Annotated in this window: 118 protein-coding genes and 2 pseudogenes (1 of these 120 only partly in view); 52 read left to right on the plus strand and 68 right to left on the minus strand. The window is 40.7% G+C overall.

Going from position 1 to position 114,007, the window contains the following annotated elements:
• From QUE46_RS19450 to QUE46_RS19465, 4 genes are all read left to right on the plus strand, one after another.
• Positions 1-371 carry the 3' portion of a DEAD/DEAH box helicase gene (locus tag QUE46_RS19450; protein WP_286248275.1) on the plus strand. It extends 2,773 nt beyond the left edge of the window, so the window shows 371 of its 3,144 coding nt (coding positions 2,774-3,144); the start codon falls outside the window, past its left edge; its stop codon occupies positions 369-371.
• A 748-nt stretch (positions 372-1,119) separates the two neighbouring features.
• Positions 1,120-2,586, plus strand: a complete 1,467-nt coding sequence (rmuC, locus tag QUE46_RS19455) for a DNA recombination protein RmuC (protein ID WP_286248276.1) — start codon at positions 1,120-1,122, stop codon at positions 2,584-2,586.
• A 43-nt stretch (positions 2,587-2,629) separates the two neighbouring features.
• The gene (locus tag QUE46_RS19460) at positions 2,630-3,181 is read left to right on the plus strand and encodes a GNAT family N-acetyltransferase (protein ID WP_286248277.1); all 552 of its coding nucleotides are present in this window, start codon (positions 2,630-2,632) and stop codon (positions 3,179-3,181) included.
• A complete protein-coding gene (locus QUE46_RS19465; RefSeq protein ID WP_286248279.1) occupies positions 3,181-3,543 on the plus strand; it encodes a hypothetical protein in 363 nt (120 codons plus the stop codon). Before QUE46_RS19460 ends, QUE46_RS19465 begins: the two co-directional genes overlap by 1 nt.
• Positions 3,544-3,577: 34 nt before the next feature.
• Here the strand turns inward: QUE46_RS19465 and QUE46_RS19470 are convergent, their stop codons facing one another.
• Positions 3,578-3,982: a MerR family transcriptional regulator gene (locus QUE46_RS19470; RefSeq protein ID WP_286248281.1), complete on the minus strand. Its 405-nt coding sequence runs from the start codon at positions 3,980-3,982 to the stop codon at positions 3,578-3,580.
• Between the two features lie 86 nt (positions 3,983-4,068).
• Here QUE46_RS19470 and QUE46_RS19475 point away from each other — a divergent pair, with 86 nt between their 5' ends.
• Complete coding sequence (locus tag QUE46_RS19475; RefSeq protein ID WP_286248283.1) at positions 4,069-5,319, plus strand: NADH:flavin oxidoreductase/NADH oxidase family protein; 1,251 nt, start codon at positions 4,069-4,071, stop codon at positions 5,317-5,319.
• A gap of 6 nt (positions 5,320-5,325) precedes the next feature.
• Here QUE46_RS19475 and QUE46_RS19480 read toward each other — a convergent pair whose 3' ends face one another.
• On the minus strand, positions 5,326-6,051 hold the full coding sequence (locus tag QUE46_RS19480) for an aspartate/glutamate racemase family protein (protein WP_286248285.1): 726 nt from the start codon (positions 6,049-6,051) through the stop codon (positions 5,326-5,328).
• Positions 6,052-6,162: 111 nt separating this feature from the next.
• On the opposite strand from QUE46_RS19480, the gene QUE46_RS19485 reads away from it, so the two are divergent.
• On the plus strand, positions 6,163-7,047 hold the full coding sequence (locus QUE46_RS19485) for a LysR family transcriptional regulator (RefSeq protein WP_286248287.1): 885 nt from the start codon (positions 6,163-6,165) through the stop codon (positions 7,045-7,047).
• Positions 7,048-7,383: 336 nt separating this feature from the next.
• Here the strand turns inward: QUE46_RS19485 and QUE46_RS19490 are convergent, their stop codons facing one another.
• The 3 genes from QUE46_RS19490 to QUE46_RS19500 form a co-directional block, all read right to left on the minus strand.
• Complete coding sequence (locus tag QUE46_RS19490; protein ID WP_286248289.1) at positions 7,384-8,256, minus strand: hypothetical protein; 873 nt, start codon at positions 8,254-8,256, stop codon at positions 7,384-7,386.
• A gap of 106 nt (positions 8,257-8,362) precedes the next feature.
• Positions 8,363-9,241, minus strand: a complete 879-nt coding sequence (locus tag QUE46_RS19495; protein ID WP_286248291.1) for a helix-turn-helix transcriptional regulator — start codon at positions 9,239-9,241, stop codon at positions 8,363-8,365.
• Positions 9,242-9,304: 63 nt separating this feature from the next.
• The gene (locus tag QUE46_RS19500; protein ID WP_286248293.1) at positions 9,305-9,724 is read right to left on the minus strand and encodes a PACE efflux transporter; all 420 of its coding nucleotides are present in this window, start codon (positions 9,722-9,724) and stop codon (positions 9,305-9,307) included.
• A gap of 86 nt (positions 9,725-9,810) precedes the next feature.
• Between QUE46_RS19500 and QUE46_RS19505 the strand changes: the two genes are divergently transcribed.
• A complete protein-coding gene (locus QUE46_RS19505; protein WP_286248295.1) occupies positions 9,811-10,686 on the plus strand; it encodes a LysR family transcriptional regulator in 876 nt (291 codons plus the stop codon).
• Between the two features lie 134 nt (positions 10,687-10,820).
• The gene (locus tag QUE46_RS19510; RefSeq protein WP_286248298.1) at positions 10,821-11,828 is read left to right on the plus strand and encodes a zinc-binding alcohol dehydrogenase family protein; all 1,008 of its coding nucleotides are present in this window, start codon (positions 10,821-10,823) and stop codon (positions 11,826-11,828) included.
• A gap of 225 nt (positions 11,829-12,053) precedes the next feature.
• Here QUE46_RS19510 and QUE46_RS19515 read toward each other — a convergent pair whose 3' ends face one another.
• Entirely contained in the window at positions 12,054-13,001 is a 948-nt protein-coding gene (locus QUE46_RS19515) for a LysR family transcriptional regulator (RefSeq protein WP_286248300.1), read from the minus strand.
• A 1-nt stretch (position 13,002) separates the two neighbouring features.
• Entirely contained in the window at positions 13,003-13,908 is a 906-nt protein-coding gene (locus QUE46_RS19520) for a LysR family transcriptional regulator (protein ID WP_286248302.1), read from the minus strand.
• Positions 13,909-14,012: 104 nt separating this feature from the next.
• On the opposite strand from QUE46_RS19520, the gene QUE46_RS19525 reads away from it, so the two are divergent.
• Positions 14,013-14,804 carry a class III extradiol ring-cleavage dioxygenase gene (locus QUE46_RS19525; RefSeq protein ID WP_286248304.1) on the plus strand — a complete coding sequence of 264 codons (792 nt, stop codon included), beginning with the start codon at positions 14,013-14,015 and terminating at the stop codon, positions 14,802-14,804.
• A gap of 118 nt (positions 14,805-14,922) precedes the next feature.
• Here the strand turns inward: QUE46_RS19525 and QUE46_RS19530 are convergent, their stop codons facing one another.
• Positions 14,923-15,549: a DJ-1/PfpI family protein gene (locus QUE46_RS19530; protein WP_286248307.1), complete on the minus strand. Its 627-nt coding sequence runs from the start codon at positions 15,547-15,549 to the stop codon at positions 14,923-14,925.
• A gap of 222 nt (positions 15,550-15,771) precedes the next feature.
• On the opposite strand from QUE46_RS19530, the gene QUE46_RS19535 reads away from it, so the two are divergent.
• The 7 genes from QUE46_RS19535 (at position 15,772) to QUE46_RS19565 (ending at position 24,904) form a co-directional block, all read left to right on the plus strand.
• Positions 15,772-16,449 (plus strand): haloacid dehalogenase type II, encoded by a 678-nt coding sequence (locus QUE46_RS19535; RefSeq protein WP_286248308.1) that lies wholly within the window; start codon positions 15,772-15,774, stop codon positions 16,447-16,449.
• A 355-nt stretch (positions 16,450-16,804) separates the two neighbouring features.
• A complete protein-coding gene (locus QUE46_RS19540) occupies positions 16,805-18,343 on the plus strand; it encodes an aspartate aminotransferase family protein (protein WP_286248310.1) in 1,539 nt (512 codons plus the stop codon).
• A complete protein-coding gene (locus tag QUE46_RS19545; protein ID WP_286248312.1) occupies positions 18,343-19,662 on the plus strand; it encodes a lysine N(6)-hydroxylase/L-ornithine N(5)-oxygenase family protein in 1,320 nt (439 codons plus the stop codon). The genes QUE46_RS19540 and QUE46_RS19545 overlap by 1 nt, the downstream gene beginning before the upstream one ends.
• A complete protein-coding gene (locus QUE46_RS19550) occupies positions 19,659-20,837 on the plus strand; it encodes an MFS transporter (protein WP_286248315.1) in 1,179 nt (392 codons plus the stop codon). Before QUE46_RS19545 ends, QUE46_RS19550 begins: the two co-directional genes overlap by 4 nt.
• Positions 20,838-20,861: 24 nt before the next feature.
• Entirely contained in the window at positions 20,862-23,210 is a 2,349-nt protein-coding gene (locus QUE46_RS19555) for a GNAT family N-acetyltransferase (protein WP_286248317.1), read from the plus strand.
• Entirely contained in the window at positions 23,203-23,841 is a 639-nt protein-coding gene (locus tag QUE46_RS19560; RefSeq protein WP_286248319.1) for a hypothetical protein, read from the plus strand. Before QUE46_RS19555 ends, QUE46_RS19560 begins: the two co-directional genes overlap by 8 nt.
• The gene (locus QUE46_RS19565) at positions 23,825-24,904 is read left to right on the plus strand and encodes a heparan-alpha-glucosaminide N-acetyltransferase domain-containing protein (protein ID WP_286248322.1); all 1,080 of its coding nucleotides are present in this window, start codon (positions 23,825-23,827) and stop codon (positions 24,902-24,904) included. The genes QUE46_RS19560 and QUE46_RS19565 overlap by 17 nt, the downstream gene beginning before the upstream one ends.
• Before the next feature lie 36 nt (positions 24,905-24,940).
• Here QUE46_RS19565 and QUE46_RS19570 read toward each other — a convergent pair whose 3' ends face one another.
• Entirely contained in the window at positions 24,941-25,807 is an 867-nt protein-coding gene (locus QUE46_RS19570) for a LysR family transcriptional regulator (protein WP_286248323.1), read from the minus strand.
• Positions 25,808-25,908: 101 nt separating this feature from the next.
• Here QUE46_RS19570 and QUE46_RS19575 point away from each other — a divergent pair, with 101 nt between their 5' ends.
• Entirely contained in the window at positions 25,909-26,409 is a 501-nt protein-coding gene (locus QUE46_RS19575) for a lactoylglutathione lyase family protein (protein WP_008130525.1), read from the plus strand.
• Positions 26,410-26,506: 97 nt separating this feature from the next.
• On the opposite strand, the gene QUE46_RS19580 is transcribed toward QUE46_RS19575, so the two are convergent.
• Together QUE46_RS19580 and QUE46_RS19585 are read right to left on the minus strand one after the other, a co-directional pair.
• Positions 26,507-27,745, minus strand: a complete 1,239-nt coding sequence (locus QUE46_RS19580) for an ABC transporter permease (RefSeq protein WP_286248346.1) — start codon at positions 27,743-27,745, stop codon at positions 26,507-26,509.
• The gene (locus QUE46_RS19585; RefSeq protein ID WP_374761409.1) at positions 27,739-28,449 is read right to left on the minus strand and encodes an ABC transporter ATP-binding protein; all 711 of its coding nucleotides are present in this window, start codon (positions 28,447-28,449) and stop codon (positions 27,739-27,741) included. Before QUE46_RS19585 ends, QUE46_RS19580 begins: the two co-directional genes overlap by 7 nt.
• A gap of 80 nt (positions 28,450-28,529) precedes the next feature.
• Here QUE46_RS19585 and QUE46_RS19590 point away from each other — a divergent pair, with 80 nt between their 5' ends.
• Positions 28,530-29,108 (plus strand): DUF3299 domain-containing protein, encoded by a 579-nt coding sequence (locus QUE46_RS19590; RefSeq protein WP_286248348.1) that lies wholly within the window; start codon positions 28,530-28,532, stop codon positions 29,106-29,108.
• A gap of 1 nt (position 29,109) precedes the next feature.
• The gene (locus tag QUE46_RS19595; protein ID WP_286248350.1) at positions 29,110-29,547 is read left to right on the plus strand and encodes a hypothetical protein; all 438 of its coding nucleotides are present in this window, start codon (positions 29,110-29,112) and stop codon (positions 29,545-29,547) included.
• A 192-nt stretch (positions 29,548-29,739) separates the two neighbouring features.
• Here QUE46_RS19595 and QUE46_RS19600 read toward each other — a convergent pair whose 3' ends face one another.
• The 10 genes from QUE46_RS19600 to QUE46_RS19645 all read right to left on the minus strand — a co-directional run bounded on the left by QUE46_RS19600 (position 29,740) and on the right by QUE46_RS19645 (position 40,151).
• On the minus strand, positions 29,740-30,711 hold the full coding sequence (locus tag QUE46_RS19600) for a class 1 fructose-bisphosphatase (RefSeq protein ID WP_286248352.1): 972 nt from the start codon (positions 30,709-30,711) through the stop codon (positions 29,740-29,742).
• 7 nt (positions 30,712-30,718) lie between these two features.
• Complete coding sequence (gene fbaA, locus QUE46_RS19605) at positions 30,719-31,795, minus strand: class II fructose-bisphosphate aldolase (protein ID WP_374761416.1); 1,077 nt, start codon at positions 31,793-31,795, stop codon at positions 30,719-30,721.
• A 50-nt stretch (positions 31,796-31,845) separates the two neighbouring features.
• Entirely contained in the window at positions 31,846-32,484 is a 639-nt protein-coding gene (otnC, locus tag QUE46_RS19610; RefSeq protein WP_286248355.1) for a 3-oxo-tetronate 4-phosphate decarboxylase, read from the minus strand.
• Between the two features lie 144 nt (positions 32,485-32,628).
• Entirely contained in the window at positions 32,629-33,774 is a 1,146-nt protein-coding gene (locus QUE46_RS19615) for an OprO/OprP family phosphate-selective porin (protein ID WP_286248356.1), read from the minus strand.
• Between the two features lie 82 nt (positions 33,775-33,856).
• On the minus strand, positions 33,857-35,131 hold the full coding sequence (gene otnK, locus QUE46_RS19620; RefSeq protein WP_286248359.1) for a 3-oxo-tetronate kinase: 1,275 nt from the start codon (positions 35,129-35,131) through the stop codon (positions 33,857-33,859).
• An 86-nt stretch (positions 35,132-35,217) separates the two neighbouring features.
• Positions 35,218-36,741: a tripartite tricarboxylate transporter permease gene (locus tag QUE46_RS19625; protein WP_286248361.1), complete on the minus strand. Its 1,524-nt coding sequence runs from the start codon at positions 36,739-36,741 to the stop codon at positions 35,218-35,220.
• 12 nt (positions 36,742-36,753) lie between these two features.
• Positions 36,754-37,242 (minus strand): tripartite tricarboxylate transporter TctB family protein, encoded by a 489-nt coding sequence (locus tag QUE46_RS19630; protein WP_286248363.1) that lies wholly within the window; start codon positions 37,240-37,242, stop codon positions 36,754-36,756.
• A 60-nt stretch (positions 37,243-37,302) separates the two neighbouring features.
• Entirely contained in the window at positions 37,303-38,265 is a 963-nt protein-coding gene (locus QUE46_RS19635; protein ID WP_286248367.1) for a tripartite tricarboxylate transporter substrate binding protein, read from the minus strand.
• A 124-nt stretch (positions 38,266-38,389) separates the two neighbouring features.
• A complete protein-coding gene (locus tag QUE46_RS19640; RefSeq protein ID WP_286248369.1) occupies positions 38,390-39,463 on the minus strand; it encodes an isocitrate/isopropylmalate dehydrogenase family protein in 1,074 nt (357 codons plus the stop codon).
• Between the two features lie 25 nt (positions 39,464-39,488).
• Complete coding sequence (locus tag QUE46_RS19645; RefSeq protein WP_286248371.1) at positions 39,489-40,151, minus strand: aspartate/glutamate racemase family protein; 663 nt, start codon at positions 40,149-40,151, stop codon at positions 39,489-39,491.
• 265 nt (positions 40,152-40,416) lie between these two features.
• Here QUE46_RS19645 and QUE46_RS19650 point away from each other — a divergent pair, with 265 nt between their 5' ends.
• Positions 40,417-41,364, plus strand: a complete 948-nt coding sequence (locus QUE46_RS19650; protein ID WP_286248373.1) for a GntR family transcriptional regulator — start codon at positions 40,417-40,419, stop codon at positions 41,362-41,364.
• A gap of 126 nt (positions 41,365-41,490) precedes the next feature.
• On the opposite strand, the gene QUE46_RS19655 is transcribed toward QUE46_RS19650, so the two are convergent.
• The 6 genes from QUE46_RS19655 to QUE46_RS19680 form a co-directional block, all read right to left on the minus strand.
• Positions 41,491-41,658: an SEC-C metal-binding domain-containing protein gene (locus tag QUE46_RS19655; RefSeq protein ID WP_055013558.1), complete on the minus strand. Its 168-nt coding sequence runs from the start codon at positions 41,656-41,658 to the stop codon at positions 41,491-41,493.
• Between the two features lie 44 nt (positions 41,659-41,702).
• Positions 41,703-43,322: an HAD family acid phosphatase gene (locus tag QUE46_RS19660; RefSeq protein WP_286248378.1), complete on the minus strand. Its 1,620-nt coding sequence runs from the start codon at positions 43,320-43,322 to the stop codon at positions 41,703-41,705.
• A gap of 18 nt (positions 43,323-43,340) precedes the next feature.
• On the minus strand, positions 43,341-43,901 hold the full coding sequence (locus QUE46_RS19665) for a hypothetical protein (protein WP_286248380.1): 561 nt from the start codon (positions 43,899-43,901) through the stop codon (positions 43,341-43,343).
• 28 nt (positions 43,902-43,929) lie between these two features.
• The gene (gene folE2, locus QUE46_RS19670; protein ID WP_286248382.1) at positions 43,930-44,838 is read right to left on the minus strand and encodes a GTP cyclohydrolase FolE2; all 909 of its coding nucleotides are present in this window, start codon (positions 44,836-44,838) and stop codon (positions 43,930-43,932) included.
• A gap of 17 nt (positions 44,839-44,855) precedes the next feature.
• Positions 44,856-46,190 (minus strand): dihydroorotase, encoded by a 1,335-nt coding sequence (locus QUE46_RS19675; RefSeq protein WP_286248383.1) that lies wholly within the window; start codon positions 46,188-46,190, stop codon positions 44,856-44,858.
• A 61-nt stretch (positions 46,191-46,251) separates the two neighbouring features.
• The gene (locus tag QUE46_RS19680; protein ID WP_286248384.1) at positions 46,252-46,764 is read right to left on the minus strand and encodes a DUF2796 domain-containing protein; all 513 of its coding nucleotides are present in this window, start codon (positions 46,762-46,764) and stop codon (positions 46,252-46,254) included.
• Between the two features lie 171 nt (positions 46,765-46,935).
• On the opposite strand from QUE46_RS19680, the pseudogene QUE46_RS19685 reads away from it, so the two are divergent.
• The 3 genes and pseudogenes from QUE46_RS19685 to QUE46_RS19695 form a co-directional block, all read left to right on the plus strand.
• Positions 46,936-47,175: pseudogene (locus QUE46_RS19685) on the plus strand (GNAT family N-acetyltransferase); the annotation flags it as partial.
• 163 nt (positions 47,176-47,338) lie between these two features.
• Positions 47,339-47,536 (plus strand): annotated as a pseudogene (locus QUE46_RS19690) (GNAT family N-acetyltransferase); the annotation flags it as partial.
• A 57-nt stretch (positions 47,537-47,593) separates the two neighbouring features.
• A complete protein-coding gene (locus QUE46_RS19695) occupies positions 47,594-48,082 on the plus strand; it encodes a GNAT family N-acetyltransferase (RefSeq protein WP_286248386.1) in 489 nt (162 codons plus the stop codon).
• A gap of 44 nt (positions 48,083-48,126) precedes the next feature.
• Here QUE46_RS19695 and QUE46_RS19700 read toward each other — a convergent pair whose 3' ends face one another.
• Positions 48,127-48,537, minus strand: coding sequence for a hypothetical protein (locus QUE46_RS19700; RefSeq protein WP_286248388.1), 411 nt, complete (start codon positions 48,535-48,537; stop codon positions 48,127-48,129).
• A 21-nt stretch (positions 48,538-48,558) separates the two neighbouring features.
• Positions 48,559-48,987 (minus strand): DUF2938 family protein, encoded by a 429-nt coding sequence (locus QUE46_RS19705; protein WP_200910433.1) that lies wholly within the window; start codon positions 48,985-48,987, stop codon positions 48,559-48,561.
• Positions 48,988-49,208: 221 nt separating this feature from the next.
• On the opposite strand from QUE46_RS19705, the gene QUE46_RS19710 reads away from it, so the two are divergent.
• The 4 genes from QUE46_RS19710 to QUE46_RS19725 all read left to right on the plus strand — a co-directional run bounded on the left by QUE46_RS19710 (position 49,209) and on the right by QUE46_RS19725 (position 52,371).
• On the plus strand, positions 49,209-50,093 hold the full coding sequence (locus tag QUE46_RS19710; protein WP_286248394.1) for a LysR family transcriptional regulator: 885 nt from the start codon (positions 49,209-49,211) through the stop codon (positions 50,091-50,093).
• Between the two features lie 535 nt (positions 50,094-50,628).
• Positions 50,629-50,970, plus strand: a complete 342-nt coding sequence (locus QUE46_RS19715; RefSeq protein ID WP_286248396.1) for a hypothetical protein — start codon at positions 50,629-50,631, stop codon at positions 50,968-50,970.
• A gap of 66 nt (positions 50,971-51,036) precedes the next feature.
• Positions 51,037-51,873, plus strand: a complete 837-nt coding sequence (locus QUE46_RS19720; protein ID WP_286248398.1) for a hypothetical protein — start codon at positions 51,037-51,039, stop codon at positions 51,871-51,873.
• A gap of 30 nt (positions 51,874-51,903) precedes the next feature.
• Positions 51,904-52,371, plus strand: a complete 468-nt coding sequence (locus QUE46_RS19725; protein WP_286248400.1) for a hypothetical protein — start codon at positions 51,904-51,906, stop codon at positions 52,369-52,371.
• Positions 52,372-52,516: 145 nt separating this feature from the next.
• On the opposite strand, the gene QUE46_RS19730 is transcribed toward QUE46_RS19725, so the two are convergent.
• The 3 genes from QUE46_RS19730 to QUE46_RS19740 form a co-directional block, all read right to left on the minus strand.
• Positions 52,517-53,638, minus strand: a complete 1,122-nt coding sequence (locus tag QUE46_RS19730) for an FAD-dependent oxidoreductase (RefSeq protein ID WP_286248403.1) — start codon at positions 53,636-53,638, stop codon at positions 52,517-52,519.
• Between the two features lie 3 nt (positions 53,639-53,641).
• A complete protein-coding gene (locus QUE46_RS19735) occupies positions 53,642-54,328 on the minus strand; it encodes a cupin domain-containing protein (protein WP_286248404.1) in 687 nt (228 codons plus the stop codon).
• A gap of 97 nt (positions 54,329-54,425) precedes the next feature.
• Positions 54,426-55,199 (minus strand): SDR family NAD(P)-dependent oxidoreductase, encoded by a 774-nt coding sequence (locus QUE46_RS19740; protein ID WP_286248406.1) that lies wholly within the window; start codon positions 55,197-55,199, stop codon positions 54,426-54,428.
• Between the two features lie 169 nt (positions 55,200-55,368).
• Here QUE46_RS19740 and gcvA point away from each other — a divergent pair, with 169 nt between their 5' ends.
• The 3 genes from gcvA to QUE46_RS19755 all read left to right on the plus strand — a co-directional run bounded on the left by gcvA (position 55,369) and on the right by QUE46_RS19755 (position 58,274).
• Positions 55,369-56,298 carry a transcriptional regulator GcvA gene (gene gcvA, locus QUE46_RS19745; protein ID WP_286248408.1) on the plus strand — a complete coding sequence of 310 codons (930 nt, stop codon included), beginning with the start codon at positions 55,369-55,371 and terminating at the stop codon, positions 56,296-56,298.
• Between the two features lie 185 nt (positions 56,299-56,483).
• Complete coding sequence (locus QUE46_RS19750; RefSeq protein ID WP_096042631.1) at positions 56,484-57,005, plus strand: carboxymuconolactone decarboxylase family protein; 522 nt, start codon at positions 56,484-56,486, stop codon at positions 57,003-57,005.
• 57 nt (positions 57,006-57,062) lie between these two features.
• On the plus strand, positions 57,063-58,274 hold the full coding sequence (locus tag QUE46_RS19755) for an MFS transporter (protein WP_286248412.1): 1,212 nt from the start codon (positions 57,063-57,065) through the stop codon (positions 58,272-58,274).
• Between the two features lie 76 nt (positions 58,275-58,350).
• Here QUE46_RS19755 and QUE46_RS19760 read toward each other — a convergent pair whose 3' ends face one another.
• Genes QUE46_RS19760 through QUE46_RS19780 form a run of 5 tightly spaced genes read right to left on the minus strand, consistent with a single transcriptional unit; the run spans position 58,351 to position 60,205 of the window.
• Entirely contained in the window at positions 58,351-58,617 is a 267-nt protein-coding gene (locus QUE46_RS19760) for a S24/S26 family peptidase (protein ID WP_286248414.1), read from the minus strand.
• Between the two features lie 49 nt (positions 58,618-58,666).
• Complete coding sequence (sodN, locus tag QUE46_RS19765) at positions 58,667-59,167, minus strand: superoxide dismutase, Ni (RefSeq protein WP_286248416.1); 501 nt, start codon at positions 59,165-59,167, stop codon at positions 58,667-58,669.
• 11 nt (positions 59,168-59,178) lie between these two features.
• Positions 59,179-59,361, minus strand: a complete 183-nt coding sequence (locus tag QUE46_RS19770; RefSeq protein ID WP_055013532.1) for a hypothetical protein — start codon at positions 59,359-59,361, stop codon at positions 59,179-59,181.
• A 13-nt stretch (positions 59,362-59,374) separates the two neighbouring features.
• Entirely contained in the window at positions 59,375-59,782 is a 408-nt protein-coding gene (locus QUE46_RS19775) for a hypothetical protein (RefSeq protein WP_286248419.1), read from the minus strand.
• A gap of 3 nt (positions 59,783-59,785) precedes the next feature.
• Positions 59,786-60,205 carry a hypothetical protein gene (locus tag QUE46_RS19780; RefSeq protein WP_286248421.1) on the minus strand — a complete coding sequence of 140 codons (420 nt, stop codon included), beginning with the start codon at positions 60,203-60,205 and terminating at the stop codon, positions 59,786-59,788.
• A gap of 177 nt (positions 60,206-60,382) precedes the next feature.
• Here QUE46_RS19780 and QUE46_RS19785 point away from each other — a divergent pair, with 177 nt between their 5' ends.
• Positions 60,383-61,318, plus strand: a complete 936-nt coding sequence (locus QUE46_RS19785) for a ChaN family lipoprotein (RefSeq protein ID WP_286248422.1) — start codon at positions 60,383-60,385, stop codon at positions 61,316-61,318.
• A gap of 36 nt (positions 61,319-61,354) precedes the next feature.
• On the opposite strand, the gene azu is transcribed toward QUE46_RS19785, so the two are convergent.
• The 5 genes from azu to QUE46_RS19810 all read right to left on the minus strand — a co-directional run bounded on the left by azu (position 61,355) and on the right by QUE46_RS19810 (position 65,442).
• A complete protein-coding gene (gene azu, locus QUE46_RS19790) occupies positions 61,355-61,897 on the minus strand; it encodes an azurin (RefSeq protein WP_286248424.1) in 543 nt (180 codons plus the stop codon).
• A 161-nt stretch (positions 61,898-62,058) separates the two neighbouring features.
• A complete protein-coding gene (locus tag QUE46_RS19795; RefSeq protein ID WP_286248426.1) occupies positions 62,059-62,802 on the minus strand; it encodes a HugZ family protein in 744 nt (247 codons plus the stop codon).
• On the minus strand, positions 62,799-63,587 hold the full coding sequence (locus tag QUE46_RS19800) for a heme ABC transporter ATP-binding protein (protein WP_286248428.1): 789 nt from the start codon (positions 63,585-63,587) through the stop codon (positions 62,799-62,801). Before QUE46_RS19800 ends, QUE46_RS19795 begins: the two co-directional genes overlap by 4 nt.
• Positions 63,584-64,636, minus strand: coding sequence for an iron ABC transporter permease (locus QUE46_RS19805; RefSeq protein ID WP_286248430.1), 1,053 nt, complete (start codon positions 64,634-64,636; stop codon positions 63,584-63,586). The genes QUE46_RS19800 and QUE46_RS19805 overlap by 4 nt, the downstream gene beginning before the upstream one ends.
• Positions 64,633-65,442 (minus strand): hemin ABC transporter substrate-binding protein, encoded by an 810-nt coding sequence (locus QUE46_RS19810; RefSeq protein ID WP_286248432.1) that lies wholly within the window; start codon positions 65,440-65,442, stop codon positions 64,633-64,635. The genes QUE46_RS19805 and QUE46_RS19810 overlap by 4 nt, the downstream gene beginning before the upstream one ends.
• Before the next feature lie 139 nt (positions 65,443-65,581).
• On the opposite strand from QUE46_RS19810, the gene QUE46_RS19815 reads away from it, so the two are divergent.
• A complete protein-coding gene (locus tag QUE46_RS19815; RefSeq protein ID WP_286248434.1) occupies positions 65,582-67,663 on the plus strand; it encodes a TonB-dependent hemoglobin/transferrin/lactoferrin family receptor in 2,082 nt (693 codons plus the stop codon).
• Positions 67,664-68,387: 724 nt separating this feature from the next.
• On the opposite strand, the gene QUE46_RS19820 is transcribed toward QUE46_RS19815, so the two are convergent.
• Positions 68,388-69,362: a transposase gene (locus QUE46_RS19820; protein ID WP_286248436.1), complete on the minus strand. Its 975-nt coding sequence runs from the start codon at positions 69,360-69,362 to the stop codon at positions 68,388-68,390.
• Between the two features lie 253 nt (positions 69,363-69,615).
• Positions 69,616-70,365: a hypothetical protein gene (locus tag QUE46_RS19825; RefSeq protein ID WP_286248438.1), complete on the minus strand. Its 750-nt coding sequence runs from the start codon at positions 70,363-70,365 to the stop codon at positions 69,616-69,618.
• 108 nt (positions 70,366-70,473) lie between these two features.
• Here QUE46_RS19825 and QUE46_RS19830 point away from each other — a divergent pair, with 108 nt between their 5' ends.
• Positions 70,474-71,349, plus strand: coding sequence for a LysR family transcriptional regulator (locus QUE46_RS19830; RefSeq protein WP_286248439.1), 876 nt, complete (start codon positions 70,474-70,476; stop codon positions 71,347-71,349).
• Positions 71,350-71,426: 77 nt separating this feature from the next.
• Here QUE46_RS19830 and QUE46_RS19835 read toward each other — a convergent pair whose 3' ends face one another.
• Positions 71,427-73,508 (minus strand): TonB-dependent siderophore receptor, encoded by a 2,082-nt coding sequence (locus QUE46_RS19835; protein WP_286248441.1) that lies wholly within the window; start codon positions 73,506-73,508, stop codon positions 71,427-71,429.
• 159 nt (positions 73,509-73,667) lie between these two features.
• Between QUE46_RS19835 and QUE46_RS19840 the strand changes: the two genes are divergently transcribed.
• From QUE46_RS19840 to QUE46_RS19860, 5 genes are all read left to right on the plus strand, one after another.
• Positions 73,668-74,291, plus strand: a complete 624-nt coding sequence (locus tag QUE46_RS19840; protein WP_286248443.1) for a fused MFS/spermidine synthase — start codon at positions 73,668-73,670, stop codon at positions 74,289-74,291.
• A complete protein-coding gene (locus QUE46_RS19845) occupies positions 74,284-75,168 on the plus strand; it encodes a spermidine synthase (protein WP_286248445.1) in 885 nt (294 codons plus the stop codon). The genes QUE46_RS19840 and QUE46_RS19845 overlap by 8 nt, the downstream gene beginning before the upstream one ends.
• Positions 75,169-75,289: 121 nt before the next feature.
• A complete protein-coding gene (locus tag QUE46_RS19850) occupies positions 75,290-75,763 on the plus strand; it encodes a MarR family transcriptional regulator (RefSeq protein WP_286248447.1) in 474 nt (157 codons plus the stop codon).
• Between the two features lie 8 nt (positions 75,764-75,771).
• Positions 75,772-76,836, plus strand: a complete 1,065-nt coding sequence (locus QUE46_RS19855) for an HlyD family secretion protein (RefSeq protein WP_286248450.1) — start codon at positions 75,772-75,774, stop codon at positions 76,834-76,836.
• 10 nt (positions 76,837-76,846) lie between these two features.
• On the plus strand, positions 76,847-77,896 hold the full coding sequence (locus QUE46_RS19860) for a DUF2955 domain-containing protein (RefSeq protein WP_286248451.1): 1,050 nt from the start codon (positions 76,847-76,849) through the stop codon (positions 77,894-77,896).
• Positions 77,897-78,035: 139 nt separating this feature from the next.
• Here the strand turns inward: QUE46_RS19860 and QUE46_RS19865 are convergent, their stop codons facing one another.
• The 3 genes from QUE46_RS19865 to arfB form a co-directional block, all read right to left on the minus strand.
• Positions 78,036-78,953 carry a histone deacetylase gene (locus QUE46_RS19865; protein WP_286248453.1) on the minus strand — a complete coding sequence of 306 codons (918 nt, stop codon included), beginning with the start codon at positions 78,951-78,953 and terminating at the stop codon, positions 78,036-78,038.
• Positions 78,954-78,955: 2 nt separating this feature from the next.
• Entirely contained in the window at positions 78,956-79,420 is a 465-nt protein-coding gene (locus tag QUE46_RS19870; RefSeq protein ID WP_286248455.1) for a hypothetical protein, read from the minus strand.
• A gap of 694 nt (positions 79,421-80,114) precedes the next feature.
• Positions 80,115-80,528, minus strand: coding sequence for an alternative ribosome rescue aminoacyl-tRNA hydrolase ArfB (gene arfB, locus QUE46_RS19875; protein WP_273588563.1), 414 nt, complete (start codon positions 80,526-80,528; stop codon positions 80,115-80,117).
• Positions 80,529-80,721: 193 nt separating this feature from the next.
• Between arfB and QUE46_RS19880 the strand changes: the two genes are divergently transcribed.
• A complete protein-coding gene (locus QUE46_RS19880; RefSeq protein WP_286248461.1) occupies positions 80,722-81,294 on the plus strand; it encodes a short-chain dehydrogenase in 573 nt (190 codons plus the stop codon).
• Between the two features lie 62 nt (positions 81,295-81,356).
• Here the strand turns inward: QUE46_RS19880 and QUE46_RS19885 are convergent, their stop codons facing one another.
• The 5 genes from QUE46_RS19885 to QUE46_RS19905 are packed head-to-tail and all read right to left on the minus strand — an operon-like array spanning position 81,357 to position 85,955.
• Positions 81,357-82,103 carry an SDR family oxidoreductase gene (locus tag QUE46_RS19885; RefSeq protein WP_286248463.1) on the minus strand — a complete coding sequence of 249 codons (747 nt, stop codon included), beginning with the start codon at positions 82,101-82,103 and terminating at the stop codon, positions 81,357-81,359.
• A 10-nt stretch (positions 82,104-82,113) separates the two neighbouring features.
• Complete coding sequence (locus QUE46_RS19890) at positions 82,114-82,818, minus strand: histidine phosphatase family protein (RefSeq protein WP_286248465.1); 705 nt, start codon at positions 82,816-82,818, stop codon at positions 82,114-82,116.
• Positions 82,818-83,891, minus strand: coding sequence for a phosphotransferase family protein (locus tag QUE46_RS19895; RefSeq protein WP_055013509.1), 1,074 nt, complete (start codon positions 83,889-83,891; stop codon positions 82,818-82,820). The genes QUE46_RS19890 and QUE46_RS19895 overlap by 1 nt, the downstream gene beginning before the upstream one ends.
• A gap of 12 nt (positions 83,892-83,903) precedes the next feature.
• Positions 83,904-84,725 carry an SDR family oxidoreductase gene (locus tag QUE46_RS19900; RefSeq protein ID WP_286248470.1) on the minus strand — a complete coding sequence of 274 codons (822 nt, stop codon included), beginning with the start codon at positions 84,723-84,725 and terminating at the stop codon, positions 83,904-83,906.
• Positions 84,726-84,734: 9 nt separating this feature from the next.
• Positions 84,735-85,955 (minus strand): acyl-CoA dehydrogenase family protein, encoded by a 1,221-nt coding sequence (locus tag QUE46_RS19905; protein ID WP_286248472.1) that lies wholly within the window; start codon positions 85,953-85,955, stop codon positions 84,735-84,737.
• A 117-nt stretch (positions 85,956-86,072) separates the two neighbouring features.
• On the opposite strand from QUE46_RS19905, the gene QUE46_RS19910 reads away from it, so the two are divergent.
• Complete coding sequence (locus QUE46_RS19910; protein WP_055013506.1) at positions 86,073-86,981, plus strand: LysR family transcriptional regulator; 909 nt, start codon at positions 86,073-86,075, stop codon at positions 86,979-86,981.
• Between the two features lie 64 nt (positions 86,982-87,045).
• Here the strand turns inward: QUE46_RS19910 and QUE46_RS19915 are convergent, their stop codons facing one another.
• From QUE46_RS19915 to QUE46_RS19925, 3 genes are all read right to left on the minus strand, one after another.
• Positions 87,046-87,921, minus strand: coding sequence for a bile acid:sodium symporter family protein (locus QUE46_RS19915; protein ID WP_286248475.1), 876 nt, complete (start codon positions 87,919-87,921; stop codon positions 87,046-87,048).
• A gap of 1 nt (position 87,922) precedes the next feature.
• Positions 87,923-89,908, minus strand: coding sequence for an AMP-binding protein (locus QUE46_RS19920; protein WP_286248477.1), 1,986 nt, complete (start codon positions 89,906-89,908; stop codon positions 87,923-87,925).
• 120 nt (positions 89,909-90,028) lie between these two features.
• Positions 90,029-90,835 (minus strand): class II aldolase/adducin family protein, encoded by an 807-nt coding sequence (locus QUE46_RS19925; RefSeq protein ID WP_286248480.1) that lies wholly within the window; start codon positions 90,833-90,835, stop codon positions 90,029-90,031.
• 90 nt (positions 90,836-90,925) lie between these two features.
• Here QUE46_RS19925 and QUE46_RS19930 point away from each other — a divergent pair, with 90 nt between their 5' ends.
• Positions 90,926-91,855, plus strand: coding sequence for a LysR family transcriptional regulator (locus tag QUE46_RS19930; RefSeq protein WP_286248482.1), 930 nt, complete (start codon positions 90,926-90,928; stop codon positions 91,853-91,855).
• Here the strand turns inward: QUE46_RS19930 and QUE46_RS19935 are convergent.
• The 4 genes from QUE46_RS19935 to QUE46_RS19950 all read right to left on the minus strand — a co-directional run bounded on the left by QUE46_RS19935 (position 91,839) and on the right by QUE46_RS19950 (position 96,228).
• The gene (locus QUE46_RS19935; protein WP_286248484.1) at positions 91,839-94,223 is read right to left on the minus strand and encodes a TonB-dependent receptor; all 2,385 of its coding nucleotides are present in this window, start codon (positions 94,221-94,223) and stop codon (positions 91,839-91,841) included. The two genes, QUE46_RS19930 and QUE46_RS19935, sit on opposite strands and share 17 nt — an antisense overlap.
• A 173-nt stretch (positions 94,224-94,396) precedes the next feature.
• Positions 94,397-95,134 carry a phytanoyl-CoA dioxygenase family protein gene (locus QUE46_RS19940; RefSeq protein ID WP_286248485.1) on the minus strand — a complete coding sequence of 246 codons (738 nt, stop codon included), beginning with the start codon at positions 95,132-95,134 and terminating at the stop codon, positions 94,397-94,399.
• Positions 95,131-95,721 (minus strand): uracil-DNA glycosylase family protein, encoded by a 591-nt coding sequence (locus tag QUE46_RS19945; protein WP_286248488.1) that lies wholly within the window; start codon positions 95,719-95,721, stop codon positions 95,131-95,133. Before QUE46_RS19945 ends, QUE46_RS19940 begins: the two co-directional genes overlap by 4 nt.
• Before the next feature lie 150 nt (positions 95,722-95,871).
• Positions 95,872-96,228, minus strand: a complete 357-nt coding sequence (locus QUE46_RS19950; protein WP_138682757.1) for a VOC family protein — start codon at positions 96,226-96,228, stop codon at positions 95,872-95,874.
• Between the two features lie 224 nt (positions 96,229-96,452).
• On the opposite strand from QUE46_RS19950, the gene QUE46_RS19955 reads away from it, so the two are divergent.
• The 3 genes from QUE46_RS19955 to QUE46_RS19965 are packed head-to-tail and all read left to right on the plus strand — an operon-like array spanning position 96,453 to position 98,721.
• Positions 96,453-96,791 (plus strand): hypothetical protein, encoded by a 339-nt coding sequence (locus tag QUE46_RS19955; RefSeq protein WP_286248494.1) that lies wholly within the window; start codon positions 96,453-96,455, stop codon positions 96,789-96,791.
• Positions 96,788-98,383 carry a PepSY domain-containing protein gene (locus tag QUE46_RS19960; RefSeq protein ID WP_286248496.1) on the plus strand — a complete coding sequence of 532 codons (1,596 nt, stop codon included), beginning with the start codon at positions 96,788-96,790 and terminating at the stop codon, positions 98,381-98,383. Before QUE46_RS19955 ends, QUE46_RS19960 begins: the two co-directional genes overlap by 4 nt.
• Complete coding sequence (locus QUE46_RS19965) at positions 98,380-98,721, plus strand: DUF3325 domain-containing protein (protein ID WP_286248501.1); 342 nt, start codon at positions 98,380-98,382, stop codon at positions 98,719-98,721. Before QUE46_RS19960 ends, QUE46_RS19965 begins: the two co-directional genes overlap by 4 nt.
• Positions 98,722-98,956: 235 nt before the next feature.
• Here QUE46_RS19965 and QUE46_RS19970 read toward each other — a convergent pair whose 3' ends face one another.
• Complete coding sequence (locus QUE46_RS19970) at positions 98,957-99,478, minus strand: lipocalin family protein (protein ID WP_286248503.1); 522 nt, start codon at positions 99,476-99,478, stop codon at positions 98,957-98,959.
• 118 nt (positions 99,479-99,596) lie between these two features.
• Between QUE46_RS19970 and QUE46_RS19975 the strand changes: the two genes are divergently transcribed.
• From QUE46_RS19975 to QUE46_RS19985, 3 genes are read left to right on the plus strand one after another with little or no spacing between them, the layout of a single operon-like run.
• A complete protein-coding gene (locus tag QUE46_RS19975; protein ID WP_286248505.1) occupies positions 99,597-100,052 on the plus strand; it encodes a YaiI/YqxD family protein in 456 nt (151 codons plus the stop codon).
• A 1-nt stretch (position 100,053) separates the two neighbouring features.
• Positions 100,054-100,596: a DUF6942 family protein gene (locus tag QUE46_RS19980; RefSeq protein WP_286248507.1), complete on the plus strand. Its 543-nt coding sequence runs from the start codon at positions 100,054-100,056 to the stop codon at positions 100,594-100,596.
• 17 nt (positions 100,597-100,613) lie between these two features.
• Positions 100,614-101,012, plus strand: a complete 399-nt coding sequence (locus QUE46_RS19985; RefSeq protein ID WP_286248509.1) for an ACT domain-containing protein — start codon at positions 100,614-100,616, stop codon at positions 101,010-101,012.
• Between the two features lie 63 nt (positions 101,013-101,075).
• On the opposite strand, the gene QUE46_RS19990 is transcribed toward QUE46_RS19985, so the two are convergent.
• Positions 101,076-101,507, minus strand: coding sequence for a hypothetical protein (locus tag QUE46_RS19990; protein WP_286248511.1), 432 nt, complete (start codon positions 101,505-101,507; stop codon positions 101,076-101,078).
• A 121-nt stretch (positions 101,508-101,628) separates the two neighbouring features.
• The gene (locus tag QUE46_RS19995; protein ID WP_286248512.1) at positions 101,629-102,510 is read right to left on the minus strand and encodes a LysR family transcriptional regulator; all 882 of its coding nucleotides are present in this window, start codon (positions 102,508-102,510) and stop codon (positions 101,629-101,631) included.
• Positions 102,511-102,654: 144 nt separating this feature from the next.
• Between QUE46_RS19995 and QUE46_RS20000 the strand changes: the two genes are divergently transcribed.
• Both QUE46_RS20000 and QUE46_RS20005 read left to right on the plus strand, forming a co-directional pair.
• Positions 102,655-103,260, plus strand: coding sequence for a short chain dehydrogenase (locus tag QUE46_RS20000; RefSeq protein WP_054982054.1), 606 nt, complete (start codon positions 102,655-102,657; stop codon positions 103,258-103,260).
• Positions 103,261-103,358: 98 nt separating this feature from the next.
• Complete coding sequence (locus QUE46_RS20005; protein ID WP_286248517.1) at positions 103,359-103,529, plus strand: hypothetical protein; 171 nt, start codon at positions 103,359-103,361, stop codon at positions 103,527-103,529.
• 1 nt (position 103,530) lies between these two features.
• Here the strand turns inward: QUE46_RS20005 and QUE46_RS20010 are convergent, their stop codons facing one another.
• The 5 genes from QUE46_RS20010 to QUE46_RS20030 form a co-directional block, all read right to left on the minus strand.
• Positions 103,531-104,187 (minus strand): class I SAM-dependent methyltransferase, encoded by a 657-nt coding sequence (locus tag QUE46_RS20010; RefSeq protein ID WP_286248519.1) that lies wholly within the window; start codon positions 104,185-104,187, stop codon positions 103,531-103,533.
• Between the two features lie 12 nt (positions 104,188-104,199).
• Positions 104,200-107,850, minus strand: coding sequence for an AAA family ATPase (locus QUE46_RS20015; RefSeq protein ID WP_286248521.1), 3,651 nt, complete (start codon positions 107,848-107,850; stop codon positions 104,200-104,202).
• Positions 107,847-109,094 (minus strand): exonuclease SbcCD subunit D C-terminal domain-containing protein, encoded by a 1,248-nt coding sequence (locus QUE46_RS20020; protein WP_286248523.1) that lies wholly within the window; start codon positions 109,092-109,094, stop codon positions 107,847-107,849. Before QUE46_RS20020 ends, QUE46_RS20015 begins: the two co-directional genes overlap by 4 nt.
• Positions 109,095-109,173: 79 nt before the next feature.
• The gene (locus tag QUE46_RS20025) at positions 109,174-109,410 is read right to left on the minus strand and encodes a hypothetical protein (protein ID WP_286248525.1); all 237 of its coding nucleotides are present in this window, start codon (positions 109,408-109,410) and stop codon (positions 109,174-109,176) included.
• 135 nt (positions 109,411-109,545) lie between these two features.
• Entirely contained in the window at positions 109,546-109,782 is a 237-nt protein-coding gene (locus tag QUE46_RS20030) for a hypothetical protein (RefSeq protein WP_154945621.1), read from the minus strand.
• A 382-nt stretch (positions 109,783-110,164) separates the two neighbouring features.
• Between QUE46_RS20030 and QUE46_RS20035 the strand changes: the two genes are divergently transcribed.
• The 3 genes from QUE46_RS20035 (at position 110,165) to QUE46_RS20045 (ending at position 113,963) form a co-directional block, all read left to right on the plus strand.
• Positions 110,165-112,597, plus strand: coding sequence for a M1 family metallopeptidase (locus QUE46_RS20035; protein WP_286248530.1), 2,433 nt, complete (start codon positions 110,165-110,167; stop codon positions 112,595-112,597).
• Positions 112,597-113,088, plus strand: a complete 492-nt coding sequence (locus QUE46_RS20040) for a DUF6702 family protein (RefSeq protein ID WP_286248532.1) — start codon at positions 112,597-112,599, stop codon at positions 113,086-113,088. The genes QUE46_RS20035 and QUE46_RS20040 overlap by 1 nt, the downstream gene beginning before the upstream one ends.
• 257 nt (positions 113,089-113,345) lie before the next feature.
• The gene (locus QUE46_RS20045) at positions 113,346-113,963 is read left to right on the plus strand and encodes an HAD family hydrolase (RefSeq protein ID WP_286248535.1); all 618 of its coding nucleotides are present in this window, start codon (positions 113,346-113,348) and stop codon (positions 113,961-113,963) included.
• The last annotated feature ends 44 nt before the right edge of the window (positions 113,964-114,007 follow it).

Below are 114,007 nucleotides of genomic sequence, written 5' to 3' on the forward strand. Positions count from 1 at the left end.
GTATGCTAACTGGGCAAACGCGTCATCGCGACAAAGTTATTAACGAGTTTACCAGTGGCAAAACCTCGGTGTTTTTAATCAGTTTAAAAGCAGGCGGTACTGGGCTTAACTTAACGCAAGCCGATACGGTTATTCATTTTGATCCGTGGTGGAACCCAGCTGTAGAAAAACAAGCCACCGATCGTGCTTATCGCATTGGCCAAACAAATCCAGTGTTTGTTTATAAGTTAATTATGAGCAACTCAATTGAGCAAAAGGTATTTAAAATGCAGCAAGATAAGCAAGCGCTTGTTGATGCATTATTTACCGATAAATCAATGAGCTTTACTTCGTTTGATGAGCAGCAAATGTTATCACTTATAAAAAGCTAATTTTTTTACTTAGCATGTGAACTAATTTAACCAAACGGCGTCTATTATATTGCTTGTTGAATAATTGCAGTTATCACAAGCTTCATGTTGATTTCCCTGTTTGGTTACTAAATTTAGTAATGATTGAGCCAGCCCTTTTAGCTGGCTTTTTTTATGCCTGTAATTAACACCTTAAATTGCATTTTTTATAAATTGTTTGAACTAAATTTAAAAACACGCGTCTACTATAATGCTTGTTGAATAATTGCAGTTATCACAAGCTTCATGTTGATTTCCCTGATTGGTTACTAAATTTAGTAATGATTGAGCCAGCCCTTTTAGCTGGCTTTTTTTATGCCCACATTTTAATTTTTAAATTATTTATATTTTTATGTGAACTAAATTTAATGTGCGGCGTCTACTATTATGCTTGTTGTTTAATTGCAGTAAACACAAGCTTCATGTTGATTTCCCTGTTTGGTTACTAAATTTAGTAATGATTGAGCCAGCCCTTTTAAGCTGGCTTTTTTTATGCCTACATTATATTTTTATGTGAACTTAATTAAATGTGTGGCGTCTACTATTACGCTTGTTGAATAATTGCAGTTATCACAAGCTTCATGTTGATTTACCCCGTTTAATTACTAAATTTAGTAATGATTGAGCCAGCCCTTTTAAGCTGGCTTTTTTTATGCGTGTATTTCTCCTCTACCCCACACGATACTAATTCGTTATGATGGCATGTCTCTAAATTTTATAAGTTTATTTTATGTTTACTCAGCTATTAACGCATATAGATTGGTTAAGTGCCAGCGCAGGGCTCGCAACAGGGCTAGTACTATATGGCCTAGTGTCGCTCCCTTCTCGTAATAAGTTAAAACAACAAATTAGCGAGCAGCAGCAACAGTTATCGTTATTACAAAACCAGTACGACAATAAACAGCTGCAATACACGGCCTTATTTGATGAGCACGAGCTGCTCGAGCAATCCCATCAAGAGCAGCGCGACGAAGCGCAGCATTTTAAAACTCGCTTTAGCGAGCAAGAAAAACAAAGTGTTCAGTACAATCATTTTTGGCGTAAAGCTGAAGGCGAACTTAGTGCCTTGCGAGAGCAATATAATCAGCGCGATATTGAGCTTAATAATATGCGCACTACGCTTGAGCAAAAGCAGCAAAACTTTACCGAGCAGCTTGCACAAATAGAGCAAAGCAAAAATGTGCTTAAAAAAGAGTTTGAAAACCTAGCTAATAAAATTTTAGAAGAAAAATCGCAAAGCTTTAAAACCCTAAACCAAGAAAGCATTGAGCAACTATTAAAGCCAGTTCAAGGGGAGCTAAAAGGCTTTAGAGATAAAATGGAATCGATTCACGTTGAAGACTTAAAACAACGTGCTGCCCTTAAAACTGAGCTACTGCACTTGCAAGCTAAAAGCCAAGCTATTACCGAGCAAGCCGATAAACTTAGTAATGCCTTACAAGGGCAAAAAAAGATGCAAGGTAATTGGGGCGAACTAATGCTCGAAAACGTACTCGACAGCGCAGGCCTGCGTGCGGGTACTGATTACAAACGCGAAGTATCGTTTAATACCGAAGACGGTCGACTGCGCCCCGACGTAGTGGTGTATTTACCTCAGGGCCGCCACTTAGTGATTGATGCTAAAACGTCGCTAAATGCTTATACCCGTTACGTTAATGCCGAAAACGAGCTAGAGGCTAGCCAAGCAATTAAAGAGCATGTAAATGCTGTTACCGCGCGTATTAACGAGCTTGCCAGTAAATCGTACGATCGTCTCCCAGGTATAAATTCGCCTGAAGTAGTTATTATGTTTGTGCCTATAGAATCTGCATTTGTAGAGGCGCTTAAATATCAAAGCGATATTTACCAACAAGCTATCGAAAAAAACATTTTAGTTGCTACACCAACGACTCTGCTTACAAGCCTTAATATTGTTAAACAGCTGTGGCGCTTTGAAGAGCAAACCAAATACTCTAAAGAGCTGGCGAATCGTGCAGAGCGCTTTTACAACAAGCTCAATGGCTTTTTAACGAGTATGGAAGGCGTTGGCAAACAACTAGACCGCGCCAAAGAAAGTTACGATAAAGCTTTTTCACAGCTTTACCGTGGTAAAGGCAACTTAATTAAACAAGCTTCAGAATTTAAAGAGCTAGGTGTATCGGTTCAAAAAGAGCTACCAAACGAAAGCGTAGAAAAAGCCCAATTAGAGCTAGATTAAATTCGATTTATCTCTACTGTTTTATACATTAAAAGGAAGGTTAATGGTTTTTCCCTTACTCAATTCGCAAAGGTTAGCGTTAACCCCTATTAATTATGAGGATAGAGACGCTATTTTTGCTCTTTTTTCAGACCAAGGTGTTACTAAATACTATGATCTGGCGCCCTTTACTCAAGTTTCTCAGGCCGATAAGTTAATCGAATTTTTCAATATTCGGTATAAAAATGGAGAAGGGATCCGCTGGGCTATCCGTTTAAAAAATACTGATGAGTTAATAGGTACTTGCGGTTTTAATAGTTGGTCAGTACCAATGAAGCACGCATTTATTGGTTACGACCTTAATAGCCAGTATTGGGGTACAGGCTATGCTTTTGAGGCTATTCATATGATTATAAAAGCTGCCTTTGATGGATTGCTAAGTTGCGGTGCTATAAATCGAATACAAGCCGACACAGTACCAGGAAATAACGCATCAGAGGCGCTTTTAATAAAGCTCGGCTTTTGTGAAGAAGGCACAAGGCGCCAAAGTGGTTTTTGGAAAGGGCAATTTCACGACCTAAAATGCTTTGGGCTTTTAAGCGCGGAGTTCAATTGATGAAAACGGATGTTGTAATTTATAACTTATTGCACGAAATTACTGCTCAATTCCCTGAAGTTAAAGCGTTGCTGAGCATATATGATGAAGGTGAAACCACGTATAAAATGGAGGCGTTTTCTAAAGCCACAACACACGCTTTTGCTCTTGGTAATGTGGAGCAAGCCCTGCGTTATTTAAATTACGTGGCTAAAAAACTAATAAACGCTGAGGCAAAAGTAATTGAACACATAGACGTATATTACGTAGAAACATTATTTTGGGGCGCTAGCCCCCACACTATTGCGCTTGGGTGGCCCTTGGTTCCGGAAAGTTTACAAACGCTTTATATTAATTTTCATGGTAAAGCGCCGCTAAAATAATACAACTAAAGCTCTTGTGTACTAGCTTACGGCTTTAATAATCCAACTCATTCAACAATTCATTTATTTTTTCATCGCCAATACACTCTCCGTTAGACCAGCTTGCAGTAAGCAGGGTAATTAAACTACCAATACGCTCTGATTTAAGCTGTAGCTGTTCTATCAGTGCGTTGGACTCATGTTGTTTTTGAGTGAGACGCTCAATAATAGCAGTGTGATCAAGCTCTTTATTTGGTTTACGTAATGTGGGTATTTCTTCAAGCGAAAACCCTAAGCTTTGTGCAAACTTAATCATTTTAAGCTGCTCAACACTGCTTGTTGTGTATTGGCGATAGCCATTACTGTTGCGTACGCCCGCTGGCAGTAAACCTATGCTTTCGTAATACCTTATAGTGCTGGCTGCCGTCCCACTTTGTTTAGCTAGTTCACCTATTTTCATTGCTGTTTTTTTGCCTAAAATGACAGTTGACCTTAAAGCTGACTTTAAGGTTATAGTGCCTGTAATGTCAATTTATGGTTTACCTAATGTCTAAAAATAAACAACACCCTGTATTAACCCCTTTTACCCTACCAAGTGGTTTAACGCTTAAAAACCGAGTAGTAAAAGCCGCAATGGAAGAAAATCTCGCAGAGGCCGACTTAACCCCATCGCAGGTGCTTAAAAATGTATATAGCGAATGGGCAAAAGGCGGTTGCGGGTTAATTATTTCCGGCAATGTGATGGTCGACCACCTTGCAATGACAGGCCCAGGGGGCCTAGCACTTGAACAACAAACAGATATAACGCCTTTTACAGAACTAGCACGTTTAGCACAGCAAAACGACTGTAAAATTGTCATGCAAATTAATCACCCCGGCCGCCAAGTATTTAAAAAAATGGGCGGTAAAGCGCTTAGCGCCTCTGATATTGGGCTTAATATGGGCAAGCACTCGCACTTATTTGCACAGCCAAAGGCGATGGATAAAAGCGAGATAAATGATGTTATCGCCCGATTTACTCAAACGGCACAACAAGCTGAAAAAGCAGGGTTTAATGGCGTACAAATACATGCTGCACATGGTTATTTACTCGCACAGTTTTTATCTCCTCTGACTAATAAACGTAATGATGAATGGGGCGGAAGCCTTGAAAACCGTGCCCGCTTATTACTCGAAATTACCAAAAGCGTTAAAGCACATTGTAGCGAGAGTTTTTCGGTATCAGTTAAGTTAAACTCTGCTGATTTTCAGCGTGGCGGTTTTGAACCAAGTGACGCGCAAGCGGTTGTTGATATGTTAAGCGTATTAAAGGTGGATTTTGTGGAGCTTTCGGGTGGCAGCTACGAAGCACCTGCTATGCAAGGCCAAACAGGGGATGAGCGAACACTTGCACGTGAGGCGTACTTTTTAGAGTTTGCTAAAGCAATTAGCGAGCAGTCAAACATACCCATTATGACCACCGGCGGTATTAGCCGATTAGATGTGGCAAATAAAGTTATAAAATCAGGCGTTGCAATCGTTGGTATGGCAACAGCAATGGCATATCAGCCAAATTTGGTTAATGCGTGGCAAAGTAATTTAGCGCAGCCGCTGATAATGCCAAGTGTTACTTTTAAAGACAAAACACTTGCTGGGCTTGCCACTATGGCACTGGTAAAAAGGCAGCTTCGCCGCCTTGGCCAAGGCAAGCACGTTAAGGCAAATGCCTCAGCTATTTTTACTATAATAAGCGACCAAATACGCGCTGCAAAGCTTACAAAGCGCTATCGTAAACGCTTTGCTAAAGAGCTTAATTAGCTTTATCTATGCTACGCTTGAAAGCGTTGATTGATGGGCGTTTGCATACGCCCAGTTAACGCACTCTTGCGCTAAAATAGTGATGGTATCTAAGCAGATATCGGGCGATTGCTTAGCTTGTTCATTTAATACTAGCGGTATTTCGGTGCAGCCAAACAGCACGCAATCTGCACCTTGAGCAAGCATTAAATCGTAAGCTTTGCTTAATAAGCTGCGCCCTGTATTTAAATCCCCTGCTTTTACAGCGGTTATACCATCCATAATAGCAATTTGCTGTTGTGTGTTTGGCTCAATAAAATCAATATTGTGCTGCTCAAATGCGTTTTGATAAATGCCCATATTTAGTGTGGCTGTAGTAGCTAGAATACCCACCTTTTGCTTATTAGTAGCTTTAACCTGTTTAATAACACTTTTTACAATGCTAATAGTGTGTACATCGGCATTTTGAGTTAGTGCGTCGTACCAGTAATGCGCGGTATTACACGGAATAACAATACAACTTACCCCTAAGTTTGATAGTTCTTTAAAGCCTTTTTTAAGCTCAAAAAATGGGTTTTCGCCTTCAAGGCCCATTAAAAATTTTGTTCGGTCAGGAATTTGCGGGATATTCCTTATAAACATAGGTATGTGCTCTTGATCATTTTTAGCAGGTGATAACGCTATTACTTGATTCATAAATGAGGCGGTAGCCAAAGGCCCCATTCCGCCTAATACACCAAGAGTTCTGAGCATGATTGCATTCCGGTTATTGAATTTATAGGTTTAATTTATAGTGTTTTATTTAGTTTGAATAATGCTATTATTTTACCACCCATGCATAACTTGCATAACTAGGTGGTTGCTATGAATATTGAAAGTAAATGGTTAGAAGATTTTTTAACGCTCTCGCATACAAAGAGCTTTTCGCAAGCGGCAAAGCTTAGGCATATTACGCAACCTGCCTTTAGTCGGCGTATAAAAGCCCTTGAAGATGCGCTTGGCGCAGCGTTAATTGACCGAGAAAACCTACCTATTACCCTTACCCCAAGCGGTAAAATATTTCATATAACAGCGCGCAATTTAATAAACCAAATGAATACCTCGGTTAGCATGCTTGAGGAGTTATCGGTGCAGCAAAATTATTCTGTAAAGGTTGCGGCTGCACATTCTTTAGCGAGTTTTTTAACCTTAAAACTCGCTAATTTTCAAACGCAAGATGAGCGCGATATAGTACTTAACCTTGAAGCAATAGACGTAGATAAAGCCACTGAAGCGCTAGAGCAAGGTGAGTGCGACTTACTTATCGCCTTTGATAACGAACGCCTTAAACTGCCGCCGTTTAGTCATCAAAAAATAGGGAATGCTAAGTTATTACCTGTTAGCGCCTGTGACGAGCAAGGCAAAGCCTTATATAACCTAGAAAGCGCAGCGCCTGTACCACATTTAGCCTACAGTCTCGACTCCTACATGGGCCGGCAATTAGAGCCAATTATATCGGGCGCTAAGCTTAATAAAGTGTTTGTTTCATCCATGACGGAGCTTTTAAAAGTACACGCAGTTGCGGGTAATGGTATTGCCTGGCTGCCCGACTACGTTATATCTAATGAGCTTAAAAATAATACCCTTGTAGTTGTAGGGAGTGAGCACCACTGCGTGCCAATAACTTACTATGCGTATAGGTATCATGCGGCTTTGCACCCCGGTGGCGAAAGCGTATGGAATAAATTAACCGAGCTTAATATAACCTAACTGTAAACCCCCGTTACAGTTAGGCGGTTTAGTGTACGAACCTTTGGCTTAGCATTAAGGTTAACCAGCTAAAAGGCAAAAAATAAATGTTCATTGGCACTATTTACAAATTAAATAGTGCCAAAGCTTAAGTAACCTGAACTCTGGATAATAAATCTATCTCGAGCAGCTATTTTCAGCGCTAACTGCGTTGAATTTACTTGCAATAGGCCAGCTATTGACGCGTAAATTCGCCTTGTTTTCACTAAAAATCTCTGGCTAGAGAGAATAAATTTAAATATCCAACTAATTCAAAATGTTAGTAAATCTCTTAACCAGAGCTCAGGTTAAGTAAGTTTAAAAGCCAAATTTACCATTATTGTTTTGCCATTGTGACTTAGCAGGAATAGTTTGAATGGTGTCCCAATGTTCTACAATTTTGCCATTTTCAACACGAAATAAGTCATAAAACGATACGTGTTTATTCATAAATGTACCTTCGTTTACTGCCAGTACAAAGTTGCCTTGGCCTAAAATAATATGGTTTTTGCTCACTACCATTGGCATGTTTAATTTAGCTAACTCACCCAGCGCCTTACCTAAGCCGCTTAAATCGTCAGCTATTGCTGGGTTATGCTGAATATACGCGCCTTTTTCACTGCTAATAAAGTTGTTTATCTTTGCCATGTCACCGTTGATCAAAATGGTATTTACAAAGCGTTTAACCAGCGCTTTATTAGCGGCTGTTTTATTTAAGTCGGTTATGGTTGTTGCACCATCTAGCTGAGTACGACCACTTGGGTTGGCAGGGGCTATAGCTTGTAGGTTGTCCCAATGTTCTATAATTTTACCGTTCTCAAACTTAAAAATATCAAAGCCTACTTTTGGGCCAAAAAAATTATATTCAGTATGGGTTACTGCATAGTTACCATCTTCAAAGGCGCGTTTTACTTGCGCTTTTGCACTGCCTTTTGGCAATTGTTGAATTGCTTGTGCAAAACCAGCCAGGCCATCTTTAACGTCTAAGTTATGTTGTGTGTATTGGTTTGGGTTTATGTAGCTAATCGCTTTTGTATCGCCTGTTTCTATGCTTGAAATAACCGCAACGGCCTTATCTGTAATGCTTAGCGGTGCTTGTTTTGTGGTATTTTGTTCGATGCTTGCACATGCACTTAAGCTAATAATTGCTGTGGCTAAAATACTGCGAGTAAATAGTGATAGTGGTTTCATTGTAATGCCCTAATGTGTTTGTATAGGAGCATTTTATGTAATATTTAAAATGTACAGTAGAGTGTAAATGGGCGCTAAAATGGTTAAAGTCGAACCTAAGCCATTATTATAAAATAGCCTTACTATGAGCTGCCTGAAATTGGCTTGGCGTAACCCCTGTGTGCTTTTTAAAGTACTTAACAAAGTTGCTAGCGTCATCAAAGCTAAAGTCGTAGGCCAGCTTTTGGGTTGTTATATTACTTATAACTAGGCGGCGTTTTATTTCTATTAAGGTAAACGCGTCAATCATTTGCTTTGCTGTAAGGCCGGTACTTAATTTACAAATACTATTAAGGGTTTTGTAGGTTGTATGCAGTTTGTTTGCATACCAGTTAGCATCGCGAATAGTTAAAAAATGGCTCTGTAGCAACTTATAAAAAGTACCCAGTTTAATGCTTTGCTCTGGGTTGATATTGTCGTGGCGCAGCTCTGGGCGTAGCCTATGTAATCCTAAAGCCAGCGAGCTAAATAAATACATAACAATGAGTGGGTCTGATTGCGGGTGTGCAATTTCTATTTCCATTTCGTTTATGGCATTTATTACCCGCGCTTGGCTATGTTTATTTAGCTTAAGTAATGGCGAGTGTTGTTGGCTTAAATGAGTTGGCGTGTAATTAGGTAAGCGCATATTGGTGTGTACACGGTCTAAAAATGTTTGCGTAAATAAAACCACATAACCAGTGGGTTGTTTTGCAAAGTCGAACGCGTGTACTTGGTCGGGCTGTAAAAAAATAAGTGTGCCTGAATCAAACGGATATTGAATAAAATCAACCATGTGACTACCGTTGCCTTGCTCTATACAAATAATCATATAAAACGAAACCCGATGCGCCATTTGCGGATCGTGGTCGTGGGTTTTACCCCCATACAAATCGCTCAGGGGCAATATTTCAAGCTCTGCATTTGCCGACTTTTCGTGGTTAAAGCCAATGTTGGGTATATCCATTCGCACTTATTTTTGATGTGTTTTATAAAGTGTATGTGAGTTAGCTTGGGCTTATCAAGTACATTAGGAGTTATTAAACCATTTTTTATAAGGCTGGTACTTGTCGTACAGTACATTAAAAACGTAGGTGTATATGAGTATAAACACTAAAAAGCTTGCCTCTAGCATAATGGCTGTAAACCAACTTACATTTAAATACCAAGCAATTACAGGAAGCGTTATTACTACCATACCTAGCTCAAAGCCACATGCATGAGTAATACGCGTTATTAAAGTGCGCTCTAAGCGGTTATGGCCTGCTAATTTATCAAAAATAATGTTGTAAATATAATTCCAACACATAGCAAATAACGATAAACCAACCCCTACTACACTCATTTTACCCGCCTCAAACCCCGCAAATAGTACAGTGCTTGGTATTACAATGGCTAAGGCTATTATTTCAAACATAACAGCCTGAAAAATACGTTCTAGTGTGTTCATAAATAACTTATTTAAAGAATGACGATGTGGGTATTTTCATTCATTATTAAGATATTAAATAGTTAACTAGTATCGGTAAAAGCGATATGTTTAGTGTTGAACAATTACATGCATTTGTAGCAACGGTTGATTCGGGGTCGTTTTCGGCAGCAGCAAGGCAATTAGGTAAAGCGCAGTCGGTAATAAGCCAACATATAATTAACCTTGAAATAGACTGCAATGCTACTTTATTTGAACGCACTGGTCGCTATCCACAATTAACCCAAGCGGGGCATAAATTACTCCCTCATGCACACGCTTTATTAAATCAGCATCAACGGCTTTTAAATTCGGCTTTAGCATTAAACGACTCAACCCCAAGTGAGGTAACTATAGCCTTAGATGAAGGGATACCATTTAGCGCTATGGCAAGCGTTGTTGAGGAGCTAAATAATGCGTACCCAAATGTAACGCTTGAATTTTTAAGCGCCTCAAGTCTCGATATTATTGATTTACTAAAACAAGAAACCCCACTAACAGGCATTATTTTTAGTGAGCTGAATTTACCCACAAATTTAGATTATGAGTGCATAGGTAGCGTTAACTTTGATTTATATGTGGCTAAATCGCACCCATTGGCAAAAGAGGCTGTAAAAAATATTGATAGTTTACGCTTATATAGACAGCTGTTAATTCGCTCGCGTAATACGCAAACCAGTAGTTTTCAGCTAAAGGTAAGCCCCGACGTACTTTTTGCCGACAACTACTACTTATTACTGCAGCTAACATTACAAGGGCACGGCTGGTGCCTACTACCAGAGCATGTTGCGCATGAGGCACTGCAGGCTAATGAGTTAGTTAGGCTACCCATAGAGTTTGAAAAAATGCAGTGGCACGCTAATGTTGATATTTTGCAGCACCAAAAATACAGCGATCTCGCTATTTTTAAAACACTTAGAAAGCAGCTTCGAAATATTTTATAACGCTTATGTATGAGTTTTATTATGGATTTTTACATCCATAATAATTGGGTGTTTTGTCTCTTTTTTAATAGCGTTGGTAAAGCCAAAATAGCGTCATCAACACAGAGTATTAACTAGCTAAAGAGGCAACTCCCATGAAAGCAATCGGATATCAACAAAGTTTACCTATCGAAAACGAGCTATCACTACAAGACATTGAACTTGAAACGCCAACAGCAGACGGCCACGATATTTTAGTTGAAGTTAAAGCGGTATCGGTTAATCCGGTTGATTTTAAAATTCGTCAAGCAATGCCAGCGGCAGATGGCGAATATAAAGTAATTGGTTGGGATGCAACTGGGGTTGTTAAATCGGTTGGCGAAAACGTTTCGTTATTTAAGCCAGGCGACAAAGTATGGTACGCGGGCGACATAACTCGCTCAGGCAGTAACGCGCAGTTTCAATTAGTTGACGAGCGTATTGTTGGCCATATGCCAAGTTCGCTTTCGTATGGCGAAGCCGCTGCATTGCCGCTTACCAGCATTACTGCGTGGGAGTTATTGTTTGACCGTTTAAACGTAGCTAAAAACGATGACTCTAAAAGCATTTTAGTTATTGGAGCCGCCGGTGGTGTGGGTTCAATTATGGTACAGCTGTTAAAGCAGCGCACTAAATTAAATATTATTGCCAGCGCCTCTCGCCCCGAAACAATATCGTGGTTAGAAGATTTAGGTGCCGATACTATTGTTAATCACCGCAATCTATTAAGTGAAGAGTTTGCAGCTAAAAACTTAAGCGAAGTAGATTACGTAGTAAGCTTAAACAATACTGAGCAACACTTACCTGAAATTGAAAAAGTAGTGAAGCCACAAGGTCAATTTGCACTTATTGATGACCCTGAAACACTTAATATTGTGCCATTTAAAAATAAAAGTGTGTCGGTACATTGGGAGCTTATGTTTACTCGCTCGTTATTTAAAACCGACGATATGCAAGAGCAGCACGTTATTTTAAACAACGTAGCCACGATGATTGACCAAGGGCAAATTAAAACCACGGTAGGTGAGCACTTAGGTAAAATTAACGCTGCCAATTTACGCAAAGCGCATCAGCACCTTGAAACCCAAACAGCTAAAGGCAAAGTGGTTTTAGAAGGTTTTTAAGCTAGCTCGCGTATAACGTTTTTTTGAGTATACAGGCCCCTAACGGGGCTTTTTTGTGGCTGTTATACCAATCCGCATAATTAAGTGATCTATTTTGAGGATGGCTAAACGTGTTGATAGCAAGGCAAAAAAATCGCTATTTAGTTGTTCTAAATGAGAATTTTTTAACGCAGATAGCGACACGTTTAGCCCCTGAAAATGATTAAGTATTAATGCGGATTGGTATTAATTATAAAGCTGTTTGTAATTAGGAATATGGTTAACCCAAAATGCAGGGCTGCCAATATACTCTTGTACAGTTTTTATAAATTCGCTTACCAGTGGCGTTTGTTTACGGTGCGGATACAATGCATAAATACCAGTGCCCGATGCGCTAAGCTTATAGTTGGTTAAAAGTGGCACTAACCCCATTTCGTCTATGGGTTTTTCTAGGTTAAATAAATCAAGCATTACATACCCAACACCTGCTTTAGTCGCATCAAGCATGGCGCGTACGTCACTTACTTTATAATTGCCCTTCATTTTGTGGGTTTTGAATTCATCACCATGAGGTTGTGTGCTTAATTTAACTTGATCTAGGCTTACATCGCCATTGCCGTAAACTATTGCAGGCAAAGCTAAAAGCTCCTCAGGTGTATTTGGCATACCATGGCGCGCTATAAAATCGTGCGAGGCAACCAGTGCAAAATGCATGTCAGATATTTTTTTTGCCATTAAGTTTGAGTCGTCAAGTTTGCCAATTCTAAATGCTAAATCGTAATGGTCGCTAATAATATCGTTGCGCTTATCATCAAGCATTAGGGTAGTTTTTACCTCTGGGTACTTTTGCATAAATATATTAATAACAGGCTGAATATACTGTTGCCCAAAAAACATGCCTGAGGTAATGCGTAAAATGCCTTTAGGTTTGGCTAGGTACGAGTCGGCAATACTATGAATATCACTAAGGGTATCTATAAGAATATGCGCTTGTTGGAGTATTTCATCCCCTGCTGAGGTAAGCGAAAACGAGCGCGTAGACCGGTTAAGTAATTGCACACCTAAGCTGCTTTCAAGCTTTTTAATTTGCTTAGAAAGTGATGAGTTATCCATATCGTTTAATGCGGCAGCTTTAGCAAATGAGCCTTGTTGTACTACATCTACAAATAACGCTAATTGATTGGTTATCGACATGTCATTCTCCTAAATCCCAATAAGGCACATCGCCATAATAGCCACTCGTAAAATCAACAAATGCACGTACTTTACTAGGCAAAAACTGCCTGTTTGCGTACACCATGTAAAGCCCCATAGGCTCTGGCTCATGGTTTTGTAAAATACGCACAACTTTACCCTGTGCGAGTGCCTCACCAGCTATAAAGGTAGGTTGCATAGCAATGCCGCCACCTGCAATGGCTGTATTTAGCAATAAATCGCCGTTGTTAGCCACTAAATTGCTTTCAAGTTTAAACTCGCTTTTAAGCTCATTGACTCCTGTAAGCCTTTTTGCCGGCTCAGCGTTGGCGTAGCGTAAATAGTTATGCTGCTGAAGCTCTTGTAGTGTAGTGGGTGTACCGTGCTGCTTTAAATACACAGGCGATGCAAATACCGCTAAGCGTATAGGCGCTATTTTTTTAGCAATAAGGGATGAATTTTTTAACACCCCAATACGCAGCGCTATATCAATGCCTTGTTCAACAATATCTACAAATTGGTCAGTGAGTTTTAAATCTAACTTTAAATTTGGATACTGCTTTTGAAACTCAACCAGCAGTGGTGCTAAATGCTTAACCCCAAACGACATAGGCGCACTAATACTCAGCACACCCGATACGTTTTCGCTTAAGTTATTAAGCGAGTTTTCCATATCGTCTATATCGCCAAGTACTTGTAGGCAGCGAGTAAAATAGTGATCCCCCGCCTCGGTGGTGCTTACTTTTCGTGTGGTGCGGTGCAATAAACGGGTAGACAGCCCCTCTTCCAGTGCTGATACATATTTACTCACCAATTGCGGCGATATATCGAGTTTATCGGCGGCTTTAGAAAATGAACCCTCTTGCACTACGCTCACAAAAGTTTTCATGGTGGTTAGCTTGTCCATAATTAACAATACGTTGTTTGTAATTTATAAATAAATAGCATATTTATCACCAAATTAAAAAGCAATAAAGTGGCTATATTAAAATAGACTAATTAGGTAATAGCATGGTTCAGCCCGCTTTATTTATTTCACATGGCTCGCCAATAATGGCAATTCAGCAATCTCCCACTTCTGATTTTTTAACATCGCTTAGTAAAATGCTTAAAACACCGAGCGCTATTATTATTTTTTCGGCCCATTTTGATGTTGCTAACAATGACACAAGCAACAACATAGTGATTACTGCAGGCAAAGCGCCCAAAACCATTCACGACTTTTATAATTTCCCTGCCCATATGTATAACATTAAATATCCCGCACCGGGCGAGCCTTCACTTGCTAACGATATTGCAGCGCGCTTTAAAGACAAAGGTATTGAGGCCGAGCTTAATGCAAGCCAAGGCTGGGATCATGGTGTATGGATACCTCTGCGCTTAATGTACCCACAGGCTAATATTCCTATCGTGCAGGTGTCTATAAATACGCGTTTAGGCGCAAAAGCCATGTACGAATTCGGGCAGTTACTTGCCCCACTTCGCGAGCAAAATATATTAATTATTGGCTCCGGCGGGATTAGCCATAATCTACCCGAAATATTTAAAAAGCCACCTACACCTAATCGTGTGCAAATGGTTAATGAGTTTACTCAATGGGTTGAACAAACGCTTTTAGTGCAAGACACAGCCGCCCTGTTAGATTATTTAAACCAAGCACCGCATGTGTTATTTAACCACCCTACTCAAGAACACTTTTTACCATTATTTGCGGCAATGGGTGCAGGCGGCACGCAGGTTGAAAAACTCTTTAGTGATACCGAAATGGATATTTTAGCGCTCGATGCGTATAAGTTTTATTAATTTTAATTAGTACAGTGCAAGCACCTAGTCGTTTATTTAATCAAAGTGTAATGGGGGTTTACAAAGCGCATGTTGGGTTAAGATCAGCAAAGGCCAACATAAATTTATAAAATAGGCTTTAACGCAGCTTTTTAATGTAATTAGATGTGGCATTATTTTTATGCGCGTCACCATAAATAATTGGTGACGGGTAGTATTCTGCGTCTAACTGAATGTTTGAGGCTACATCATCACCAAAATAATCGGCAATAAAAGCAAGGCACATATCCATACCCGCTGAAACACCCGCACAAGACCAAATATTACCATCTTTAACAAAGCGTTCTTCAACTACGGTTACAGTGTTATCTTTTTTAAGATGCTCTAAAAAAGCCCAATGGGTGGTTGCTTTTTTGTGCTTAAATAACCCAGCTTTTTGCATTAAATACATACCAGTACATATAGATAAAATACTGTGGCAGTTTTCAGCTGTTTTTTTAAGATAATTAATAACATCGGTGTCTTCCATTGCTAGACGCGCACCACTGCCGCCGGGTACAAATAATACATCGGGCTGCAATGAGTCAGTAAAGTGATAATCGGCACTAAAACGCAATCCGTGCTCTCCTGAGGGGGTCATAGAGTTTAGCGATATTAATTTGGGTTTTTCACATAGCCCTTTTTCTGCTAGCAGGCCTATGAGTTCCCAAGAACCAACTAAATCCAGCTCTTCAACTTTGTCATAAATTAAAAAATATATTTTCATACTATGTCCCTTAGTCTTTTAATTTTTATAGCTTATTAAATAATTTGCCTAAAAGTGCTTCCGCATAATTGCGCAAGCCTTTTTATTTAAGCTATAAAACCACAATTTTATGCGTTATTACATTATTACTTAGGTAAATCATATTAATTTGAGCAATCGTTCAAAGTAAGTTAAGCTCAGAGCGACTAACCTACAAGTAATTTAAATTTATTGGGAGTAAACATGGCAACCACACTCGCATTTGACGTATACGGCACGCTTATAAATACCCATGGCGTACTGACCTTACTTGAAGATATGATGGGCGATAACGCGCAAAACTTTTCAAATACATGGCGCGAAAAACAGTTGGAATACTCCTTTAGGCGCGGATTAATGCAAAACTATATACCGTTTTCATTATGTACAAAACAAGCTCTCGATTACGCGTGTTTAGCGCATAAAACGCAGCTTAGTGATGACCAAAAACGGCAATTACTTGAGCAATATAAAATTTTACCCGCCTTTGACGATGTTAAAAAAGGGCTTGAGCAACTTAAAACACAAAACTACCGATTGTTTGCGTTTTCTAATGGCGCTGCGGATGCGGTAAATCAATTGCTCGAAACCGCAGGTATTAGTGAGCTTTTTGAAGGCGTTGTAAGCGCCGACGATATGAAAACATTTAAGCCAAACCCAGGTGTTTACAGCCATTTATTACGCGAAACCAATTCAACGGGTGCAAATACGTGGCTTATTTCGAGTAATCCGTTTGATATAACCGGCGCTATTTCGCATGGTATGCGCGGTGCGTGGATAAAACGCTCAGAAGACTCTATTTTTGATCCGTGGGAAATTCAGCCAACTACTGTTGCCACTGACTTAGTGGATTTAGAAAACAAGCTCGAAGAGAACAATTAAACCGCATTTTTACTTTTATGTCCCTCTTTAGAGCTTTAGGTTTAACCTAGTTATAAAGGGGGGTTGTTATAATACGTTATCTGTTAGCTCCTTTTTCCCCTTCTCCCCATCTCTCAACTCTTATCCTTCAACCAGCGTACTTACTTTACTAACTGTAATTATTTAGCACGCGCCTTTGCACCTTCCCATAGCTCATTTTACATACTCTTTTAGTTTTAAATGTAATTCCTTATAACTAATCAATCACTTATAAATGCAAAAATAAAGCTATATCTAACCCTTAATCATTATTGTAAATGCAAATTGTTACCATTAAGATCCTCAACCCCAATATAAGTACAACCAAGGAGCGAATATGTCACAATTACAATCGGCGCAGCTCAGCTCAGTCGAAAGCCAAGCATTATTTGAACAAAATGGGTTACCTCCTCAATTTAATCTCGAGCAGTTTATTAACTACCAAATAGCGTCGCTGCAGGGGCTCTCGGCTGTGCAACAAGCTATGGCAAAAGCGCAAAAGCCGTTTTCTGGCGTGGCGGTTAATACGCTTGCCGCCACTGTAAATGATGTAGATTTAGCCAAACCTCTCGCTGATTTCCCTGCGGTATTAAACGAGCTTAAAAGCGTGTATTTAGATCACGCTGTGTATTTTCATCATCCGCGTTACATGGCGCATTTAAATTGCCCTGTTACGTACCCTGCGGTTGTGGCTGAGCACATCATAGGCGCAATCAACACTTCAGTAGACACCTGGGATCAAAGTGCTGGCGCGACCCTTATCGAGCAAAAATTAATTGACTGGAGCTGTGAAAAAGCAAAGCTACCGAGTACTGCCGATGGCGTTTTTACAAGTGGTGGTACGCAATCGAATTTAATGGCCATGCTAGTTGCACGAGAAGTTGCCGTGAGCCGCTATGCCCCTGATCACCAGGTAAAACTGCAAGGTTTGCCAAACGTGGCCTCGCGTTTTCGTATTTATTGCTCAGAGGTGGCGCATTTTAGTATTCAAAAGGCTGCGGCGTTATTGGGCTTAGGTTATAACGCGGTAGTCCCTGTGGCTACAAACAGCAAAATGCAAATGGATATGGACGCGCTTAACCATGCAATTGCAGATTCTAAAGCCAAGGGCGATTTACCCATAGCGGTGGTTGTTACCGCCGGTACGACTGATTTTGGCTCAATTGACCCAATTGAAGACATAGCAAAACTTGCTAAAAAAGAGCAGCTTTGGTGCCATGTAGATGGCGCATACGGCGGCGGATTATTGGTCAGTGAGCACCATCGCAGTGCCTTAAACGGTATAGAGCTCGTAGATTCAATTACTATTGATTACCATAAATCGTTTATGCAACCGGTTAGCTGCAGTGCTTTTTTATTAAGTGACAAACGCCACTTTAGCCATATTACCCTTTACGCCGACTATCTTAACCCGCTTGCTGAGGCCGGCAATGGCACGCCAAATTTAGTTGATAAAAGCTTACAAACCACACGCCGTTTTGATGCCTTAAAGCTTTGGCTAACACTGCGCACCATGGGCGAAGCGCCACTTGGCCGAGCATTTGATAAAGTAATTGGCCTTGCTCGTCAAACCCACATTGTGCTTAACGAGCACCCTGATTTTGAAGTTATAAATTACCCAGAGCTTAGCGCGCTGGTATTTCGCTTTGCGCCAGAGGAGTTAAAACATAACCCCGATTTACTCGACACTTTAAACTTGCACGTACGCCAAACATTTTTAAAAACTGGTGAAGCCATGATTGCACGCACCAAAATTAACGGCCGACACTACCTTAAATTTACGTTACTTAATGCCCAGTGCCAATTGAGCGATGTGCGCGCCGTGCTTGAACAAATTAGCACTATTGCGTGGCAAATGTATAAGGAGCAAAAATAATGAGTAGCCAACCTTATGATTTTATAGCCATTGGTCTTGGCCCGTTTAATTTATCGTTAGCATGTTTAAGCGAACCACTAGAGGGCGTTAAAAGTTTATTTTTAGAGCAGCGTAGCCAATTTGATTGGCACCCAGGCATGATGCTAGAAGGTGTTACTTTGCAAACGCCGTTTATGTCTGACTTAGTGACTCTTGCAGATCCTACTAGCCAGTACAGTTTTTTAAATTATGCCAAGCTTAATAATCGCTTATACCCATTTTATATTCGCGAGAGCTTTTTTTTACTGCGTAAAGAATACAACCTCTATTGCCAATGGGTGTGCTCGCAGCTGAGTAACGTAAGCTTTGAGCAAAGTGTAACTAAGGTTGAATTTTGCCAGCAAACTCAGTGCTATACCGTTACCTGTAATACCCCAAACGGGGAGCAAAAATACGTTACGCGCCACTTAGTGCTTGGCACCGGGCCTGCCCCATATATTCCTGATTGTGCAGTGCAAAGTAATTCTAATAACGTAATGCACAGTAGCGACTTTTGCCATCGCCTTGATGAGCTAAAATCGGCTAAGCGCGTAACGGTTGTAGGAGCAGGACAAAGTGCTGCCGAAATTTATCACACCCTATTACAACAAGCCGTGCCACACGGTTTGCAACTAGATTGGATTGCTCGCTCACCGCGTTATTTTCCGCTGGAGTACACCAAGCTCACCCTTGAGATGACCTCACCTGAGTATGTTGATTACTTTTATAATTTAAAAACCGAGCAACGAGATTGGCTTAACCAAAATCAAAAAAACTTATTTAAAGGCATTAATGGCGATTTAATTAACGACATTTTTGACACCCTTTACGCGCAAAGCCTAGATGGGCCTATTTCTACCACATTTAAAACAAACAGCAAGCTGACTAATACGCGAAAAAGTGCTGGGCGTTTAGTGACTGAGTTTTATCATCAAGAGCTAAATGAAGCCTTTGAAATAAAAACCGATTACTTAATTTGTGCCACGGGCTTTAAATACAAACGCCCCGCATTTTTAAACCCCATTGCACAGCAGCTCCCAGAAGATGAGCAAGGTCGTTATATAGTGAGCCGTGAATACGCAATAGACACTGACCAAAAACGCATATTTGTACAAAATGCAGAGCAGCACACCCACGGTTTTGTAACCCCCGATTTAGGCATGGCGTGTTATCGCAACAGTATAATTTTGCGCGAAATACTCGGTTATGCCCCGTATCAGGTTGAGCAAAAAATTGCATTTCAGTGTTTTGATTTAAGCGATGTAGAAACTCATTCACAGCAAAAGAGTAACGCCGCATGAGTTTACGTTTAGCGCTTATTTTGCTTACGGTTATTTCGGTGGTGTGCGACACCTTATTACTGCCGTTTTATCCGCAATTTTTTGCCAGCGAATTTTCTGTAAGTAACCCCACGCTTATTGGTGTGTTTGTAGCTAACTGTTGTATTACGGTTATGTTGGCATTACCGCTGTGGGCAAAGGTTGCCAAAAAATACCACGAGCTGGCGCTTTGGCTTGTAACGCAAGTGATTGCCGCATGCTTTGGTTTGCTTTGTTATTTTGCAACTAACGTTTGGGAATTTTGGTTTTATTATCAACTTATGTTGGTGCTTAAAGCCAGCTACCTGCTTATCTACCCGTTTGCACTGCGTTTAGAGCAGCAAAGTAAGCACCTTTCTATTATCGGGTTGTTTTCGGTACTTATGCACTTTGGCGCTATTGGTGGCGCGTTAGTGGGCGGGTACTTTTTTAGCTTAAACGAACCGCGTTATGCATTGTTATTAAGTGCGGCGGGCGATGTAGTACAAGTGCTGCTGTGCGCCTATTTAATGCTGAGCTTAAAGCTAGGTATTTACCAGCAAGCGATTGAAAGCGAAAAACCACGTACACGCATACCTTATTTTATATGGCAATTTTGTTTTATAAGCGTAGTTGTTTACTTTAGCGCGTTTTTAATTAGGCCATTTTTTACGACCCATTGGCAGGGTATGAGCGCGCAAAGCAGTGCGTTTGTAAGTGCGCTTGTGTACGCCATTCCTGCTTTTTCAGCCCTACTAATGCTGTTGTTTAACCACTTTAGGCAGCGCTTACCTGTTCCTACGCTTAGCCGCACAAGCACATTATTGTGCGCGCTTATTTTGGGCGCTATTGGGCTTTATTTACAGGCGCAAGAGTCGGTGTGGTTAGTTGTGAGCTCGCGCATTCTATACGGTATAGCGCTGTTTCAAGTAATGGTTTTATTAGAGGTTATGTTATTTGCTAAAAGTGAGCCTGCTCACTACGGCAGTGATTTTGCCAAAGTGCATGTTGCGCAAAATATTGGCGTTATTTTAGCGTCGTTATTGGTGGGTATGAGTGTGGAATATTTTAATACTACCGTGCCCTTTTACTTTGCTGCCATTGGCTTTGCAAGCCTTGGCGCTATTTTGCTATGGCGGGTTAAATTTGTTGGCCGCACTGCACACACAGCCACTTAATAATTAAAAGATTTAGGAGTTTTTATGTATTTTTCATCTTTTGTAACTACGTTACAACACACTGGCAATGTGACTATGCGGTTACTTCAGCAAAGCGACATGCCTATTATTTGTCAGTGGCTTACACTGCCTTATGCGCATTTTTGGGGTATGAGTAAACACACACCCGAGCAAATGTGCAGCGCCTACCAAGATATAATAAACAACCCGCATCATCATGCCTATGTTATTGAGCAAAATAATGAGATACTTGCCCTTGTTGAGCTTTACAGCCCAAAGCACGACAAACTACTCGCAGCTGCCTATGAGGTAATGCCAAACGATACCGGCATGCACATTTTACTTGCTCCAAATACAAAGCCAAAACGCCATTTTAGCTTTGAAATAATGCAGTGCGTATTGCACAGTATTTTTACCCATAACGATAATGCGCGGGTAGTAGTAGAGCCCGATATTGCCAATAGTAAAATTCATACCTTAAATAAGCGTTTAGGCTTTGTGCATACTAAGCAAATAACCCTTGGTGATAAAAACGCCTACCTTGGGTTTTGTAATAAAGCCGCGTTTGAAACGCATGTATATTTACATCATAAAACCCAAGCGCACATAAGTTCTGACTATGTAAAGTTTGATCACTGGCAGTGGGCAAACAGGCACTTACAATGTAAAGCCATTAGCGAGCTGGTACACGAGCGCTTATTGGTTGCAGAGCAAACCCCGCAAGGTTTTAAAGTCAATATTGAAGGGGGTTACTTTTTATTTAATGGCCGTGCTATGGCGCTTAACCACATAGATATAGACGAGCCAAGCTTATGTTTTTATAACCTTAACAACGAGCAAGTAGCGCTTGATGTACTGCACTTTTTTAGTGTGCAAGGCCCTGCGCTGGGTTTAACTGGCGAGCGTTTAGCCACCTACCTTGAAGAGCTTAACGCCACACTTGCCAGTGCCTGTTATAAACGCGAAAACAACACGCTTAGCGCAGCCGAACTTGCGAAATTAGGGCTGCAACAAATAGAGGCTGCAATGAGCGAAGGCCACCCTGCATTTGTGGCTAATAACGGCCGAATTGGTTTTAGCAAAAACGACTTTTTACGCTATGCGCCAGAAGTAGGCAAACCATTTAAAGTACTCTGGTTAGCGGCGCACAAAACAGTATGTGATTTTGCTTATAGTGAATACTTTAGTGACTACCCAAGCCACATTAGTGGCGAGCTTGATTTAACCACCCGTGATGCGTTTAACAAAGCGCTAAAAGCGCAAAACCTAAACCCTGGCGACTACCTATTTATGCCGGCCCATCCGTGGCAGTACCAACATAAATTAAGTGTGGTATTTGCCAACGAGTTTGCCAATAACCGCTTAGTGTATTTAGGTGAAGGCGACGATTTATATCAAGCGCAGCAATCTATTCGTACGTTATATAACTGCTCGCACCCGCATAAACCGTATTTAAAAGTAGCGCTATCTATTTTAAATATGGGCTTTATGCGTGGGCTTTCGCGCGCTTATATGGCGGTTACTCCGGCCATAAATGATTGGGTGTTTAATAAAGTAAACCACGACCCAACACTTAGCGCGTGTAACTTTACAGCACTTAGAGAGTACGCCACGTTAGGGTATGCGCATCACACTTTTGAGCAAAGTGCACTCGGTGATACGCCGTATCGTAAAATGTTTGCGTGTTTATGGCGCGAAAACCCAAACCATAACTTACAAAATAATGAGCAGCTCACCACCATGGCCGCATTGCTGCACCTAGATAACAACGGTAAAAGTATGGCAGGTGCATTAATAGATCAAAGCGGTTTAAGCACACACGCTTGGCTGCAAAGCTATTTTAACGCCTACCTCATTCCTTTAGTGCATTGTTTTTATGCCCATAAATTAGTGTTTATGCCCCACGGCGAAAACCTCATTTTAAAGCTTAAAAATTCAGTACCTGTGGGCGCTTACATGAAAGACATAGGCGAAGAAGTCGCGCTGCTTAATAGCACTGAGTCTTTACCTGAGGAAGTGTCGCGGATTCATATTGCTATGCCTAAAGAGCTTGAATTACTAAGTATATTTACCGATGTATTTGACTGCTTTTTTAGATACCTAGTCGCTATTTTAGTAAGAGAGGCGCGCATTACCGAGCACGATTTTTGGCAAGGCGTTGCGCAAAGTGTAAACGCGTATCAACAAGCCAACCCTACCTTAAATGAGCGCTTTAAAGAGTATGACTTTTTTAGTGATGAATTTGCACATTCTTGCTTAAACCGCTTACAGCTTGGCAATAATAAGCAAATGGTTGATTTAACCGACCCCGCAGGCAGCTTACAGTTTGCAGGAAATTTAGATAACCCGGTATCGGCAAAGCTGTATGGCTAAGCCTAATACCCTTTCGCACTTTTTATTTTGCCCAAATGAGCCGGTTGCTGCGGCTCATCCAAGCTTAGATTTAGTGCGCAAATTAGCGGTTCATTGCAAGGCGCATTACCCCCATGCGCCTACGCAATTTATTAGCCGGCATTTATATTTGCAGCTTTGTTGGCAAGCTATTTATGCCTATTGTTATTGGCATACGTGCAAACACAATGCGCACAATCCAATGCAGTTACAGTTAAAAATGAGCGGCGCGTATAGCCGAGGGTTTACCCTTACAGGCGCGCCTTTATTAAGTAAAGCTGAGCAAAATAATGCACTAATTGAATTTGTAAGCTGTGTAGGTAAGTGGATAAATAACGATTATGCGCTGGGTAAAAAAGAGCAAGGCCGGTTGTTAATCGACACGCTTAACAGCGCATTTGAGCGCGCTCATAGCTTAAATTTAGCCAGTGCTGGGCACATTACACATTGCCATCAACAGCTACATAACTTAATCAGTAATCACTTTAATTTAAACACCTCATTTAAATTAACGCCTAAGCGCTTAACGTGCTGTCGTTATTATTTAGCAGGTTATAACAAATGCCAAACCTGCCCAAAAAAGGATATTAAAACCAATGAACACACGTCTTAAAACGATTGACCTTGCCCGAGGTGCGAGCGTTTTTATTATGATTTTAGTCCACACTTTATGGATGTACTCGAGCACAGAGCTTCAAAGTGAAAGCCTATTTGGCGCTGTTATTCATATACTTGGCAAAGGCACAGCCTCGTTTTTGGTGGCAATGGGGCTATCTATGGCCCTTTCGCGTAGGCAAACGCCCATGTTATTAATTAAGCGCGGCATACAGCTTTTACTACTTGCCTATTTAATGAATGCGGCAAAGTTTTGGCTACCCATTGAGGTATTTAATACCATGCCCGAGGCATTTATAAATGCCTATGGCTGGCAAAGTCCGCTCAGTGCGGGGCAATTACAATTTATGGTACTCACAGGTGATATTTTACAACTTGCCGGAGTAAGCTTATTGCTGTTTGGGACACTTAATATTGCCCGTTGGAAAACCGCATGGATTGCATGCTTAGCCATTGCTATTGCACTTATAAGCCAGTTTGTAAGGGGGCAGCAGTTTGCGCTTTCGCCGTATATTAGCGATTTGTTTTTTGCTAATAACTACCAGGTTTATTTTCCGGTGTTTCCGTGGATAAGCGCTATATTAACCGGCTACGTGCTTGGGCGTTTATACATAAATAGTCAGCATAATGCTGCGTACTTATATAGTGTATGTGCAAAGTTAGGTGCTGCATTATTAATTATTGGTACAGCGTGGCTTATTACTGACTTTAAGGGACAGTTTGGTAATTTTTTCCATTTAAATGGCGGCGGTATTATTTATTTAATCGGTTTAAATTTATTTGGTTTAGCGGTAATAGAGTATGTATTTGCTAATAAATTTAACGGCCCTATTACACGGGCTCTTTTGTATGCGAGCAAACATGTAACGGCCCTTTACATTATTCAATGGGTGCTAATTTGCTGGCTTATGGGCGTGTTTGGTTATCATACACAGTCACTATGGCCAACACTGTGCTTAATGGTGCTTATGAGTTTACTCACTTTTTCAGTGCACAAAGTGTATTTGCAAAGTAAATTAATAATCACAGATATAGTCCAAAAAAATAAACGTACAGCTTAGGTTGTAAAGGAGCTTTACGAATGCAATAAAAGCGCCCTAGTTCGCTTTTATTGCTTCAATTACTGTATTCATACGCTTTGCCATTGGCCTATTGCGATGATGACACACATAAATATTTTCACTGATTGGGTTAGCTAAATGGTGCGTTTTAATAAGCGCAGGTTTATTAAATGCGCTAACGGCGTGCGCAGGTAAAACCGTAAAACCCAGTCCTAAACTTACTGGCTCCAGTATCAAACTTATTTGGTTAGAAAAGCCCGTGCGCTTAAATTGATCAACATGTTCAAACTCATTGTAGTTTTCGCTAAGTAATAGCTGAGCGTGGTGTTTTGCATCGGGGTGGCCAATAAAGCCAAGCTCACACAAAGCCTCCCATGTTGGGTTTTTAATATGTGCAGGGGTTACTAATAATAAAGATTCTTTACCTATTTTGTGACTGGTAACTTCGCTAAGCGTGGGGGCTTGGGTTAAAAAGCCTATGTCGGCACTGTGGTTTGCCACAGCTTGCTCTACACTTGTATTGGGTGCAAACCTATAATCAATATTAAGCTCGGTATGCTTTTCTTGTAGTGCTAACAACTGGCTATAAAATTGCAGCCCACAACTACCTGGCGATTGTATTTTTACTAGGCCACTGTATGGCGAGTCATCTTTTAATTGTTGTTCTAAAAATTGCCATTCTTTTAATAACAAGCTGCCTTGCTGATACAAATTTTGCCCATGTACAGTAAGGGTAAATTGTTTGCCGTGACGCTCTAATAGCGCGCAGTTTACTTGTTGTTCTAGCTTTTTAATATGCTGGCTCACGCCAGATTGGGTCATAAAAAGGCGCTCGGCGGTTTGGGTAAAGTGATTTACCTCAACCAACGTACAAAACGTGTTTAACCATGTCGGGTTTATCATTACAAAACATACTCAAAATGATGATTAATGATAATTTTACTTAATGAAGGCTAATTCGTAAACTAACTCCATCAACTAATCACAGTTAAAGAGGACATATTATGAGTCATACATATCCGCGTAGTTTTTCGCACATTGGTATTTCTGTACCGGATGTTGAAAAAGCCGTCGAGTTTTACACTAAGGTGATGGGCTGGTACACCATAATGGAGCCTACCGTGATCACTGAAGATAACAGCCCAATTGGCGAAATGTGTACCGATGTATTTGGTCCAAATTGGGAAAAATTTAAAATAGCGCACCTTTCAACAGGCGACCGTATTGGTGTAGAAATTTTTGAATTTAAAGACCAAGAAAACCCTAAAGACAACTTTGAATACTGGAAAACCGGTATCTTTCATTTTTGTGTACAAGACCCAGATGTTGAAGGCTTAGCGGACCGCATTGTTGCTGCAGGTGGTAAAAAACGTATGCCAGAGCCACGTTACTACTACCCTGGCGAAAAGCCGTACCGCATGATCTACATGGAAGACCCGTTTGGTAACATCCTTGAGATTTACAGCCACAGCTACGAGCTTATTTACAGCGCAGGCGCTTACTAAACTTAACTAGTTTAAAAAAGTTTAGCTAAAAACAAAGACCGCAGTATTTATTACTGCGGCCTTTTTGTTTAGTACGTGGTGCCACTTTTAAAGGGGACTAACTTTTAGCACTAAGTGAGCTATGCAGGGCATTTTTATAGGCCTCATACGCGGGTATAGCTGAGGTAATAATAGCGGCAACAGTAATCACGGTTATTACTTTTAGCGTTTCTAGGTTAAGCATGTTTGCATTTAAAAATAAGCCGTACGTGGCGCCTAGCCAATCCCCTAAAAGCCATAAAGTTAAACTGAGTAAAGCCGTTGCGGCCGCACTTGAAATTAATACCAAAATTAACGCCTCTACCAGTACTAAGCTAAAAATAACGCTTGGCCCTGCGCCCAGTACACGTAGCACGGCAATTTCGTTTTTACGCTGCGCCATTGAGGCAAGTAACATGGTTGATAAGCCAAATAACGACGATACCAATACCAAAATACCAATAACGCGTAATAGGTTTTCAACGGTTGCCATCATTTGCCAAAGCTCGGTCATGGCAACACCGGGTAACACGGCCATTAACCTATCAGCTTTATAGTTGTTTATATCGCGCTGTAATTTAAAGGTTGAAAACTTAGACTTTAAACCCAGCATTACTGCGGTAATGCTCTTAGGTGTGGTGTTTACTGAGTCTACATTATTAAGTAACTTAGCTTGTTTTGCCGGTGATAAATGTATGGCCTCAATGGCGTTTAAGCTTACATGTATTGTTTTATCAACGGGTGTGCCAGTGGGGTTAAGTATGCCTTTTATAATAAAAGGGGTGTTGTCGTGATGGGTAAAGCTTGTGTTACCAATGCCATGGGCAATCACTACGCTTTGGCCAATTTTATAATTCAGTTTTTTGGCTACATCGGCCCCTATTACCGCTTCAAATAATGTATTAAAAGGCTGGCCGCTATTAAAAGTAAGTGGTTGCTTAGTGCCGTATTTAAAGTGCTCAAAGTAGCTGTTATTGGTGCCCATTACTCTAAAACCGCGGTGCGAGTCGCCAAGCGAAATAGGTATAGCCCATTTGACTAATGAACTGCTCTTTAGGGTTTCATAGCTTTTATAATTAATATTACTGGTGGGGCTACCCATTCTAAATACTGAGTAAAGCAACAGGTTTAACTGCCCGCTAGGTGCGCCTACTATCATATCTACATCTGAAATGGTTCTGTTAAAGCTCTCTTTGGCTTGCTGGCGAATATACTCAACACTTAACAGTACGCTAATACTTATAAGTAATGATAAAAACGTAAGTATGACCGATTTGCGCCTACTGGCTAAGCTGCTCCACGCTAACGATACTAGCATTTTTTGCTCCCCTCTTTTAAAAGCGAAGTTACATCAACACTTAGCTTAAAAAATTGTTGTAAGTGCATATCGTGACTTACAAATACAAGCGTTATGCTGTGCTGCTTACATAAATCAATGAGTAAGGTCATAAATGCATCGCGCGATGCGGCGTCTAATGCTGAGGTGGGTTCGTCAACTAGTAGCAGTTTAGGTTTATTTATTAAAGCGCGGGCAATGGCCACACGTTGCTGTTGGCCCACACTTAGTGTATTTGCTGCTTTGTGCAAAATAGTAGTTGGTAACTTAAGCGCTAAAAGCAGTGCGCTCGCCTCTTGCTCTATTTGCGTATTGCCCGTTTTTGCAAAGTAATTAGCCAGCTGAATATTTTTTAAAACACTTAAATACGGTATTAAATTAAACTGCTGAAACACCACGCCAATGTTCTGGGCTCTAAATTTATCGCGCTTTTTTAACGAAAGCGTTGAAAATGCTTGATCAAGCAAGGTTATATCGCCACTTTGTGGTGTTAGCACCCCTGCTAATAAATTAAGTAATGTGGTTTTACCTGAGCCAGACTCGCCGTGTAAAAACACCTGTTCCCCCTGCTTTACTTGCCAAGTAGGAATATAAAACGAGGTTTTATCGGCTTTGTGGTACTTATAGTTAAGTTGATTAATATGTATGGCAAAGGGAGCTGAGGCCGAAGAGAATGTATTTGGCAAAGATGAGACTCCTATGGTTTGATAATGAATGATATGTTATAACGTTTTTCCTGAGCCCATAAGCCAATTGAGATGAAAATATGTCAAAAAATGTAACTAAAATGGTTGCTTGGTTTGTTAGAGCCTTGGCCAGTTTAGTAATTACCTGTGAGTCAGTGGCTAAAAGTTCAAGCTACGAACAAATAGAGTGGATTCAGTTAATGCCTAAAGACGATTTAGACGCACTGCTTAATCCGCCAGAGTATTTAACCGAAATTGAAGATGGCTCAGAGCAAGACACACTCGATAGCCTAGACGCTAAGCCGTTCGAAAACGAGCAAGATAAACGCTATCAGCAAGCATTAAGCTCCGCACGAGTAATTGAGAGCTATAATAATAAAAAGATTCGTGTGCCTGGTTTTATCGTGCCGCTTGAATCTGAAGAAGGTAAGCGCATTAGTGAGTTTTTTGTAGTGCCTTACTTTGGGGCGTGTTTGCATATGCCGCCACCGCCGCCAAACCAAATAATTTATGTTAAATTTGAACAAGGCGTTGAGCTGCAAAGCCTATACGACGCATTCTGGTTTGAAGGAAAAATAACAATAAATACCGTAGAAAACGAATTAGGTACATCGGCTTACGAGCTTAAGTTAGACCGAGTGTTACCGTACGAGGAATAATATGAATAAAAAATACCTGCTCTGCTCATTAGTATTAGCAAGTGCATCTGCTGGCGTTAATGCGTGCGAGTTTCACTCTGGGGTTGGCTTAAATCAGTTTCATCCTTTTGCTCGTCAAAGCTTTCAGACGCCTATATTTGAGCGCTTTTCTGTAAAGCACGCTAAACAAGCGCAAGTAAATGTTGGCGATACAAGCACAGCTAACTTTAGCTACTTAGTACCTAAACGTTACAGCGCGGTAAGTGTTAAATTTGTAGCGCCACAAGGTATTAAACTTACCGGCGAGCCTTCAATATTATTAGAGCGCACACGCGGAATACACAGCTTAAAATACGTTGCTAATAAACCCGGTAAATCAGAAATTTTGGTGCAAATAAGCGGCCTTTTAAATGCAAAGCCTTTTACGCTAGAGCAAAAAATAGAAGTAACAGCGAGTTAAAATAGGTAACGATAAATTGGGCTATTGATGTGGCTTATATGTTAAATATGTATTTTTTGATATTAAAAAAATGCTTAACGCTATTTATAAAAAGCGTTAAGCATTGGTTTTAGCGCCTATATTTACGTGAATTATAGAGCACTGATGTAATTAACTTACTTTGGTTGGGGTTGGTATTTTAAAAGTAGTTAATTATTCCTTTAAGTAACTTAAGCAGATATCTACTTCTCCAGCAGAGCCTATTATAACGGGGACTCTTTGGTGGATATCATATGGGGTTACATCTAGAATACGTTCATTTTCTGTATATGCTTTGCCTTTAGCATTTTCTACCAAAAATGCGATAGGGTTGGCTTCATACAGTAGTCTTAACTTGGCTGGCTTGTGTGGATTCGAAATGTCGGATGGGTAGCAAAAAATACCCCCTCTATACAAAATTCTATGCATATCACCAACCATAGAGCCATTCCATCGCATATTAAAACGTTTAGCTCTTTTATCATTTTCTCCAGCGATTAAATGCTCAACATATTTTTTAAATTGGGTAGGCCATTTGCAATAGTTTGCAATATTAATTGAAAACTCATTAGTATCGTGTGTAATAGTAACGTCTTTATTTGACATAAAATAATCACCACGAGTGCGATCTAACGTAAAAATCTTTGTTGGACCGCCAACAGAAATCACCAGTAAAGTTGAAGCACCATATAAAACATAACCGGCACAAAGCTGTTGCGAGCCTTTTTGCGAAAACTGTTTTTTACTATTTGAAGGCTCTTTTTTTAGGGCCGCATAAATAGTAAAAATAGTCCCAATTTGCCCATTGATATCTATATTCGATGAGCCATCGAGTGGATCAAATGCTACAACGTAGTTTCCATTTTCATTGCCGGCAACAACAAAATCTTCTTCTTCTGATGCAAGAGTTTTAACCGTTTTATTTTTAAGAAGTGCAACCTTTAAAATATCATTACTAATAACGTCTAATTTTTTTTGGGTTTCACCTTGAATATTTTGCTCGGTTGTAACGCCTAATACTCCAGCTAATTCACCTTGCCCAACTTTTGAAGCTATATGCGTACATGCGTTTAATAAGGTTGTAATTAATGAGCATAAAGCTGGGTTTGTGTCTTGGCTTTCTAAATAATTATTAATAGTTTGCATAGGGCTCTCAATATTTATTTATACAATTTAATGTTTCAAAAAATTTATAAAGATTGGTCGCCATAGAGCTTTCAGACTGCCTTATCCATACTCGTGGATCATAATATTGCTTATTTGGTAAATCTTCGCCTTCAGGGTTACCAATTTGACTTTGTAGATAAGCTTCTTTACTTTTTGAATATTCTAATACACCTTTCCAACTAGCCCATTGCATATCAGTATCAATATTCATTTTTATAACACCATAGCTAATTGCTTCTTCTATATCGGAGCTGTTAGAGCCTGAGCCACCATGAAAAACAAAAGATAAAGGCTTAGCTAAAAGGTGATATTTTTCTTCCACAAATAGTTGTGAGTTTTTTAAAATTTTAGGAGTTAACTTAACATTCCCCGGTTTATACACGCCATGAACATTGCCAAACGACGCTGCTATGGTAAAGTTTTCACTTACTTTATTAAGGTTTTCATACGCATAAGCAACATCTTCAGGTTGTGTATATAATAATGAACTATCAATGTTAGTGTTATCTACGCCATCTTCTTCACCACCAGTACAACCAAGCTCGATTTCTAAGCCCATATTTATTTGTTTCATTCTTTGTAAATAGGATGCACATATAGCGATATTTTCTTTAAGAGGCTCTTGTGATAAATCAATCATATGAGAGCTAAATAATGGAACACCAAAGTTTTTAAAGTGTTCTTCGCCAGCGGCTAATAAGCCATCAATCCATGGTAATAATTCTTTTGAAGCATGATCAGTATGTAAGATAACAGGTATATCATAGTGTTCTGCTGCTTCATGTACATATTTAGCAGCTGCAACGGCCCCTGCAATTGCAGCTTCATGTCCACTCAAAGGGCTACCTTTACCTATGAAAAAAGAAGCGCCGCTGTATGATAGTTGTATAATGACAGGAGATTTTGCATGAGTGGCGGCTTCCAGCACAGCGTTTATTGAGCTAGTGCCAATTACATTTACCGCAGGATAGGCAAACTGGTTTTTTTTAGCAAAATCATAAAGCTTTGTTACATCTTCGCCTGTTTTAACACCACAAGAAATAATTTTTGATAACATTTTAATTCTCCACAAACGAGTAAGTACATTTCCCTAAAGGCGATGTATTACTCCCTTTAAATTTTTTTAGGGTATTTTTTATTTAATTCGCTTATTGCCTCAGGCGTTAATGGTTGCGTTTCCATATTTTTAAGCATCAAGTAAAGTTTGGCGGTTTCTTCTAACTCTTCCGTTGCGTATACAGCATCTTTGAGAGAGGTCCCTGCAACTACAGGCCCATGGTTAGCTAGCAAAAGTGCATGTGATTTACTCGCTTTTTCTTTAACGGCTTGCGCTAAATTAATATCGCCAGGAGCAAAGTATGGAATTAAAGGCAAAATACCAATACGCATAACATAGTAAGCAGTAAGAGGTGGGAGCACATTTTCAGTGCAGCCATGTTGCATACAACTTACCGCAGATGAATGCGAACAATGAAGGTGCACAACCGCTTTTGCCTTTGAGCGTTGTTCATACATGGCCATATGCAAAAAAGATTCTTTTGTAGGTTCATGCCCTGAAAGTAAATTTCCTTGTGCATCTAAAACTGATAGCTCACTAGGTTTTAAATCAGCCATTGATGACCCTGTTGGTGTCATAATAAAACCAGTTTCGGTTTTAACGCTTATGTTTCCGCTTGACCCAAAAGAGTAGCCACGATGATAAAGAGAGCTTGCCATCTCGATAATTTGATCTTTAATTTTAGAGTTATTCAACTTTCTACCTTAAAAAATAGTTTTAAGCTTATGTATTTAGTGGTTATTTATCCCAAGAATAAATAACCACATTAATAGTAAACACTCATGTTAATGGGATTGTTTATTTGTAATCATGCGTGCTTTACATAACTGCAAGTTTGTTTAAAACACATACTGCAAACGAGCTACAAAGGCTTGCCCATCATCCTCCGAACCAGTTAAAGCAACCTGGCTCGGACCAGAAACATCACCAAATACATAGTTGTAAGACATACGAACACTTTCATTTATATAATGGTTTGCACCAATGGTAATAACTTCTGCTTTAGTACCTGAAGTATCAGTCGTCATATCAAAAGTGCTCAAACGAGCAAATATTTCCCATTGATTATTTAAGTTTGTTGGTTTGTCCCATTTAGCGCTGCCTTTACTATATTTTCTTGAATTATCACTAAGAAAGTAGCCTAACTGGGCATAGCCACCCTCAAATGTTTCATCAGGGCCTTGATTAGCAGATACATCGATTTGACCATATTCAGCACTTAGGTGTACTCGACCAACTTGATAACCAAACTCACCAACAAGCAACATTGCGCTACTAGCATCTATTTGTTGTGCACCAACTTGACTTGAAAAGTTAGCTAAACGATTTTGATCTTTACGAACTTCGCCGGTTTGCCTGATTGAAAAATCATTAGATCCCCAGTTTCGATGGCTAGCAGATAAACCTAAATGTAAGACTTCATTATTATCTGTGTTGGAGTAAGTTAATCGGCCTGTTGTTGCAAGTTGTAGAGAGCCATCAGCTTCATTACCATCAGCTAATTCTTGATCTTTAGTTAAACTAACGGAGTAACGCAGACCATTTTGCATAGCATGACTGTATTGAACACCATAGTTAAAGCCTACTTGAAAGGTATCTGGGATCATGGCTCGTTCGATTGATGTTACCCATTTACTCGACGTCATGCCTTGCAATGAAATGTCTTCTTTTAGTTTTCCGGCATTGAGCTTTTTATCTTTACCAAAGCCTTTATATGTAACTGTTGCACCATGTAAAACAGTTTCGCCATCATCGTAATCTAGAATTACTTTATACGAAAAATCCCCGTGACTACTTGCAAAATAAACTCGCCCTCTGCGCACATAAATATCGGTTCCTGTGCCATTCCCTGGATTATAAGCGCCATCGTAAGCTGCAAAATCTAAATGTAAACGTCCTCCCAATTTAACCGTTGTAGCTTTTTCAAGCTTATCTATACGACTTTCAAGTGATTCGAAGTCTTCTGCTAATACCGTAAATGACATGCTAGTAGCAAAACTTAAGCTTATTAATGTTGTTAGTGTGTTTATTTTGTACATTACTTTCCCCAGTTTATTTATATGAATATTATTGTGTGTTTTTATGTGTGATTAATTGTTGTGCTTTTATAAAAAAATCAATGTCTCCAAAATTTCCTGACTTTAAAGCCAAAAAAATTGAAGTGTTTAAAGCTTTTACCCATGGAACACCGGGTACTATTTGTGCACCTATTTCTAATGCTTCTACATCGAGAGCTTTAGTTACTGAGCCCGATGTTTCTCCCCCTGCCACCACAAAGTTCTTAACGCCTGCGTATTGAAGTTTTTTACACACTTTGGCAAATAAGGCTTCTACAGCAGCGCTGCTTTTCTCTTCGCCATATTTATTTTGAGTGATTTTTAATTGCTCTTTAGGCGCGGTTGCATATACAAGAGGTGCTAAATCTGTGTTTTGGTGATTGAGTACCCATTGGCAAATTTCATCATCGTAAGCTGAGTTGTTAATGCACTCTCCTACATCCACTTGAAAGTGAGGGGCAAGATTTAAGTACATGTTCACTTGTGCATTTGTCATTTGTGAGCATGAACCTGATATAACAACACTTGGTGCAGCTAAAGGCGTTATACTTTTAAGTTGAGTTTTTCTTAATGATTTATTTTTAAAAGACTGTGCAATTCCGGCTGCTAAACCAGAACCACCGGTAACCAAAGGCAGCTCGAAGGACGCTTGTGCAATTATATTAAGGTGCTGATCAGTAAAGGCATCAACAACAATATAGTTAGATCCTTTGTCAAAAAGTGTATCCATGGTTTTTTTCAAATGTTCGGAACCTTTTTCCACATCGTTATAAAACACACTAGTGGCAAGGCCTTTACTTTGATTATTCATTAATAGTTCGACTTTAGACTCAAGCATTGGAGTGACAGGGTGGTCTTTCATACCCGATTCGTTTAGTCGTTGATGATTGACAAAAAGGTGCCCATTGATCACGCAGCGCCCGTTAACAGGTAGTGCGGGGCATACAATTGTATGTTTACAATTTAATGCTTCCAGTAATGCATCAGTTACTGGCCCAATATTACCTTGTGAGGTGCTGTCAAATGTTGAACAGTACTTAAAGTAAAATTTGCTACAGCCTTGAGCCTTTAACCATTCCAAAGCTTCTAAAGAGTCACTAATAGCTTCATTCACCAAACACGATCGTGATTTAAGACTGATGACTATTGCATCAGTGCTAGCCGCAGTATTAATTGTTTTTTTGGGTGTTCCGCTATATTGAATAGCACTTAAACCGTTAACAACTAAAAAGCTTGCTATATCTGTTGCACCTGTAAAGTCATCGGCAATAACGCCAATACGCATGTTATTCTCCTAAAAAAAGGACAGTTGAACCCATTGGGTACAAAAATGTACCCAAAAATAAAGTGTATTAATTAGTGCTAAAAGATTTAGCTAATTGATTTTGCTTTGATTCGTTTGTAAGAACGTAAAGCAATAGAGAGGGCCATTGAGATCCCAATGACTGAAATAAGCCCCAGAGAAATAGGACGTTCAATAAAGATACTTAAACTACCTTCACTGATTATTAATGACTGTAAAAATGTACTTTCAGCCATTGCTCCTAATACTAGTGCTAATACTGTTGCTGCAGGGCTATAACCATAGAGTTTCATAGCAAAACCTAAAACGCCCATAACTATTAGCATCGCAACTTCAATAATACTGTTATTCAATGCATAAGAGCCGACCACACATAAAATTACAATAACGGGAACAACCATGCGATATGGAACATCTAAAAATTTAACAAACACTGGTATTGCTACAATACTCAAGATCACAAGTACTATATTACCAAGGTACATGCTTGCAATAAGGCCCCAAACTAACTCAGGATTATTATCAATTAATGTTGGTCCTGGTTGTAAACCCCACATCATAAGTGCACCTAGTAAAACCGCTGTTGCACCAGAGCCAGGAATACCTAAAGAAATAAGAGGAACCATAGCCCCTGCAGATGCTGCATTATTAGCAGCTTCTGGAGCAACTAACCCACGCATTTCGCCTTTCCCAAAGTCTTCTGAATTTTTTGCTACTTTCTTTTCCACTGAATAAGCTAAAATAGATCCGATTGTGGCTCCAGAGCCAGGTAATACACCTGCAATAAAGCCAATAATAGCGCCTCTAAAAAAAGTAAATTTAGATTCAACATAGTCTTTCATTGTCGGCCAAAAGTCTTTTGACATAAATGAAAATTGAATATGCTCGGCTGGTTTTTTGTGCTGCCCGGTGTAAATGCAATACAACAGCTCACCAATACCAAATAAACCAATAGCTACAGGTACAAAGTAAATACCCCCAATTAGTTCAGGAGAGCCAAAAGTGTAGCGTTGAGAACCGCTCACAGCATCTACACCAACCATGGCAATAGCAAATCCTATTAGAGCAGAAATAACCCCATTTAAACGGTTATCTCCCATCATTGTTGTTAACAAAAGTAGGCCTAGCATGATAACTAAAAAGTACTCTGAAGGACCAAATGCTGACGCTACGCCAGCTAGTACTGGCGCAAAACCGCAAATTAAAATTACCCCGATAGTACCGCCAATAAACGATGCAATAGCTTGCATTACCAGTGCAGGACCGGCGCGACCTTTTTGCGCTAGCGGATAACCATCTAAGGTGGAAGCTACCGTAGCAGACTCGCCTGGAGTATTTATTAATATTGAGGTAATTGTTCCTCCATACATAGAGCCATAATAAATTCCCGAAAGCATAATTATTGCTGTAGTGGGATCTAAGCCAAAGGTCATAGGAATTAATATCGCAATACCAGCTGCAGGACCAAAGCCAGGAAATAGCCCAACAATCATCCCTACAAACGCTCCTAACAATAAAAACATTAAGTTAGTACTGGTAAAGGCAACCGAGAGTCCAAACTCTAAATTTGTAAAAACATCACTAAAAAACATTATAAATTACCTTCACTCATAGAAATAAGACAGTAAACCATTGGGTAAACCTGTCTGTAACCACACATCAAATAACAAATAAACTAACGCCGGAAAAACAATAGAATAAATAATGTTCTTCTTTATTTGATTTGGATTAAAGAACCATAGGTAACCAAATACAAATGCCACCATTGAGATAATTGCCCCAGCACTATTAAGAATCAGAATAAATACTGCTATTAGAGCTGCAAGAATTAACGTATCGAGAGGATAAAAAATTTCATTATTACTTGTTTTTTTATCCACAACATCTTGATTCAGTTTTCTTTTTTCTAAGTACTGAATCAGGTCGTTCTTTGTGTTAATGCCTGTAGCTATAATTAATGCAATGCCTATAATTAATGGAAAGTACCCAGGACCAGGTCTTTCGTTGATCCCATGAAGGTCAAGCGTCAAGTATCCATATATAGTAAAACCAAGAGAGCCTATAAAAAGACCTATGGAAAATAAATGTTGCATATTCAAACCTTAAATTAAGAGTGGTGAGTTATCACCACTATCATTTATTTCTGTTTAGCTTTACTTAACAGCGCCAATTTCTTTAAGAACTCGTTCAAAATCAGCACTTGTATGGGCTAAATTAGCGGAAAACTCTTCACCCCACATGGTGTTACCAGATAAGCTGTTAGTTTTTAAATAAGATTTCCATTCTTTAGTTGCTATAACTTTTTTTAGTGCTGCAATCCACCATTGTTGAACTTCTTTACTAATTCCTGCTGGCATTACAATGCCTCGAGGTAATGAAAAGGCAAAATCGTAGCCTTGCTCTTTAAAAGTTGGCACATCTTTATATACAGTGCTGCGCTGAGCTTCTGAATAGGCCAACGCACGAAACTTACCTGCTGCTATTTGTCCGGATACCTCTGACGGGTTGGCCACAATAGCGTCCACACTATTAGAAGTTAATGATGTAACCATGCCACCACCCGATTGAGACGGGACGTAGTCGAAATTAAAACCAGCTACTTGTGAAAATAAAGAGGCTGTAACACGTTCAGGTCCGGCAGCACCTGTACCGCCAATTGTTACTCGGTTATTTTTAGCATGTTCAACAAAGTCTTTAGCTGTTTTAAATTTAGAGTCTGCACGTACAACAATAAACATTGCATCTTGGGCTAATAAGCCAATTGGCGTAAAGTCACGGTATGTCCAGCCGGTATTTGAGATTAATGGCGTGCCTAAAAAGTTACCGCTTGTAGAGGTCATGTTGTATTCGCTGCCTTTCTTTTTAGCAACAAAATTAAAACCTACAGCTCCACTGCCGCCAGCTAAGTTATCAACACGAATAGTTGGCTCATAAATGTCATATTTTTTAAGAATATCTACCACCGTTCTAGACATAAGGTCATTCCCCCCTCCTGGACCAAATGCGATGGTGTAATTCATTCTTTTAGTTGGATAATCGTTGTCAGCAAAGCTCGCCGGTGCGAAAAACACTGTTGTCAGTATTGATATTGCCGTTATTTTTTTGAATATAGACATACGTTTTCCTTTTTTAATATTTGTTATAGTGAGTTATGCTTTTAATTGTGTGTGTAAATACATAACTCATGTTTTGGAACGCTGCCTTAGCAGCGTTATTTGTAATCTTTATTCTTTTTTCAATTTAGTTCGCAATCAGCATTTCAGCTACTGCTGCACTAAACGCTTTACATCCAGTGTTACCGCCTAAGTCTGCAGTACGCTTTTCAGGATTTTTTAATGTTTCATCAACGGCATCAACCATTGCTTGTGCTGCTTTAATAAGCTCTGGTTTTTGGTGTTTCTCACCCATCCAATCAATCATCATTGCAACAGATAGGATCATAGATACAGGGTTAGCTTTATCTTGGCCTTCAATATCTGGAGCCGAGCCATGCTGGGCTTGGGCGCAGCAGTGCTCATCACTTGCCATAATTGAGCCCGCTAAACCTAAACTGCCTGAAAGCTCACTCGCTAAATCACTAATAATGTCGCCATAGAAATTGGTTGCCACTAACACATCAAAGCGCTCAGGGTTGCGAACCAAATGAGCAGTAGATGCATCGACTAATAGATCGTCTAAGACAACATCTGGAAAGTCTTTTGCTACATCATTTACTGCTTCCATGAATAAGCCATCAGTCATATGAAAACTGTTTGCTTTGTGAATCGCCGTTACTTTTTTATTACGCTTCATTGCTAATTCAAAAGCTTTACGTGCAATGCGCTCACTACAATGGCGCGTGATCTTACGTGTAGATAGCGCCATATCTGGAGATGGTTTTACTTCACCCCAGCCCTGTGTCATGTTTCTATCTGGGTAGAAACCTTCAGTAGCTTCACGCATGATGACTAAATCCATACTCTTACCTTCACTCATATTTGTTTGGATGTAAGGGCGCGATCTTGCGGGTCTAACGTTTGCGTATAGATCTAAGCCAATTCTAAAACCAGCAGAAACGTTACGACCACCAAGCTCCGGTTTAGGGTAGTCAGCATGAGACTGTGTACCTAAAATGATACCATCAAAGGTTTTGGCCTTTTCTAACGTTTCTTCTCTTAGCGTAGTGCCGTGTTTTTCTAGGCTTTTAAAACCAACATCTTCAAACTCGTAAGATAAAGATAACGAGAATTTTTGATTTGCAGCTTCAAGAACTTTAAGCGCACCATCTGTAATTTCTGGACCAATACCATCACCTGGCATTACTAATATTTTCATTTTTACCTCATCTCTATTTTTAAATTTATTTACTTTTAGCGTTAACTAATATTTTTAATAACTCAACAGCACTATTTGGGCTTGTTAAAATGGGCTTGTCATTTATTTTGCATACAGACTCTAGTGCTAACGATGAAGAAAAATGGGCAAGCATTAATACTTCTTCATTAATCAGTTGCTGCGCTGTTTCAGCCATCAGATCATTATGCTTAGCAGTATCACCTTCATTAAGAGCTGCTTTAGCACCGCTTGCGCAAATGCTAGTTAAGCGAGCATCTGGATTAACTTCCTTAGCTAGTGCATAAAACTCATTTTCCATTCCTGAAACGGCAGGCATAAAAGAGGCAACCATACCTATTTGACTACTCATTTGTAATGCTTTTCGAAACATACCTTCATTAGGCTTTAAAATTGGTATAGGAAATATCTCATTTGCTTTATCAATTGCCTCACCAAATGCTGAACATGTATACAACACACCATCAGCGCCTAATTCAACAGCATAACGGCTGTGTTCGATTACACGCTGAACTAACTCTTGCGATAACTCTTCGTTTTTGCTTCGTAAAATACCAAGTGACTCATCAAGTAAATTAATCAATTTAGCCTCTGGCCATATAACTTTAAATGCGTCATCTATTGGCCCCATAGCGGCCTTTACTGCATGAACTAAAACAATCGTTGTCATATTTCTAATCTTTTATATTGGTAAACGTAAGTGTTACAAATTAATTGTACTTTGTTTCGACAAAGTACAATCTATTGTATGAAAAATAGAATGTCAACTTATTAAATTAGATAACTTTAAATAAAAGTTAACTCATTGTTTTTTAGTTTCTTTAAATTCAAGTGGAATTGAGGGGGTAAACCAATTTAAAATTGTTTTATTCAAAATAAAGTACAATAAATATAATTGCTGGTATTATACTTACTACAATGGCGGCTGTTTCTATATGGCAAAAAATAATCGTTTTAGGCAAATATTTATGGAAAAGACTTCAAATAAAACGTCTGCTGAATTACTCGCGGATAAAATATATGAAGAGATAATCTCTGAAGGTTTTGAAGCTAATACACACATTAAAGAGCTATTTTTCTCTGATAAGCTTAAGGTATCGCGTACACCAATAAGGGCAGCGTTTAATGTATTAGAGCAACAAGGCATACTTACTAAAAAGCCAAATCAAGGCTACTTTCTTAAGGTTCGTCCAAATAAAGTGCCTCAGAGTTTTGATTACAAGAAATTAAGTGATGACAGTGGTCTTAACTCACTTTGCTATCAAATAGGGCAAGATTATTTAAAAGGTCAGATTGATACCACCTTTGTAGAAAATCAATTAATTAATAAATACCAACAAAACAGAAAGTCTGTACAAGCTGCCTTAATGGCTATGGAAAAAGATCATTGGATATCGAGAAGGGTCGGTTATGGCTGGAAATTTAATTCTTTTATTTCTTCACCTGTTTCATATGCGCAAAGTTATCGTTTTAGGGTGTTGATAGAGTCAGCTGCGTTATTAGAGCCGACATTTGAAGTTAATCATGATCAAATAGTTATGTTGCGTATGTCTCAAAGAGAGATACTCAATAATAAAGAAAAAAAGGTATCTGCAGCAGAAATGTTTAATGCTGGTGTTTTATTTCACGAAACTATTGTTGGGATGGCAAATAATGTATTTCTGTTAAATGCCTTAAAAAAAGTGAATAGGCTAAGGCGACTAATTGAATATAACGTGTATAGCGAAAGGGCAATCCCTAAAAAAGAGTGTGAAGAGCATTTAGTTTTATTAGATCTTATAGCTGAAAATAAGCTTCAAGAATCTTCACTATTTTTAAAAGAACATATAGGAAGAGTAGCCAAAGAGAAAGAGGATATAGCTACGCAGCTACTTAATAAGTGATTGTATTTAATTTGCTTTTAACCTAAGGAACTATGATTTAAATATAGCTATTTAAAAATTAAAATAGGGCTTACGTTACGTTAGCCCTATTTTTTATACCTAAATTAAAAGCAGCTTTGCTGCAATTTATGCGTTTTTACCACAACACTTTTTATATTTACGGCCGTTACCACATACACACGGATCGTTTCGTCCTACTTTAGGTGTGCCTCGTGTAATAGGGCTTTGCGGTGGTGGGCAGCAGCTTGTGTTAGTGCAGCCCGAGCTGGTTGGCGTTGAAGGTTTATCTGTCATGTTTTTTTCCTTTTTAAATAACGTGAGCTCTGGTTAAATAGTGCCTACCACGAGCCATACATAGGGTTTGGTAGTAAAAATAAAGACTTACCAAGCTTTGGTTGTAGCGCTTCTATATTGGCCGACTCTTGCGTGATGCCACTAAAGTCTTCTATATTGTCCCCTATCTGAAATTTTATAACGTACGGTTGTTGCCAGTTATTTTGTGTGCCTTTAGGTGTAAAACAATCGGCTGTACCTTTTGTTATTTGTTGGCGGCGAAGGTCTTTATCGTTAATAAAGTGCTTGCCATCTACAGCGGTTTTATCAGCCTCAGAGCGGCCCATTAAGCAGGTGTTTTCTACCGTTATAGGCAAGCCAACGGCTTTAAGGTTATTCCATGTGTGTTCATCGTTTGCTTTATCGCGGTTGGTAATTAAGGCGACTTTACCGCCTTGCTTGTAAAGCGCTTCTATAAACGATTTAGCACCAGGTACTAGCGTTGCGTTTTCGCTTTTTACCCAGGCTTGCCAGGTATCTGGAGTATAACCTTTACCGCTAAGCTCGGTTTGTTTTTGATAGGCAGAGTTATCAAGTACGGTTTCATCTACATCCATCACTGCTACCCAGTTAGTTGCAGAGCGCGGTAGTTGCGCAACAGCAGTTTGAGCTTGTTGATACATGTAAGTGGTTAATGCCTGATACTCTTTACTGGTTGTTTGCCACAAAACTGATGCCGATAGCGCATTTGCGTTATCTGAAATTGAAACCGACACCGCGCAATGGTCGCTTAGCATGGCCTCTTTTTGCATATTTTTAAAAAGGTGTACTTGAGCAGAGTTTGCAATGTTTGTAGCGTCCATTTTACCCACAATTATATGATCGATAGGCGCAGGATAGCGTGCTTGGCAACCGGGTAAATTTTTAGTGGTTATGCTTGTTGAGCGCTCATTACTTATTAAAGTGCGGGTTAATCGGTTATAGGGAGCAGAAATACGATGGTTAAAATCACCCAGTACGATGTATGGTGTGTTTGCTGCTTCGCGCTTTGCTATCCAGCTATCTAACACCGGTGCTTGCTGGGCATAGGTTTTACATGCTGGCGAGTCACTTTTAAGGTAGTCGTCTACAAAGCAGCCGCTTTTCATGTGTACGTTAAGTATATCGGTGGGACCTTGCGGCGAGTTTACTGTTAATTGTAAACCATAACGTAGCCCTGTTTTTGTTAAACCTAGCGGCTCAAAGGGCGTACTTTTTAATACAGGAATGCTTTTTTTAACTGCAAAAGCCACTTTTTGCTGAGTTGATAAAGCCCCAGTTTTACGACACGTGTAAGCGGGGCTTGCAGCCCTATTCGACACAATAAGTTGCCACTCACTTTGAGGGAATATTTGCTTTAATGCCTCTTTAGACGCTACCTCTTGCAGGGCAAAAATGTCGGCATTTAACGAATTTGCATAGGCTTTCATGGCTTCAATATCGCTAAGCGTTCTGGGTTTACAGCCTGTATTAATGGGGTAAGCTAAGTGCTCAACGTTCCACGTTACTACTTTTAATGGCTGCGCTGTGTTTGCTATTAGTGCGCTAGGCTCTGCTGTGGCACTATTTGTAGGTGTTACGCTTGAGGTACAGCCAATACTAAGTGCGCCAATAAAAGTAATTGTTAATGCATTAAGCACTTTCATGTATTTAGTCCTTTGTTGTTAGAGTTCGTTTGCCAGTTTTTTATAGCCTTTTACTAAATCGTGATTGGCCGAAACCACCGATTCAGAAAAGCTTGAGTACTCTGGCGGTACTTTACTTATGCTGTTTAAATCAAAGCCGGGCTCTATATTGGTCATTGGCGGCACATGAAAATCGTTTGGTAAGTTCAACCCATCAATTACACAGTTGTGCCTTACTACACAGCCATTGCCAATTGCTGATCTAAATACTACCGAGTTAAAGCCAATAAATACATCGTCACCTACACTACATGGGCCATGTATAATTGAGCGGTGTGCTATAGATGTACGCTCGCCAATAGATACCGCCGCCCCCGATTTAGAATGAATAACCACCCCATCTTGTATGTTTGAATTTTTTTTAATAACAATAGGCTGCATGTCGCCGGTGTCGTCTACTTCGTCGGCTCTAATTACTGCATAGGGGCCAATAAATACGTTGTCTTCAATAATTACTTTACCGCAAATAATGGCGGTTGGGTCTATAAATGCACTTTGCGCTACGCTTGGCATGTGGCCGTTTGGGTTTTTTCTTAACATGTTTACTCCTTACTATTTAACGCTCTGACTATACAAATTTTTGGTCGTACACTACGGCATTGTGCGCATGTAAGCTTTCTTGGTGCTCTACTTTAAAGTGGTAGTCGCAAATATCTGTATTTTGCTCAAGGGCGTGCTTTAACCTGCGGGCAGCGTCTTCACAAAACAGTAGGTTTTTGGCGTTTAATTTAGCAAAGGCTTGCTCGTCTTCTCGTTTTACTGCGGTTTGTACTGGTGTGCCTATGGCTTGTTCCATTTGCGTAATAAGAGTGGGTAAATCAGGAAGTTGCTCACCTAGTAAACTCATGTTTATATATGCATACGAGCGTTGGCTGTGCGGGGTAGCTACACTGCCTTGCTGCGATGTAAGCCACTCTAACAAGGCATTTTTATCAAGCTGGTGCTCTGAAAAGTGCTCTGCTACGGCGTCACTCAACGCTTGCCTAGAAAGCGCGGCAGAACAGGGGCACGTGCTAGAATAAGGAATTGTTAGGCTAAGCTCGGTATTAATAACGCCATTTTTAATGGTTTTGCTAATAGCCACCGGATACGCCTGAAATCCAGATTGATTAGATAAAAGCGCGGGCTTATTTATTACCAGCTCAAAAGCTAAATCTACTTTGGCACTTAAGCTTAAGCCTTGCTGAGAGCTCAGCATGTTTTCAACTAGCGTTGTTAAAACTTGGCCATTGAGTGGCTTATTAGCCAGTTGTTCATTAAGCAATAAATACAAGCGCGACATATGTATGCCTTTTGCATTTTCTTTATCAAGGCTAACAAATATGCCTGCTTTGGCGTGAGTATGTAGTTGCTCACCTTTGTTATTTAAAATATGTAACGGCAGCGAAACCTCTTCCATACCCACCCATTGTAATGGGCGTGCATTAAGAGAATTAGGCTGCGAAGTAATATCGGGCAAATGGCTTTTAGCATTCATAAATTTAACTATTCCGGTTAACGATTAAATACAAGAGGCATAGCAGGTTTACTAGGTTTAGTGACTGTTTTGCCATCGTAAAGGCGCTCGCCATTAACCCAAGTGCTCACTATTTTTGAAGAAAATTCAACCCCGTCAAAAGGTGTCCAGCCACATAGGTAGCGGCAAGCGTCGTGGCTCACCTTTGTGGTTTGCTGTGTACTTATCAGCACTAAATCGGCGTAGTAACCCTCTTTTATAAAGCCGCGTTTATCTACTTTAAAACGCAGCGCGGGGTTATGTGCGGTTTTTTCTACCACCTGCTCTATGCTTAAACGGTTGTGTTTTACATGCTCAAGTAAGCTTAAAAGTGCGTGCTCTACTAAGGGTAAGCCTGCTGGTGCATTAACATAATCGGTTTGTTTTTCTTGCCACGTATGCGGGGCGTGATCGGTGGCAATAATATCTATTTGATTATTTTTAACCGCGTTTATAAGCGCATCGCGGTCGGTGTTAGCTTTTATGGCAGGGTTACATTTTATTAAGTTGCCCAACGCTTCGTAATCTTGCTCGCTAAAGTATAAATGGTGTACACAGGCTTCTGCGGTAATGCTTTTATTGGCTATATCGCCTTTAGTAAATAAACTCAGCTCTTTTTCGGTGGATATGTGTAATACATGCAATTGCGCATTGTATTTTTTAGCAAGCGACACCGCATACGACGATGAAGCATAACAAGCCTCTGCGTCGCGTATTTTAGGGTGGTCGGTAATGTTAGGTATAATGCCTTGTTGATCATAGCGCTGATTGTTTTTGCTAATGGTTTTACCATCTTCGCAGTGGGTAACTATAAGCACAGGGCATTCACGAAAAATTCCCTCAAGCGCTTTTGGGTTCTCTACTAATAAATTACCGGTAGATGCGCCCATAAACACTTTTACGCCACAGACTTTTTTAGGGTCGAGCGCTTTAATATCATCTAAATTGTGCTCGGTTGCGCCAAGGTAAAAAGAGTAATTGGCATAAGAGTGCTGCTCGGCTATGGCGTATTTTTCTTCAAGCGCCGCTTTGTTTGTGGTTGAAGGGGTAACATTAGGCATTTCCATATAACTGGTTATTCCGCCGGCCACTGCAGCACGTGATTCAGTTAATATAGAGCCTTTATGAGTAAGCCCTGGCTCTCTAAAATGCACTTGGTCGTCAATCATACCTGGGAGTAAGTACGCGCCTTTTGCATCAATTACATCATCGTTTATGCTCGGGGTGATATTAGCAGCAATGCATTCAATAAATTGGTTGGTAATGCGTACATCAACACGTTGCGTTTTACCTTCGTTAACCATTTGGGCATTTTTTATTAGTTGGCTTTTCATGCTTACGGCTCTTATTTAGTCAGCAATTTATGTTTAATGGGTGTGAGTTGGCTGCCAAATATTAGCTTTGCCAACTAATAATAGGATTATTGCGCGTCACCTCTGCTGAGCCTTGCCCTGTGTTACTAATCCACTGTACGTTAAGCGCATTAAGTGAAGGCATTAACTTAAACAACGTGACCGAAAAGCCCCTTACGGGTGTTTTGCAGTTAAAATTGTAATTAGCTTCAACATTATGATGATCGTGGCTATGAAGCTCTGCATGTTCATCATGACTGTGAGCCAGTGAGTTTTCGGTGCTTTGTAAAATACACTGCCCTTTTATATCAATAGCATGGCTGCTAATTTTTAACTGTTGGGCAAGTACATCAATCGCATTTTTATCTGCTGAGTTTGCAGCTTGGTGCTCAAAACCTAGCGCATCAGCAGCAGGAATAATAAACTGCATTTGCAGCACGCTACCCTCTTGAGCAATAAGTAGCTCACCTTCCCCATGCACATGCTTTTGCGCATGAGCGCTAAAGCCCAACCCTACTAGCAGGGCAACACTCAGCCCTTTTGTAAACGTTTTCATAAGCTAACCCTTATTTAAAATAGAGCTAAATACAGTAATTGTTATAATATAACATATTGCTTTTATCCTAAAAAGGTAATAATTAAGGCTCTATTGGGCTGGTAAAGCCATTTATTGTTTATAGGTACAGATACTGGTAAGTTTAAGTTAGTTATATTTTTAAGGATAAGCATGAAGCTCTCATTGGAAGACATCACCGCCGGTAACTACGAAGCCGTATGCGATTTAGAGGTTGCTAAAACACAAGAAGAATCTGTAGCGTGTAATATGTGGTCGTTAGTAGAGGCGCACTACAATAGTGGGTATACCTGTAAAGCGATTTACCTAAATGCTCTGCCAGTAGGCTTTTTTATGTGGGTACAAGAAACCCCTACAAAGGTTTCTATTTGGCGCTTTATGGTTGATCAAGCTTATACCAACTCCAATAAATAGCTGCTCTATTTTACTTGCTAAAACAACCCATTTCTTTGTTTTAAATTTCGTAAAGGGAACAACCATTTACATCAATTTACGCCTAGAACTGAATTGTTTTTTCGGCGTAAAATTTAGAACACATACTTAATGGAGTTGGTATTATCAAAATAAAGGCATTGGACGCAAAGCACTATTCATGGCAATTGAAGAGATTAAAACGACTTCTAAGCTTGAACAAATCGAAATTTGTTACAACCCGCAAAACCCAATAGCTAAAAACATTTATACAAGCTTTGGGTTTGAGGAAGTTGGCCTCGATGAAGACGACATGTTAGCCGTTATTAAAATTAGCCGTTAACTCATTGATAAGTCGGCCGCTAATTTTAAGGAATAATAATAGTTGTAAGGAAATACTGTGATCATAAGAGCATTTTCAAAGAACGATTTTTTAGCCGTTCAAAATATTTATCAGCAAGGTATTGATACCGGCAACGCGACCTTTCAAACTGAAGCGAAAAGTTGGCAACAGTGGAATAGTTCTATGCTCAACTGTTGTCGTCTTGTTGCAGTTGAGAATGAAAAGGTGCTTGGCTGGGCCGGATTATCTGCGGTTTCTAGCCGTGAGGTTTACTCGGGTGTTGCCGAGGTAAGTGTATATGTTGCAAACCAAGCCCATGGTAAAGGTTTGGGGCACGCATTGCTTTGTGCACTCATTAATGAATCAGAAAAAAGCGGTATATGGATGCTACAAGCCAGTATATTCCCTGAAAACATAAGCAGCATTGCTCTACATACTCGTAATGGTTTTAGGCAAGTTGGAAACCGAGAAAAATTAGGACAGCTGCATGGCGTATGGCGCAATGTAGCTTTAATGGAAAGGCGCAGCGCCGTAGTAGGTCTATAATCCTACAAACAGCGCAATGAGTGTGTATGTGCCTTTGGTGAATGTTAAACCGTTTTAGCAGGTAACTTAGTGGCTGTTACTGCTAAATAAGTGAGCCCAATAATACCTGTTAGTGCAAAGGCCGATAAAATAAAGGGGTCAACTAACAGGTTATCTTTAAATTCGAAGGTGCCTGCTGATATTTTTTTCCAGCCCATAAAGTGCTGATTAGCGGCCACTGTTGCGCCAAAAAAGCCAATCACTAAAGCAAAATATTTGCCTATCCAGTGTGTAACCGCAGGCGTTATTAATAATAAACCTAATAGGCCAATTACTGAGCGCTGCACTCTACAATAGGGGCAGGCATACACTATGCCTAATAAGTCTGTGCTCCACGCAGCTATTGAAATAATAATAGCGATTAAGCCCACTATTTTTATATGCGCAGAATAGGTGCTTAAATTTAAAATGTTCATGTACTGCTTTCCTACTTAAAATTATGCTAAAACCAGTGCGGTTAAAAACATGCCTAAGCCAAATATGGTGTGCCCTACAAAGCTTTTTATGCGCGTAACTGTGGGGTTAGGTGTTTTTGCACCGGCCATACCCGCCCCCATGCCTGGCATCATAATAAAAAAGGGGGCAACTATGCCAAACCACGAAACAAGTAATGTAGGTAGTATGGTTGGCAAATCAAGCCACTGCGTGTTTACACACACCATTAATATTAACCCGTACGCTATGCCAATTAGGTAATGTACAACCCAACCAATGGCAAGCTCACCTGGTATTTTTTCGGCCTTAGGTAGTGCAGGCTGATAAAATTGCCCCGACTTCATATGGCCTACCCAGCGCCCAACTAATCGCCAATTTGTGGCGGGTAAATCAAAAAACTTAGCGAGTAGCCCCGCGTAAATATCTAACACTAGTGTGCCCCCTATACCTATTAATATAAAAGTATAGATAGAGTCGTTGATCATGTGTTGTGTCTCCCGACGATACGTAAATTGGTAGGCGCTTTGCTGTTGAATATACCTAGCATAAATAGCAAAGCGCGTAGACTTGGTTATGTAATGTGATAATATTACCAAAACACCATTATGAACACTAATGGTAAAAACTTGTTTTGGAATGAATATAAATCATAATGCTTGAACGTAATCATCTACACATTATTAAAGAGGTTAACCGCCTTAAAAGCGTGACCGCCGCGGCCGAGAGTTTAAACTTAAGCCAGTCGGCTGTGAGCCATACTATTGCTAAATTAGAGCGTCGATTTGGCGTAAAACTGTGGCACCGTAAAGGCAATACACTGGTGTATTCTCAGGCGGGGCTTTATTTACTTTCGCTTGCAGACAAAATGGTCGCCGAGTTTGAATATGCCGAGCGCGTATTGCAAGAATTTGCCCAAGGCCGGCGAGGAATAATGCGCATAGGCATGGAGTGCCACCCGTGTGAGCAATGGCTAATGGGTAAAATTCAGCAATTTTTAAAAGCATGGCCAGAGGTAGACGTAGAAATAAAAAGTGCCTTTAGATTTGATGGCATAGCAGCACTAAAAGCCAACGAAATTGATGTGCTAATAACCCCCGACCCCGTAAATACAGAGGGCTTAAACTTTAGGTCGGTGTTTAACTACAATTTATGTATTGTAGTGAGCGAGCAAAACCCGTTATACAACAAAGCGTTTGTTACAGCACAAGATCTCGAAGACCAAATACTTTACACCGTACCCGTAGGCTACAACCGCTTAGATGTATATACCCGATTTTTAGACCCCGCTAACGTGCAACCCAAACGCAGAGTACCCATAGAAAGCACTGAGATGATGTTGCAATTAGTATCTGCCAATCGGGGTGTAGCAGCATTACCCGAGTGGCTAGTGTCGTCGCACGAAAGCCGTTTAGGTATAAAAGGTATCAGCATAGGTAATAAAGGGCTGCAAAAAAGCGTTAATGTAGGCGTACGCGATGACGACTTACAGCTTGATTATGTAAAAGGGTTTATAGAATCAACACGCTCAAATATGTAAATGACTTTGCCGTTAAATGTAGGGCGGTAAAGTGAATTAATAATTTTGGGGGGAGTATTAACTTGAGCTGTTAGGTATGTACCAGTGTGGGCCTGATAAGCGAAGCGCCATCCGACACAGTAAAATACCTTGCCAATTATTATAACCACTCTATGTTGTTGTGCTTCCATATTCAAGAAAATGAGCGACGAGCGCACTTTCTTTTTTCTGAATCTCTTTAGCATCAATAAAAAAATTATAGTTAGCAATACATTACGTTATTTGTTAAAAATAGATTTATTAATACATGCGCGTGACATTGGCAGAAAGATGCGACGAGCGCAGTATAAAATTGTTATAACTTCTTGTTGGAGAATGGATGCGAAATCGAAATCATGAATTAGTAGAAGTTTTAGTTGGCTTAATTGGCGACCTAACTATTTCAGTGAGCTTACTTCGAGAATATGAGTCCAAACCATACATGCATAAGCCAGAATTGAGAACTAGTCGACAGTGTATTTGGAGGTTATGTTTTAATTCAATAGTTTTAAATTGTATGAAGTATGTAGAATTAAATCGAAAGTATTCAAAAGAATTCAACGAAACATCTAAAGAGTTAAATAAGCTTCGAACACAATTTAGTGGAAAAATTTCTAGCAATAAATCTTTAGTGAGTCTTCGAAATGACTATGTTGCTCATGTTAACTCAAATACAACAAAGAAATGCTTAACCCCTAACGAAGTACAGGATCACATTATTAGCATGATAGGCGGTAATACTAATGCTGCTATGTTTCTCGATTGGATATGCCCAGAAAATTTTGATTCATCTAATCCCAATGACAGTTTGGTTGGTGTAATCACTCAGTTGCGGGATATGGTGCAAGCAAAGTTATAACAAACGCTTTAACCAAAGGACGCAAAGCGTTATGTGGCCTAGGGTAGTTTGAGGAACCTTCAAAAAATGAAAATGGATATTACACCTGACAATTGGCCAGATCATTATTGGAACTACCTTGCTCAGCTAGAAGTTCATGCAATTGATAAAAATCACCACGCTTTAAAGCCTTGGGATGAACTTGCCGAAAAATGTATGAATCTAGCAATTAAAGCACCATTTTTAAAAGGTAAAGAAACTGGTAGTAAATCTCTTAAATTGGCTGCCACTTTTCTAAAAAGAGTAATGAGTGATTTCAGAGGGGTTTGGTTGCTTATTAATTGGGGTTACCCTTATCAAGCTGCGTGTGTCGCGTCTTCTCTTTATGAAAATGCTCTTGTAGTAAATTGTATTAGCGGCAGAGATGATTTAGCCGAAGAAATTCTTGCCGATGAAAATGGTGATGTTCCATGGAAACCTCAAAGGCTATCCAAGATGGCTGCACAAAGAGATTTATTTGGTGAAATAAAAAACAATCCCCCAAGTGACAAAGACTTTGAACAAGCTTGGAAGCTTTGTTATCACAACTATAAACTTTTGTGCAAAATGAAACATCCTACTCTGCAACAAATAAAAGACGAAACAAGTCACGCTACGAACAAACAAGGCCAGTTTGCTGTTATCCCTCTGCCAGATACTAGAGAAAGTTCTGTGGGTCTAAAGCAAATGATAATGGTAATTGCCATATCAAAGTTGTTTTCTGCGGCTAAGTGCTTCGCTCAGTCATCTAACTGTTCCGATGACGATGAGTTTCATCAAGAGTTTTATAATTTTGCTGCTGAGGTATACTCAGACTTGAAAAATCATATAAGTACGAGCGGTATCGGTAGCATTCCGATTAAAGCAACAGGGTTTAAGTTTTAAGCACGGCGCTAGCCATACATAAGGATCTGCATGAGTGTTGTAGAAAAGGTTAAAAAATCAGTCTGGAATCTTGGTGCTATTCTATTTTTTATATGGTTTGGATTTAAGGCTATAGGGTATGGAATGGATATTCTAGGAGTTGAAGGCCCATCATTATGCTCATATACCGAAGTTGCAGAGTTTTCTTCACCAAATGGTAATAAAATTGCCAAGCTTGGTTATTCAGATTGCGGAGCTACAACTAACTGGCAAACCGGAGTAAACATTGTAGATGTGGAATCAGGCAAAGAATATAACGGATTTTTTGGGTTGGACGGCAAGCCTGAAAATTTAACAGTGGTCTGGACGTCAGATATAGAATTAACTTTTAGGGACTTTCCATTAGATAAGTTACTTTGGTTCAATCAAGATTACATGTCGGGTGTAAAAGTAAAAGTCGAGGCTAGCGTGGCTAACAATCAAATTCATCCGACGCCAAAAAGCGGCGTCGCTGATTAGGGCGTTAGCCCATAGAAATCCACCAATACAGCCGATGACCTAAAACGTTTTTATCCAAAAATGTGTTTGAACGAGCTTTTTCATAACCGCCCATCAGCTGCCGTTATGAGCTATCCATTAAAACGCTAAGCTTAAACCTCAGCCTCTACACATCACGCTTAACACTTTTTAAATACTGCTCAACGCCTATATGTGCTGCATCAACCGCACCAGCTACATAGCCTGGAAATTGCACCGACCATTCGCTGCCAATACCGACTAAATTTTGATACCACGGGCCATTTTGCGCGGTTATGTAAGGTGCTGGTGCATGTGTATTCGCAGCATGTGTATCTAAATGTGCTGCAGTGAGTGGGTCTTGTGCCCAGTCTTTAATAATATCGGCTTTAGGTGTAGCGGCTTGTGCGCCAAAAAGCCTAACTAACTGCGCTCTACAATGGGTGATTAAATCTTCATTACTAATGCGTTTTCTATCATCAGCGGGTATGCCAATAAAGCCAAATAATGCGGCTTGGCCTTGTGGATTTGATGCATCGTGTATTTCTGCCATTGGCCCAACACTGCTGCGGGCGCTGCCTGAGAGCGTTTGCTTACGCCAAAATGGCGTATCGTACACAGCAATATACTTGGCGTGGGGGGCCATCCAGGTTGCGGTATTTTGCCACTGCGTTACTAAATCGCTTGGCAATGCGGGGGTAAATGTTATTTGGCTTACGGCTAAGCGTGGCGGCAGCGCAAGCATTACATGCTCCACATTTACCTGATTATTTACTTGGTTATTTGCTGTGTTTGAGGTGTTAAAGTTAACTTTAATATTACCGTTTTGGTTGGTAATTGTTTTTACCAAAGCGCCGGTCACTATGTGTTTGTTGCTAAGCTTTGCATGTAAGGCATTAATAAGTGTGCCCATGCCACCCTTTAGCCGCATAGACGTAGGAGCATGCGTATAACCGGGCATGGCTGTGGGCGGTTGTGTATGTGAGCGCTCTACTAAGGTATTGCCTTGCTCGTACTGGGCAAATGCTTTTAGGTTTAGGGTTTTAATAATGGCATTTAATTGCGGCTGAAACTCTGGCCAAAACCACGTTGGGCCCAGATCAAAGTTATTTGTTGTCGCTTGCGAATGATGAGTAAAGTTCATAATACGGCCACCTAATTGGTCTCTGGCTTCAAGCAATATGTAATCGGTAATGCCGCGTTGCTCTAACTGATAAGCAGCATACACGCCGCTTAGCCCACCGCCTATAATCGCAATTTTTGTACGCATTATTTAGCCTCCACAGCCTATGTTTTTGCCTATATTGTTAAAGTCTCCTACTTTTAGGTAAATTTTAGCGCTGTTATTTCCCGCTGATATTAACGCTTTACTCGTGCTTGGCAGCCTTAGCCAGCTTCCTTTTGAATATTCTACCTCGTTGTGTATTACGCTGCCGCCCAGTACAAATAGCTCTAAGGCATTATGTGCTTTTAGGTTATCAAATAGGGGCTGTTGCGGGGTTAACTTAACCAGTTTAGTTACTTCGTTATCATCTTGATAAAGCGGGCATATTGTGCGGTTATTTTGTGTTATCCACGTAGCCGGATCGTGTGTATTTATGCGCACAGAGGTGGTTTCTGTTACGCACATTTGCCACAGTTTTACAAAAATGGTTGCACCACTTTTACTTTTAGGTGCATGTGAAGACCCTGGCGGATTTCGTAAATAAAAGCCTTGTGGGTAGTCGCCCGACTCATCTGAAAAAGTGCCCGAAAGTACCATTATTTCTTCTCCACCTGGGTGAGCATGGCTTGGAAAAGTAGACTCAGGCGCGTAGCGTACTACGCTTGTTGCTCTGGCTTTTTCAGCGCCTATTCTGTCGAGCATTACCCGCTCAACACCCGCCTGAGGCGATGTTTGCCAACTATATTGACTTGGCAGCATTAAAGCGTGTTGTGAAAAATCTGAATTGACTCGCATTTATCCAACCTAAATAAAACAAGAGCAATAATGTATGTTATTGCTCTATAAGTTTACGCTCATTAAGCGCTTTGTAATTGTGCGTGCATCATTGATATTAGTTACGACCTGCCATTACGCCGCCGTCAACATCCCATACTGCACCTGTGACCCAAGCGGCTTTGTCGCTTAGTAAAAACGCAATGGTGTTGGCGACATCTTCGCTTGTACCTACACGGCCAATTGGGTGAAAGCTGTTAAAGCCTTGTAGGGCATCGTTTACTTCGGCTTTAGGGATAAAACCTTCGTAAATTGGCGTTTGTACAACCGCTGGCGATACTGCATTAACGCGAATATTGTGCGCGGCTAATTCCATTGCTAAATGTTGAGTTAGTGCATGTAAACCTGCTTTAGCCATTGAATACGCCGACGATGGTGTAGCGGCAATAGCTTGCTTACCCCACATAGAACCCACATTAACAATGGCGCCTGCGCGTTTTGCTGCCACTAAATTAGCGGCTACTTTTTGTGTAATAAAAAACAAGGCACGGTTAATTTGCATGTACTGATCGTAATCAGCCGCTTCGTGCTCTAAAAATGGTTTAGGGAAAAACACACCGGCAGCATTTACCAGTAAATCGACGTCTGTGTGGTCTTGTGAAAGTGTATTAATTAAGTTTTGCACGCCTTCATCGCTGGTTAAATCAGCAGTTAACACCTCAACAGTGCCTAAAGCTGATAGCTGCTCTTTTGCTGCTTGGGCTTTTTCTTTACGGTGGCCAACAATGACAGCTTGGCCGCCTTGCTCTAAAATTAATCGAGCCGTGTTAAAACCCATTCCGCTAGTACCGCCAATAACGAGTAATTTTTTACCTAAAAATTGCTTAGTCATGATTATTTCTCCAAGCGCTAATATGCGCTGTATTTGTTATATAAATAAAAAGTATTGAGTTGCCTAATAGCAAGTAACTTGCTGTTTGGCTTGGGAGGTATTTTTTACTTATTTACTTGCTTTAACAAACGAGATAATCTGAATCATCAATAAAGAAAAAGTTTATCGTATGAAATCACCTATACATCTCAATGCATTAAAAGCGTTTGAAGCAAGCGCAAGGCACCAAAGTTTTTCAGCGGCAGCTGATGAGCTAAACGTAACCCCAGCAGCCGTTGGGCAGCTGGTTAAAACATTGGAAGAGTGGCTCGGCACACCGCTGTTTCATAGAATGAGCTCGGGTAAAACACGGCTAATAACCACCGAAACCGCGCAAAGTGCCCTGCCATTAATACGCGAAGGGTTTGATAAACTTGCCCAAGGGCTAGACATTTTAAAAGACAACGCCATAAGCGGTGCATTAACGGTTGCAGTAAGCCCTGCATTTGCCGCTAAATGGTTATTACCTAGGTTGCATTTTTTTCAAGAAATATGTTCGCAAACCAGTGTAAATTTAAATACTAATTTAAAGCCGGTCGATTTTACTGAGCAACGTATAGATATAGGCATACGCTTTGGTGTAGGCACTTGGCAAGGCTTGAGCGCAGAAAAACTAATGGATGAAGAGGTATACCCGGTATGCTCACCTAAATTTTTAGAAGACTCAAACCGCTTAAACACCATAGATAAACTATTGAACGAAACCTTAATACACGATCAATCAATGGATGACCATACGGGGTTTCCGTCTTGGTCAGCGTGGTTAAAAAAAGCCGGAGTAACAGGCCCTTTAACCACTAAAAGCATTCAAATAAATAACTCCGCGGCTGTATTGCAGTCAGCTATTGACGGCCACGGCGTAGCTTTAGCGCGCAGTGTAATGGCTAAAGGTGACCTAGCCGCAGGGCGGTTAGTCAGGTTATTCCCTCATATTTATTTTGAATCGCCTTTGGCGTATTACGTTATTTACCGCCCCGAATGTGCTGAACTGCCAAGAATACACGCATTTAAAGAATGGCTGTTTAAAGAGGTAGAAAACTCCGCGGCTAAAAAAGATTAAAACTCAGCAGTATATTTATAAAACACAACCAATAAAGAAAATATTTACCACAGTAAAAGATAATCTCTGTGGTTAACCACAGTAAAAGATAATCTCTGTGGTTAACCACGTTCATTCCCCGTAAGCTTTCGCTCCAAGTTAGCCACTTTAATGACTAAAGTGGCGTTTAATTAGGAGTGAAAATTATGTCACAAGTAAGAGTAACGCCATGGCAAGATGGCGAGCAAGCCCCAGCCGAACTACTAGCCGAAATGCAAGGTCGTCGTCCAAACGGTGAACTAATAGGCATAGATAGAGTGCTACTAAAAAGCTTTCCTTTAGCTAAAGGCTGGAACGAGTTGCTAGGGCGCGTTAGAGCAAACTTTGGTTTATCGCTTGAGTACCGCGAACTTATTATGCTGCGTGTAGCGGTATTAAACAAAGCCGATTTTGAATGGAATGTGCACTACCCTGCATACATACAGGCTGGCGGTAGCGATGAAAAAGCAACGGCTCTTAAAAGTGTGGTAGTAAATGCTGAGTTATTCTCTGAGCAGGAGCTGGCTTTGCTTGAGCTTACTGAGCAATCAACCACTAAAGTAAATGTTGATGGCGACGTTATTGAACGTTTAAAAGCACTATTTGGCGAAACGCAAACAGTAGAAGCGGTAGCAACGGTTGCTGCTTACAACATGGTATCGCGCTTTTTAGTGGCGTTAGACATTTAAATACCTCAACCATAAATCGCTTTTAAGCGCCTTCAATACTTTTAGAAAAGTGAAATCATGGAAAAATTAAACGCTATAGACTCAGATAAACTTGAGCAAAGCGACCCTCAAGTTCAAACAGCTAACTTATGGCGTTTAATGTTAGCCCAGGCACTTTCTGGGGCTAATAGCGTTGTGCTATATGCAACAGGTGCGGTAGTGGGCAGCTTGCTTGCTCCTACTGCACTTTTAGCCACTTTACCTGTTTCTATTTTTGTTTTAGGAATGGCGTTGTGTGTTTTACCCACCGGTGAATTAGCACGAAAATATGGCCGGCGTGCAGCCTTTATGGCAGGCACTGGCACGGGTGTTTTAACCGGACTATTAGCGACTATTGCGTTGTGTATAGACAGCTTTTGGCTGTACTGTTTGTCTGCGCTATTGGGCGGCGCTTATGCGGCAGTGGCCTTGTCATTTCGGTTTGCTGCAACCGATGGCGTGCCCGAAAATAAACGCCCGCAAGCGCTTTCTATGGTTATGGCCGGTGGCGTAGCTGCAGGTATTATTGGCTCGCAGTTAGTAACGCATACCATGCACCTGTGGTCAGACAAAATGTTTGCTGCCACATTTATTGCGCAAGCCATTGTCGCGGCTCTCGCTGGTGTTATTTTGTTTGGCGTTAAATTGGCTAAGCCTTTAGCAAATCAAGCATATTCAGGAAGACCATTGAGAACAATTGCTTTGCAACCACGATTTATAAGCGCGGTTATTTGTGGAGCTGCATCGTATATGGTGATGAATTTTTTGATGACATCGGCCCCTTTGGCAATGCATATGCATGGGCATAGCCAAGAGTCAGCAAACTTAGGAATGCAGTGGCATGTTATTGCTATGTATGCACCTAGCTTTTTTACCGGTAAGCTCATTGCACGTTTTGGCGCTGCTCGTATTTCTGTTTTTGGGATTATTTTAACCGCAATTTCAGCAGCTATAGGCTTTTTAGGTGAAGGTGTATATCACTTTTACGCGCTGCTAATTTTGTTAGGCATAGGTTGGAACTTTGGTTTTTTAGGGGCATCAGCCTTAGTGCTCGAAACGCACAAGCCAGAAGAAAAAAACCGCGCTCAATCGTTTAGTGACTTTATAGTGTTTGGCTTAATGGCGGTGGGCTCTTTTTCATCGGGTGGGTTATTAAGTGCCTACGGTTGGCACACCGTTTTATGGGCATCGTTTGTGCCTTTATTACTGGCCGTTATTGTTTTGATATTTACCAAAAAATACCAAGCCTAAACACACTAACCGCCCTACAAGCCGCTTATATAAGCAAGCTAAAGTTTATTAAGCTGCTGGCAAAGTAGCCTTACTTTTAATTTTTGTAGCGAGGCTGTTTTATATGAAATATAACGCGGCCTAAAATATTCCCTTGCTTGATTAAACCAAGCTCTTTTGTACTTGTGCTACTGGCATGGTCGCCACTTAATAAGTAGGTATTATGCAGTCCTATATGGCAAATACGTTTGATGATGCGGCCATACTTTGGGTGCTCTACCAGTACTACATCACCTAGTTTGTAGTTTATATTGGGCCAGCACATGCTCAGTACATAATCTAAATCAAAAAAAGTAGGAGACATACTCTGCCCCCTTACTTTGCTTATGTTGCACTTTAACACAACGTGAGAGCTAGGCGCTTTTTAGGTCTGGGTAGACCACGTGCTCGCTTGGCGGGTATGGGCTTTTTGCTTGATAGGTTGCAATGCCTTTGGTTTGCCAAAACGAGTCTGCAAATTGATTTACTAGCGCGAGCAATTGCTCAGCGTGTTCGCGCTCTATATGCTGTTTACACTTTGATGCAGTGAGCATAATTGAATGCACTAATGCATGCGTATCAGGAAACTGATCAAACTGAGGCTGTTTAAAGTAGTCGCCCCAAATTACGCGTACCTCTTCTTTTACTTTAGAAGCATGAATTTCTTTTTCGCGCACTAACCGCGCAAGTTGTGCAGTATTTGCTACTGATAGCGGTTGTTCTAATTCGTTAATAATGTCTATAAATCTAATTACACTTAATGCTGCAATTTGTGCCGTGCTTGGGTCGTATATTTTGCAAGGAATATCGCAATGCGCTGCTGCACTTTTAAATTTTAAGAGTTTATCTAGGCTGTTAATAAATGAGTAAAGCATACTGCGTTTCCTTATGATTTATTGCGCTTGGCACGTTTGTAAAACGAAAACGAAAAAGCGGCTACTACGGCTATAATGGCGCCATAAAATAGTAGGTGTAAGTACGCAGCAGACCAATGTGCGTGGTCGTGACCTTCGTGGGCAAAAAGCGGTAAGCTCACCATGGCTATAAAAATAACGAGTAAATTTTTCAATTGTTTATCTCCTTTAATTAAGACTCTGTGTTGCAAACGAGATGGGTGTAAATGAATGCGTTTTAACAAACACCATAAGCTCACTGCGGTTTTTACTTAGCCCCCACAATAAAGCCGATAAGTCGTTGTGCTTATTGCTGTTGCTAAGCTGTTTTTCTAGGCGCTGTTGGGCTTGTTTTAATAAACTGTAGGCTGAGCCGCATTGCATTTGCTGTGTGAGTAACGCTGCTAAATTATGATGGGCGACCAACATGGCACATACAGCGGCTTTATCGGTTAGGTGTGCACTTAACAAGTTATTAGATAACGACAAAGCAACATGGTAGTGGCTTTTAGCACTTTTAATATTGCCATTGTTAAAGCATTCGTTACCTGCTTTTGTATAGCTTTGCCACTGCTGGTACTCGCTTAAATTGTGCATATATTAGTGCTCTGTAAGGTGTTGTGGGTGTTGTAATGCAAGCTTTTTAAGCTGCGTAATACACGTAAAAACAAAATCACTGAGTTTGTCGTCACAATAAAAAAGGTCGTATAGCAGGCTAATTGATTGTGCTAGGGCGTTATGGGCTGCGTGTTTTTCGCCTAAAAAATACAGCGTGGCATACAGGCGCTCTGTAAGTGAGGTTATTTGGATAAGCTGCGTTTTATCGGCGTAATTATGCATTTGCGTTAGCAGTGTAACGCTTTCTAGCGCACTACCTAAATGCGGTAATGCCTGTGCAAACTGATACTGTTTAAATAATGCCTCGCCACTTAATTGTGCGGTTTCAATATCTATAAGTGCTTGCTCAGGTTGGCATAAAACATGTTGTTTATGCCTAGCGCACAGAAATGGCAAAGCCATAATATGTTCCTCATTTATTTACTTGCTAAAACTGTAAAGCAGAAACACAAATAGATCAAATGATAATTGTTTTTATTTGTATTGGTGGGTGTTTGTGTTTTATTGGGGTGGTATAAAGCGTATTATAAATATATGATATTGATTATTATTTCTATTAACCAGGTATGTAAAGTGTGTATGAAAAGGTCTATGTTAGCTCTGGCGTTAGTAACTGGTTTGAGCGGTTGTAGTACAACAAATGTGCTGCCTGATAACAGCTCATCGTTATATTTTTCAGCACTTTACAATGCACAAGCAAAGCCTGTTAGCTCTGTATTATTAGAGCCAACTCTTTTAAATGCCGATGTGATTTTAGTGGGTGAATGGCATACACACCCAGGTGTGCATTTATTTCAGGCAAAGTTATTTGAGCAATTAAGCAAAAGTAATAAACGCACTGCCCTTTCGCTTGAACAATTTAGCCGTGCCGATCAGCCTATTATAAATCAGTACGTTAAGGGGGAAATTGGCGAGCAATATTTAATTGATAACACCCAAGCGTGGCCCAATTACAAAAGCGACTACCGTGCGCTTATAGAGCTGGCAAAAACGAACAATAGCGATGTAATAGCTGCCAATGCGCCTAAAAACATTGTTACATGTATTGGCAGGCAAGGCATAAGTTATGTAAATAAGCTTGATGAAACACAGCAAAGCTTCATTGCGAGTACTATTGATACGTCCCCCAGTGATTATAAACAACGCTTTATGGCATCAATGCACCACGGCTCGCCCAGTCAAAACGAAAATTATTATGCCGCGCAAGTCACCTGGGATGAAACCATGGGGGAGTCTATCGTTAACTATTTAAATAATCATCAAGATGCGCAGGTAATGCATATTGCGGGCGATTTTCATGTAAAAAATGGCCAAGGTATAGCGCGTGTTATTAAGCGTTTAGCGCCAGAGCTAAATGTTGTTTGGATATCGCCGGTAACAAGTGTGCAAGCTAATCAAACAGGGTATCAGTTGCAGGTTAACGCGTTGCCACCTCGTTATGTGCAAAAACAGCATCAACAAGCCGCTTTTAAAGCATTAGCTAAACGCGGAAAAAAAACACAGTGCCAACAATAGGTTGGCAGTGTGTTTGTGTAATACACTTTTTGCTATTTATTTAAGTGTAAATGTGCCTTTCATCATGGCGTAATGACCCGGGAAAGAGCAAAAATAAGTATAATCGGTTCCGGCAGTTAAGCCGCTGGTATTAAAGGTCACTTCGGTTGTTTTACCGCCACCAATAATGTCTGTTGCGGCAAGTACGCGGCTATCATTAGGTTTTAAGTACTGGTTGCTAAGCCCTGCTGCGTTGCCATCGGTGATAATACCTTGCATGTTTTGCTCAGTAGATAGCACCCAGTTATGGCCCATTACATTGGCAGGTAATTTACCGGTGTGGCTAAGCTTTACGGTTACTTTTTTACAGCTTTTAGGGGCGCTAAGTGTTTTAGTTGAAAACTGCATCATGTCGTTTGCATCTATATTTAGTGTGCATTCGTCTGCATATACAGCATTGGCGCTAAGTAGTAGTGCACTAAGGGCCTGTTTATCTTTCGAGATTAAATTTGCAGCAGTATGTTTGGTTTTTAGGCAAGGCAGAGCCCGTGAAGTGTGGTTATTCCACATAAATAGGCGATAACGCAGCATAAATGCCAAACATGCGCTGCCCTTCGGGTTCTACCTAGGGACGATAAACTCCTTGTTGCTCGATTTTTACTTAGCCCACTAGGTTACAAACCTCGCGCCGCGATTTAATCGCCCCTAGATTGAACAAATTTTAATTCTGAAAGGTCAACAGGCCCTGGTTATTAACTTTTTCATACTGTTTCCTCTGTTTTAGTTAAGTTGTTACGTGCTTGATTAGTTAATGCAACCAGCGCTTTACGAACCTCTAGCGGGCTGTTGCACTGTGTTTTGAAATTAATAAAGTAGTTACGCTTTTGGCTTTGTATATAAAAGCCTGTGGGTAATAAGCCGCTCATTATTGGGGTGTTATCAGCAACGTTATAGTGCTGCATTAATATGAGCGACATAGCATCTTGGTGATCTTCATTCATATGGTTAATCATGCTTTGCTGCTGGTTTTCGTCCCAGTTTTTTGCCTCGTTTTGCCATTCGTTTTGCTCAAGCCAAAATATTTTGCCAAACCCGCCAATGTAACGCACTCGCACTACGTCTAATTGCCATAACTGAAAGTCGTGCGCATTGCGATAGCTAGCGGCTTCGGGGTATAGGGCAATATAGTTATTAAGTAAAGTGTGTGCTTGCTCACTTGGCACAATAGAGCCATCGCCTACAAGCGTTACTCGCCCGTGCTCGTTTTGATCGCCACTGTCGGCGGCGTCAAATACAGTAAGGCTCATACGGGAGTCGTGCTTTAAGTTTTTAGTGTGCTGGGCTATATCGCTAATAAAAAAGTATATACGGCCTTGTTCGTCGCACATATAGGGGGTTACTGAGCCAAACGGGTAGCCGCGTAAATTATTAGAAATGGTCGACATAACACCAGCATTGGTTTTGTAAACCAAGGTACGTGCATCGCTTAACGCTTGTTCTCTCATAAAAACTCCTGACGTTGAGAAAAAACCATGGGTGCATCGTTATAAGGGTGAGGGTTTACGTGCAGTTTCATGGCGTACATTTGTTGTAAGTTTTGTTCAGTTAGTACAGTGTTTATAGGCCCGCTTTGCAGCACTTTTTTGTTGTGCAGTAAAATAGCGTCGGTTGCATACAGGCTGGCCAAATTTAGATCGTGTATTGCTATAATAGCGCTGTTACCTTGCTCTACAAATGCTTTAACGCAGCTGAGCAGAGCATGCTGATGGCGCATATCAAGTGCGGATGTAGGCTCGTCGAGCAGCATGAGTTTTGGCTCGGCCGATTGTGTAAAGGCGTTTAGTTGCGCCAAAGTACGCGCCATATGCACACGTTGTTGCTCGCCGCCCGAAAGCGCACTTACGCGGCGAGTTAAGTAATTACTTAAATCCATAATAGCGGCGTATTTATGTACTTTTTCGCTTTGCATTTTTAATGACTCTACATACGGGTAGCGGCCCATAGCAATAAGCTCAAATACGGTAAAATCAAACCCTACATGGTTAGCTTGCATCATTACTGCGCGCTGTGTAGCTAGGCTTTTTTTAGCGTGAGTGGCCAGCGGCTTATTATTAAAAAGTACACTACCTGTAAAGGCGTGCATACCCGCTAAGGTATGTAGCAAAGTAGACTTACCCGCGCCATTTTCACCAAGTAATGCGACAAGTTGGCCTTGTTTAGCACTGCCATTAATGGTGTTTAAAACGTTGTGGTTGCCAAAGCCAACGCTTAGGTTGTTAAACGCGATCATGACCAAGCTCGCTTATTTTTAACGATTAAATAAATAAACAATGGCGCACCTAAAATCGCGGTTATAATGCCAATAGGTAGCTCTGCGGGCATAACTACTAAGCGGGCTAACCAGTCAGAAAGTAGCAATACTACTACGCCAATTAACATGCAAAGTGGCAGCATGTTACGTAAATGCGGCCCCACCATTAAGCGGGCAATATGCGGGACTACTAAACCAACAAACCCTATTAAACCAGTAAGCGCCACAACCGCACCCACGCCTAATGCAACAAGTATAATTACATATAGTTTGAGTTTGCTGGTGTCTACTCCTAGGTACTGAGCTTGTGATTCGCCAATAAGGAGCAAGTTCATGGGCTCTTTTAACCGCCACAGGCCAATAAGGCTAATAAGCAGTAACGGTAAAGCTTGAATAATAGTGCCCCAGCTTGCTCCGCCTAATGAGCCCATGGTCCAGTAATTTATTAATCGTAGTGCGCTGTCGTCGGCAAAAAAACTCAGTAGCCCAATAACAGCAAATGCTAATGCGTTAATGGCAACCCCCACCAATATAAGTGTGGTGATGTTTATTTGCCCCTGCTGCTTGGCAATAAAATATACCAGCGAGGTTACCCCAAGCGCCCCTAAAAACGCGGCATAAGGTAAATACAACTGAGCGTTAAAATTAAACTGAGCGCTAAGGGCAATAAATGCTACTGCAACCATGGCCGCACCCGCACTAATGCCAATAATGGATGGGTCGGCCAATGGGTTGCGACACAGCGCTTGCGTTGAAGCGCCCGTTTGGGCAAGTACCAACCCGACAAGCACAGCAAGCATAAAGCGTGGCAAACGAATTTGCATTACTACATTAATTTGCAGTGCATCAAACTGACTAAAGCGCTCGGGCGCAAGCCACGCAATGGTTAAACGCCAATCCCACCCGGCAGGCCCATACCCAATGCTAAGTAGCGCCAAAGCAAAAACGCACATAGAGGCTAAAAGCATCCATTTATGGGCTGGGCTAAGGGTTACAGGCCTAAAACGGCTCAATGTTAGGGTGTTCATAAGTTAGCTTTATACTCGCTAAGCGTATTAATTGCTGTGGCGATACGCGGCGACATGCCAAGCGAAAGTAGGCTATCCATTACAAGTAAGTTACAGGTTTGCGCCGCTTTTAATAAACGTAGTGTAGGCTGTTCGCAAAAAGCCTGCTTACCGCCAAGGCTGTGTACAACATGGGCTGGGGCTACTAAAAAATCGGGCTGACTTACAGCCAGCACCTCAGTGTTAATTGCTTTAAAGCCTGAATGCGTAGCGCCTATATTAGTAATGCCTGCGTAGCTAAATAATAAATTAGGCACGGTTTCTTGCCCGGCGGCAACAAGCCCGCGCTCATTAGCTGAGAGTAAAAATAGCGCGCTGTGCGTTTGCTGTTTTGCCTTTTTGGGCAGCGATTTTTTAATTTGAGCAATAAGTGACTGTGCTTTTTGCTGGGCGTTTAAATCGTCACCCAGGCGTTTAATTAGCGCAAGTAGCTCGTTAACAGAAGTAGGCTTTTTATAATGAATGAGCTTAACCCCTGTTGCCTCAATTTGCTTAAGTGCTTGGCTTCGTCCTGCGCCTTCAAGCGCTAATAAGGTGGTTGGGCGCATAGAAAGTACGCCTTCTGCTGCTAAATCGCGATAATAACCCACCTGCGGTAACTGCGTAGCTTGTTGCGGGTACATGCTAGATTGATCAACCGCTACAAGGTTATTTTGTTGGCCTAGCGCATAAATTATTTCAGTAAGGGTGCCGCCCGCGCTAATAACGCGTTCTTGCGCAAGTGCAGGTTGGGCCATTAAAGCAAACACTATAAATAGGTATTTCATTACATACTCCGGTTTTTATTTTTGGTTATTATAATCAATTAAATCTAAATGAAAATGATTATCATAATTAATTGATCTTAATTTGACTTAGTTGTAACATCTCCGCCATAAATAATAACTATTATCATTTGGAGTTGAAATGAATCCCTCTGCATTTAAATTTACTGCTATAGCAACCTTATTACTTGGCTCGGGTACGGCCATTGCCGAAAACATAATTGACGATCATATTGTTGTAAGTGGCTCGCGCTTTGAACAAAAGCTTAAAGATGTAACAGGCTCAGTAACGGTTATTACCGAGCAAGACATAGAGCGCCAGCTAGCAGTAGATTTACAAACCATGTTTAAATACGATCCTAGCATTGCAACCACAGGCAGTGGCGCAGGCGCGCAAACACTTACCGTGCGTGGTGTTGGTGGTAACCGTGTTGTATTTATAAAAGATGGCCGACGCACTAACGATGGTTACGCAGGTGGAGGGGGTTATTTAGTTGGCCGCAATTACTTTGATGTTGCAGGCGTAAAACAAGTAGAAGTAGCCAAAGGTGCTGCATCGTCTTTGTATGGCTCTGATGCACTGGGTGGTATTGTGGTTATAACCACCAAAGATCCAAGCGATTATTTAAAAGATAACAGCAGCTTTGTAAAAATGGCACTTGGGTATCAAGGTAAAAGCAACCAAGTTGCCGCCGATATTACTGCTGCAAAAGATTTAGGCGACTTTGCTGTAAGCGCCGTTTATAGCCACCGCGACAGCGAAGAAGTACAAAATTATGATGAAAACTTACCCGGTTATGATGCGAAATCGGACGCTTTATTAGTTAAATTTGAGCAACAGCTTGATGAAAAACGCACAGTTAAATACACCCTCGATTACTTTAACCAAACAACTGAGCAAGTAATTACTCCCACCGTTCAAGAAACTGAGGAAGACGACACTAATTGGTCACTAGCGCTAGATTACCACTCAGAGGTAGCAACAGCGGCGTTTGATAAATGGCACGGGCAAGTGTCTTACAGTAGTTACGAGCAACAAAGCGACCAAATTAGTGGCGCAAGCACCTACACCGATTATAACGACTATCGTTTTGAGCAAAATATTTTAGGTTTAAAAGCGGTATTTAATAAAGGACTTAAAGGAGAAACCACCGATCACGAAGTGGTATATGGGATTGATATAGACTTATACGACACCACCCGCCCACGTTTTAAAACCCGTGTTTTAGCTGATGGCACGGTTGATTTTACAGACCAAAAACAAAAAGCATTCCCGGGGGCAGATACCTCTTTAATTGGTGCCTACGTACAAGACAGTATTTCGTTTAAAAACAGTGCGTGGTCGGTTATTGCTGGTGTGCGATATGATTACTACACCCTAGAAGCTAAAAATGATGAGCTTTACTTGGATGCGCAGCTTGATGATATTACCGAATCTGCTTTCTCACCTAAGCTAGGTGTTATATATCAAGTGGATGATAACTTATCGTGGTACGGGCAATACGTACGAGGCTTTAAAATACCACCACACGACCAAGCTTATCAAAGCCATGGCGTTGAGCCGTTTTATCAAATATTACCAAACGCCGATTTAGACCCAGAAAGCAGTGACTCATTTGAGCTTGGGTTAAGATACGCCAGCAGCGATATTAGCGTAAATTTAAGCGCTTTTTATGCAGCATACGATGACTTTATTGAAACCGCCGTAGTGGGTGTTGAGCCAACATATATTCCTGGCGTAAACAAAACCCTGTTTCAGTATCAAAATATTCGTGAGACCCAAATAAGCGGCGTGGAAGCCGGAATTGCCATGTATGTAGCCGAAAATATACTACTAGAGGCAAATGTGGCCTATGTTGATGGTGAAAATAAAGAAACCGATCAGCCACTTACCAGTATCAGCCCGCTAAACGGCTCGGTATTGTTAAGCACGGAGCTTGGCAATGTTAACTGGACCGCTGCGTGGCGTTTAGCTAAATCGCAATCGGACGTGGTACTTGATACAAACGGCGACAAAACCACCCAAGGGCATGGATACGGCGTTGTTGATTTATACGCAAACTACGAATGGCAAGCGTGGCAATTAAATGTAGGTGTACTTAATTTGCTTGATAAAGAATATATACCTTTTGAGCTAATTGCAGGGCAATCTTCAAGTGCTGACTTTAGCCAATACACCCAACCTGGGCGTAACTTTTCAGCCAAAATAAGCTATGAGTTTTAATTAGCACTTAGAATATTAAATAACAACAAACGCTGTATATAGCTGCAGCGTTTGTTTATTTTTAAGATGACACCCATCTTAACTTTTCGGTATTAATTAGAACCTAGATTCTGGCAGAATAATGTCCTGATTTATAAATTTAACCTAACACCCACTTACATAATCCATAACTAAATTAGAATTAGAATGACACCCATCTCAATTTTTAAATAAATCGACATAATCAACTAGCCAATTTTAAAAATTCATAAACTAATGGCTTATTTAAAGGCATTTACGGCAGAGCCAATACACCCAACCTGGGCGTAACTTTTCAGCCAAAATAAGCTATGAGTTTTAATTAGCACTTAGAATATTAAATAACAACAAACGCTGTATATAGCTGCAGCGTTTGTTTATTTTAAAATTTAAGATGACACCCATTTTAACTTTTCGGTATTAATTAGAACCTAGATTCTGGCAGAATAATGTCCTGATTTATAAATTTAACCTAACACCCACTTAAATAATCCATAACTAAATTAGAATTAGAATGACACCCATCTCAATTTTTAAATAAATCGACATAATCAACTAGCCAATTTTAAAAATTCATAAACTAATGACTTATTTAAAGGCATTTACGGCAGCACATTTTAAAAATGTACTGTTATGTATATGGTTAGCTAAATTAAGGGCATGCTTAAACCTGCAGCAAGGCAGTTTTAAAACTATTAAGAAGGTTTTAGGCTAGTAGCTTTTTACAATTACTATAATTTACTCGTCGCTTTTTATTTAAGTGTTCGCAGTAACTTACATGTGATTGCGGCTTACCTACAGCGCCGTGAAATACGCGGGTAAAATCAGTAGTGAGTTTTAACCAATTCTCTGGTGATATGTTTACTCTTTCTAATAAAGGGAGCTGGGTGTTTTCAATAAATCCTGGTTTATCATTGCGAATAATTCGCCCTGTGAGTTCAACTAATTCAAGGTAATATTTAAGCTCGAACGGTAAACCTTTTGGCATAAATTTACGGGGTTTACCTGCAAACTTTAAAAGTTGTTTGGGCTGCTTTGCATTTTCAGCACTTTGAATTCGCTTTTGCACACTGGTAAAGTGCGAGCTTTCAGGAGTTTTTGCTACTTTTGCTCTTATTGGGTTTAAATCAACGTAAGCCATACAAGCTGCAAGGGCTGCCTCATCAAGAAGAGCTTGTGATTTAAAGCGCCCTTCCCAAAATCGGCCAGTGCATTTATCTTCTTTATTAGCTTTTCGAGCAATATGTTCGTTTAAAACTCGCATAAACCAGCTAATGCTAGATAACCTTTCTCTGTATTGAATAATAGTTTGGCTTAAAAAATAGCGCTCAGTATTGCTTAGCTCCTCACCTTGTAAAAATTTTTGCGTTAGTGGTGTACCTTTACATAGCTTATGCCAGCGCAACACTATGGCTTTATCATTCAATCTATTTGCTTTTTTATCATCAACATAAAGCACAATGTGCGTGTGATTACTCATAACTGCATAAGCACATATATCGATACAAAATATTTTAGCGAGGCTAAATAGCTTTTGCTCTACCCAGCCCCTTCGGTGTTCGTAAGATTTGCCAGTTAATGAGTCTTCGCCGCATAAGTAAGCATGGCGCACACAGCGCGAAATACAGTGATAATATTTTGTATCGGCCAAACTTATTTGGCGTTTTCTTGCAATAGCCATGTGACACCTGTTTATTTATTGAGCTAAATAAACTTTAGTTGCTAAATGGTTAGAATACAAAATTAACAGTGGGTGTCATCGTAAATTTTGTTGGGCAGAGCTTGATGAGTTTGTAGGTGAGGCTTACTTTGTATATTAAGGCATCTTGTAAGTTACGCAATGCTGATTATGCTGGCAAACTTGTACTCATTAAATACTAAGTAACACTTTATAAACCAGCGCTTTTTAAGCTCAAGCGCTGGCTATTTATAAATTAATTATCCGCAAAATCTTTTGTTTCTAAATAGCTTGGCACGCTTTTAAAACATGCCTCTAGCTTGCTTTTCAGCGCAGCGTTTACCGAAGTATTTATAGCAACATCACACTTTAACTCCCCATTATATTCCCCCCTATTAAGCGGCACTAAGCTTAATGAGTCATAGCTTGGCTTGCTTTGTATTTTATGAATTACCAAGCCTTGCTGTGCTGTTAGCTTTATTAACTCAAACGCATTTTTGCGTGCTTTATTGGTCGTTATTTTTTCAACATATAACGGGTTTTTAAAAGTTAGCTTGGTAGTAAAAAGTGCTTTGCCACCGCGTTCAAAATGGCCGTTAAATACAGTTACATTTAAGGTGGGTGTCTTCTTATTTATTAATAAATTTAGATCAAATTTGGTTGGTAAAATAGTGATCTGACGTTGCTCGTCTGCTGCTTTTTTTAAAATGTTTTTGATAGTTTCAAGTTGAGTATCACTTTTACTTTTTAGGTGGGTGTCTTCAATAGTTACTTCATTTTTGGGGTGGGTGTCTTCATTAGTTACTTCATACACTATTTGGTAGTCGTGTGGCGGGGCGTATAACGGCATGTGGCTAGCCAGTACTTTATCGCCTGCTAATATAAGCGCCATGCCATGAAATCCCACGTAGCTGTGGGCTTTATGTGTGTTGTGCGCATTGTGTTGCGGTGTGTTTGCAAGCGCTGCGCTCGAAAATATAATAAAAACTAGCAGTATGTGTTTCATGTTAATGCTCAAAAAATAAATATAGCGTTACTATAAGCTAGTTTTTATGTATAAATAATCGATAATAAGTTATTAGTTGTTTCCTTTTAATCAATACGGTTTGGCGTTATGCATTTAGACGACATTGAAAAAGTAATTCATATGGCGGGTTCGCAAAATCTGCATACAACCGCTAAGCATTTTAGTATTACCCCTGGGGCGCTGTCTAAAACGCTAAAAAAGGTTGAGGCAAACTTAGCCACGGAGCTGTTTAACCGTGTAGGCAAAACCTTAGTACTTAATGATAAAGGCAAAGAGTTTGTTAAGCACAGTAGCGATTTAGTTCATAATTACCAGCAGCTTACTAGCCGTTTTAAAAGTGATAATCATAAATTTAATGCGGTTGTTGCAGGCCCTGCCATGTTACTTAAAAGTGGCCTTAAAAAGCTGCTTACTCCTCTTAGTAACCTGCCCTGCTCGGTGCGTATTAATAATGTTTTTGAAGGTGAAGCCATAAGCCAAGTTGCGTCGGGCTCGGCGCATATTGCGCTAGTTACTCGCGAGGCACTAAATAATAGCTCACATACTAATTTAGTGGCGGTTGATGTATTTAATACTGGGTTTAGTGTGGCTGCGCACGCTTCGCATCAGCTAATACAACAAGGTACATTAACGCTTAATAAAAACCAATTACTGCACGCGGCTTTTGCATGCCCTTTGTTTTCGCCGTTATGCGGCCTCGAGCAAGGCATTGGCTCCGACGGCTGGCAAGATCACACTGCCCCGCGCAATATTGTATTTAGATGTAGCGACTACAGTGCATTAATAGAAGTAGTACAAAGTGGTTTGGCGTTAGCGTATTTACCTAACTTTGTGATTGACGACTTAGGGCTTACAAAATTAACTGTAAAGGGGGTTAACAATCACTACACTGAAAGCATTGTAATGATATACAAACCTTCAAAGGCCGATGGTTGGCTGAATAAACTTATGCATTCTTTATAAAAAAGCGCTTAAAAATATAAAGCGCCTTAACCACTACATTAAGACGCTTTAGGATGAAAACTTTAATTTGCTAGCTATTAAAAATTATAAGCTAACGACATTTTAAATTGAGTTGGCGCACCTGGGTAAACCCATAAAGCGTTGTAGCTGCTTTCGGCGTAATCTTCATCAAAAATGTTATTTACACTTACATTAAGTTCGGTTTGCTCGGTTAAATTAACTTGGCCAAACACGCCTACTAATTGGTAGCTTGGTAGCCTAAAACTTAAATCGGCGGCATCACCTAAACGGCTACTTGTGTATTGGTAACTTGCCCCAAACTCAAGCTCTTTGCCCATTAATGCTGTTTGATGGCTAAGCGTAAGGTTTAAGTTGTTTTTTGGTACATTTACCAGCGGGCTACCTTTTTCAATTGGTACGCCCCAATCGGCATTAATAATGTCGTTTGCTGTGGTGGCATCTATATAGGCATACGATAAGTTAAACGCGGTTGCATCAGTAATATAGGTGTTTAAATCAAGCTCAAACCCTTTGCTATCGGCTTTACCAATAGGCGCCGAAAAACCAACGTTTACCGGGTCTGCCACTAACATATTACTTTTAGAAGCATCAAAAAATGCCACTGTACCGTTTACGCCTAAGTATTCAAACTTAGCACCAACTTCAAACGAGTCGCTGTATTCAAAGCCAAACGGGTCGCCGCTTGCATCAGTACCACTTAGTGGTAAAAAGCCTTCTGAGTAACTGCTGTATAAGGTGAGTGCATTATTAAGCTCGTACACTAGGCCAACACGTGGGCTTATTTGGCTTTGTGAACTGGTTGAAAAAACGCCGCTGTTGGTTTCTAAAATGTCTTGGTCAACGCTGTCAAATCGTAGGCCAACTAATAGCTTAAATTTATCGGTAATATCCATTTGGTCTTGAACGTAAATACCGTATGCGTTTTGCTCTTCGTCGTTTTCGTAAAGTAGGCTTACTTCTGGGCGCTCAACATCGTAATTTGGCTCAAAAATATCAACAGTATATGTACCGTTACCGCCACGGTAGCGTGAAAGCGCTGTACGTAAATCGTATTTATATGCATCGGCACCTATTAGTAAGTGATGCGTAATACCTGCTGTGTCTACACTGCCGCTTAGCTCAAACTTTACACTTAAATCTTCTACTTCGTAGTCGCGATAGCGCTGCTGGCGGGTAAGCGTGCGGCCATCGTCAAATAAAGATTGGCGCGATGGCGAAAGCTCAGCATCCGACGAAAACCCCGTTAATGTAGAGCTGCGATAGTTTGCACCGGCCACTAACGACCAATCATCGTTAATATCGTGATTTAGTGTAATTTGGTGACCGCGCGAATACACCTGCGTGTCGCCATCGTTTGGGTTACCTAAATAACGCGAGCTTGGTACGGTGTCAAAATCGTTATTAAGAACAACAACGCCACGGTCAAATAGCTGAGCTAAATCTACGTATTCAAACTCATACGTTACACTGGTCGATGCGTTTATTTGATGATAAACAGACGGCGTAATCACCTTTTTATTGGTGTACACCTCATCACGGTAGCTGTCGCTATCTTGCCACGCGCCATTTATTCTAAACGCAGTAGTATCGCTAATGTCGTTAGTGTAATCGCCTTCAATACGATTAAAACTGTCGCTACCTAAGCTTAGTTTTAGTTCACCTTGAGAATCAAACTGTGGCTTTTTGGTCACAATATTTACAGTACCGCCGGGCTCCGAGCGCCCATAAAGTGCCGAGCCTGGGCCTTTTAGTACTTCTATGTAGTCAATGTTAGATACATCACGTGGGCCGCTAAAACCACGCCCGCCGCTAAAGCCATTAATTAAATAGCCCGATGGCATGTTTTCGTTACCCGAAAGGCCACGAATAGAAAAGCTATCCCATAATGCGCCACTGTTATTTTTGCGCGAAATACTCGCCGAAAAATCAAGCGCGTCTTGTAATTCGGTTATGCCTTTTTGATCAAGCGCAGCGCTGCTAACACTTACAATAGACTGCGGCATTTGCTTTTGAGGAATGTCGCCACGGTAAGCTTGTTTATAAGTAACAGATATTTTTTCTATTTCGTCGGTTTGCTCTTGCGCAAGTGTTTGCACACTCATGCCTAAACAGGCTAAATAAATTAAAGAGTACTTCATGATGATAATAGGGAATAAGAAAATGTGATATTATAACGATAAGTTTAGCATGTGTTACTTTATAACAAAAAGACTTTTTTGAATTTAAAAATTGCATTAGCAGCTTTGTATACATCACGTTAGTATGGTGTTCTATTTAGGTTACATAACGATAATTATATGAGCATAAAAACAAACGCATTAATTTACTTTTTAGCCTTTTGCAGTGGTTTTTGCATTATGGGTATTGAGCTTTTAGGTGGGCGTATATTAGCGCCTTATTTTGGCAGTAGTGTACATATTTGGGGCAGTATAATTACCGTATTTATGCTTAGCCTTTCATTTGGTTATTTACTTGGTGGTAAGCTCAGTACTAAAAATGCATCGCTTACTAAATATGGGCTAATATTTTTAACTGCCAGTATTATGGTGGTGCCTATAGCGCTTTTTTCGCAGCCAATAATGGAATTTATTTTTACCCACATTGAAGATACACGCTATGGTTCTTTGCTTGCCTCTACGGCTTTGTTTTTTATTCCTACCGTTATTTTAGGCATGATCTCGCCTTACTCGGTGCGTTTATTAGTTACTGATAGCGAAAAAAGCGGCCAAGTGGCGGGTATTTTATACTTTGTAAGCACGCTGGGCAGTGCTTTGGGCACTATTATTACCTCGTTTTACTTTGTACTGGCGTTTGATGTAAACACTATAATTAGCGCATTTGCGTCTACGCTTGGCTTACTTGGCGTACTGGCTATTGTTATTAATAATATTGCAGGTAATAAGGAGTTGGCCCATGCTTAAATACTTACTTTTAGCTGCCAGTGTGTTTTCAGGTGCAGCGTTTAGTAATGCAATACACGAAGAGCGCTCCTTGTATCGCAATATTATTGTTGATGAAACACGCGACTTACGCTGCTTAAAATTTAATACAAAAAGTAGCCAAACCAGCCAAAGCTGCATGTATAAAAACGACCCTGACAAACTGGTTTTTAACTACACCAAGCTTACGTTTGCCAGTCTTTTAGTAACACAAAGTCCCAAAAACGTGCTTATTATAGGACTAGGTGGCGGGACACTTTCTAATGTAATTCATGAGCTTTACCCTGCGGCTAAAATTCATAATGTTGAAATAGATCCAGCCGTTTTAAAAGTAGCTCGCGATTACTTTAATTTTATAGAAACCGACAACGTTACATCAAGCGTGCAAGACGGCCGTATATTTATAAAACGCGCCGCTATTAAAAAGCAAAAGTACGACTGGATCATTCTTGATGCATTTAATGGTGACTACATTCCAGAGCATTTGCTTACTAAAGAGTTTTTTGAAGAGGTTAAAAGTGTACTTGCCGAAGGCGGTGTTATTGCAGCTAATACGTTTTCGAGCAGCAAATTATACGAGCATGAGTCGGCAACCTACCATAGTGTATTTGGCGACTTTATAAACGTAAGCCGCCCTAATCGCTCTAACCGTATTATTTTAGCAGGCGTTAAAGCCATGCCAACGCAGGCGCAGCTTAACGAACGCATTAACGCCCTTGCGCCACGTTTAAAAAAATACGATGTAGATATAAAAGCAATTAGTACCTATATGCAAAGCACCAAAAACAACCAAAACTGGCCAGCAAATACCAAAATACTAACCGATCAATACTCCCCCGCTAACCTTCTTAATTTTTAAAACTTATAGAGTATATTTAGCCCCAGCTTTGGGGCTTTTTTATTTACCAACTACCGCAACATTTACTTAGCACGCTAACTAATGTTAAAGTAGTTAGCATGCTAACTAACTTGAGGTGGTTATGACTACTCAAAAACCTTTTCACGAAACGCTCGATTTAACCTTAATTGGTAATATGGGCCGCGTTCATAGGTTATGCCGTGAAGCGGTTACTATCGCAGTAGAGCCATTAGGGCTTACGCAATCGCGCTGGACCGCACTTATGCATATAGATATGCATGGCGAAGGATTAACTCAACTTGAACTTGCCAATAGCCTAGGTATAGAAATGCCTTCACTTACCCGTACATTAAAGCAGCTAGAAGAGCAGTGTTTAATTACCCGCAAAGTTGATGAGCACGATAAACGCAGCAAAAAAATCTATTTTACCAAGCAAGGCGGCACTGTTTTACAGTCGCTAAACGAAAAACTCATTGATATTAAAAGCCAACTTTATAGCGGCCTAAGCACTGGGCAGCTCGACGCACTCGCGCATGGCATAGTTGAAATAGAAAAAAACGCACTAAACTGTATTCAAAACCAAGTTAAAGGGTAAAGCACGTAATGACCCCGGATCAAAAATTTACACGTTATGTAAGGCTCTCGTTAGCGACGTTTGTAGTTATATTTGTATATTATTTAATTGCCGATATGTTTATGCCGGTAACGCCACAGGCACGGGTTTATCACCCTGTTGTGCAAATAGCACCGCAAATAAGTGGCCGTGTGACTAAGGTGTTGGTTAATAATAATCAAACCGTAAAGGCTGGCGATGTATTGTTTGAAATAGACTCAGGCCCTTATAAATTAGCGCTCGAACAAGCACAGCTCGCCCTTGACGATGCCAAATTACAAAATAAACGCCTAGATACCAATGTAAAAGCTCTTGAGGCGCAAATTTCGGCTGCCAAAGCTAAGCTGCACGAACAGCAATTACTTAATAATCGTGGCGAAGCATTATTTAAGCAACGCTCTATCTCTGAACAAGAGCTTGAAAGCATTAAAGCTAACTTTGAAGCCAGTAAGTCAGATGTTGCCTCATTACAGGCGCAATTAGCTGAGGCAGTACTTGCCCGTGGCGAAAGCGGTGCGCAAAATTTAGCGCTTCGCCACGCTGCAAACCAATTAGCACAGGCCGAGCTTAACTTATCGTACACCCAAGTAAGAGCGCTAAGTGCGGGTGTGGTGTCTAACTTGCAACTACTTGATGGTGCGTATGCGGTAACAGGTAGCCCACTTTTAGCTATTGTGGCAAACAAAGCCGATTTAGTGGCTGATTTTAGAGAAAAGTCATTACGCAATATGAAACCGGGCAGCTTGGCTCGTGTTGTGTTTGATAGCCGCCCAGGTGAGGTTTACAACGCACATATAAGTACATTTGAGGCTGGTGTTAGCGATGGGCAACTCAGTGCTAATGGCTCGCTTAGTAGTACTGAAACAAGTAACCGTTGGGTACGCGATGCGCAGCGTCAGCGTATCCATTTAGTGATGCCAGATAACGCCAAATTAATTGCTAATATGCCAAGTGGCGCACGTGCAACAGTGCAACTACTGCCTGAGTCTACAATTGGGCAGTGGCTAGCGTCTGCTCAAATTAGGTTTATTAGTTGGTTACACTACATTTATTAATGGAGGCGGTATGAGCAAAGTTGTAAGCCAAGCGCCGCAATTAGACTCAAACGGTTTACGCCAAGCGTTGCGTATAGCCGGTGGCTGTACCATAGGGTTTACTATTAGTAAGTTAATGAACTGGCCTTACGGTATATTTTTTACAGTGTACCCCATGCTGTTACTTGGTTTAGTGCCGGTATTAAATAAAAGCATAGTGCGCCAGTTTTTAGCCAGTGCTGCAATTAGTATTCCTATGGTGTTAGTTATGCAGGGCTTGTTTTCGCATTTACCTGTTTTAATGACCATTATTGTATTTTTAGCGTTTTGTTTTTTGTTTTATCAAATGAGCTCAGGCGCGGCTTTTTTATTTGGTGCGCTAGGTGTGGTGGGGTTATCTATTCAGCTGCACTTTTCAAGTTATGTAACGGGTACAAGCAGCGTATATCCGCTTATTTTAAGTAATGGTTTGGCGACCCTACTCTCTACGGCTATCGCTTTTGCTATGCATGGTATTTTCCCCGATGTAACCGCGCGTGCCGTGAGAGCGGTACCTGCAAAGGAAAAAGAGAGTATTCGCCATGAGGTATTACTGTGCGCAACGGTCGCTACGCTTTCGTTTGTGGTGTTTCAGGTGCTGGATTTGCAAGATTCAATATCGGCGCAAGCCTCATCGGTGTTAATTTTGTTTTCATTGTGCTGGAAAGCGGCAGGTATGGCAGGTTGGCAGCGTGCTATTGGCACACTCATTGGGTGTAATGCGGCGTTGTTAGCGCAAGTTTTACTTTATAACCACACCGACTTTTTACTTTTTCCGGTATTAATATTATGGACACTTTCGTTTGTGTTTAGCCGCTTTCATATTATAGGTGGCGGCGCACCGGGCATAGGGTTTGGCGTACTAACTACCTTTGGTATTTTGTTTGGCAACTCTCTTGGCCCAGGGCAAGATTTAGTTTACAGCGCGCTGTATCGCTTTAGCTCTGTAGCGGTGGCTATTGTGGCCAGTTTATCTGCGGTGTATGTGATGCACCATATATTAAACCGCTTTAGTGCCACCCGCCATCATACCTATGAGTAGTTTGTTTACGCCTAGAGGTAATTTTACCTGTAGGCGGTGCAGCCCATCACGCAAACAAGTTTCGCGTCTACAAGTAATTTATACTCAAAGGTTAGGATATGCCGTAGGCACAGAGCTCGCTCGCGCGAAAAGCGAAGCTTTACAGTTCTGAACATGCCTTAATTGATGCAGCTATGGCTGAGGCACTTTGTTTTGAATATCCACCGCCACCAGTAACTACAGTAGGTATATCTAGGTTTTTCAAATATGTAAGTATGGCTTTCTCTCGCTTAGCAACATCTTCAACAGTAAGCTCAAAACCACCTAACTTATCAACGGCTAACACATCAGTTCCAGCAATAATAAATGCTAAAGCATAATCAGTTTCTACTAACTTTAGCGCTTGATTTAAATTATCCAAGTATTCATGGCCTTCAATGCCACTTTTCAATGGAACGGGGAAGTTAACTCTATTACGCGTAAAATCAGAGGTTGGATAAATATCTGCGTTGTATACATCTAGTAAATGTACATTTTGGTTATCCTTGAAAGAGTATGCATTACCGTTACCGTGATGAGCATCAACATCTATAATTAATACTTTATCCGTTTCACTTAATTGGCCATTTTTACATAATTGCTGATAACTAATTCCAATATCATTATAAATACAAAAGCCTTCCATATTAACATTGCTAGCGTGATGGAAGCCTCCTGATAAATTCCACATAATATCGCCAGAGCTTAATGCTTTTTCAGCACCTAGCAAAGTTCCCGCAACAGCTAAGCGCATAGGTAGCAAAATTTTATTATCTAGAAAATTAAAACTAACGAAAGGAATTTTCGGAACTTCCAAAGCCCTCAGTATAAGCGTTTTACTTAAAACCAATTTTCGCATTAATTCATTGAGATATTCATTGATCTTGACTGACGAAACAGGCCCCTGTGGGTAGATTATTTCAATATCTAAGTTATCAAGTTCTGTAATTACTTTTGCAAACTTTTCACCATCAAATGGGTGTAAGTATTTTAGTAATCCTAATTGATAATTAAAGCGGGGCTCATAAATAATTTTCATGTCTATGCATTTTCCGTTTCTGCAAGTTCCTTAGCGTAACGTAAAACTTCATGGGGCGTCCATATACCACCACCTAATGTTCTTGCTAATTTACCATATGCACCAGCATTAGGCTTAAAACTAGGCTCTTTAGCACAGGCAACTCGTAAGCAATCAGCTACAACATTTGAACAATTGAATTTAGCTAGCTGGTATTGAGGTATATTTTCCATTAAAGAAACAACATAGTCTTCTAAGGCACTCGTATTTGCGCCTGAAATAGTAACAGTTATGGGGCGGCGGTTACCCTCACTTTCAATATCAAACTCCAGTGCTTGCATAAAGTGACCAGGACGACGACGCTTTATTTTTAAATCTTTTTTACCAGCATCATCAGCTGGCCAAAAGCTAATGTAAGTAGTGCCAAATGAAATTGAAGCATGACCTACCATACTTCCGTGAGGTAACCAGACGTGTACTTTTAGCATAATAAAATCCTTTTTTGTATTTTCCTAATTGAGGTTCAATTTATATATTTGAAGACTAAAAATCAATACATAGAACTAGAATCTTTCTTACAGTGAATTACGTATTATGAATTTATACTCTTACACTCTACCTCCTGCTTCGCTTTGCTAAATTAACGGCACTTTGTTTATGGGCCTTGCCCATTACGCAAACAAGTTTCGCGTCTACAAGTAATTAAAATCCAATGTTAGGATTATGCCGTAGGCGCAGAGCTTGCTCGCGCGAAAGCGCAGCTTTTAATGGCTTTAACCGTTTACACGCTTGCACCTATTTGGCTTTGCTAAATTAACGGCACTTTGTTTATGGGCCTTGCCCATCACGCAAACAAGTTTCGCGTCTACAAGTAATTTAAACTCAAGGTTAGAATTATGCCGTAGGCGCAGAGCTTGCTCGCGCGAAAAGCGAAGCTTTTAATGGCTTAAAGCGTTTACACACTCGCACCTATTTCGCTTTGCTAAATTAACCGGCACTTTATTTATGGGCCTTGCCCATCACGCAAACAAGTTTCGCGTCTACAAGTAACTTAAACTCAAAGGTTAAGATTACGCCGTAGGCGCAGAGCTTGCTCGCGCGAAAAGCGAAGCTTTTAATAGCTCATCACGCAAAAAAGTTTCGCATCTACAAGTAATTTAAACTTATAACCCCAAACTTTTATTAAAACTTAATATTTCCGCGTAGGGCTTTGGTTTGCCCATGTTTGGTTTTTTTATCCATGCGTTTGCGCTGCGAGTTACGGCTTGGTTTAGTTGCGCGGCGGGCTTTGTTTACTTTAGTTGCGCTTAAAATTAAATCTTTTAAACGCTTTAGTGCATCCTCGCGGTTAAGCTCTTGGGTACGAAAGCTTTGAGCTTTAATTACCACTACGCCCTCTTTTGTAATGCGCGAGTCGTTTAGTTTTAATAGTCGCTCTTTGTAAAAGTCAGGTAACTTTGAGCGGTTAATATCAAAGCGTAAATGAATAGCACTGGCTACTTTGTTAACGTTTTGGCCACCGGCACCTTGCGAACGAATAGCGGTTAGCTCTAGTTCCCACTCATCTATAGTGACAGTATTTGAAATAGTTAACATTACGTTCAGCTCTTATCGACAAAAATGCATTATAACATTTGTAACTATATTTGTGCTGAATCAGCTTAAGTTATAGGGAGTTAAAGTATTTATACTACTTTGTAGTTTAAATGCAGCTAATACTTTAGTTTTGTATTGGCAAGCGCTTACATTTAGTTTTTAATGGCTTTAATTAAATAATAGGAAATGCCCAATGAAAAAAATAATTTTATCACTTAGCTTACTAGCAATGAGTTTTTCAAGCCTTGCAGAAGACATTAGCGAAGGCCAGTTACAAAGCTACATGAAAGCACTGCCTGCAGTGTCTAATTGGGCAAGCAGCCAAGAATCACTTAAAGGCCTAGATTTAGCAAGCATGCTAGGTGGCTCTGCCGAGCAAAGTGTTGATGAGCAAAGCTCAATGGCAAACACTGCACTTAGCATGATCAAAGAGCAAGACCTATACAAAAGCTTTGCAAGTGTGACAAACCGCTACGGTTTTTCGCCTGAAGAATTAGTATCTGTGGGTTCTGAAGTATCTATGGCTTACATCGAAAACTTAAAGTCGGGCCTTTCTGCTGAAAACCAAGAAACAGCAAATAAAGTAATGGGTGGCCTACAAAGCCTTAAAAGTGCTAAAAGCAGTGATGCTAGCTCACTAATGGGTGCGTTTGGTAAAGCCTCAAGCGCAGCAGAAGAATCTACTGAATCGCTAGTAAGCGAAAATAACCTTGAACTTGTGAGCGAGTACATGCCACAGCTTCAAAAGCTTTTTGCACTACTGTAATTAAGTGAATTTTTACTGAAAAGGTGGCATTTGCCACCTTTTTTAATGCCAAAATTTAATAATTACGACATTTTACGAATTGTACTAAGCGGTGCTATGCGCAAAATCCAATGTAAAAACGCCCACGGCCAGGTTGGCACAAAGCTGTTGGCTTTTTCTTTATTGATTGCTTTTACCAGTGCTTTGCAGCCGGTTTCGGTATCAACAATAAACGGTACGGTTTTTACTTTTTCGTTTATTTCGCTTCTTATAAAACCTGGGTGTACACAGCTTACTTTTATAGGTGTGTGCATTACATCTATGCGTATGCCTTCGCTTAATGAAGTAATGGCCGCTTTTGTAGCAGCATAAACGGTCATGGCACGCCTAAAACCTCGCACCGCACTAATAGACGAAATAGTCACTAAGTGGCCATTATTTTGCGCTCTAAAAATTTCCATTGCGGCCTCAGCTTGCGCAAGTGCGGCTACAAAGTTGGTTTGTGCAGTTTGTTTGTTGGCATTAAAATAACCTGTACCAACAGACGCACCTTTGCCCATACCTGCATTTATAATTACTCTATCAAGGCCGTTTAGCTCTTCTTTAAAGGCGTTAAATACGCTAAACACTTGCTCGTGATCGTTTACATCAAGCACTTTTATGCTAATGGTTATATTGGGGTTTACCTGTTCAAGCTCGCTTTTTAGCTGCTCTAGTAGCTCAAAGCGCCGTGCACATAAGGCAAGGTTACAGCCTTGTTTTGCAAACTCTTTTGCCATGCCTTTGCCTAAGCCTGAACTTGCACCTGTTATTAGTATATTTTTGCGCATAATTAAATCCTTAGGTGTATGTAATTAATTTTTGTTGTGGGTGGCACTCTAAAAAGTGATGCTCGTTTAAACTACTTATCGTTAATTTTAAATTTACCCCTTTGCCGCGCGCCACTACTTTGGTTACGCCTGCATTGACTAAGCTCCAATTAATATCAATAAAGCGCTCGAGTTTTAGTCCCATTAAATGGCTGGTAATAATGCTAATAGGCCCGCCAGAGGTATAAATAAGCACTTTTTTACCATGGTTTTCATTGGCTATTTGCTCAAGGGCACCCAATACACGTGCAGTAAATGCATTAAAGCTTTCGCTATATTGAGTGCTGTCGGGGTTGAGTACCCACTGCTTAATGGCGCTAATAAATACCGTTTTAAAATATTCCATAGGGTCGGCTTGTTTGTTTAGTGCAGCACGCACTTGGCTTGGGGTGGCAAGTGCTGGATTATAAACCGCTAAAATATGTTCATGATCGTACTCGTTTAAACGCGCATCGTTTATTACCACAGGCGCATTATTAGCACTTGCTAAACTTAACTCTGCGGTTTGATTATGGCGCAGCATACTCCCTGCAAATACCACATCGGGCGTTAGCTGCTTTTGTATTAAGTACTCACCAAGTAATGTGGCTTGCTGTTGCCCTTTTTTTGAGAGCGTATCGTAATTATCAGCAGAAAAGCTGGCCTGCCCGTGGCGCACTAAATATAAAATACACATTAGGCTTTTCCTTGGTTTTTAATGGCTTTATTACAGCGCCATAAAAGGTAATGTACAAACACCCAAAAGTTTTTAAACGCGGGGTTTTTTGTTTGCCCATGGTGATAGCGGTAATAAATTTGCTGCACTATGCCTGCAAGCCTAAATAGCCCATACACTTCGTAAAAGGTAAAATCATCTACGGTTATATCCATTTTTTTACAGTAGTAGGCCACGACTTCTTTGCGCGTTAGCATGCCCTCTAAATGGGTAGGTTGGCGGCGCGTGGCTTGGGCTAAAAAGTCATCCCCGGGTTCTACCCAGTAAGCCAATGTATTGCCTAAATCCATCAAAGGGTCGCCAAGGGTGGCAAGCTCCCAGTCTAAAATACCCAGAACTTTCGTGTAGTCGGTTGCATCAAGCACAACGTTATCAAACCTAAAGTCGTTATGTGTTATACAAATGCGCTCATGGCTTGGCATGTTGTTTTCAAGCCATTTAATTACTTTTTTGCCGCTTGGTACGTTCCATGTTTTAGCTTTAGTGTAGCGTTCACTCCAGCCACTAATTTGGCGCTGTGTGTAGCCTTCGCCTTTGCCTAAATGGCTTAAATTGGCCTGTTTGAAATCTACTTTGTGTAGCTCTACTAGGCAGTCGAGTACGTTTTCGCACAGCTGTTTTGTGCGCTCGGGAGTGTGCGTTAATCCGCGCGGTAAATTTTTACGCGGAATAATCCCCGTAAGCTTTTCCATAACGTAAAAGTCGGTGCCGAGTATGCTTTCATCGGCGCAAAACGCCTCCATGTTTGGCACATAGCTGTAAACCGGTTTTAGTGCTTGTTGTAATTTGAACTCGCGACCCATATCATGCGCGCCTTTGGCTTTTGTGCCTTTTGGGGCACGGCGCAAAATAAGGGATTGATTAGGATACTCTAGGCAGTATGTCCAGTTAGAGGCACCCCCTGCGTATTGTGTAACGCTTGGCTCGCCAGTTAACTGCGGTATGTGTTGTTTAAGCCATGCATCTACTTTTTGGGTGTCGAGCTCTTCGCCTTGGCGTACGTTTTTGGCTTGATCTAATAATTGTGTGTTCATTGTTAGCCTTTATTATTTTGATTTTAAACGTTGCATAGAGCGTGTTTTTTTCAGCATGTTTTTAATGTACCACTCAATGGGGAGTAGTTTTTTCATTAAAAAGGCCTGTTTACCTAATTTATGGGTCAATATTAAAAATGGGCGTTTAAGTGACTGCTTATAAATAATACCTGCAACTTGCTCGGCATTAATGGGTGAGCGCTCAAAGGCGCGGTTAAGCATAGTTTTCATAGCCGGTTCGCTGGTGCGCATTGATTCATCAAGATTGGTTTTAAAAAAGCTGGGGCACACAACACTTACATCTATATTATCGTGGGCGAGTTCAAGTTTTAGGGTTTCGCTAAAGCCAATAACCGCCGCCTTTACTGCGTTATAACTGCTCATAAACGGAATGGGGGTCAGCCCTGCTTGTGAGGCTATATTAATAAAGTAGCCACTGCCTTGTTGCTTAAATTGCGGGTAAAACGTTTTGCACACCCGCACCATAGAGAGCAAATTAACGTCCATAATCCACTGCCATTGCTCAAGCGATTCGCCCTCAAGCGAGCCGCCAGTGGCAACGCCGGCGTTATTAATAACAATATCAACGCCTTTCCATTTGGTTTGTATAATATCGTAAAGCCCCTTTACATCTGTTTGTTTGGTTACATCGCAGGCGTAAAAAAAGGCATCGGCTTTTAGTGTTTGTAGCTCACTAATGGTTATGGCTGCACGTTCGGCGTTTATATCGGCAATACAAATTTGTAAGTTTGCGCCCAAATTACTCGCGTAACTAAGCGCTAATGCTTTGCCCAGGCCTGTGGCCCCACCTGTTATTATTAGTCGTGTTTTCATGGTGTTGCCTTAGCGGTATTTGTTAAGTTCGAGGCGTGAAACCATGCCCATATGTACTTCGTCTGGGCCATCGGCAAGGCGTAAAATACGCCCCATTGCATTAAACGAGGCAATAGGAAAGTCGCTCGACACCCCAGCGCCTCCAAATACTTGTATGGCCATATCAGACACCATTTGCAGCATATTGGGCACTACAACTTTTATACTCGATATTTCGGTCATGGCGTGTTTAACGCCTTGAGTGTCTATTTTCCATGCGGCGTGCAGTGTTAATAAACGGGCTTGATCTATTGCCATACGCGCTTGCGCAACGCGCTCTAAATTGCCGCCTAATTTAAGTAACGGTTTACCAAAAGCGCTGCGCGACAGCCCGCGTTTAATCATGAGCTCTAAACAGCGCTCTGCTGCGCCAATTGCGCGCATACAATGATGAATTCGCCCAGGCCCTAAGCGCCCTTGTGCAATGGCAAAACCTTTGCCTAACCCTAAAATAAGGTTTTGTTTTGGTACGCGTACGTTATTAAATTCCATTTCGCCGTGGCCATATGGCGCATCAAAATCGCCACAGGCACTTAGCATACGTTTAATTTTTACACCTGGCGTGTTTAATGGCACAAGTACCATGGAGTGCTGGCTGTGTTTATCGTTTTCGGGGTTAGAAAGGCCCATAAAAATAGCCACTTGCGCATTAGGGTGGCCAAGGCCGGTGGTCCACCATTTTTTGCCATTTAAAATCAGCTCGTCGCCATCAGTATCAATAGTTGCTTGCATGTTTGTTGCGTCTGACGAGGCGACATCGGGCTCGGTCATGGCAAATACAGAGCGTATTTCGCCATTTAATAAAGGCGTTAACCACTGTTGTTTTTGCTCATCATTTGCAAAGTGATAAAGTACTTCCATATTGCCGGTGTCGGGGGCGTTACAGTTAAATATTTCTGAGGCAAATAAACATTTACCCATTTGCTCTGCAATAGGGGCGTATTCTAGGCAGGTTAAACCCTGTGCTAGTTCTGTATCGGGTAAAAATAAATTCCACAGGCCTGCTGCTTTTGCTTTCGCTTTTAATGGCTCTATGTGCTCACTTAGCTGCCAAGTAGTCCAATCGTTTGAATTATTTTTAGTATGGTTATGCGCAACTACCGCTTGCTCAATTGGCAATACGTGTTCATCCATAAAGGCGGTAACACGCTTTAGGTAGTCTTGGCTTTTTTGACTTGGTTCAAAATTCATTAGGGTTGCCTGATTATTTTTTAGTTAACCCAGCATAAAACATTCGCCCCAATGAATTAAATGAAATATATTACCAAAGTACTGTGAATCAAATTCATAATATGTGGGTGATAAACCGTGATTGAAGCTAAAAATATTCAGCAGTTAGACTTAAATTTACTTAAAATTTTTGAGTGCCTTTACCGCGAAAAAAACATGAGCGAAACCGCAAAGGTGCTATACATAACGCCCTCTGCGGTAAGCCATGCTATAAAACGTTTGCGCAGTGTATTAAACGATCCGTTATTTGAGCGCCAAGGGCAACTAATGGTACCAACCCCTGCGTGCCAGCGTATGGCACCCGAGCTAATAGATTTACTCGAAAAGTTACGCCAAGTACTGCAAGCCTGTGGCGATTTTGACTTAGCTACCACAGCGCAAACATTTAAAATTGCCCTTCACGATGCCATTGAGCCCATAGTGCTGCCAAAATTACAGTTAATAATTGCAAAACACGCGCCTAACGCTAGCCTTGCAAGCGTTAAACTAAACCGCGACGACATGCACAAACAATTGGCTAATCACCAAATTGACATGGCCATAGATGTAGCACGGCCAATAAAAGCGCCGATTAGTCATGCCGTACTTTCTAGCGATCATTTTTGTGTATTAATGAAAAAAAATCACCCACTAAAAAATGAGTTAAATATTGAAAATTACTTAAGCGCTAAACATGTAGCGGTTTCAAACAGAGCCACCGGCACCGTAATTGAAGACATAGCTTTATTGCAGCTGAGCTTCAACCGCGAGGTAGCCATGCGCTGCCAAACGTATTTTGCAGCTAAAGAGGTTATTAAAAGCTCGCCATTTTTGCTCACCTTGCCCTCATTGGTTGCCAGTCAATTGCTTGATGAGTCGCTTATAGCACGGTCGGTACCTACTACTATGCCTGCTATTTACCAGCATTTATATTGGCACCAAAACACCGATAAGGACGAGGCACTAATGTGGCTACGAAGCCAAGTAGAAAACATTTTTAAGCGTTAATTGATACAAAAAAACGCCAAACTTAGCGGGCTAGGTTTGGCGTTTTGTAAGCATTATTTAAGGGTTATAACGTAATTTGTGCGCGCTTGTTTTTAATTTTTAGCGCAGCAATTAATATCAGCGGGCCTATAAACATGGCAAGGCCATATACGCCGCCTGTTACTGCGTATTCGGGCTTATTTAAAAAGCTTATAGCAATTAAAATAGCCAATGATGCGTTTTGAATCCCTACCTCAATCCCAAGTGTTAGCGAATCGGTAAGGTTTAGGTTTGAAAGTTTTGCTATGAGCAAACCAATGACCATTGAGCCAATATTAAGGGCTATACACGCCCAAAATACATCGTTAAACGAGCTTAGCAATAATGCGCGTTCTTTTATTACGAGTGCGGCTATCATGGCGAGCATAAAAAATAACGAAAAACGCCTAAAAAATGGCTCGCTTTTAATCGCAAATTCGCTTTTAAAATGGCGCAAGCTTATGCCGATAGCTACAGGCACTAAGGTAATGACAAATAGCCCAAGTGATGTAGTTAATATAGAAAAATTAGCATCAATTTGCGGGGCAAATTGGTGCATGGCAAAGCCAATAATAAACGGTGTGGTAATAATACTAATAGCAGTTGAGGCCGCGGTTAAGCTTACCGACAGCGCTAAATTAGCCTTTGCCAGCTGGCTTACAACGTTCGACATAGTACCGCCAGGGCAAGCGGCTAAAATCATTAACCCTATTGCTATAGGCGTGGGTAAATTAAGTAAATAACACAAACCTAAAGCCAGTAGCGGCATGGCAATAATTTGGCCCACTAAGCCCATAGCAATTGCTATGGGCTTTTTAAAAAGCCGCGTAAAGTCGTCAAGTGTAAGCCCAAGCCCCATGCCAAACATGATAAGGGCAAGCGCGAGGGGGAGTATGATTTCTGTTAAAAATGATGCGTTCAAATTAGGCGGCCTCTGTTGTTTTTAATGCCAGCACTTCGTAGTTAAATGAGTATGGGGTTAGCAGCGTTTTTATGTGTTGTTGCAGCGCGTTTAACTCATCCTCTTTAACTAAAATTGTGGCTTTTATGCCTAACTTTTTATCAGCAAACACATTTATTTGCACGGTTTTGTTTTTTAAATGCTCGTTAAGTGCATCTGTTATGGTTTGTTTTATTTCAAGGCAAACCAGTTCGGGTTTATAAATTTTACCTACGGCAGTTAGCGGTATTTCATCAATTATATAAATTTCTTTTGGTACTGCTGCTCGTTCAGGTATGTGGGTGCTAACATACTCGGAGAGCTCATTAAGGTTAAGCGTACTATTTGGGCTTAGCGTTACGTAAAGTACCGGCACTTCGCCTGCGTAGCTGTCGGGGCGTGGCACGGCGGCTGCAAGTGTTACATCTGGGTGTTTGGTTGCGGCATCTTCAATCATTTTAGGGTCTATATTGTGTCCGCCGCGTATTATTAGCTCTTTTTGCCTACCGCATAATGATACATAGCCGCTCTCGTCTATTTTACCTAAATCGCCGGTTCTAAAATACTGTTGGCCGTTTTCATCAACAACCCATGCACCTTGGTTATGTGCATCTTCTACGTACCCAGGAAATACATTATTACCGGTTATTATTATTTCGCCAACATCGTGCGTATCGCACATTTTTACAAGTGTGCCTTGCTCGTTTATTTCGGCAATTTTAAGCGTAATACCGGGTATTGGCAGCCCTACAGACGCCTCTTTATTAATTGGGTTTACAGGCATTAACGTACTTACCGAACTGCCCTCAGTTGAGCCATAACCCTCTACCAGTGGGGTGTTGGTGAGTTTAGTAAACAGGGCTTGCAAATCAGATGAAAGCGGCGCAGCACCACAAATGGCAAACTTCATTTTAAGCGGTGGTACAGTCATTTTTTGCGAAGTAATTTGCTCAACCATGGCAGCATAAACCGTAGGTACCGCGGTCATAACCGCTACATCGTAATTATTAATTAGGGTAAGCAAGTTTTGAATGATGTTTTTACCTCTAAAGCCTGACGGGCTTGCGAGTAAAATTTTACAGCCTTTCATTACTGAGGCTATGCCCGTTGCTACCGCTGCATTTACATGAAATATAGGTAAGCCAACTAACATGGTATCGCCTGCGTTTACCGGCGAAAGTAAATTAACCTGCCCTGCATTGGTAAGCTGGTTTAAGTGTAAGTGCTTAGCAAGTTTTGGTAAGCCGGTGGTACCGCCCGTATGAAAATACGCGCACACATCGCTTTGCTCAGGCACAGTAAAATTAGCTGTTTGGGTATTTTGCGCCGCGAGTAACTTTTTAAACCCATACACCGGTACTTTATTGTTTTGCGAGCACGCTATGTCGTCACCAAATAAGCTAATAACGGCTTTTAGGCCGGGTATATGCTCTTTAATTGCCATTACTTTTTGCCAAATATCGCTACCTGGTACTGGGCCTAGAGCAATAATGACTTTGGTATTAGCAGAGATCATAATTTCTTTCATTATGGACTCATCAAGCAATGGGTTTATTGGGTTTGCAATGCCAGCGGCCTCTGCTGCCCAAAGCGATACATAGGTTTCAGGAAAGTTAGGTAACACCAGCGAGGTTACATCGGTTTTTGTTATGCCTAACGAGTGCAATGCATTGCCAAGCCCTGTTACGTTATTAGCAAGCGCTTTGTAGCTCATTTTACGGTGCGGATTTGCAAAGCTTTTGCCTTTAAAGGTCATCAAAATGCGATGAATAAGCTTTTTAGCAAATGGAATTTGCGCTGGGTTAATACAGTCGCCATCTAAAATGTATTCAATAGCGGTTGCATCACCAAATTTTTTTGCCGACTGTAAAATGGCATGATAAGTAGAGCGAGGCAGTTGCTCTGGGGATATTTCAGCAAGGTTTAAATTGCCAACATCGGCATGGTTTTTAATTGTTGTTATAGTCATAAAACCCTCAACGTATCTTTATAATGTGTGTGTTGTGTGTGCATGGTGTTTAAACGCGGCTATGCTGTGTGGGCAGCAACCGCGCAAAATTTAGTTTAGCAAAAACTAAGTGCCACTGTTTTAATCTAAAAAGCTGTTATCTTTTGCGGCAACGACCTGATACATGGGCTGAAAATTTCCCCATGTAACCAGCTCTGAGCCATTGGCTTGTTTAGTATGTAGCGCTACTTCGTGCGAGATAAGCTTAGGCTTGCCAGCGGCTTGTGCTAATAACTGGCTTTGGCAGCAGCTATCTAGCAATACAAAGTTGGCAACTGCGGCATCAACCGATGAGCCAACGGTAAGCAAACCATGGTTTTGTAAAATAACAGCGCAGTTGTCAGCGAGTGATTTAGCTATCATATCGCCTTCTTCACTATCGGCTACTACGCCGCTAAATACATCAAATACACTGTGGTTTTCGTAAAATACGCAGGCATCTTGCGAAATAGGTTTAAGAAGCTCACCTAATGCCGAAAACGCACGGCCATAACGTGTATGTGCATGGGCAACTGCGTTTACGTCGGGGCGCGCCATATGTATACGTGAATGAATAGCAAACGCGGCATTATTAATCGGTGTGCTGCCTTCAATAATATTACCTTTGTGGCAAACCCTAATGAGATCTGACGCTTTAATATGCGCAAAGTGCATACCTACGGGGTTTACCCAAAAAGTATCGGGCTCTATGCAATCGCGAAGCGTTATGTGCCCTGCAAGCCCTTCGTCAAAACCGTACATCGCAAATACTCTAAAGCCCGCGGCTAGGCGTTGTTTTTCGTAGGTGCGTTGCTCTTCTAGGGTGTTAAATTTAGGCGGCATAATAAGTTTAAATTTGTCGCTGCCTATGGTCATTTTTGCGGCTTGTTGCTCTAGTGTATTGCTCATAATAATCCTAAATTAAACTCTGTTGACTTTAGTTTAGTCTCGCTTATGATAAATAGAAGTGATGTTAATTAATGGTTAAACATAAATACTATGCATGGAAAGATAGATTTAAACCTGTTTGTAATACTTAAAACGGTATACCAAGAGGGCAGTATTACCTGTGCGGCCGATAAACTTCACTTAACGCAACCGGCTGTTAGCCATGCGCTTTCTCGCCTTAGAGAAAAGTTTGACGACCCCTTATTTATTCGCCACGGTAGGCGTATGGTGCCCTCGCCTTTTTGCCAAAAAATAATAGCGCAAGTGATTGAATCGGTGCAGGCATTAGAGGCCACCATGAACAACGAGCGGCTTTTTGATATAGCCGCGTTTAAGCGCGAAATTAAATTTGGCTTTAGAGATATTTTAGAATCGATATTTTTTCCGCCACTAATGAGCGATTTACTTACAAACACCCCTAACATCACGATTAACAGCCGACAGGTGTCCCATGTTGATATGGAAAAATCTCTCGAAAACCAAGAACTCGATATAGTTATTGATGTGCTTACCCCTACCAGCAACCATATAAAAAACACCTTTATTTGTAACGAACACTTTTCGCTGATATGTAGGCACGATCACCCAATATTAAATGATTTAACCGTACAAAATTACGCTAAGGCGTCGCACGCGTTGGTGTCGTTAAAAGGGGCGCAGGTAGATATTATAGATATGGCGTTGGCAAAGCATGCACTTGCGCGCAATGTGGTGCTTAAATGTGAACACTATTTTGCGGCTACTAAAGTGATTAGCCAAAGCGACATGATAATGACCATGCCAAACTCGTACGCGCAAGTATTAAAAGAGCAAATGCCCGTGCATGTAACTAGTTTGCCGTTTGATGTGCCGTTAATGCCCGTGCATATGTACTGGCACGAACAAGCCAATGACGATTTAGTAAATAGTTGGATGCGAGAGAAGCTGCTAGGTTTAGCCCAGCAGCTTATCCCTGCTGAAAAACTTAGAAGCGGTAATTAAATTGTGCGTGATAGCTGCGCCCACGCTCTGATAAAAAGCGGTGAGCATAGCTAATTACTGGCACATCATTGGCCTGCGAAAAGGTTTGTTTATCGGTGAGGTTTTTAGCTAATAACGACACCGACCAATTCCCTTCACTGCTACCCAGTTCTACGCGTAAATTAAGTTTCTCAAAAGCACTTTGCTTGGCTATTGGATCAAGATCTTGCTCTAAAAAGTAATCGTCACTAAAGTTAAGCGCTAAATTGCTGCTTAACGTTAGGTTTGAAAACACCTCGGTATTGTAATCAATTGCTATATTGCCTGAGTAATCGGGCGCAAACGCGCCGGTTTTTCCTGTTAAATCTTGAAATGCTTGCCCAAGTAGCTCGCTTTGCATAACCGTTGGTGAGGCACTAGCGTATTGCTCGTATTCAAAATCAAGTAACGCAAGATTTGCCGATACCTGCCAGCTTTGATTTATTGCCCAGCGCGAGTCTAATTCAACTCCTTTTACCTTGGTTTCGGCAGCGTTTTTAACTACAAATGCATTACCATTAAATTCAGATACTTGTAAGTCATCGTACAAGGTATAAAACAGTGTGGCGTTTACTTCTAATATATTTTTAATTGGCTCGGCTTTTATGCCAAATTCAAAATTTGTGGCTTTTTCATCGTCAAACTCAAAGCCTGAGTTTTCATCAATTATATTACCTTGCGAGCCGTTTAAGCCCGAGCCATCAAAGCCACCGGCTTTGTAACCTATGCCTGCGCTTGCAAATAACATCGTGTTGTTAAGCCCTAAATACTGCACACTAATATTGGGTGATAAGTGCGATTCATCTCGCTTAGCGTTAAGGTTATGTACCCCCGCGCCCGAAAGTTGCCCCGCAATAGTGGGCGCGGCAGCATTGGCAAATTGTTGTACTGCTTGCGGTGTATTGGGCTCAAATTCGCTATATACACTTTGCATACTACTCACTTCTTTTTCTTCTTTTTGATAACGCAGGCCAAAATTAGCGCGCCATTGCGCGTTTACATTCCACGTAAGGGCGGTAAATGCTGAGTAGCTTTGTTGGTCTTGATCAAACAGCGCATTTACGCCCAGTGATGTACCCACTAAATCAGGAATAAGTAACGATGCGCCAAATAAAATATCGTTTGGGTGCTTAAGCTCGCTACTCATATAAAAAATACCCGCAACGTATTCAAGCGTGCGCCCTGTTGGCGAGCTTACTCTCAACTCTTGCGTAAACTGGTTATAGTTTTCTAAGTAGTCTTGTTTTATAAGCGGGATTTCAGAAAAGTCGGCGTCAAAGGTTGAGTCCCAATCGTACTCGCTATACGTGGTTACGGAGGTAAATTCGTATTCGCCATGGTTATACGTTAACTTAAGTGATGCGTTATCAAGGGTGGTTTTACTTTGTTCATTAAGCCCACCGGGGTGGCCATCGCCCGATACTGAACTTGTGTAATCTAGGCCCGAGTTATCGCTTAATAAAAGTGAGCGATACCCTACATTGCCTGGGTTAGTAGGGTCATTAGCTATTTGTAAATCTCGGTTTGGCGTATCAATAATGTATTGGTAGCGCGAACCGTGCGATTCAAACTCACCGTGTTCCCATTTAAATAATGCGTTTATATCATCGTTTATTTGCCAATCTATTGATAAACGCGCGCCTGATGAATCGTTAGATTGCTCGTCGGTTTGACGAGCTTGGTTATATAAAAAGCCACCAACAGAATGATCAAACGCAGCAATTCGAACGGCTAAATCGTCATGAATAGGAATATTTATAACGCCTGTAAAGCGCTTTTCGTTATCTGATCCAAACTCTGCCGATACGCTGCCTTCAAGTACATCTGTAGGTGAATTTGAAACCATACTAAAGGCACCTGCTGTGGCGTTTTTACCAAACATAACCGACTGTGGACCTTTAATAAGCTCAAGGCGCTGCATATCTAAAAATGGAAATTTAGCTTGATGCCCGCGCCCTAAATAAACGCCATCTTTATACATAGCAACCGATTGTTCAAAGCCTGAGTTAGTGCCAGAGCCAATACCGCGTACAAAAATACGTTTACTGCTTGAGGTTTCGGTTATATGCACATTAGGTAGGTTTTCGCTTAGGGCAAGTAAATCGTCAACACTGTTTTGCTCGAGGTAGTCACCCGAAAGCGCTTGAATAGAGGTAGGAATATCTTGCAGTGATTGCACCCGCTTTTGAGAGGTAACGGTAATGGTCTCAAGCTCGCTCTTATTTACTTTATTCTCGGCAGCTTGTGCCATGCCCACACTGAGTGCGCTTAGGGTAAATAAAGTAAGTGCTTTTTGCTTTAAAAAAGCATGATTTAAACATGTGTGTGACTGTGTGTGTTCAGTTGTCATAGCTGCAACTCCATTATTGAGGTTATTTTTATTGGATATGTTTGCGTTTATTTCATACTGACGGCTCTTAAAATAAATAACAGTGATGTTTATTTATTCAGCACTATTAGTAATATTTATAGTTGAGCTAAAAAGTTTAGTTTTATACGAGGCTGTGTAGGTTTAGTGAGGAGTTAGAGCGGGTTAAAAAATACCTGTGGATTAGCGGTTTTATTTGCTATTGCTGAGCTTGGGGTGTTTGCTGCATTTATAAAAGCAGTAAGCTGTGGTGCATTTTCGCAAAAAAGAATATCCAGTGCTAAGCGGTTTTTACCATATAAGCCACGGTGAATCATATTGGCGGAAAACAACAATAAGTCGCCCGCATTTAGCTTAATTGTTTTACCTGTAGTTAAGTTATCGCTTGGTAGTTTATTATTTTTTGCAAGACGTACATTTAGCTCCTCTGGGGTATCCCAATTTTTATGTGACTGAGGCACAAGCTCAATACCTGGCTCGTCTTGTAGGGCTAACCGGCAGTGCACTACGTCTGGGCCGTTTAACGTGGCTTGTTGTTCTTGCACATTTAAATGGTATTGCATATCGCGATGCCAATAATTTTTTTGTGTAACATTAACGGGATTAAAAAATAACTGAGTGTTTAAAAACAGTGGCTCACTAATCGCTTGCTTTACACGCTTAATTAATTTGTTATCAGCAATTAAACTAAATAAAAACTCGTTTTGCTGCGCCGTCAAATACTCACTATTTGTTATGCCTGAGCTATTAATGGCACGGGATTTATAAAACTCACGGTTATTAGCTTTCCATTGTGTATGAAATGCATCAATAATTGACTTAACTTTATTTAGCTCTTTGGTGCTGTAAAGCCCCTTTACAAGCATATAACCATCTGTTTTGTATCTGTTCATTGTGGCTCTTTGTTTAATATTTTAGCTACACGAACGCTTAGCTCTGGTAATACTGTTTGCTCAAACCATGGATTCTTTTTAAGCCAAATATTATTGCGTGGGCTTGGGTGCGGTAACACTAAATATTGTGGCCAATACTCACGCCACGATTTTACTAACTCGGTTAAAGGCTTATTTTTTGTGTGGGGTAAATGATACGCCTGTGCGTATTTACCAAGCACTATTGTCAGTTCTAAATTTGGCAGTGCGCCCAGTAATTGCTCTCTCCATGCGGGCGCGCATTCTTTTCGAGGTGGTAAATCGCCCGACTTACCTTTACCCGGGTAGCAAAAGCCCATAGGTAGAATAGCTATATTATTCGCGTTATAAAACTCAGCAGATGTTAGCCCAAGCCAATCACGTAGGCGGTTTCCGCTGGCATCGTTAAAGGGTTTACCGCTTTGGTGCACTTTAATACCAGGCGCTTGGCCTGCAATTAAAATACGGGCGTTAGGGTTAAATTGTATTACTGGGCGTGCGCCTAAAGGTAAATGAGGTTCGCAGATCACGCATTTACTAACTTGCTCTATTAATTGGCTGGTATTCATGATTATTTGGCCTTAAATGCTCAATATTTATTCTAAATGGCCATTTTGACCCAATGAGTTGGTAAAAAATCGGTTTATTTTAATTAAAACGGCCAGTAGTTGGTAAAATCGTGATCTCTGTTTAAAACAGCGCTGTAGCCCCTGTAATACTTAGTGTTTTTCAGACCATACGGCAAACTCGTTACCACTGGGCTCTGTAAAATGAAACCGGCAGCCACCCGGAAATTCAAAAATAGGTTTTACTATTTCACCGCCAAACTGCACGACTTTTTTATAAGTTGCATGAATATCGTTACTGTAAAACACCAGTAGAGCAGCCCCATTTTGAGTAAGCGATTTAAGCGGCGCATTAAAAAATCCGCCATCAAGCCCTTGGCCGCTAAACGCCGTGTACTCTGGGCCGTAGTCGGTAAATTGCCAATTAAACACGTTCGTAAAAAAGCTTTTTGTGGCTGTTAAATCGCATGCTGGAAATTCGACATAATTTAGTTTTTCGTGGTTGCTCATTATAATTTTGCTCTTTATGTTGGCCTGTAATTACCACTTTAAACCTAAGCTATTGGCTAATCAACAATGCTAAAACTACCCAGATCAGTATTTTACTAAGTTATTTAAATTTTAATTTGGATTTACTTAATCATACAAATGAGAATCGCTATCTTTTGTATTTGAAGCCTATATAATAGCGCCTTCATTTTATCCTCCATGTTTAAATAAAGGATTTGTTAATTATGCAGGCACCCTTGCATCGTGCATCTTTGACTAAGTTAAACCTTGCTGCATTATTAAATATTGCTAGAAGTTACAAGGTATTAGTATTTTTACGCTTTTTTATCGCCATAGTGGGCGGTTATGCGTTTACCTCAGCGAGCATTGCATTATTAAGTGTTGTGTTGCCAATTGCCAAACAAGATGCCGTATTACTGTGTGTGTCTATCAGTATTTTGATTTACGCTGCAGTGTTTATTTATGCTTTTTCTGTTAAGTCGTTAAAAACTGTTTGGATCAGTATTTTACTAAGTATAAGTTTTTTTGTTGTTGTATTGGCATTACTTAAGGGTTGGCTATGAAAGACAGTTTTTTTAGGTCGATGACCTGGCTACATACGTGGGTAGGCTTACTTACTTGCTGGATTATTTACACAATATTTTTTGCAGGCACGGTTAGCTTTTTTAGAGACGAAATAAACCTGTGGAACCAGCCCGCTATACACAATGTGCAAGCCCAAACCGATAGAGTGGCTGCGCAAAGGCAGCAAATTATTAAGGGCTTTGATTACTTAAATCAGCACGCTGCAAATTCCCCTAGTTGGCGTATTACCTTACCCGAAGAGCGTATATCGTATTTAGTATATGGTTATGCAAAACCTAAAGAGCCGGGACAGCGACGCAGCCAATTTGTAAATACCCAGTTAAATCCAAACACCATGCAAGAACTGCCACCTTTTGTAGAAACCAAAGGCGGTAACTTTTTTTACCGATTGCATTATCAGCTTTACTATTTAGATGCCATAACCGGGCGTTGGGTAGTGTGTTTTGCCAGCTTTTTTATGTTGCTAGCAATTATATCGGGTGTGGTAATTCATAAGCGCATTTTTAAAGATATGTTTACCTTTAGGGGTAACAAAGGTACACGCTCTTGGTTAGATGCGCATAATTTAAGCTCGGTGTTGGCTTTGCCGTTTCATTTAATGATTACCTATACAGGTATTATTACGCTTATATTTATGTTGTTCCCCTACCCAGCATTAACAACCTACGACAATGGCGTACGTGGTTTTTTTAACGATGTAACACCTAGTAATAACGTGACTAATAAAGCGCAAGGCAGTGCAGATTTGCTCCCTATAAACACTATCTTGGATCAGGTTTATACTAAGTGGCCAGATGCTGATATACGCAGTGTTAGAGTAAGCGAGCCTAATATGGCGGCCTCAACGGTTACTGTATTGGTAGACCCTGGTAAGGAGTTGCGCGATCAAACGCCAAGGCTTTTATTTAGTGGTGCCACGGGTGAGCTTGTTGACCAATCGGCCGATGAGCTCACTAATAGTAAAGCACTTTATGAATCACTTAACTCTATGCATACAGGGCGCTTTGCCACACCTTTATTACGCTGGTTATACGTGCTTGGCGGCATTGCTGGCTGTGTAATGATTGCCTCAGGTTGCATAATGTGGGCTAAACGTATACGCGAGCGTAACAAAGGTAAAGCCTCATTTGGTTTACAACTAGTAGAAGGATTAAACCTTGCCACCATTATGGGCTTACCACTGGCAACCTGTGCCTTTTTTATTGCCAATAGGTTACTTGGTCCAACCGTAGCCGGACGTGGTGAAAAAGAGGTAACGGCGTTCTTTTTAGCGTGGTTAGTGCTTGCCGCTATGGCGCTTTTAAAGCGAGATAAACTGCAATGGCGTGTAATGGCTGCCATAAATGCGTTAGCGTGTTTGAGTGTGCCGGCAATAAATGCACTTACAACACAGGGCAACATAGTGAGTTATTTACTTAACAAACAATGGGCGTTATTTATTTTCGATGCGTTATTTTTACTATTTAGCATACTGTTTTTAGTACAAACCGAAAAATTACGTACTGCTTCTAACGCATCTAAAAAAACAGCTAATAACCTAACCAATAATAAAAAGAGGCAAAAAGCATGATTGATTTACTAAGCTTTAGCCTCTGTTTGTTTGCTTTTAATGGTTTTGCTTTGGCAAAACCTGCGCATTTTAAAACGGTATTCAAAACGCGTCCCTCTCAGCAACAAAGTAATTTACTGCTAATAGTTGCATGGATCAGTATTTTACTAAGTTTAATATTTTGTGTTGCTACACAGCAGGGGTACGGCGCTTTACTTTTTTGTGGATTCATGAGCTTAAGTGTATTAATTATAATGATTTTTTATAATTTTATAGATAAGCTAATTAAGCCATTTAGCATTTTAAATATGCTACTGATTGGCTTATCTGGGTTGTTATTGGTAATAAATGCACTTTAGTTAGTAAAAACCTGATCTCAAATGCAGTTAATTTTAGGCAAAAAAATGGCAAGCTATAAAGCTTGCCAACAATAGGGGGATATTCAGTATGTCCAACACTTGCATGTCTCGTTGCAAGTGCAGCTAATATAGCTCTAACATATTTAACTTACCTTACAGTGAAATGAAGGTTTTATTACAGCTGTAACAATCACATGCACAACAACTGTAAAGCCCCTTTACAAAGCTAAGGTGTTTACTGCTTAACCCAAATAATTTGCTCTGTGGCAAAACCCAGTTTTTTAACTTTAGTTATAAAATGTTGTTTAAGTTGGTCGCTAACGGTTGGTGTGCGCGATAAAAACCACAAGTAGTCGCGGTTATAACTCGTAATAAAGGCATATTGGTAGTCGGGTTGGTCGAGCTCAAAAACGACGTAAGCACCATAAAATGGACCAAAAAACGACACTTTAAAATGGCCTGTGTCACTGCCTTCTACAAATTTAGCTAAGCCCTGCGCTTCATCCCACTTTTGTTCTTTAGTGATATACCCTTTGTTAAGCACCTTTACTGTACCGTCATCGTTAACTGTGTAAGTGGCAGTTACTTGCTCCATGCCCTCCTCAAATGAGTGATTGAGGCGAGCAATTTCATACCATTTACCTTTGTATTGCTCAAGGTCAAAGTTTTTAACGGGGGTTATACCTTCAGGTGCACTTGTGCAGGCAGTGAGTAAAAATAACCCTGTAATAAGTAAAATCGTCGTAATGGCCTTCATGAAAGCTCCTTTTTAAGTGATGGTGTTTATACGGTTCTAAGCAAATAAAGTTTGCTAGCCGATTAAAATAAATTGCTATAGGATCAGTAAAATACTAGAGCAATTAAAAGATTAAAGCATGAAAATATGGGTAGATGCCGACGCGTGCCCCGTGGTAATAAAAGAAATTCTTTTTAGAGCCGCTGAGCGCACGCAAACACCAACTATTTTAGTGGCTAACCATGCAATGCGTATTCCGCCTTCAAAGTTTATTAGCCGATTACAGGTTTCGAGTGGGTTTGATGTGGCCGATGACGAAATAGTAAAACGCGCAGAAAAAGGCGATTTAGTGATTACTGGCGACATACCCCTTGCCAGCGAAGTAATCGATAAAGACTGCCAAGCATTAAATCCACGTGGTGAGCTTTACACGAAAGAGAACATTCGCTCGCTATTAAACGTACGCGACTTTATGGATACTATGCGTTCAAGCGGCGTAGAAATGAGTGGTGGGCCACCACCGCTTAGCCAAACTGACCGCCAAAACTTTGCCAACAACCTTGACCGTATTTTAGCGCAAAACAAGGCAGGCTAGCGTGAGTGAGCATTTAATTGGCTTAGGTGATCGTGCCTTTAGCGTAGCCGTGTATGTTGCTAAAGCCCCGCCTATGCCTTATTTTAAAACCTTGCAACGTATTGAGCCTGTAATAAACGAGCAAATAAATACCATAAATCAGCACTGTGGAAATGGTTGGCGCAAGGTGTTTAACGTATACGCTAAAGTATTGTTTGCGCTACCGAGCGAACATTACAGCTTTGCTAAACAAGCCGCTAGCTGGCAAGCGTATCGCGATACATTTTTACTGCAAAATAACAGTAAAACAGCCCTTTTATTTAGTGCACCCATTATTAACAGCACTAATAAAAACCAGCTGCATATTATTGCTGGTCGTACGCATGCAAAAAACTTACTTCAACAAGGTAAGCTTAAAGCGCAATTTAATTGGCTCGACGATGAGTTTGCAATTGATACAACGAATAACATTATTGTGTGCCCGTACTTTGATTACAGGCAGTTAAGTAATATTAAAATAGCCCGATTAAGCGATTTAGTTGCCAAGCTTAAAACATCTAATTGAAAATGAAAGGAGTCAACATGGCGGGAATTTTAGATCTAAATACGTTATTAAAATCAATGAGCCCCGAGCTTAAACAAGGTGAATATATATTTTGTTGTTTAGCAGGCAGCCTTGCTGACTACGCTCATTTAAACCCGCTTGCCAGTTACGTTGAAGAAGAAGGGCTAACCCTTATTTTAAATGCAGATACCGCCGACAAAGCCGGTATTACTTACGAGAGTAAATATAATTTAATTACCCTTAATGTGCATTCAAGCTTAGAGGCTGTTGGGTTAACTGCTGCGGTATCGGCCAAATTAACCGAGCATAATATTAGCGCTAACGTAGTAGCTGCGTTTTATCACGACCATATTTTTGTACAAACAGATAAAGCGCAGGCGGCCATGAAAGCACTTGGTGAGATTGGTAATATTTAGTTTGTAAAAATATGATCTGCTTAGGTAAAAAACAAAGCCGATATTGCTGTATCGGCTTTTGTTTTATTTATTGCTGCAAAAGTGATGCGCTACAGACTCAAGTTTTACTTTATCGGCTGCAGTTACGGCTACACATTGCGTGTTTTTATCGAGTTTTTGCTTTTGAATTACAGTAAATTCGCCCTCGTTGGCAGCGTATAAATTATATTGATAGGCGTCATTCCCGCCTTCAAATAGTGCTGTAAATACCCCTCCTACTAACCCACCAATTATTGCTCCGCCGAGCATTTCTTCAGTGTTACCATCTAAGCTATCTACAAAGCCAAACCCGGCGCCTGCTGCTATGCCTGTGCCTACTTCAGATGAAAGCGTTACAGGTTGCATTGATTCTACCGATGCGTAGTAACGCTTAACTATTTGGTTTTGATTGTTCCGATCTACCCCTTGTGATGCGCAGCCTGAGAGTAGTAATACCGCGATAAGATACTTTTTCATGTTGAACCCCTATTAATATTTAATAGGAAGATTGTAAGCATGCAAGCATAAAAAATATGTGAGGAGTATGTTTGTAGCTGTTAGAAGTTGTAAGCGTGTGTAGTGAAATACACACATTATTTTACTCAACCACCAACTTTGAAACCACCCATTTATGCAAGGGGTTTTTATTATAGCGTGGGTGCCATGCGGCTATTACATCAAACGGAGCTGGTAGCTGTTGCAGCTCTATTTTTACCAGATCTGAACTTACTGCGCGTGAGGGTAAAAACGCGATGGAGTCGGTGGTTTCTAAGTACATAGGCACAATAGAAAAACACGGTGCCGACACAACAACATTGCGCGTTAAATCAAAGCTTTTAAACCAATCGTCAATAGAGCCTTTAAAATTTGGGCGCGAAGGCGAGGCAATAATGCTTGGGTAGCTGGCTATTTGTGCAAGGGTGGGTTGTGTCCCTGCTATTGATGAGTTAGCTGAGGTAACGCAAATATGCTGCTCTTCAAAAAGCTTAATAATGGGGTAAGTACTTGGGATGTAGTCGGGGAAAGCAATGGCTAAATCAACTTTACCGTTTTCCATTAAATCGTGCAGGCTGTCGAGTTCAAAGTCTCTTATTATTAATTTTAAATTAGGCGCTTGCTCTCTTAGCTTTTTTACAAGCGCTGGCAAAACAACTTGCTGGGCGTAGTCGGTAGCCGCTATTACAAAGGCACCATCAACCGTTTTTGGGTCAAATATTTTAGGCGCTAATAACGCCTGAAAGTCGTTTAGTAGTTTGTCTATGTCTACCGATAACTCCTCTGCATAAGGCGTTGGCACAAAGCCGGTGGTTTTTCTTAAAAACAGCTGGTCGTTAAATACATCACGCAGCTTTTTTAGTTGCTCACTCACTGCTTGCTGGGTTAAGCCCAATTTACCGGCTGCTTTTGATGCGTTTTTTTCGCGAATGAGCGCTTGAAAAATACGTAGCTGTTTTATATCTAGCCTGTCTAACTTACTCATGGCAATGCCTTTGTTGTTTAAGCATGATTAACGTATCACATTACCATTTATTTTTGTATCACTTACATGAAAGGGTTGTTTCTAATTGTTGAGCTACCCCCTTACTATGCCCCTACACACTAAATTGAATGATTGGAGCAAACAATGAAAACAGTAATTTTAATAGGCGCACTGGGCAAAATGGGTCAAGCGGCATTAACCGGTTTATCTAAGCATAAAGTAATTACAGCGGGTCGCTCGGGCGATGTGGATCATATTGTAGATATAACCAGCGAAGCGTCAATTACCGCTTTGTACGAAAAAGTAGGCCACTTTGATGCCCTAGTAAATACAGTGGGTTTATGTGAATACGAAACCTTTGCTGATATGAGCGAAGAGCAGTGGATGACAACCATTATGAGCAAAATGATGGGGCAAATTAACCTTGTACGTATTGGTCAAAAGTACATTGCCGATGGCGGCTCATTTACGCTAATTAGCGGTATTTTAAACGTTAAACCCATTCCTTTTGCGATTGCCGATGCAACAACAAGCGGCGCAATAGATACGTTTGCAAAATGCGTATCACTAGAAATGCCGCGAGGCACGCGTATTAATGTGGTTAACCCTACTGTGCTTGAAGAAGCGTGGGACGTATATGGCGAAATGATGCCAGGTTTTCAACCCGTGCCAAGTAAGCTTGTAGGTAAAGCGTTTGAGCGCTCAGTTGATGGCTTTATTACTGGCGAAGTTATTTTTGTAGATGCATAAGTACCCGCTAAATTGGTGATGCAATTGGCAAACTAATAAGCGCTTTGCATTAACAGTAACTGCAAAGCGCTTAAATACAGATTTTAATAGGCGATGAAATGAAAAAATTAATACCCGTATTTGCGATATTACTGGCTGCAGGCTGTGCCAATGTAGCCCCAAGCTCGCAATATGTTAGCGAGCAAGGTGCCGATTCAAATAAAGAATGTAAAACCATACCGCGCCATAAACATACGGTTAAATGGTGTAGGCCGCATCCTTCAAGATAAGTTAAACAACGTACCCGCTAAAACCAAGCGCTTTAAAATAAAGCTTAGGAATGCCGTATTTACACTCGTTAAGTAACTCGCTAAAGCGCATTCTATCAAGTGGATAAAATTCGCTTTCTAAGTTTTGAGCTGTGTAGGCTTGCCCTGCATCACTTAAGCCTAGCTTGGCACACACAGTAATTTGCGCTTCACGTTCAAAGTCGGTTTCGGGTTTCATTAAATCGCTAATAAATAGGTTTGCGCCCTTATTTAAATTAGCTTTAATGTTTTTAAGTAGCTGCTTTTTGCTGCCGTCGTCTGCTAAAAAGTGCAAAACAAGTAGGCATAGTGCGGCATCGGCCTTGGTAGAGAGCTTATCGAGCTCGCCTTCAATAACGTTAACGCGCTCTGTTATGCCGTGCTCTTCAAACTCTTGTTTAGCAATTGCAAGCATATCACTTGAGGTGTCTTGCGCAGTAAATTGCCAAGTAGGGTTAAGCGCGGCAAGGGCAAGTATTTCTTTGCCAGTGCCTGCGCCCACAACTAAAATATGCGCGTTATCGTTAAGGGTTGCTTTAAGTTGAGCATTAGTCAGTTGGTGCAATAGCTCATAACCAGGTACTAAGCGGGTAATACGGTCGTTGTAATGTGTTGCTTGCTCGCCTGTGAATGTGGGCATTTATTAACTCCTTTATAAAACTTCAACAGTGGAGTATCCACCACTTTTTTTACTTACATGTACTTGCGTGGCTACGCGTTCACTCATTTCACTCACATGCGATATAACCCCTACTTTACGGCCTTGTGCTTGTAATGAATCGAGCGCGTCCATAGCAACGCTGAGAGTTTCGCTATCTAACGTACCAAACCCTTCGTCAATAAACAAAGAGTTGATTTGCACTTTATTTGACGAGAGCGATGCAAGCCCTAATGCCAGTGCTAGTGATACTAAAAATGATTCACCACCAGAGAGCGTATTAACCGAGCGCTGTTCATCCGCCATATCGCGGTCAATAATGGCTATATCGAGCGATTGCTCAATAGCAGTGAGCTCATAGCGTTTATTCAGAGTTTTTAAATGGCTATTGGCATAATGCAGTAATATTTTAAGGGTTTGCGTTTGTGCTAAATTACGCATGGTTTTGCCGGTTGCATCGCCCAGCACTTTATTTAATAAGTGCCATTGCTCTACCTGTTTTTTAAGTGTAGCAAGTTCAGCATGTTTGCCCTTAAGTGTTTTGGCGTTTTGATTGTGTTGCTCAAGCGCGGTATTAGTTGCAAGCAAACTGTTTTGTAGCTCAGTTTGCTGATTAGCTAAAAACGTTTCTTGCTCTGCTAATTGGCTTTCGCTTTTTTCGGGTTTGTTAGTATTTTGGTGATCTGTTTGCGCTTTTTGCTGTTGCTTAAGCGCTGCATTTGCATCTGTAAGTGCAGCTAAACGCTGCTCAAACTGCATTAATTGTGCTTTTATTTGCTCACTAGTCAGAGTTAGTAAAATAGCGATCTGTTCATGATTTACCTCGCTATACTGCCCTTTAAAGTCGCTAAACCAGGCATTGTAGCGCTCTTCAAGTGTGCTTTGCTCTTGAATTTGCTCTGCCAAGCGCTGCTCAATATTTTTAAGTGTTATAGCGTGCTCATCGCGTTTTTTAATTGCGCTGTCGTGGGCTTGTTGGCTTGTATGTAACTCCTTTTGGCATTGCTCAAGCTGCGTATTTAGTTTTGCTTGGTAAGCATCGGCACTTAGCGACTCGTTGTTAAATAACGCAAGGCGCTCTGTGCGTGTGGTGTTTTGCAGTTGTTGCGCTTTGGCTAAATCGTCTTTTAAAACTTTAAGCGCCTGCTCACTTTTAGCAATTAACGGTGTGAGTTGCTGCAATTGCTGCTCAGCGCTGTCTTTTTGTTTTTGACTTTGTTCAAGCTGCGTTTGAGTTTGTTGGTACTGCTCAACCTGCTGGCTTAAATCGCGCATATTAAGCGTGTTGCTTTGCAACTGCTGCCAAAAGTCACTGTGCTCAAACTGTGCATTAAGCGTGCTGGTAAGTTCGCTAATTTGTGTACTTAGCTCTGCGTGTCTAGTGCTTATTTGGCCAAGCTTATTGGTTAATTCAACATGCTGATTATGCACTTGCTGCTGTGTATGTTGCTCAGTTTTTAAGTTATTTATTAGCTGATTTACTTTATCTTGCAGGGCTGTTTGCTGTTTTTGTGACTCAAAATAGCGCGACTTTTGCGTGCTAAGCTGCGTGTAGATTTCATCAAGCTGCTGTGCTGTTAACTCGTTAAGCTCTGTACGTGCCCCTTGCATTGTCGTTTTAATTTCTAGCTGCTTTGCCTGAGCGTTCTGTATAGCTTGGCTGTGTTGAGTATGTTCAGTGACAAGTATCGCATGTTGTGTTTGGTGCTGATGCAGCTTAGCTTGGGCGCTATCGACCTGCTGTTTAGCTTGGTTATAACTTGTTTCAAAATCGGCTATTAGGTTATTTAATTGCGGGTTTTGGCTGCTTGCATATGGGTGCTCTTTTGCACCGCACACAACACAGGGCTCGTTAGGAGTAAGCTGCGTACGTAAATGCTCTACGTTTTCGCTAGCACGCAAGCGAGCTTGGTTTAATGCATATTCACTGTGCTTAAGTGCTTGCTCGCACGAGGCTAGGCTTTGTTGCAATGTTGCTTGTGTTTGCTCGCTGTGTAAAAGCTTGGCCGCAACCGCCGCTTGTTGTTGCGTGCTGTGTTTTATTTCTTGATTAAACTGCTGGTAGCGCAGGCGCTGATCTTTTAAATATTCAATATTTTTAAGTTTGCTATCGCATTGTTCAATATTAAATTGGCGTTGTTGCTCATTTAGCTGGTTAAGATCTGTTTGTTGCTGCGCTAGTTGTTGCTCGTGCAACGCTACTTTTTTAGTTTGCTCTGCTAAGAGCGCCGCTTGTTTAGTTTGCTCCTCTAACAGCTGTTTGTTTTGCGAAGCAGCGGCTTTTAGTTGCTCATTGGCACTTAAATATGTATTAAAGCTGTGTTGGTAATAATTCCAATCATTAGCCAGTGGCTTAAGCTGTGTGTGCTCGTTTAACCATGTTTGATACCCAGTGCTGAGTTTTGTTGCCTCATCAAGTGCTTTTTGGCTTTGCGTGTACTGCGTTTGTAATTCGCTAAGTTGCTGCTGCCCTTTTTCGCTTTGCTGAGTTAGGTTTTTAATGGTTTGTGCGTGTATAGCAATTTGGCTGTCGAGCTCGCGGGCTTTAGCAATAATAGGCTCAGCAGATTGCTTTTGCTCTTGCGCTGTTTTTAACTCGCTTTGCTTTGTTGTAAGTGTTGCGGTCTGCTCTTCTATAAGCGCTGCATGGTCAATCGCTATTAATTCGCTTATTTGCGTGCTAAGTGTTTTGTTTTGCGCCGTTAAATATTCATGACGTTTGCGGTTGTCTTTTATTTCAAGAGCGCTTTGTGCTTGCTTTGCTTGCTCACTTTGCTTTGCTATTGCATCAAGCTGTTGCTGCGCGTGTTGTTGCTGCTTTATTGCGTGTTCAAGGGCTTGCGATAAGCTAGCGGCTTGCTTGTACCAATTTAAATTTTGCTCTGTTGTTGCATGCGTTTTTTTAGTTTGCTCAATTTTTTTAAGTAACTCATCGCGCAGGGTTTGTTTAGCAGTTAGCTCGTCATCGCTTAACAAGGTGTAGCTTGCCAGGCTTGCATTAAGTATTTCATATTTATCTTTTAGCGCTTTATTACGCTCAAAAATACGTTTACCAATTAAGCTAAATTTATCGGTGCCAGTTAAACACTCTAAAAGTTGTGCGCGTTCATCGCCCGTGGCTTTTAAAAAGGCGGCAAATTCGTGCTGCGCTAATAATACCGCCCGCGAAAACTGATCAAAGCTTAGTCCTATTTTGCTCTCTACTACTTTTATGGTTTGGCTTTTATCAGCAATTAGGGTTTCATCGGGCAAGGTCACTAACGTATGTTCGGCTACTTTTAGCTTGCCTGTTGCCTTTTTGTGGGTACGTTGTATTGAATATCGTGCACGGTATAGTGCTTTGTCTTGCCCTATAAAATCAACTTCGGCAAAACCTTCCCATTTGCCTCGGCGTAATAAGTTACGCGCATCGTTTAATTTTATACTGTCGCCATTAAAATCAATTAAGTTGCCTTTATCACCTTTTAAGCGTGCAGTTTTGGTATAAAGCGCTAAACAAATAGCGTCTAAAAAGGTACTTTTACCTGCGCCTGTGTCGCCGGTTATAGCAAATAAGCCTGCGTCTTTTAAAGGAGCTTGGGTAAAGTCGATTTCGGCATCGACTATTGAGGCTAAATTATGAATACGAACTGCGGTTATTTTCATAGTTGCTCTTGCTCCGTCAGCTCACTTATTACATCGTTTAACAGTGTTTTTAGCTCATCTGGTACAGCTTGGCCGGCCATATCTTTGTCGTTTGCAAAGGCTTGTTCTAATAAGTTTAATGGGTTGAGCATTTCAATTTCGCTTAAATCTTCAAATACGGCGCTGTTATCGTTTGTTGTAATTTGCTCTCGTACCCGTTCAATGCCGCAAAATTTTACGTTTTTACCTTCAAGTGCTTGCTCTATTTGTTCTCTAAAGGTGGTATCGGTATCACTTGATTTTAGTTTTACGCGTAAATAAGGGGCAATAGTATGTTGTGATATATCGAGCGCTTTAATTTGCTCGCATAAGTCGCTTAATGGCACGCACTCCCCTTTTGGTAAAATAATTACTTCAGCAGAGCGTGGAATGTAAAGGGGGTTTACAGATGTGCTAATAGTTTGTTTTTCATCACCTTTAAATTTTACTACATTAACTTGGTGTGTGTACTTACGCTCTGAAAACGACATAGGAATAGGCGTACCGCTGTAACGAATAACGTCTTTTTTAGCGACTTGCTGCGCTTTGTGTAAATGCCCCAGTGCTACGTAGTCTGCCTTGTTACCAAATACACTGGCCGAAATAGACTCCTCCCCACCAATCACTAAATTACGTTCTGAGTCACTTGAAATATCACCGCCTTTGGCATGTAAGTGCCCCATTACAATTAACGGCGAATTTTGCGCGTTAATGCTATAAGCGTGATCAAGGGCAAGCTTATAGGCTTTTTCAACGCCTTGTGCGTAACTAGGGCCGTTTTTAGTGTGACTGAGTGAACTTATATCGCTGGTACGTAAAAAGGGCATAGCGACGACTACAGCGCGTTTATTTTGCGTATTTATTTCAATCACGGTATTGGCTGGGTCCGTTACTTCAAAGCGCCCCACTACATGGGTGTCAAACTGAGCAAGTAATGGTTGCGCCGCTAATATACGATTTGCTGAGTCGTGGTTGCCGGCAATAATAACAACATGTAATTGCGGGCAACGCTTTTTAGCGTCTTTTATAAATTGGTAAAGCTGGTTTTCGGCGCTGGCACTCGGTGTGGCTGTATGATAAATATCGCCTGAAACTAAAAGTATATCTATGTGTTGCTCTACAAGGGTGCTAAGTAGCCAAGTGAAAAACGCGGCGTGCTCATCACGACGGTCATGTTCATAAAATTGTTGGCCTAGGTGCCAATCTGAGGTGTGGAGAACTTTCATATTGCGCTCTTAAAAAACCATAAGAGCGCCAATATACCCAAGGCAAGTAAAGATGCAAGCCTCAGGGGGGGGCTTTAGTTTAGGTAAAACTATATATAGCAATAATAATGACAGGAAGCGCTAATAAAGCCAAACCAAGCGGCATTTTTAAACTTTTAGTTTGCTTTGCTTGCAATGCTTTTATGGCATTTGTTTCGTTACAGGCGGCTACTTTATCAATATAAAAATAACCTGAGTCTAGATACTGCTTACAACTTTGCTGATTTGCTGGAATGGCTATTAGCTCTTGTTGTTTTTTTAGGATATAAAAATCCATACACCCACCACATTGCTTACTGGTAATAAGTACATATTTGAGAATAATTGTAACGATTTTATTATGCTCAAATAAAAAAAGTGGGCGATTTTAAATATAAAATGCACTAAATATCAACCTAAAATTTCACTATTTTTAATTTATCGTATAAATAGTTAATATTAGTGAGAACACGGCAATATTTGCGCCAATTATTAGCCACTTTTTACTGTGTTTTTGTTCAGTAGATAGTCGTTTTAGTGCATCTTGCTTATTGCATGCCGACACCACATTAACATACGAATATTGGTTTGATTCGTAGCGCTCTAGTAAGTCTTTATCAGCAGGGATAGCTTCGAGCTGATGATCTTTTTTTACAATGTAAAATTTCATATCGGGCTCCTTAAGTTAAAATTTGCTGATTAATTTGTATTGAACCTAAGTGCAATAAAACCGTTAAAGCAGTCCTAATACTAAAAATTTAAGCTCAATTTAAACAACATATTTTTACACCTTAATTTAATCCTAAGCTAATGGCATGAATTAGGCCTGAACCCTTATAAATACAGGGTTTGTACCTTAAATAATACATTTTGTTTGGATACTTACTGTAAACCCCCTTTACAGTTTTAAAAACAGCTCAATTTACTGATTAAAAATGCATGTTAAAACAACGTGAATATTACCGTGTTTAATGGGCGGTTGGTCGCTAATTAATTGAACAAAAATAGTAACTTTGTCAAAGTACGCTCACAAAAATACACTAGGACTCATAATGAAAAAAACAGTTCTTACGCTAAGCGCGTTTGTGTTGCCTTTGGCAATGTCGAGCGCTGTGCTTGCGTCATCCGTTGAGCAAACTAAAGGCTCATTTGTTGATAAGTTTCGTCAGTTAGACGAAGCACTTCCTACCCCCAATGTTTATCGTAGTGCCGCAGGTGAGCCTGGCGAAAAATACTGGCAGCAGCGTGTTAATTACGACATAGATGTAAAGCTTGACGAAAAAAAGCGTCGCTTAACAGCAAGCCAAAGTATCGAATATAAAAATAACTCGCCGCATACACTTAAGTATTTGTGGTTACAGTTAGATCAAAATATTTTTAAAAGCGACTCAATAGCCGAAACCACTAAAACATTTAAAAGTACGCTAAATAGTTTACCTGCGCAAAAACCGGCTAAATTGAGTTTAGGGGAGCTACGTCGTCAGCAATTTATGAGCGACAACGAGTTAGGCTATACAATTAGCAATGTAAAAGATGACAATGGTGAGGAGCTTCGCGTAACTGTGGTTGATACGCTGATGCGTATCGATTTAAACGAGCCGCTAAAACCAGGCAAAGAAGTTGAGTTTAGTATGAACTTTGCTTTTAACATTGTTGAAGAAGATGCTGTAGGCGCACGTTCTGGCTATGAGCACTTTGAAGAAGATGGCAACGATATATTTTTACTTGCGCAGTGGTTTCCGCGTTTAGCTGCGTACACCGATTACGAAGCATGGACAAACAAGCCGTTTTTAGGCCGTGGTGAGTTTACCCTTGAGTTTGGTGATTACGATGTAGAAATTACTGTACCTGCTGATCATATTGTATCGGCAACAGGTAAGTTAGATAACGCAAGCAAGGTGCTTACTCGCACGCAGCGTAACCGCTTAGAAAAAGCCGAAACAGCAAAACGCCCTGTATTTATTGTTACTGAAGAAGAAGCACTCGAAAACGAAAAACAAGGTACCGATAAAACAAAAACGTGGCACTTTAAAGCAGAAAATGTGCGAGACTTTGCTTGGGCGTCGTCGCGTAAATTTATGTGGGATGCAAAAGGTTACCAGCAAGGTGGTGATGAACAGCCTTTAGTTATGGCTATGTCGTTTTACCCTAAAGAAGGTGGCGATTTATGGAAAAAATATTCAACCGAATCTGTAGTACATACAATGGAAGTCTATTCTCGCTACTCATTTGACTACCCATACCCTGTGGCGCAATCGGTAAATGGCCCTGTTGGTGGTATGGAATACCCAATGATCACTTTTAATGGCCCACGTACAGAGCTTCAAGATGATGGCTCACGTACTTATTCTCAAGCTGAAAAACGCTTTTTAATTGGTGTGGTTATTCATGAAGTTGGCCATATTTACTTCCCTATGATTGTAAACTCTGATGAGCGCCAATGGACCTGGATGGATGAAGGTTTAAATAGCTTTTTAGATGGTGTTGCCGGGCGTGAATGGGATCCAACAATTCCATGGGGTGTTGAGCCACGTGACATCGTAAGTTACATGAAATCGCAAAACCAAGTACCTATTATGACACAGTCAGACAGCGTACTGCGTTTAGGCCCAAATGCGTATACCAAGCCAGCTGCGGCGCTTAATATTTTACGTGAAGTTATTTTAGGTCGTGACTTATTCGACTTTGCTTTTAAAGAGTACGCACAGCGCTGGAAGTACAAGCGCCCTACTCCAGCTGATTTTTTCCGTACCATGGAAGAAGCATCAGGTGTTGATTTAGATTGGTTTTGGCGTGGTTGGTTTTACAGTACAGACCATGTAGATATCTCGTTAGATAAGGTTTATCAATTACGTTTAGATACCAAAAACCCTGATATTGATTTTAAACGCCTACGCGATATTGAAGCTGATAAGCCAACATCACTATTTGTTAAGCGTAACCGTGAAGAAGGTAAAAAAACGTGGGTTGAGAAAAACCCTGATATTACTGACTTTTACGACGAAAACGATCGCTTTACTGTTACCAATAAAGAACGTAACTCGTACAATAAATTTTTAAAAGGCTTAGAGCCGTGGGAGCGTAAAACGCTAGAGCGCGCGCTTGAAGAAGACAAAAATTACTATGTAATGGAGTTTTCTAACCTAGGTGGCTTGGTAATGCCTATTTTATTAGAGCTAACGTATGAAGATGGCACTAAAGAAGAACGTTACATTCCAGCCGAAATTTGGCGCCGTAACCATAAAAATGTACAAAAGCTTATTGTTACAGATAAGAATAAGCCGCTTGTATCGGTAACCGTTGACCCGCGCTGGGAAACTGCCGATGTAGATGTTGAGAACAACAACTACCCTCGTCGTATTATTCCTTCACGCATCGAAGTGTATAAAAAGGAAAAGAGTAAAGCGAAAGTGAGTCGCGATATTATGCAAGACATTAAAACTGAGCTTAAAAAAGACGAGAAAAAAGATGAGGAGCAACAATAATGCGCTTTATGCTTATTATTGTTTGCCTTTTAGTTGCTGCGCCAAGTTTGGCGCATCAACTAAAGTCATCGGTTACTACGGTGCTTTTTAATAAACGCACCCATAATATTGAGCTCATGCACCGTTTTTATCTACATGATACTGAGCATGCCGTAGCGCATTTATTTGATGGAAAAGCCGATATCATCAGCAACAAGGCCGACCAACAACGTTTTGTTGACTATGTTGAGTCGCATGTTGCATTGCAAACCTTAAAAGGCGAGCCATTAACGCTTAGCCAAGTAGGTGCGCAAATTGATGGAAAGTTTTTTTGGGTGTATCAAGAAGCGCCTATCCCTAAAGGGATTGAAGGCATAAAAATGAGTAACGGGGCGTTGCGTGACTTATGGCCTTCACAAGTAAACATGGTAAACGTAGAAGGTAAAGGCAAGATTAAAACCCTTCATTTTACCCAAAACGATACTTGGCTCGAGGCTAAATTCGAGCAATAAATGCTTCCCCAACCTACGCGCACTGCAGTTTATGTGCGCGTATTCTCCTATTGTTTATGCTGTGTTCATTTTTGATCTGTTATTAATAACTGTTCGTAGAATTTTAGTAATTAATTAGTGTTTATAAGGCTAAGTAATAGATAAGTGAATACTTTTCTAATAATTTGTTTGATAAACATTTGCTAAATTATTCTCATGAAGTAGAGTCATTATGTGTACACATGTTGTATTGATTTTTACCCCATTCAAGGAATGATATGAAAGCGCAAGTAGAGGCTATTCAAGGAGTTATCTTTGACTTAGATGGCACGTTAGTTTCGTCTGAGTTAGATTTTTCGCTTATAAAAGCACAAATAGGTTGCCCATGCGAGCAAGACCTACTTGATTATATTGCCCAGCTTCCTTCGCCCTATATGCGTGAAGAGGCAATGAATATAGTGCATCAACACGAACTGCAAGACGCACAGTGTGCCACTATATTGCCAGGTGTAACCGAAGCTGTTAATGCCCTTAAAGTCAAAAATATCCCCATGGCTATTGTGACCCGCAATTTTGATAAAGCGGCAGCAATAAAATTACAAAATAACCCGCTTCCCATTGAAACGGTTTTAACCCGTAGCGATGCGCCAGCAAAACCGGATCCCAGTGCGCTAAATGCAATTTCTACGCTTTGGAATATAAGCCCAAGCAATTTAGTGTATGTGGGCGATTTTTTATACGATATACAAGCGGCGCATAATGCTAAAATGCGTGCGTGTTTGTACGCCCCCCAAGCTACTCCTATTTATGCTGATCAAGCAGACTACGTTTTGCGCGACTTTACTGAGTTAGTAACTTTAGTTGAAAGTTATTCTAAAAAAGTTGAGTTATGTTAAATAGGCTTTTAATAATATTTTCGTGTAATAATTCTCGCTTTATT

Source organism: Pseudoalteromonas sp. MM1, assembly GCF_030296835.1.
In the GTDB taxonomy this organism is placed as follows: Bacteria; Pseudomonadota; Gammaproteobacteria; order Enterobacterales; family Alteromonadaceae; genus Pseudoalteromonas.

Coding starts and splice junctions, on each gene's coding strand:
- rmuC (WP_286248276.1), top strand. CDS start 1,120: ATGTTTACTCAGCTATTAACGCATATAGATTGGTTAAGTGCCAGCGCA.
- QUE46_RS19460 (WP_286248277.1), top strand. CDS start 2,630: ATGGTTTTTCCCTTACTCAATTCGCAAAGGTTAGCGTTAACCCCTATT.
- QUE46_RS19465 (WP_286248279.1), top strand. CDS start 3,181: ATGAAAACGGATGTTGTAATTTATAACTTATTGCACGAAATTACTGCT.
- QUE46_RS19470 (WP_286248281.1), bottom strand. CDS start 3,982: ATGAAAATAGGTGAACTAGCTAAACAAAGTGGGACGGCAGCCAGCACT.
- QUE46_RS19475 (WP_286248283.1), top strand. CDS start 4,069: ATGTCTAAAAATAAACAACACCCTGTATTAACCCCTTTTACCCTACCA.
- QUE46_RS19480 (WP_286248285.1), bottom strand. CDS start 6,051: ATGCTCAGAACTCTTGGTGTATTAGGCGGAATGGGGCCTTTGGCTACC.
- QUE46_RS19485 (WP_286248287.1), top strand. CDS start 6,163: ATGAATATTGAAAGTAAATGGTTAGAAGATTTTTTAACGCTCTCGCAT.
- QUE46_RS19490 (WP_286248289.1), bottom strand. CDS start 8,256: ATGAAACCACTATCACTATTTACTCGCAGTATTTTAGCCACAGCAATT.
- QUE46_RS19495 (WP_286248291.1), bottom strand. CDS start 9,241: ATGGATATACCCAACATTGGCTTTAACCACGAAAAGTCGGCAAATGCA.
- QUE46_RS19500 (WP_286248293.1), bottom strand. CDS start 9,724: ATGAACACACTAGAACGTATTTTTCAGGCTGTTATGTTTGAAATAATA.
- QUE46_RS19505 (WP_286248295.1), top strand. CDS start 9,811: ATGTTTAGTGTTGAACAATTACATGCATTTGTAGCAACGGTTGATTCG.
- QUE46_RS19510 (WP_286248298.1), top strand. CDS start 10,821: ATGAAAGCAATCGGATATCAACAAAGTTTACCTATCGAAAACGAGCTA.
- QUE46_RS19515 (WP_286248300.1), bottom strand. CDS start 13,001: ATGTCGATAACCAATCAATTAGCGTTATTTGTAGATGTAGTACAACAA.
- QUE46_RS19520 (WP_286248302.1), bottom strand. CDS start 13,908: ATGGACAAGCTAACCACCATGAAAACTTTTGTGAGCGTAGTGCAAGAG.
- QUE46_RS19525 (WP_286248304.1), top strand. CDS start 14,013: ATGGTTCAGCCCGCTTTATTTATTTCACATGGCTCGCCAATAATGGCA.
- QUE46_RS19530 (WP_286248307.1), bottom strand. CDS start 15,549: ATGAAAATATATTTTTTAATTTATGACAAAGTTGAAGAGCTGGATTTA.
- QUE46_RS19535 (WP_286248308.1), top strand. CDS start 15,772: ATGGCAACCACACTCGCATTTGACGTATACGGCACGCTTATAAATACC.
- QUE46_RS19540 (WP_286248310.1), top strand. CDS start 16,805: ATGTCACAATTACAATCGGCGCAGCTCAGCTCAGTCGAAAGCCAAGCA.
- QUE46_RS19545 (WP_286248312.1), top strand. CDS start 18,343: ATGAGTAGCCAACCTTATGATTTTATAGCCATTGGTCTTGGCCCGTTT.
- QUE46_RS19550 (WP_286248315.1), top strand. CDS start 19,659: ATGAGTTTACGTTTAGCGCTTATTTTGCTTACGGTTATTTCGGTGGTG.
- QUE46_RS19555 (WP_286248317.1), top strand. CDS start 20,862: ATGTATTTTTCATCTTTTGTAACTACGTTACAACACACTGGCAATGTG.
- QUE46_RS19560 (WP_286248319.1), top strand. CDS start 23,203: ATGGCTAAGCCTAATACCCTTTCGCACTTTTTATTTTGCCCAAATGAG.
- QUE46_RS19565 (WP_286248322.1), top strand. CDS start 23,825: ATGAACACACGTCTTAAAACGATTGACCTTGCCCGAGGTGCGAGCGTT.
- QUE46_RS19570 (WP_286248323.1), bottom strand. CDS start 25,807: ATGATAAACCCGACATGGTTAAACACGTTTTGTACGTTGGTTGAGGTA.
- QUE46_RS19575 (WP_008130525.1), top strand. CDS start 25,909: ATGAGTCATACATATCCGCGTAGTTTTTCGCACATTGGTATTTCTGTA.
- QUE46_RS19580 (WP_286248346.1), bottom strand. CDS start 27,745: ATGCTAGTATCGTTAGCGTGGAGCAGCTTAGCCAGTAGGCGCAAATCG.
- QUE46_RS19590 (WP_286248348.1), top strand. CDS start 28,530: ATGTCAAAAAATGTAACTAAAATGGTTGCTTGGTTTGTTAGAGCCTTG.
- QUE46_RS19595 (WP_286248350.1), top strand. CDS start 29,110: ATGAATAAAAAATACCTGCTCTGCTCATTAGTATTAGCAAGTGCATCT.
- QUE46_RS19600 (WP_286248352.1), bottom strand. CDS start 30,711: ATGCAAACTATTAATAATTATTTAGAAAGCCAAGACACAAACCCAGCT.
- QUE46_RS19615 (WP_286248356.1), bottom strand. CDS start 33,774: ATGTCATTTACGGTATTAGCAGAAGACTTCGAATCACTTGAAAGTCGT.
- otnK (WP_286248359.1), bottom strand. CDS start 35,131: ATGCGTATTGGCGTTATTGCCGATGACTTTACAGGTGCAACAGATATA.
- QUE46_RS19625 (WP_286248361.1), bottom strand. CDS start 36,741: ATGTTTTTTAGTGATGTTTTTACAAATTTAGAGTTTGGACTCTCGGTT.
- QUE46_RS19630 (WP_286248363.1), bottom strand. CDS start 37,242: ATGCAACATTTATTTTCCATAGGTCTTTTTATAGGCTCTCTTGGTTTT.
- QUE46_RS19635 (WP_286248367.1), bottom strand. CDS start 38,265: ATGTCTATATTCAAAAAAATAACGGCAATATCAATACTGACAACAGTG.
- QUE46_RS19640 (WP_286248369.1), bottom strand. CDS start 39,463: ATGAAAATATTAGTAATGCCAGGTGATGGTATTGGTCCAGAAATTACA.
- QUE46_RS19645 (WP_286248371.1), bottom strand. CDS start 40,151: ATGACAACGATTGTTTTAGTTCATGCAGTAAAGGCCGCTATGGGGCCA.
- QUE46_RS19650 (WP_286248373.1), top strand. CDS start 40,417: ATGGCAAAAAATAATCGTTTTAGGCAAATATTTATGGAAAAGACTTCA.
- QUE46_RS19655 (WP_055013558.1), bottom strand. CDS start 41,658: ATGACAGATAAACCTTCAACGCCAACCAGCTCGGGCTGCACTAACACA.
- QUE46_RS19660 (WP_286248378.1), bottom strand. CDS start 43,322: ATGAAAGTGCTTAATGCATTAACAATTACTTTTATTGGCGCACTTAGT.
- QUE46_RS19665 (WP_286248380.1), bottom strand. CDS start 43,901: ATGTTAAGAAAAAACCCAAACGGCCACATGCCAAGCGTAGCGCAAAGT.
- folE2 (WP_286248382.1), bottom strand. CDS start 44,838: ATGAATGCTAAAAGCCATTTGCCCGATATTACTTCGCAGCCTAATTCT.
- QUE46_RS19675 (WP_286248383.1), bottom strand. CDS start 46,190: ATGAAAAGCCAACTAATAAAAAATGCCCAAATGGTTAACGAAGGTAAA.
- QUE46_RS19680 (WP_286248384.1), bottom strand. CDS start 46,764: ATGAAAACGTTTACAAAAGGGCTGAGTGTTGCCCTGCTAGTAGGGTTG.
- QUE46_RS19700 (WP_286248388.1), bottom strand. CDS start 48,537: ATGAACATTTTAAATTTAAGCACCTATTCTGCGCATATAAAAATAGTG.
- QUE46_RS19710 (WP_286248394.1), top strand. CDS start 49,209: ATGCTTGAACGTAATCATCTACACATTATTAAAGAGGTTAACCGCCTT.
- QUE46_RS19715 (WP_286248396.1), top strand. CDS start 50,629: ATGAAGTATGTAGAATTAAATCGAAAGTATTCAAAAGAATTCAACGAA.
- QUE46_RS19720 (WP_286248398.1), top strand. CDS start 51,037: ATGAAAATGGATATTACACCTGACAATTGGCCAGATCATTATTGGAAC.
- QUE46_RS19725 (WP_286248400.1), top strand. CDS start 51,904: ATGAGTGTTGTAGAAAAGGTTAAAAAATCAGTCTGGAATCTTGGTGCT.
- QUE46_RS19730 (WP_286248403.1), bottom strand. CDS start 53,638: ATGCGTACAAAAATTGCGATTATAGGCGGTGGGCTAAGCGGCGTGTAT.
- QUE46_RS19735 (WP_286248404.1), bottom strand. CDS start 54,328: ATGCGAGTCAATTCAGATTTTTCACAACACGCTTTAATGCTGCCAAGT.
- QUE46_RS19740 (WP_286248406.1), bottom strand. CDS start 55,199: ATGACTAAGCAATTTTTAGGTAAAAAATTACTCGTTATTGGCGGTACT.
- gcvA (WP_286248408.1), top strand. CDS start 55,369: ATGAAATCACCTATACATCTCAATGCATTAAAAGCGTTTGAAGCAAGC.
- QUE46_RS19750 (WP_096042631.1), top strand. CDS start 56,484: ATGTCACAAGTAAGAGTAACGCCATGGCAAGATGGCGAGCAAGCCCCA.
- QUE46_RS19755 (WP_286248412.1), top strand. CDS start 57,063: ATGGAAAAATTAAACGCTATAGACTCAGATAAACTTGAGCAAAGCGAC.
- QUE46_RS19760 (WP_286248414.1), bottom strand. CDS start 58,617: ATGTCTCCTACTTTTTTTGATTTAGATTATGTACTGAGCATGTGCTGG.
- sodN (WP_286248416.1), bottom strand. CDS start 59,167: ATGCTTTACTCATTTATTAACAGCCTAGATAAACTCTTAAAATTTAAA.
- QUE46_RS19775 (WP_286248419.1), bottom strand. CDS start 59,782: ATGCACAATTTAAGCGAGTACCAGCAGTGGCAAAGCTATACAAAAGCA.
- QUE46_RS19780 (WP_286248421.1), bottom strand. CDS start 60,205: ATGGCTTTGCCATTTCTGTGCGCTAGGCATAAACAACATGTTTTATGC.
- QUE46_RS19785 (WP_286248422.1), top strand. CDS start 60,383: ATGAAAAGGTCTATGTTAGCTCTGGCGTTAGTAACTGGTTTGAGCGGT.
- QUE46_RS19795 (WP_286248426.1), bottom strand. CDS start 62,802: ATGAGAGAACAAGCGTTAAGCGATGCACGTACCTTGGTTTACAAAACC.
- QUE46_RS19800 (WP_286248428.1), bottom strand. CDS start 63,587: ATGATCGCGTTTAACAACCTAAGCGTTGGCTTTGGCAACCACAACGTT.
- QUE46_RS19805 (WP_286248430.1), bottom strand. CDS start 64,636: ATGAACACCCTAACATTGAGCCGTTTTAGGCCTGTAACCCTTAGCCCA.
- QUE46_RS19810 (WP_286248432.1), bottom strand. CDS start 65,442: ATGAAATACCTATTTATAGTGTTTGCTTTAATGGCCCAACCTGCACTT.
- QUE46_RS19815 (WP_286248434.1), top strand. CDS start 65,582: ATGAATCCCTCTGCATTTAAATTTACTGCTATAGCAACCTTATTACTT.
- QUE46_RS19820 (WP_286248436.1), bottom strand. CDS start 69,362: ATGGCTATTGCAAGAAAACGCCAAATAAGTTTGGCCGATACAAAATAT.
- QUE46_RS19825 (WP_286248438.1), bottom strand. CDS start 70,365: ATGAAACACATACTGCTAGTTTTTATTATATTTTCGAGCGCAGCGCTT.
- QUE46_RS19830 (WP_286248439.1), top strand. CDS start 70,474: ATGCATTTAGACGACATTGAAAAAGTAATTCATATGGCGGGTTCGCAA.
- QUE46_RS19835 (WP_286248441.1), bottom strand. CDS start 73,508: ATGAAGTACTCTTTAATTTATTTAGCCTGTTTAGGCATGAGTGTGCAA.
- QUE46_RS19840 (WP_286248443.1), top strand. CDS start 73,668: ATGAGCATAAAAACAAACGCATTAATTTACTTTTTAGCCTTTTGCAGT.
- QUE46_RS19845 (WP_286248445.1), top strand. CDS start 74,284: ATGCTTAAATACTTACTTTTAGCTGCCAGTGTGTTTTCAGGTGCAGCG.
- QUE46_RS19850 (WP_286248447.1), top strand. CDS start 75,290: ATGACTACTCAAAAACCTTTTCACGAAACGCTCGATTTAACCTTAATT.
- QUE46_RS19855 (WP_286248450.1), top strand. CDS start 75,772: ATGACCCCGGATCAAAAATTTACACGTTATGTAAGGCTCTCGTTAGCG.
- QUE46_RS19860 (WP_286248451.1), top strand. CDS start 76,847: ATGAGCAAAGTTGTAAGCCAAGCGCCGCAATTAGACTCAAACGGTTTA.
- QUE46_RS19865 (WP_286248453.1), bottom strand. CDS start 78,953: ATGAAAATTATTTATGAGCCCCGCTTTAATTATCAATTAGGATTACTA.
- QUE46_RS19870 (WP_286248455.1), bottom strand. CDS start 79,420: ATGCTAAAAGTACACGTCTGGTTACCTCACGGAAGTATGGTAGGTCAT.
- arfB (WP_273588563.1), bottom strand. CDS start 80,528: ATGTTAACTATTTCAAATACTGTCACTATAGATGAGTGGGAACTAGAG.
- QUE46_RS19880 (WP_286248461.1), top strand. CDS start 80,722: ATGAAAAAAATAATTTTATCACTTAGCTTACTAGCAATGAGTTTTTCA.
- QUE46_RS19885 (WP_286248463.1), bottom strand. CDS start 82,103: ATGCGCAAAAATATACTAATAACAGGTGCAAGTTCAGGCTTAGGCAAA.
- QUE46_RS19890 (WP_286248465.1), bottom strand. CDS start 82,818: ATGTGTATTTTATATTTAGTGCGCCACGGGCAGGCCAGCTTTTCTGCT.
- QUE46_RS19895 (WP_055013509.1), bottom strand. CDS start 83,891: ATGAACACACAATTATTAGATCAAGCCAAAAACGTACGCCAAGGCGAA.
- QUE46_RS19900 (WP_286248470.1), bottom strand. CDS start 84,725: ATGAAAACACGACTAATAATAACAGGTGGGGCCACAGGCCTGGGCAAA.
- QUE46_RS19905 (WP_286248472.1), bottom strand. CDS start 85,955: ATGAATTTTGAACCAAGTCAAAAAAGCCAAGACTACCTAAAGCGTGTT.
- QUE46_RS19920 (WP_286248477.1), bottom strand. CDS start 89,908: ATGACTATAACAACAATTAAAAACCATGCCGATGTTGGCAATTTAAAC.
- QUE46_RS19925 (WP_286248480.1), bottom strand. CDS start 90,835: ATGAGCAATACACTAGAGCAACAAGCCGCAAAAATGACCATAGGCAGC.
- QUE46_RS19930 (WP_286248482.1), top strand. CDS start 90,926: ATGCATGGAAAGATAGATTTAAACCTGTTTGTAATACTTAAAACGGTA.
- QUE46_RS19935 (WP_286248484.1), bottom strand. CDS start 94,223: ATGACAACTGAACACACACAGTCACACACATGTTTAAATCATGCTTTT.
- QUE46_RS19940 (WP_286248485.1), bottom strand. CDS start 95,134: ATGAACAGATACAAAACAGATGGTTATATGCTTGTAAAGGGGCTTTAC.
- QUE46_RS19945 (WP_286248488.1), bottom strand. CDS start 95,721: ATGAATACCAGCCAATTAATAGAGCAAGTTAGTAAATGCGTGATCTGC.
- QUE46_RS19950 (WP_138682757.1), bottom strand. CDS start 96,228: ATGAGCAACCACGAAAAACTAAATTATGTCGAATTTCCAGCATGCGAT.
- QUE46_RS19955 (WP_286248494.1), top strand. CDS start 96,453: ATGCAGGCACCCTTGCATCGTGCATCTTTGACTAAGTTAAACCTTGCT.
- QUE46_RS19960 (WP_286248496.1), top strand. CDS start 96,788: ATGAAAGACAGTTTTTTTAGGTCGATGACCTGGCTACATACGTGGGTA.
- QUE46_RS19965 (WP_286248501.1), top strand. CDS start 98,380: ATGATTGATTTACTAAGCTTTAGCCTCTGTTTGTTTGCTTTTAATGGT.
- QUE46_RS19970 (WP_286248503.1), bottom strand. CDS start 99,478: ATGAAGGCCATTACGACGATTTTACTTATTACAGGGTTATTTTTACTC.
- QUE46_RS19975 (WP_286248505.1), top strand. CDS start 99,597: ATGAAAATATGGGTAGATGCCGACGCGTGCCCCGTGGTAATAAAAGAA.
- QUE46_RS19985 (WP_286248509.1), top strand. CDS start 100,614: ATGGCGGGAATTTTAGATCTAAATACGTTATTAAAATCAATGAGCCCC.
- QUE46_RS19990 (WP_286248511.1), bottom strand. CDS start 101,507: ATGAAAAAGTATCTTATCGCGGTATTACTACTCTCAGGCTGCGCATCA.
- QUE46_RS19995 (WP_286248512.1), bottom strand. CDS start 102,510: ATGAGTAAGTTAGACAGGCTAGATATAAAACAGCTACGTATTTTTCAA.
- QUE46_RS20000 (WP_054982054.1), top strand. CDS start 102,655: ATGAAAACAGTAATTTTAATAGGCGCACTGGGCAAAATGGGTCAAGCG.
- QUE46_RS20005 (WP_286248517.1), top strand. CDS start 103,359: ATGAAAAAATTAATACCCGTATTTGCGATATTACTGGCTGCAGGCTGT.
- QUE46_RS20010 (WP_286248519.1), bottom strand. CDS start 104,187: ATGCCCACATTCACAGGCGAGCAAGCAACACATTACAACGACCGTATT.
- QUE46_RS20015 (WP_286248521.1), bottom strand. CDS start 107,850: ATGAAAATAACCGCAGTTCGTATTCATAATTTAGCCTCAATAGTCGAT.
- QUE46_RS20020 (WP_286248523.1), bottom strand. CDS start 109,094: ATGAAAGTTCTCCACACCTCAGATTGGCACCTAGGCCAACAATTTTAT.
- QUE46_RS20025 (WP_286248525.1), bottom strand. CDS start 109,410: ATGGATTTTTATATCCTAAAAAAACAACAAGAGCTAATAGCCATTCCA.
- QUE46_RS20030 (WP_154945621.1), bottom strand. CDS start 109,782: ATGAAATTTTACATTGTAAAAAAAGATCATCAGCTCGAAGCTATCCCT.
- QUE46_RS20035 (WP_286248530.1), top strand. CDS start 110,165: ATGAAAAAAACAGTTCTTACGCTAAGCGCGTTTGTGTTGCCTTTGGCA.
- QUE46_RS20040 (WP_286248532.1), top strand. CDS start 112,597: ATGCGCTTTATGCTTATTATTGTTTGCCTTTTAGTTGCTGCGCCAAGT.
- QUE46_RS20045 (WP_286248535.1), top strand. CDS start 113,346: ATGAAAGCGCAAGTAGAGGCTATTCAAGGAGTTATCTTTGACTTAGAT.